General features: G+C 51.1%; 87 protein-coding genes (1 of these 87 running past the window's edge). 60 read left to right on the top strand and 27 right to left on the bottom strand.

Translation table 11 applies throughout. The features are described 5' to 3' along the window. The 3 genes in view from ileS to B3355_RS05445 are tightly spaced (at most 14 nt apart) and all read left to right on the top strand, a layout consistent with a single transcriptional unit that may run on beyond the window. A protein-coding gene (ileS, locus tag B3355_RS05435) for an isoleucine--tRNA ligase (protein ID WP_292781121.1) crosses the window boundary here: on the top strand, nt 1–850 show its final stretch. It extends 2,009 nt beyond the left edge of the window; 850 of the gene's 2,859 nt are visible here — the last part of the coding sequence; its start codon lies beyond the left edge, outside the window; the stop codon is at nt 848–850. Beyond that, nucleotides 843–1,325 (top strand): signal peptidase II, encoded by a 483-nt coding sequence (gene lspA, locus B3355_RS05440; protein WP_292781124.1) that lies wholly within the window; start codon nt 843–845, stop codon nt 1,323–1,325. The genes ileS and lspA overlap by 8 nt, the downstream gene beginning before the upstream one ends. 14 nt (nt 1,326–1,339) lie before the next feature. Next, the gene (locus tag B3355_RS05445) at nt 1,340–1,657 is read left to right on the top strand and encodes a DUF1905 domain-containing protein (protein WP_019881464.1); all 318 of its coding nucleotides are present in this window, start codon (nt 1,340–1,342) and stop codon (nt 1,655–1,657) included. Here B3355_RS05445 and B3355_RS05450 read toward each other — a convergent pair. Together B3355_RS05450 and B3355_RS05455 are read right to left on the bottom strand one after the other, a co-directional pair. Next, nucleotides 1,629–3,962, bottom strand: coding sequence for a putative bifunctional diguanylate cyclase/phosphodiesterase (locus tag B3355_RS05450; protein ID WP_292781128.1), 2,334 nt, complete (start codon nt 3,960–3,962; stop codon nt 1,629–1,631). The genes B3355_RS05445 and B3355_RS05450 overlap by 29 nt on opposite strands. 47 nt (nt 3,963–4,009) lie before the next feature. Beyond that, nucleotides 4,010–4,906 (bottom strand): DUF808 domain-containing protein, encoded by an 897-nt coding sequence (locus B3355_RS05455; protein ID WP_292781131.1) that lies wholly within the window; start codon nt 4,904–4,906, stop codon nt 4,010–4,012. A gap of 62 nt (nt 4,907–4,968) precedes the next feature. On the opposite strand from B3355_RS05455, the gene B3355_RS05460 reads away from it, so the two are divergent. The 4 genes from B3355_RS05460 (at nt 4,969) to B3355_RS05475 (ending at nt 9,450) form a co-directional block, all read left to right on the top strand. After that, nucleotides 4,969–5,403: a DUF2946 domain-containing protein gene (locus tag B3355_RS05460; RefSeq protein WP_292781134.1), complete on the top strand. Its 435-nt coding sequence runs from the start codon at nt 4,969–4,971 to the stop codon at nt 5,401–5,403. Nucleotides 5,404–5,466: 63 nt separating this feature from the next. Further along, nucleotides 5,467–5,715, top strand: coding sequence for a helix-turn-helix domain-containing protein (locus B3355_RS05465; protein ID WP_019881469.1), 249 nt, complete (start codon nt 5,467–5,469; stop codon nt 5,713–5,715). A 72-nt stretch (nt 5,716–5,787) separates the two neighbouring features. After that, nucleotides 5,788–7,854 (top strand): TonB-dependent receptor family protein, encoded by a 2,067-nt coding sequence (locus B3355_RS05470; RefSeq protein WP_292781139.1) that lies wholly within the window; start codon nt 5,788–5,790, stop codon nt 7,852–7,854. A gap of 78 nt (nt 7,855–7,932) precedes the next feature. After that, nucleotides 7,933–9,450 carry a PepSY domain-containing protein gene (locus B3355_RS05475; RefSeq protein ID WP_292781142.1) on the top strand — a complete coding sequence of 506 codons (1,518 nt, stop codon included), beginning with the start codon at nt 7,933–7,935 and terminating at the stop codon, nt 9,448–9,450. 60 nt (nt 9,451–9,510) lie between these two features. On the opposite strand, the gene B3355_RS05480 is transcribed toward B3355_RS05475, so the two are convergent. Both B3355_RS05480 and B3355_RS05485 read right to left on the bottom strand, forming a co-directional pair. After that, nucleotides 9,511–10,794: an HD-GYP domain-containing protein gene (locus B3355_RS05480; protein WP_019881472.1), complete on the bottom strand. Its 1,284-nt coding sequence runs from the start codon at nt 10,792–10,794 to the stop codon at nt 9,511–9,513. Continuing rightward, on the bottom strand, nt 10,787–13,729 hold the full coding sequence (locus B3355_RS05485; RefSeq protein WP_292781146.1) for an EAL domain-containing protein: 2,943 nt from the start codon (nt 13,727–13,729) through the stop codon (nt 10,787–10,789). The genes B3355_RS05480 and B3355_RS05485 overlap by 8 nt, the downstream gene beginning before the upstream one ends. 144 nt (nt 13,730–13,873) lie before the next feature. On the opposite strand from B3355_RS05485, the gene B3355_RS05490 reads away from it, so the two are divergent. The 5 genes from B3355_RS05490 (at nt 13,874) to B3355_RS05510 (ending at nt 19,148) form a co-directional block, all read left to right on the top strand. Beyond that, entirely contained in the window at nt 13,874–15,058 is a 1,185-nt protein-coding gene (locus B3355_RS05490; RefSeq protein ID WP_414683410.1) for a sialidase family protein, read from the top strand. A gap of 119 nt (nt 15,059–15,177) precedes the next feature. After that, nucleotides 15,178–17,760 (top strand): ATP-dependent chaperone ClpB, encoded by a 2,583-nt coding sequence (gene clpB, locus B3355_RS05495; RefSeq protein ID WP_292781152.1) that lies wholly within the window; start codon nt 15,178–15,180, stop codon nt 17,758–17,760. Between the two features lie 91 nt (nt 17,761–17,851). Next, nucleotides 17,852–18,373 (top strand): hypothetical protein, encoded by a 522-nt coding sequence (locus tag B3355_RS05500; protein ID WP_019881476.1) that lies wholly within the window; start codon nt 17,852–17,854, stop codon nt 18,371–18,373. Between the two features lie 62 nt (nt 18,374–18,435). Next, a complete protein-coding gene (locus B3355_RS05505; protein ID WP_019881477.1) occupies nt 18,436–18,855 on the top strand; it encodes a secondary thiamine-phosphate synthase enzyme YjbQ in 420 nt (139 codons plus the stop codon). A gap of 119 nt (nt 18,856–18,974) precedes the next feature. After that, nucleotides 18,975–19,148: a hypothetical protein gene (locus tag B3355_RS05510; protein ID WP_292781158.1), complete on the top strand. Its 174-nt coding sequence runs from the start codon at nt 18,975–18,977 to the stop codon at nt 19,146–19,148. Between the two features lie 9 nt (nt 19,149–19,157). Here the strand turns inward: B3355_RS05510 and B3355_RS05515 are convergent, their stop codons facing one another. The 4 genes from B3355_RS05515 to gpmI all read right to left on the bottom strand — a co-directional run bounded on the left by B3355_RS05515 (nt 19,158) and on the right by gpmI (nt 24,147). Continuing rightward, nucleotides 19,158–19,586, bottom strand: coding sequence for a hypothetical protein (locus B3355_RS05515; RefSeq protein WP_292781162.1), 429 nt, complete (start codon nt 19,584–19,586; stop codon nt 19,158–19,160). 143 nt (nt 19,587–19,729) lie between these two features. Then, nucleotides 19,730–20,938: a C2 family cysteine protease gene (locus B3355_RS05520; protein WP_292781165.1), complete on the bottom strand. Its 1,209-nt coding sequence runs from the start codon at nt 20,936–20,938 to the stop codon at nt 19,730–19,732. Between the two features lie 258 nt (nt 20,939–21,196). Further along, nucleotides 21,197–22,579 (bottom strand): murein hydrolase activator EnvC family protein, encoded by a 1,383-nt coding sequence (locus B3355_RS05525; RefSeq protein WP_414683409.1) that lies wholly within the window; start codon nt 22,577–22,579, stop codon nt 21,197–21,199. 17 nt (nt 22,580–22,596) lie between these two features. Then, on the bottom strand, nt 22,597–24,147 hold the full coding sequence (gene gpmI, locus B3355_RS05530) for a 2,3-bisphosphoglycerate-independent phosphoglycerate mutase (protein ID WP_292781170.1): 1,551 nt from the start codon (nt 24,145–24,147) through the stop codon (nt 22,597–22,599). A gap of 147 nt (nt 24,148–24,294) precedes the next feature. Here gpmI and B3355_RS05535 point away from each other — a divergent pair, with 147 nt between their 5' ends. The 4 genes from B3355_RS05535 (at nt 24,295) to B3355_RS05550 (ending at nt 26,630) form a co-directional block, all read left to right on the top strand. After that, entirely contained in the window at nt 24,295–24,705 is a 411-nt protein-coding gene (locus B3355_RS05535; protein WP_047514686.1) for a rhodanese-like domain-containing protein, read from the top strand. A 38-nt stretch (nt 24,706–24,743) separates the two neighbouring features. Beyond that, nucleotides 24,744–25,001, top strand: a complete 258-nt coding sequence (grxC, locus tag B3355_RS05540; protein WP_019881487.1) for a glutaredoxin 3 — start codon at nt 24,744–24,746, stop codon at nt 24,999–25,001. Nucleotides 25,002–25,097: 96 nt separating this feature from the next. Beyond that, nucleotides 25,098–25,574, top strand: a complete 477-nt coding sequence (secB, locus tag B3355_RS05545) for a protein-export chaperone SecB (RefSeq protein WP_019881488.1) — start codon at nt 25,098–25,100, stop codon at nt 25,572–25,574. A gap of 63 nt (nt 25,575–25,637) precedes the next feature. Beyond that, on the top strand, nt 25,638–26,630 hold the full coding sequence (locus B3355_RS05550) for an NAD(P)H-dependent glycerol-3-phosphate dehydrogenase (RefSeq protein ID WP_047514681.1): 993 nt from the start codon (nt 25,638–25,640) through the stop codon (nt 26,628–26,630). A gap of 63 nt (nt 26,631–26,693) precedes the next feature. Here the strand turns inward: B3355_RS05550 and B3355_RS05555 are convergent, their stop codons facing one another. From B3355_RS05555 to groES, 3 genes are all read right to left on the bottom strand, one after another. After that, complete coding sequence (locus tag B3355_RS05555; protein ID WP_047514678.1) at nt 26,694–27,308, bottom strand: FKBP-type peptidyl-prolyl cis-trans isomerase; 615 nt, start codon at nt 27,306–27,308, stop codon at nt 26,694–26,696. 241 nt (nt 27,309–27,549) lie between these two features. Beyond that, on the bottom strand, nt 27,550–29,187 hold the full coding sequence (groL, locus tag B3355_RS05560) for a chaperonin GroEL (protein ID WP_019881495.1): 1,638 nt from the start codon (nt 29,185–29,187) through the stop codon (nt 27,550–27,552). Between the two features lie 46 nt (nt 29,188–29,233). Beyond that, complete coding sequence (gene groES / locus B3355_RS05565) at nt 29,234–29,521, bottom strand: co-chaperone GroES (RefSeq protein ID WP_019881496.1); 288 nt, start codon at nt 29,519–29,521, stop codon at nt 29,234–29,236. A gap of 449 nt (nt 29,522–29,970) precedes the next feature. Here groES and B3355_RS05570 point away from each other — a divergent pair, with 449 nt between their 5' ends. From B3355_RS05570 to ada, 7 genes are all read left to right on the top strand, one after another. Further along, the gene (locus tag B3355_RS05570; RefSeq protein ID WP_292781183.1) at nt 29,971–30,645 is read left to right on the top strand and encodes a response regulator transcription factor; all 675 of its coding nucleotides are present in this window, start codon (nt 29,971–29,973) and stop codon (nt 30,643–30,645) included. Continuing rightward, nucleotides 30,638–31,900, top strand: a complete 1,263-nt coding sequence (locus tag B3355_RS05575; RefSeq protein WP_292781186.1) for a sensor histidine kinase — start codon at nt 30,638–30,640, stop codon at nt 31,898–31,900. The genes B3355_RS05570 and B3355_RS05575 overlap by 8 nt, the downstream gene beginning before the upstream one ends. A 110-nt stretch (nt 31,901–32,010) precedes the next feature. Continuing rightward, entirely contained in the window at nt 32,011–34,167 is a 2,157-nt protein-coding gene (locus tag B3355_RS05580) for a TonB-dependent receptor (RefSeq protein ID WP_292781189.1), read from the top strand. 563 nt (nt 34,168–34,730) lie between these two features. Further along, nucleotides 34,731–37,055, top strand: a complete 2,325-nt coding sequence (locus B3355_RS05585; RefSeq protein ID WP_292781192.1) for an FdhF/YdeP family oxidoreductase — start codon at nt 34,731–34,733, stop codon at nt 37,053–37,055. Nucleotides 37,056–37,062: 7 nt separating this feature from the next. Then, complete coding sequence (locus B3355_RS05590; protein WP_292781194.1) at nt 37,063–37,359, top strand: hypothetical protein; 297 nt, start codon at nt 37,063–37,065, stop codon at nt 37,357–37,359. An 83-nt stretch (nt 37,360–37,442) separates the two neighbouring features. Then, nucleotides 37,443–38,897 carry a PLP-dependent aminotransferase family protein gene (locus B3355_RS05595; RefSeq protein ID WP_024929523.1) on the top strand — a complete coding sequence of 485 codons (1,455 nt, stop codon included), beginning with the start codon at nt 37,443–37,445 and terminating at the stop codon, nt 38,895–38,897. Between the two features lie 95 nt (nt 38,898–38,992). Next, entirely contained in the window at nt 38,993–40,066 is a 1,074-nt protein-coding gene (gene ada / locus B3355_RS05600) for a bifunctional DNA-binding transcriptional regulator/O6-methylguanine-DNA methyltransferase Ada (RefSeq protein WP_292781218.1), read from the top strand. 38 nt (nt 40,067–40,104) lie between these two features. Here the strand turns inward: ada and B3355_RS05605 are convergent, their stop codons facing one another. Together B3355_RS05605 and B3355_RS05610 are read right to left on the bottom strand one after the other, a co-directional pair. Then, the gene (locus B3355_RS05605) at nt 40,105–41,289 is read right to left on the bottom strand and encodes an EAL domain-containing response regulator (RefSeq protein WP_292781220.1); all 1,185 of its coding nucleotides are present in this window, start codon (nt 41,287–41,289) and stop codon (nt 40,105–40,107) included. A gap of 272 nt (nt 41,290–41,561) precedes the next feature. Further along, complete coding sequence (locus B3355_RS05610) at nt 41,562–43,472, bottom strand: putative bifunctional diguanylate cyclase/phosphodiesterase (protein ID WP_292781223.1); 1,911 nt, start codon at nt 43,470–43,472, stop codon at nt 41,562–41,564. Nucleotides 43,473–43,841: 369 nt separating this feature from the next. On the opposite strand from B3355_RS05610, the gene B3355_RS05615 reads away from it, so the two are divergent. The 19 genes from B3355_RS05615 to B3355_RS05705 all read left to right on the top strand — a co-directional run bounded on the left by B3355_RS05615 (nt 43,842) and on the right by B3355_RS05705 (nt 62,529). Next, nucleotides 43,842–44,342 carry an RNA polymerase sigma factor gene (locus B3355_RS05615; protein WP_019881504.1) on the top strand — a complete coding sequence of 167 codons (501 nt, stop codon included), beginning with the start codon at nt 43,842–43,844 and terminating at the stop codon, nt 44,340–44,342. Between the two features lie 11 nt (nt 44,343–44,353). Further along, nucleotides 44,354–45,394, top strand: coding sequence for a FecR family protein (locus B3355_RS05620; RefSeq protein WP_292781228.1), 1,041 nt, complete (start codon nt 44,354–44,356; stop codon nt 45,392–45,394). A 155-nt stretch (nt 45,395–45,549) separates the two neighbouring features. Next, nucleotides 45,550–49,242, top strand: coding sequence for a TonB-dependent receptor domain-containing protein (locus B3355_RS05625; protein ID WP_292781231.1), 3,693 nt, complete (start codon nt 45,550–45,552; stop codon nt 49,240–49,242). Nucleotides 49,243–49,434: 192 nt separating this feature from the next. After that, on the top strand, nt 49,435–50,418 hold the full coding sequence (locus B3355_RS05630; protein WP_292781233.1) for a hypothetical protein: 984 nt from the start codon (nt 49,435–49,437) through the stop codon (nt 50,416–50,418). A gap of 91 nt (nt 50,419–50,509) precedes the next feature. After that, the gene (locus B3355_RS05635; protein WP_152604409.1) at nt 50,510–51,325 is read left to right on the top strand and encodes a hypothetical protein; all 816 of its coding nucleotides are present in this window, start codon (nt 50,510–50,512) and stop codon (nt 51,323–51,325) included. A 45-nt stretch (nt 51,326–51,370) separates the two neighbouring features. After that, complete coding sequence (gspG, locus tag B3355_RS05640) at nt 51,371–51,790, top strand: type II secretion system major pseudopilin GspG (protein WP_047514640.1); 420 nt, start codon at nt 51,371–51,373, stop codon at nt 51,788–51,790. A 19-nt stretch (nt 51,791–51,809) separates the two neighbouring features. After that, nucleotides 51,810–53,000, top strand: coding sequence for a type II secretion system F family protein (locus tag B3355_RS05645; protein ID WP_047514637.1), 1,191 nt, complete (start codon nt 51,810–51,812; stop codon nt 52,998–53,000). 13 nt (nt 53,001–53,013) lie between these two features. Beyond that, nucleotides 53,014–54,729, top strand: coding sequence for a GspE/PulE family protein (locus tag B3355_RS05650; RefSeq protein WP_047514635.1), 1,716 nt, complete (start codon nt 53,014–53,016; stop codon nt 54,727–54,729). Beyond that, entirely contained in the window at nt 54,710–55,612 is a 903-nt protein-coding gene (locus B3355_RS05655; RefSeq protein WP_292781245.1) for a hypothetical protein, read from the top strand. The genes B3355_RS05650 and B3355_RS05655 overlap by 20 nt, the downstream gene beginning before the upstream one ends. After that, complete coding sequence (locus B3355_RS05660; protein WP_292781248.1) at nt 55,612–56,127, top strand: hypothetical protein; 516 nt, start codon at nt 55,612–55,614, stop codon at nt 56,125–56,127. Before B3355_RS05655 ends, B3355_RS05660 begins: the two co-directional genes overlap by 1 nt. Next, on the top strand, nt 56,115–56,663 hold the full coding sequence (locus tag B3355_RS05665) for a hypothetical protein (protein ID WP_235272916.1): 549 nt from the start codon (nt 56,115–56,117) through the stop codon (nt 56,661–56,663). Before B3355_RS05660 ends, B3355_RS05665 begins: the two co-directional genes overlap by 13 nt. Then, nucleotides 56,663–57,145 carry a hypothetical protein gene (locus B3355_RS05670; protein ID WP_292781253.1) on the top strand — a complete coding sequence of 161 codons (483 nt, stop codon included), beginning with the start codon at nt 56,663–56,665 and terminating at the stop codon, nt 57,143–57,145. The genes B3355_RS05665 and B3355_RS05670 overlap by 1 nt, the downstream gene beginning before the upstream one ends. Beyond that, complete coding sequence (locus tag B3355_RS05675; RefSeq protein ID WP_292781255.1) at nt 57,142–59,130, top strand: tetratricopeptide repeat protein; 1,989 nt, start codon at nt 57,142–57,144, stop codon at nt 59,128–59,130. Before B3355_RS05670 ends, B3355_RS05675 begins: the two co-directional genes overlap by 4 nt. Before the next feature lies 1 nt (nt 59,131). Further along, the gene (locus B3355_RS05680; protein WP_292781258.1) at nt 59,132–59,611 is read left to right on the top strand and encodes a prepilin-type N-terminal cleavage/methylation domain-containing protein; all 480 of its coding nucleotides are present in this window, start codon (nt 59,132–59,134) and stop codon (nt 59,609–59,611) included. Next, nucleotides 59,601–59,987, top strand: coding sequence for a type II secretion system protein (locus B3355_RS05685; protein WP_019881525.1), 387 nt, complete (start codon nt 59,601–59,603; stop codon nt 59,985–59,987). Before B3355_RS05680 ends, B3355_RS05685 begins: the two co-directional genes overlap by 11 nt. After that, nucleotides 59,974–60,468: a type II secretion system protein gene (locus B3355_RS05690; RefSeq protein ID WP_292781261.1), complete on the top strand. Its 495-nt coding sequence runs from the start codon at nt 59,974–59,976 to the stop codon at nt 60,466–60,468. Before B3355_RS05685 ends, B3355_RS05690 begins: the two co-directional genes overlap by 14 nt. 206 nt (nt 60,469–60,674) lie before the next feature. Then, nucleotides 60,675–61,313: a MotA/TolQ/ExbB proton channel family protein gene (locus B3355_RS05695; RefSeq protein WP_292781264.1), complete on the top strand. Its 639-nt coding sequence runs from the start codon at nt 60,675–60,677 to the stop codon at nt 61,311–61,313. A gap of 4 nt (nt 61,314–61,317) precedes the next feature. Continuing rightward, nucleotides 61,318–61,731, top strand: a complete 414-nt coding sequence (locus B3355_RS05700; protein WP_024929551.1) for an ExbD/TolR family protein — start codon at nt 61,318–61,320, stop codon at nt 61,729–61,731. A gap of 3 nt (nt 61,732–61,734) precedes the next feature. Continuing rightward, on the top strand, nt 61,735–62,529 hold the full coding sequence (locus tag B3355_RS05705; protein WP_292781269.1) for an energy transducer TonB: 795 nt from the start codon (nt 61,735–61,737) through the stop codon (nt 62,527–62,529). Between the two features lie 150 nt (nt 62,530–62,679). Here B3355_RS05705 and B3355_RS05710 read toward each other — a convergent pair whose 3' ends face one another. Continuing rightward, a complete protein-coding gene (locus B3355_RS05710) occupies nt 62,680–63,588 on the bottom strand; it encodes a LysR family transcriptional regulator (protein ID WP_292781272.1) in 909 nt (302 codons plus the stop codon). A 118-nt stretch (nt 63,589–63,706) separates the two neighbouring features. Here B3355_RS05710 and B3355_RS05715 point away from each other — a divergent pair, with 118 nt between their 5' ends. Next, nucleotides 63,707–64,465 (top strand): SDR family NAD(P)-dependent oxidoreductase, encoded by a 759-nt coding sequence (locus B3355_RS05715; RefSeq protein WP_292781274.1) that lies wholly within the window; start codon nt 63,707–63,709, stop codon nt 64,463–64,465. A gap of 52 nt (nt 64,466–64,517) precedes the next feature. Here B3355_RS05715 and B3355_RS05720 read toward each other — a convergent pair whose 3' ends face one another. Together B3355_RS05720 and B3355_RS05725 are read right to left on the bottom strand one after the other, a co-directional pair. After that, on the bottom strand, nt 64,518–65,048 hold the full coding sequence (locus tag B3355_RS05720) for a YMGG-like glycine zipper-containing protein (RefSeq protein ID WP_292781277.1): 531 nt from the start codon (nt 65,046–65,048) through the stop codon (nt 64,518–64,520). Nucleotides 65,049–65,058: 10 nt separating this feature from the next. Next, nucleotides 65,059–65,532 carry a hypothetical protein gene (locus B3355_RS05725; RefSeq protein ID WP_292781280.1) on the bottom strand — a complete coding sequence of 158 codons (474 nt, stop codon included), beginning with the start codon at nt 65,530–65,532 and terminating at the stop codon, nt 65,059–65,061. A gap of 197 nt (nt 65,533–65,729) precedes the next feature. On the opposite strand from B3355_RS05725, the gene B3355_RS05730 reads away from it, so the two are divergent. From B3355_RS05730 to pqqA, 5 genes are all read left to right on the top strand, one after another. Further along, on the top strand, nt 65,730–66,305 hold the full coding sequence (locus tag B3355_RS05730) for a hypothetical protein (RefSeq protein ID WP_292781283.1): 576 nt from the start codon (nt 65,730–65,732) through the stop codon (nt 66,303–66,305). Continuing rightward, entirely contained in the window at nt 66,305–67,363 is a 1,059-nt protein-coding gene (locus B3355_RS05735; RefSeq protein WP_292781286.1) for an aldo/keto reductase, read from the top strand. Before B3355_RS05730 ends, B3355_RS05735 begins: the two co-directional genes overlap by 1 nt. A 33-nt stretch (nt 67,364–67,396) precedes the next feature. Further along, a complete protein-coding gene (locus tag B3355_RS05740; RefSeq protein WP_292781289.1) occupies nt 67,397–68,494 on the top strand; it encodes a phospholipase A in 1,098 nt (365 codons plus the stop codon). A 30-nt stretch (nt 68,495–68,524) separates the two neighbouring features. Beyond that, nucleotides 68,525–69,700 (top strand): Na+/H+ antiporter NhaA, encoded by a 1,176-nt coding sequence (nhaA, locus tag B3355_RS05745; RefSeq protein WP_292781292.1) that lies wholly within the window; start codon nt 68,525–68,527, stop codon nt 69,698–69,700. A 100-nt stretch (nt 69,701–69,800) separates the two neighbouring features. Continuing rightward, on the top strand, nt 69,801–69,872 hold the full coding sequence (gene pqqA, locus B3355_RS05750) for a pyrroloquinoline quinone precursor peptide PqqA (protein WP_081624291.1): 72 nt from the start codon (nt 69,801–69,803) through the stop codon (nt 69,870–69,872). Between the two features lie 94 nt (nt 69,873–69,966). Here pqqA and B3355_RS05755 read toward each other — a convergent pair whose 3' ends face one another. After that, nucleotides 69,967–70,170 (bottom strand): hypothetical protein, encoded by a 204-nt coding sequence (locus B3355_RS05755; protein ID WP_292781295.1) that lies wholly within the window; start codon nt 70,168–70,170, stop codon nt 69,967–69,969. Nucleotides 70,171–70,421: 251 nt separating this feature from the next. Here B3355_RS05755 and B3355_RS05760 point away from each other — a divergent pair, with 251 nt between their 5' ends. Then, nucleotides 70,422–70,649: a DUF2171 domain-containing protein gene (locus B3355_RS05760; protein ID WP_019881543.1), complete on the top strand. Its 228-nt coding sequence runs from the start codon at nt 70,422–70,424 to the stop codon at nt 70,647–70,649. Between the two features lie 42 nt (nt 70,650–70,691). Here the strand turns inward: B3355_RS05760 and B3355_RS05765 are convergent, their stop codons facing one another. Together B3355_RS05765 and B3355_RS05770 are read right to left on the bottom strand one after the other, a co-directional pair. Further along, nucleotides 70,692–70,946, bottom strand: coding sequence for a hypothetical protein (locus tag B3355_RS05765; RefSeq protein ID WP_292781300.1), 255 nt, complete (start codon nt 70,944–70,946; stop codon nt 70,692–70,694). A 112-nt stretch (nt 70,947–71,058) separates the two neighbouring features. Next, nucleotides 71,059–71,523, bottom strand: a complete 465-nt coding sequence (locus tag B3355_RS05770; protein WP_019881545.1) for a PA2169 family four-helix-bundle protein — start codon at nt 71,521–71,523, stop codon at nt 71,059–71,061. A 247-nt stretch (nt 71,524–71,770) separates the two neighbouring features. On the opposite strand from B3355_RS05770, the gene B3355_RS05775 reads away from it, so the two are divergent. Next, a complete protein-coding gene (locus tag B3355_RS05775; protein WP_019881546.1) occupies nt 71,771–72,376 on the top strand; it encodes a YIP1 family protein in 606 nt (201 codons plus the stop codon). Here B3355_RS05775 and B3355_RS05780 read toward each other — a convergent pair whose 3' ends face one another. From B3355_RS05780 to B3355_RS05790, 3 genes are read right to left on the bottom strand one after another with little or no spacing between them, the layout of a single operon-like run. Beyond that, nucleotides 72,377–73,033: a LuxR C-terminal-related transcriptional regulator gene (locus B3355_RS05780; RefSeq protein WP_292781305.1), complete on the bottom strand. Its 657-nt coding sequence runs from the start codon at nt 73,031–73,033 to the stop codon at nt 72,377–72,379. Nucleotides 73,034–73,063: 30 nt separating this feature from the next. Continuing rightward, nucleotides 73,064–73,873 carry a DUF7133 domain-containing protein gene (locus tag B3355_RS05785; protein WP_292781308.1) on the bottom strand — a complete coding sequence of 270 codons (810 nt, stop codon included), beginning with the start codon at nt 73,871–73,873 and terminating at the stop codon, nt 73,064–73,066. 25 nt (nt 73,874–73,898) lie between these two features. After that, nucleotides 73,899–75,203 carry an SAM-dependent methyltransferase gene (locus tag B3355_RS05790; RefSeq protein ID WP_292781311.1) on the bottom strand — a complete coding sequence of 435 codons (1,305 nt, stop codon included), beginning with the start codon at nt 75,201–75,203 and terminating at the stop codon, nt 73,899–73,901. Between the two features lie 302 nt (nt 75,204–75,505). Between B3355_RS05790 and B3355_RS05795 the strand changes: the two genes are divergently transcribed. From B3355_RS05795 to B3355_RS05815, 5 genes are all read left to right on the top strand, one after another. Continuing rightward, the gene (locus tag B3355_RS05795; protein ID WP_292781314.1) at nt 75,506–75,829 is read left to right on the top strand and encodes a hypothetical protein; all 324 of its coding nucleotides are present in this window, start codon (nt 75,506–75,508) and stop codon (nt 75,827–75,829) included. Between the two features lie 41 nt (nt 75,830–75,870). Then, the gene (locus B3355_RS05800; protein ID WP_292781317.1) at nt 75,871–76,734 is read left to right on the top strand and encodes an SDR family oxidoreductase; all 864 of its coding nucleotides are present in this window, start codon (nt 75,871–75,873) and stop codon (nt 76,732–76,734) included. A 188-nt stretch (nt 76,735–76,922) separates the two neighbouring features. Further along, entirely contained in the window at nt 76,923–77,474 is a 552-nt protein-coding gene (locus tag B3355_RS05805) for a c-type cytochrome (RefSeq protein ID WP_024929570.1), read from the top strand. Between the two features lie 114 nt (nt 77,475–77,588). After that, nucleotides 77,589–77,894: a hypothetical protein gene (locus B3355_RS05810; RefSeq protein ID WP_292781322.1), complete on the top strand. Its 306-nt coding sequence runs from the start codon at nt 77,589–77,591 to the stop codon at nt 77,892–77,894. A 110-nt stretch (nt 77,895–78,004) separates the two neighbouring features. After that, on the top strand, nt 78,005–78,343 hold the full coding sequence (locus B3355_RS05815; protein WP_292781325.1) for a four-helix bundle copper-binding protein: 339 nt from the start codon (nt 78,005–78,007) through the stop codon (nt 78,341–78,343). 75 nt (nt 78,344–78,418) lie between these two features. Here B3355_RS05815 and B3355_RS05820 read toward each other — a convergent pair whose 3' ends face one another. The 3 genes from B3355_RS05820 to B3355_RS05830 all read right to left on the bottom strand — a co-directional run bounded on the left by B3355_RS05820 (nt 78,419) and on the right by B3355_RS05830 (nt 81,223). Continuing rightward, on the bottom strand, nt 78,419–79,870 hold the full coding sequence (locus B3355_RS05820; RefSeq protein WP_292781328.1) for a phage tail sheath family protein: 1,452 nt from the start codon (nt 79,868–79,870) through the stop codon (nt 78,419–78,421). A gap of 170 nt (nt 79,871–80,040) precedes the next feature. Further along, the gene (locus B3355_RS05825) at nt 80,041–80,349 is read right to left on the bottom strand and encodes a BON domain-containing protein (protein WP_019881558.1); all 309 of its coding nucleotides are present in this window, start codon (nt 80,347–80,349) and stop codon (nt 80,041–80,043) included. 124 nt (nt 80,350–80,473) lie between these two features. Beyond that, nucleotides 80,474–81,223 (bottom strand): nuclease-related domain-containing protein, encoded by a 750-nt coding sequence (locus B3355_RS05830; RefSeq protein ID WP_292781333.1) that lies wholly within the window; start codon nt 81,221–81,223, stop codon nt 80,474–80,476. A 168-nt stretch (nt 81,224–81,391) separates the two neighbouring features. On the opposite strand from B3355_RS05830, the gene B3355_RS05835 reads away from it, so the two are divergent. Further along, nucleotides 81,392–82,141 (top strand): alpha/beta fold hydrolase, encoded by a 750-nt coding sequence (locus tag B3355_RS05835; RefSeq protein ID WP_292781336.1) that lies wholly within the window; start codon nt 81,392–81,394, stop codon nt 82,139–82,141. Between the two features lie 55 nt (nt 82,142–82,196). On the opposite strand, the gene B3355_RS05840 is transcribed toward B3355_RS05835, so the two are convergent. Then, nucleotides 82,197–82,730, bottom strand: coding sequence for a carboxymuconolactone decarboxylase family protein (locus B3355_RS05840; protein ID WP_292781339.1), 534 nt, complete (start codon nt 82,728–82,730; stop codon nt 82,197–82,199). A gap of 103 nt (nt 82,731–82,833) precedes the next feature. On the opposite strand from B3355_RS05840, the gene B3355_RS05845 reads away from it, so the two are divergent. From B3355_RS05845 to B3355_RS05855, 3 genes are all read left to right on the top strand, one after another. After that, nucleotides 82,834–83,643 (top strand): AraC family transcriptional regulator, encoded by an 810-nt coding sequence (locus tag B3355_RS05845; protein ID WP_292781342.1) that lies wholly within the window; start codon nt 82,834–82,836, stop codon nt 83,641–83,643. A gap of 75 nt (nt 83,644–83,718) precedes the next feature. Further along, the gene (locus tag B3355_RS05850) at nt 83,719–84,306 is read left to right on the top strand and encodes an RNA polymerase sigma factor (RefSeq protein WP_292781345.1); all 588 of its coding nucleotides are present in this window, start codon (nt 83,719–83,721) and stop codon (nt 84,304–84,306) included. 32 nt (nt 84,307–84,338) lie between these two features. Further along, complete coding sequence (locus tag B3355_RS05855) at nt 84,339–84,647, top strand: hypothetical protein (RefSeq protein WP_292781351.1); 309 nt, start codon at nt 84,339–84,341, stop codon at nt 84,645–84,647. An 81-nt stretch (nt 84,648–84,728) separates the two neighbouring features. On the opposite strand, the gene B3355_RS05860 is transcribed toward B3355_RS05855, so the two are convergent. Then, nucleotides 84,729–85,628 (bottom strand): LysR family transcriptional regulator, encoded by a 900-nt coding sequence (locus B3355_RS05860; protein ID WP_292781354.1) that lies wholly within the window; start codon nt 85,626–85,628, stop codon nt 84,729–84,731. 116 nt (nt 85,629–85,744) lie between these two features. On the opposite strand from B3355_RS05860, the gene B3355_RS05865 reads away from it, so the two are divergent. After that, nucleotides 85,745–86,500 carry an SDR family NAD(P)-dependent oxidoreductase gene (locus B3355_RS05865; RefSeq protein ID WP_292781357.1) on the top strand — a complete coding sequence of 252 codons (756 nt, stop codon included), beginning with the start codon at nt 85,745–85,747 and terminating at the stop codon, nt 86,498–86,500. Nucleotides 86,501–86,662 lie beyond the last annotated feature (162 nt).

The raw sequence follows: 86,662 nt of genomic DNA on the forward strand, positions 1-86,662 counted from the left end.
CCTCAAGCGCGTGGCCGATGGCTATCGTCGTATCCGTAATACCTTGCGCTTTTTACTCTCAAACCTGGCTGATTTTGATGCCAGCAAAGACCTGCTGCCCGTCGATCAATGGCTGGAGATTGACCGCTATGCACTGCACCTGACGCAGCAATTGCAAAACGGCATTCTGGCAGATTACGATAGGTACGAATTTCACTTGGCAGTGCAGAAATTCGTTGGATTCTGCTCTGAAGATTTAGGTGGTTTTTACCTCGATATCCTCAAGGACCGCCTGTATACCAGCGGTGAAACTTCGCATGCACGCCGTGGGGCACAAAGCGCCTTGCATCACATCACACATGCCATGATGCGCCTGATGGCGCCGATTTTGAGTTTCACGGCCGATGAAATCTGGCAGACACTGGGCCTGGATAGCGTTGCTACAGTGTTTGAAGAAGACTGGTATGGCTTGCCGGAGTGTGGTTTGAGCGACAGCCAACTGCAACACTGGCAAACCGTGATTGCCTTGCGCGCGCAAGCTGCTAAGGAAATTGAGGTGTTGCGTGGTGAGGGCAAAGTTGGCTCTTCATTGCAAGCGGAGCTGGAGTTTCATGTCGCCACTGAAGCATTCGACGCATTGAGCAGTCTGCAGGATGATTTGCGGTTTGTCATGATCACCTCCAGCGCGATTACTTATAAAGTGGCCGATGCAACTGCGCAGAAAATCGTGGTTAAACCTAGTACACACCAGAAATGTGACCGCTGCTGGCATTACCGTGCCGATGTCGGCAGTGATGCGGCGCATCCGACCATTTGTGGCCGTTGCGTAAGCAACCTGTTTGGCAGTGGTGAAGTACGCAAATATGCTTAAACTGCGTTCGGCTTTGCCTTGGTTGATATTGAGCGCGGTTGTGATCGTTCTCGACCTGTACACCAAGCATTTGGTGCAGCAGGCTTTTGTCTACGGCGAACACCTACCGGTCACGGGCTTTTTTGACCTGGTGCGTTACCACAACACTGGCGCGGCCTTCAGCTTTCTGGCCAATGCCGGTGGCTGGCAGCATGGTTTTTTTACGGCGGTTTCTACGCTGGCCTCTGCAGTGATGGTGTATTTGTTGGTCAAGCATCCGCAGAAAAAATTGTTCTGCTTTGGCTTGGCGCTGGTATTGGGTGGTGCCTTGGGTAATTTGTATGACCGTTTAACGCTGGGCTATGTGGTGGATTTTTTGTTGTTCTATTATCAGCAATGGGCCTGGCCGGCATTTAATGTCGCCGATAGCGCTATTTGCGTCGGGGTGGGCCTGTTGATGCTGGATAGTTTTAAACAGCCGAACACATCGTTGTAGCTAGAAGCGAGGCCATGATGGATGGGCTGCAATATACCTTTAGCGATATCATCAAACAGTGGTTAGGCAGTAAAAGCACTTGGCACTATGTCAGCTTACCGGCGGCCATGTCAGATGAAATTCACACGCTGAGTCAATATCACCAGACCAAGCGCCGTGGCTGGGGTGCGGTGAAAGTGGCGGTAAGCATGGGTGACCAGCAGTGGCAAACCTCTATATTCCCGGCGTTTGAGGGTAAACGTTATGCGCTGTTTTTAAAGGCAGACGTCCGTAAGCGCCTGGCAGTCACGGTGGGCAGTGAAGTTAGCGTGTCATTAACAGTTCTGTTTTAGACATCAACCCGCCGCCTGGCTGGCTGGCGGTCAATAGTTTGTGTATGTCCTCTATGGGCATCGGCCTGCCCAGCAAAAATCCCTGAATGCAGTCGCAGCCGGTGTCACGTAAGAAGTCGAGTTGGGCCTGGGTTTCTATGCCTTCAACCACCACCGAAATCCCCAGAATACCTGCTGTTTTCACAATGGTGCTGACAATCTCACTGTCAGCGGTGCTGTCTGGCACATCAACCATAAATGCACGGTCTATCTTCAGTTCATCAATCGGCAAGTGCTTGAGTTTAAACAGCGATGAGTTGCCGACGCCAAAATCATCCAGTGATACGCGTACGCCTAGCTCTTTAAGTTGCTTGAGAATTTCCAGCGCCTGTTCCTCGTGTTCAAAAACGGCACTCTCGGTGATTTCAAGGGTAATGAGCGCAGGTGGGATTGCGTATTGTTGCAACAGTTGGCTAATACGCAAAGGCAGGCTGTGGTCGCGGAATTGGCGTGGTGAAATATTGATGGATAAGCCTACTGTTTGACCGCTTTGCTGCATCAATACGGATAAATGACGAAAAGCCTCGCTGATGACCCATTCACCAATATGCAAAATCAGCCCGGATTGCTCGGCATAAGGGATAAATTCGGCCGGGGAAATAATATCGCCTTTGTTATTGCGCCAGCGGATCAGGGCTTCAATATTAGCGATGCGCGGTTGCGCCTGTTGGTTCAGGTTGAAGATAGGCTGAAACTGTAAAAAGAACTCCTGTTTTTTAATCGCTTTGCGTAGTTGCACATCCAGCCGGAAACGGTTTTGCGCCAGTTTGGTTTGTTCTTTGCAATAAAATAAAAACAGGTGCTGGGTTGAGCGTTTAGCGTGGGCAAGGGCGGTATTGGCATTACGCGCAAGCTGGTCTGCATTACTGGCATCGCGCGGGTAGAGGCTGATACCGATGCAGGCATCTAGGATTAATTCATGGCCTTCTGCCAAGACGGGTTTGTGCACGATTTTGCATAAGTTGTGTGCCAGGTGCACGAGCTCCGCATCGGTTTTGTGGCGTGTGACAATCAGGGCAAATTTGTCGCCATGCACACGGCCGAGTTCACCGCAGTCATTGGTGATGTATTGCAGGCGCTGGGCAACTTCGAGCAGAAACAGGTCGCCGGTACGATGGCCAAAGCTGTCATTAATACTTTGAAAGTGCTTTAAATCAACCATCAGCAGGGCCACCATGCCGCTGTCGTTAGCGGCGTTAATGATGGCATGTTCGAGCAGGTTGAGCATGGCCAGCCGGTTGGGCAGGCGCGTGAGCGGGTCACTGCGCGATAGTTGCAGGTACTCCATCTCTTTTTCGGCCAGGCGTTTTTCGGCGCGCAGCAGTTTCTCACTTTCGCGCAATAAAATGCTTTGCCTGACGGCGGAGAAAATCAGTATCGATGTCACCGAGCCGATCGCAATATGGTAAGCATACGGGTGCGGGCCGCTTTGCCACCAGATCAGCAGCAGGGTGCTGATACTGAATACCACGGCAATCACCGGAATCCAGCTGCGCAAGCGGCGGCATTGGCGATGGAATGCGGTTTTTTTGGCGATGCGCACTTGCCAGCCGTAAAGCCCGCTGCCGATCAGCAGGTCGGCGACGGAGAAGCCATAGTTAATCCAGAGGCTGGTTTGCGGGCTGTGATTGAGTGCATTCAGGTTCCATTGCATCCAGCAGATGCCTAGCAGGGCGAGCCCGGCACTGAGTAGCAGCCAGGGCATCATCCAGGCCGGTCTTAAATAAGGAATGAGTAGCAGCGAAACCAGAGCGGCGCTGAGCATGCTGGCCGGGTAGGCGGTGAGCACTGCCAGTTGTAGCAGGCTGACATCTGCCGACTGTGGTAAATAAGAAATCAGCACATAGCCGAGGATGGCAATGCTGAATGAAGCGGCGTCGATGGTAAATGCCCAGGTTTTTGAGCGCGAGAGCTGGCTGCGCAGGGCAGTGATAAAGCCAATGATGAGGCAGGGGCCCAATAATGGGTAAAAAATATCTGATTGTGCCGGGAAGGCGGTTTGATGCGTCAGGACTTGAAATATCCATAATACGCCGCCGGTAAAGTAGGCGATGGCACCAATGACAAACCAGCCTTTACAGGCGCGATGTGCGGGGTTGGCGCGGAAATAACCCAGGAGGGCAAGCATGAGGCAGGCACTGATGGTCGACATCCAGTGGACGTTGTCCAGCCATAGCGCTGTTTTAGGCGTCGCGTTGAAGGAGGCCGCTAGGCAAAGCAATAAAACAGATACAGCAACAACAATAACTTTACGCGAAAGTGTCATGCAGCCCCCTTGTTTTTTGTCAATTCTAACAAGGGGTTAGAAAAAAACTAGTCCCTATCGACAATTAGTTTCACGATATGCATTAATCCAACACACAGTGCGCCAGCAAGTACGCCAACGGCGGCGTTCATCAGCCATGACCATTGTGAAAACTGCTCAACCAGCGCGTGTAGTGGGTGTATGCCATGCACGATGATGCCGCCGCCCACCAGGAACATGGCCGCCGTGCCCAGCACGCTGAGTAAGCGCATTAAATGCGGCACGATTTGCACCATGCCCCAGCCGAGTTTACGCGTCGCTTGCGACGGCAGGTGTGTCCCTGGGCGTTGCATCAGCCATAAACCAATATCATCCATTTTGACGATGAGGGCCACCAGGCCATACACACCGATGGTCATGACCACCGCAATCAGAGACAACACCAGGATGCGTTGCGTCAGCGCAGCATCGGCCACCACGCCTAAGGCAATGACGATAATTTCGGCCGACAGGATAAAGTCAGTGCGCACTGCGCCTTTGATTTTTTCTTGCTCCAGCGCCACCAGGTCAGCCTGCGGTTGCTGCATGGCCACATGTAAGGCTTGTGCATGTGCGTCTTCTTTGGCGTTGTGATGCAGTTTGTGCCAGACTTTTTCAAAGCCTTCAAAACACAAAAAAGCACCGCCAAGCATGAGTAAGGGCGTAATCAGCCAGGGTAAAAAGGCGCTGATCAGTAAAGCCGCAGGCACCAGGATCAGCTTGTTAATAAATGAGCCGCGGGCCACGGCCCATACCACAGGTAACTCACGGTTTGCCGCAATACCGGTGACTTGCTGTGCATTGAGGGCCAGGTCATCGCCCAGCACACCGGCCGTTTTTTTTGCCGCTAACTGGCTCATCACCGACACGTCGTCGAGCATAGTGGTGATGTCATCGAGTAATGCCAGCAGGCTGGATCCGGCCATGGTTTGTCCTGTATCAATGGGAATAGTTGTTTATTCTAAAGGATTCCCGTTAGAATAGCGGCATGGTAACGCGCAGATTTCAACAGTGGATGGCACGCATGGCCTTGATGGCAATCATGCTGGCAGCGCTCGTCCCCAGTTTGAGTTTGGCTTTTCCCATGCAGAGTGGCAAAACCTTTGTACAGGAAGTGTGTTCTTCCCAGGGCGGCAAGTTGGTGATTCAGGTGCTCACTACGCAAGGCAAGTTACGCGCCACGCTGATCGACTACCAGCCGTCTCAAAAGCCGGTGTCACTTAGCCATCACCTCAATCATTGTCCATTCTGCCATATGGCAATGGATGATGTGGTCGTTCCATCACCCAGCCCGGCCTATATCCTGTTTCAGCAAGCCCAGGCCGATATCGCACTGAGCGAGTATCGCGCCCCGGTTGTTTCCAATTTTTACCCCACTGCGCACACCAGTCGCGCGCCCCCTCTGACTCCACGCGCAATCTAGTTCCGTCAATTATTTGACGGGTTTAGCGTCTGCCTGTGTCCCAGGCATGAATGGAGTCATCTCATGATTATTATCAACCTACAGGCAATGATATTTGCCAAGCAGGTGGAGTGGAAACGCCACATCACCCTCAAAGAAATTGCCGAGTCCACTGGCATCAGCCGCATGACTTTGCACCGCATGGTCAAAAACCCTACCTACAACGCATGCACCGAGCATTTGGGCAAGCTATGCACTTATTTCGCTTGCGACATCAGCGCCTTGATCCGCTGGCAGCCAGAAAGTGCTGTCAGGCAAGTGTTTGCAGCTTGATCTTTAGGAAGATTGCACTGCTTGCCTGATTGCAGGCAGTGCACATTGCGTAGAAAAATAAGGGAATACAATATGAACAAAACAAAAATCTGCCTGGCTATTTTGGCCGCTGTGCCTTATCTGGCACAGGCCGAGCATGAGGGCACGGTCCATCTTGATGAAGTCAAAGTGGTGGCAAAGAAAAACAAAGCGTCACTGACACAGCCGGATATAGAAACGGCAAAAGAAAACCTGTCAAAAACCGCAGGCGGCACCACCGTGGTCAATATGGAAACCGTGCGTGAAGGGCGTACCAGCAATATGCAGGATACGCTGGGCATGGCGACGGGTGTATTGGCACAGTCACGCTTTGGTGCCGAAGAAACCCGCCTGTCCATTCGTGGTTCCGGTTTGCAACGTACCTTTCATGGCCGTGGCTTGAAACTGATGCAAGATGGTATTGCCGTTAACCTGGCCGATGGTGGCTTTGATTTTCCAGCGATTGACCCGATGGCAACGGATTATATTGAAGTCTATCGTGGCGCCAATGCCTTGCAGTATGGTTCGACCAACCTGGGCGGTAGCATCAACTTTATTTCCCGCACCGGTTACACGGCGCCTGCGCTGGAAGTGCGCTCAGAGGGTGGCAGTTACGGCTATTATCGACTCGGTGTTAGCACGGGCGGCGTCAAAGATAACGTGGACTACTTTGTCAGTGCCAGTAAATACCATTCAGACAGTTTCCGCGATAACGCACAGCAAGGTGCAGACCGCCTGACCGGGAATGTGGGCATCCGGCTCAATGAGCAGGTGGAAACCCGCTTCTTCTTTGGCTACGTCAATAATGACTCACAACTTTCAAGTAGCCTGACCAAAGCGCAGTTAAAAGATGATCCGAAACAGGCGACCGTGACTGCTGGTCAAGGCATTAACCAACGTAATATCAATGTCACCCGTGTGGCAAACAAGACCACTATTTTGTTTGACCAGAGCAAGCTGGAACTGGGGGCTTATTATGCGCGCAAGGGCTTGTTCCACCCGATTGGCAACTTTGGTGACACCACCGGCGTGATTGATCAAGAGTCATACGATATTGGTTTGACTGCGCGCTGGGCTTACCAGGGCGAGTTGTTCGGCCTCAAAAACGAGTTTGTGGCCGGGCTGTCGCCTACACGTGGACGCACTGATGCAAAAAACTATTTAAACGTCAATGCCAGACGCGGTGCCTTGCTCAATGATTTCGACCAGAAAGCCACTAACTTCGAAACCTATCTCGAAGATCGCCTAAGCCTGGATGAGCAATGGACGGTGATTGCTGGGTTGCAGTATGCAAAATCCAAGCGCGACTCTCAAGACCAGATGATCACTGCCAGCGGTGACCAGAGCGTGGATAAAACGTATAGCCAGACTAGCCCGAAACTGGGCGTGCTGTATCAGTTGCAGCCACAGGTGCAAGTGTTTGCCAATGCCTCGCGCAGTTTTGAACCGCCGAGTTTTGGCGAGCTGAACAGCCTGGTAGTGAGCAGCCTCAAGGCACAAAAAGGCACCACCTTTGAAATTGGCTCACGTGGTAATAGTGAGTTTGTTGACTGGGATGTGGCGTTTTATCAGGCACGCTTGCAGGATGAGTTGCTACAGGTCGGCGCAGCCGGTTCGCCATTTGCCAGCCAAACCATTAATGCGGGAAAAACCATCCATCGTGGTCTCGAATTCGGCCTGACAGCCCGTTTGCCTTACAGCTTGCAATGGCGTTCCAGCTTGCTGATTAACGATTTCAAACTGGATAATGACCCGACTTTCGGCAGCAATCGCCTGCCAGGTATTCAGCGCTCTTTGCTGCGTGCCGAGTTGGTTTACCGTGGCAGTGATGTACTCGAAAACTTCTACATTGGCCCGACCATAGAGTGGTCGCCACAGCGCTATAACGTCGACTTTGCAGAAACCCTGTATGCCGACAGTTATTTCCTGTGGGGGATGAAGGCCGGTCAGAAAATCAACCAGCACTGGTCATGGTTTATTGAAGGACGTAATCTGGCTAACCAGAAATATGCGGCGACAACCGGGGTCGTTGCCGATGCAACGCGTGCCTTTACCAGCCAAGCCCAGTTTTTCCCAGGCGATGGCCGCACGGCTTACCTGGGGGTGACCTGGACTTATTAACGAGTGTGCCCGGCAATGGTTTGCCGGGCTGTCCGGCATGATTAAAGCATCATATGTAGCGGCAATATGGAAGCAGAGATGAGTAATCAACAGAGAAAAATCCAGCGTGGCTGGTTGTTTTGGCATCAATGGATAGGGGTGATCGCCTGTATCGGTATGGTGTTGTGGGGCCTCTCTGGGGCTTCGCATCCGATGATGAGCCGCTTGCAACCGGCGCCCCGGCAATTTATGCCGCCGTTGCAAGCCGTGGATCTCCGTCAGGCAGTGCCGTTGCCCGCGATTTTGCAGCAACAGGCGATCACGCAATTTCAGCACATTAGCCTGGTTTCGTTAGCGGGGCAGGGCTATTACCGTATTGCCTTGCCAAATGCGGATCCTAGATACTTTTCTGTGACCAGTGGTGCAGAGCGTGTCGGCGCCGAGCAGGCCGCGGCAAAGAGCCTGGCTAATTACTACAGCGGGCTGCAGGCGCAATCCATTCGTGCGGTGCAGGCTGTGAGCGAGTTTGAGCCAGATTACCATCCGGTCAATCGTTTACTGCCAGTATGGAAAGTCGCCTACGCGGACGCTGCAGGTTTGCGCGCCTATGTGGATACCGAGCAATCCAGGCTGGCGACGCTGGTGGACGACCGGCGTGCATTCTTGACCAAAGTGTTTCAGTTCGGCCATAACTGGTCATTTTTGCAGGCCTGCTCTACGCTGCAACTGGCCGCGGCGACCCTGGTGCTGGTTTTAATTCTGGCGTCGGCGGTGACTGGTATCATTCTTTACATCAAGCAACGCAAAACGGCGCCTTATCGCTTAAAACGCTGGGCCCTGCAATGGTGGCACCGTGAGTTCGGCTTATGGGTGTCTCTGGTGATTCTCTTGCTCGCCAGTACAGGTTTATTTCATTTGTGGATGTCTGATATTCAACAGCGCCGGCCAATATTGCACACGGTGTTTGCCAGCGACAGCGCCGCGCTCAGTGAAACTGCCTGGTCACAGCTGGCAACCGGCCCGGTATTGAAACTGGATATTTATGGCCGTGGGTCAACACTGTTCTGGCAAATCATTCCCGTGTCTTCTGGCACGCAAGGCTTGCCTTCTGCGCAGGTGGCGGCCATGCATCAGCATCACCAACAACAAGGTCAACACCAGCATGACCAACATCATGCAGCCATGTCACATGCCCCGGCTGCGCCTGCGTTATGGTTTACCGGGCCGCATGAGGTGACGGCACTGACGCCCGAGGCATATGCATCGGCATGGCTGACCATCATGGCCGAAAACACATTACCAGCGATTGCATCAGTGCAGTGGATCACCACCTTTGCCAATGAATATGGGTTTGTTTTTAAACGCCTGCCCGTGTTAAAAGTACAAACCACACAGGCACATCACGCGCGATTCTACCTGGAGCCTGCCACAGGGGCGCTGGCGGCCAATATAGATGACACGGATGGCATGGAAGGTTTTATTTTTGCCTATCTGCACAAATGGAGTTTTCAGTCTGTGAATAAAGATGTGCGCGACTTGCTAGCGATCTTTGCTGCATTGGCCGTAAGCCTGACCGGCTTGCTAGGCGCTTACCTGTTTGCCAGAAAACGCAGCTAACAGGTCGCTATGCGACTGGAAGCGGATGCCCAGCGGGCATCTCTTCCAGGGCGCAGCACTTTAAGACGTGGCGTAAATCTTGTCCAGGAAGTAGCTGGTACGCTGTTTTAAACGCAGCCTGTTTTGCAGGATAGTAGGTAGCTGCTCTGGTTTCAGGCACTGGATAATATTGATATCCAGCGCTTCCCGAAGGTCGATAATATCGCCTTCTTCTTCGCGGTCATCACTCAGCATTTGAATAAACGGGCGCAAAGGTTGTTGCGGGTTGGTCGACAGCACCGTAGCCAGTTTCTGGTCTGACAGGCGAACCACGCTGCCAGGCGGGTAAATGCCCAGGCATTTGATAAAGCGCCGCAGGATGGTTTGGTCAAACTGGTGTCGTTGTTGGGCAAACATCACACTCAAGGCTTCGTAAGGTGTTTTGGTGAATGCCGGGTTGGACGGATTGCACAGGTTGTCGTACATATTCGCAATGATGAGAATATGCGATAACGGATCAATCTGGTCGCAATGCAGGCCTTTCGGGTAGCCTGTGCCATCCGCAAACTCATGATGCTGTGAAATCAGTGTCAGTATCTTTTTAGGGACGGCGACATCGCGCAGCATATTCATGCCCAGCAACACGTGCGTTTGGTAAATAGCGGTTTCACGCACGCTGAGCGGGTCTTTTTTCAGCAGGATTTTGTCACTGATCTGGCGTTTGCCAATGTCGTGCAGTATGGCCGACATGCCTAAAATCACGACATCTTCATCAGTGATATCCAGGTTTTTAGCCAGCAACATCGCCACCACCAGCGTGTTCAATTCATGCTGGAAGTGCTGGTCACTGACGCGGTGACCATTCATGGCATGAATCGCAATGTCGCTCTCGGTCAGGGTGCTGGTGACCAGGTCTTCTACCAGCCTGGAAGCTATGCCATAGGCCTGCTCGGGATGTTCCGTCGACAGCTTCTGAATGTTTCTCACTTCAGTGCTGGTTTTCATGAACTTCTGTTCGCTTTCCGCAATTGCCTGCCTCAGCGCCAGTTGTTTCTTCTGGGCGGCGCTCAACTCCGGTGCGGCATCAATGATTTCCACTTTGGGTGAGGCGGCTTTTTTCAGCGGAAACTCAACCACATTCTGCTGAGGCGCGATCCTCAGTGGCATGCTGGAGCTGCGTCTGGGGTCATAACGTAGCTGCTTTAATCCCAAGGACTTGATGGTCTCAATCTGCGATTCATCCGTGATCTTGAAGTTGCTCACCGAAAATGGATGATCCATCCAGCCCAGGTCGAGGTGGATGTAGAGACCGATCTGAAGCTGGTCTATGTCGATATAGTAGGTATCTGAGGCGTGATTAGGCATGGCGTTTTATTTTTCTTTGATTATTTAACACTAGTAACTGTAAAAAGTCGTCCGAGTTCACCGGATAAGCATACAGATAGCCCTGTGCTGTCTGGCAGCCCAGTCGCTGTAAAAACTTTTCCTGTTCTTCGGTTTCGACCCCTTCGGCAACAACGGTGAATCCTAACTGTGTCGCCATCGCGTAGATCGCGCTGGTAATGGCGGCATCGTCTTTATCATCTGGCAGGTCTTTGACAAAACTGCGGTCAATCTTGATCTGGTCCAGCGGTAAGCGTTTCAGGTGCGAGAGCGAGGAGTAGCCGGTGCCAAAGTCGTCAATGGCAATGCTGACCCCCAGCAGTTTTAACTGGTTAAAGGTGTCGACCACATGCTGGGTATGCTGCATCAGCGTGCTTTCGGTGATTTCCAGCTCAATAATAGAAGGGTCGCACTCGCTTTCCATCAGGATGCCATACACGGTGTCGGCAAACTTGCTCTTCATGATTTGCACGCCAGAGACATTAATGGCAATTTTCTTGAATTCAGGATGCTTCTTGTGCCAGGCGTGTGCCTGGCGCACGGCTTGTGCCAATGCCCATTCACCTATGCTTAAAATCAAGCCGGTTTCTTCTGCCAGCGGGATAAATTTCGCTGGTGAAATAATGCCCTGCACCGGGTGTATCCAGCGTATCAAGGCCTCGGCGCCAATAATCATGCCGGTATTTAAATCGATCTGTGCCTGGTAGAACATCTTGAGCTGGTTTTTGGTTAGCGCCTGGCGTAACTCGGTTTCCAGCTGGAAGTGCTCTACGGCATCGCGGCTGAGGGCCACGTCATAAAACGAGACGTGGTTTTTACCGTTATTTTTCACCTGGTACATCGCCAGGTCAGCCGCTTTAATCAGGCTTTCCACATCGTTGCCATCGTGCGGATACATGGAGATACCGATGCTGGCGCCGACAAAAATTTCATGGTGGTCGATCATGAACTCGCGTCTGAGCGCATCCAGGATGTCATGTGCTTTTTGCGCGGCATCGGCTTTGCCATGCAGGTTTTCCAGCAGGATAATAAATTCGTCACCCCCCAGGCGGCCTACAATATCAGACTCACGCAATGTGGCACGCAGGCGCTCAGTGACGCCCAGCAATAACTGGTCGCCGGTATAGTGGCCCAGACTGTCATTAATGTTCTTAAAACGGTCCAGGTCAATAAACAGTACGGCTGCCTGTTGTTCATTGCGGTTGGCGCGCTGAATCGCATGCGTAAACAAATGGTTAATCAGCCTGCGGTTAGGCAGCCCGGTCAGCGGGTCATGGTTGACCAGTGAATTCAGCTGCGTTTGTGAACGCTTCATTTCACTGATGTCAGCAAACACGCCCACATAGTTGGTGATGGCATTGGCATGGTTGCGCACGGCGGTAATGGTCATCCACTCGGTATAAGTGTCGCCGTTCTTGCGCATATTCTCAATTTCGCCTGACCATTTGCCATGGCGTTTGAGCGCACCAAACAGGCCACGCGGACGCTGCCTGAAAATCTGCGGCTTGGTGCCCAGCACTTCCGCTTCTTCAAAACCGGTGATCAGGGTATAGCCCTGGTTGATACCGACTAGCTCGCCCGCCGGGTTCACAATCATGATGCCTTCGGTGGTGCTGTCAAAGGCGATTTTGGCCAGCTTGAGATGTTTGCCGGTTTGTTCACGGTCAATCGCCACACTTAATGTACGGCCAATCGCCATTAACGAGCCCAGCTCTTGTGAGCTGGTATTTTCGGCATCGAAACAACGTTCAATCACCATCGAGCCCCACCACTCATCATCAATCATGAGCGGCACAATCACCAGGTTGACGGTGTCATGCGATTTAAGCAAGGCGCGTTCTGACGCTGGCAGTGTGAGCGCGTCACACATCACCGGCTGGCCTTTGGACAGCAGGCTATACCAGCGTTGCAGTTCAGGCGACAGGAAAGAAATCTTTTCCCAATGCTCGTAAGTGGCGTGAAAGCCGTTCATTGCCCAGTGGAACAAGGCTTTAGAGCGAATGTCGGTTTTCTTGCGGCTGGAAATGGTTTCGTGTTGCAGCAATACGGCACGGCTAAAGCGGAAAGACAGGCAGCATTGCTGCAATACATTTTCCGCCACACTCTGCCAGCGTTCGGCCGAGTGCAACATCCAGTCGCAGGAAATCAACGTGTCCAATACCGCGCTGCGGTTAAGCAACTGCGTTTGAATGAATTTCTGTTCGCTAACATCACGCGCGACGGTAATCAGATGGCTGGGTTGATCTTTCTGGTCGTGGTAGGCGACTTTATTCACTTCCAGCGTTTTGTAACCGCCCTGTGGCAAATGCACCAGCTCTTCGTTGTGATACGCCTGGCGCGATTTCCAGACCTGCTGGTCAGATTTTTCGTGATGCTCGAAGCTATTGCGGAACACCGGATGCAAGGTATCCGCAATTTGCAAATTGTTTAAGAACTGATAGTCAAAACTATCGATCTGAAAGGTGTTCAGCATGTGCTGGTTGGCCATCATCCAGCGATTTTCGTTATCTTTAATGCAAATCAGGTCCGGGCTCATCTCGATCAGTGAGTGCACAATTGATTGCATGTGCAGCAATTGATCGAGCAGCGTGCGTTCTTCTTCCTCCAGCATCAGGCCAATGGCGCGGCGGCCCGATTGTGGATAGAAGACGCGGCATTTGAAATCGCGTTTTGCGCCATGAATCTGCGTGCTGATACTTAATTCAGTTTTGCCTTCGCGTATGGCCTCAACCAGCAGTTGGCGAATCTCTTTGGGCAACTCGTCGGCGAGTTCGCCCAGCAGGTTTTTTGCTGAGCCGCTGATGGCGAGACACTGGGCACGGCGATTGATGGCCAGCATAGGCGTATCCGGCATGGTGACGGCCAAGGGCTGCAACCATGCTGTGCTATGATGATCAAAAACGGTTGGTAATGACATAGTTAAATCTGTTTCGGTCCGGTGTGCGTTGTAGTGCGGATAAGTGGTTATCGGCGCGAATGCAAGCAAACTTTAGCGACATTAACGCTTGATAATTAAGGTAAATTTAAGGGTGCTTCTGATTAAGCGATGGGTTGGCAATTGATGGTCAAACAGTGGGCAAATCTGGTGTGGGGGCTGGCTTTTTTTCTATCGATACAGGTGGTTCAAGCACATGAGTCCCATCACGAACCATCCGCAAGTCAATTGGCCGTCAGCGTGGCGGTAGACCATGCCGGGCGTGTGTTGCTGGCACAGGTCAGGCAGGGGCAGGTCTGGGTGTCGGCCAGTGACGATACCGGCAAGCATTTTAGCACCGAAGTCGCTGTGAATCCTGCGCCGATGCAGATTGCGGCAGACGCGGAAGCGCGGCCAAATATTGCAGCAGATGCCAATGGCGCCGTCTATGTCAGCTGGACCGAGGCGCTGAAAAAAAACCATGCGGGCAATATCTGGTTTGCACGATCACTGGATGGCGGCAAAAGGTTTGAAACACCTTATATCGTGCATCAGCACCGTGAACAAATCACCCATCGTTATGATGCTTTGCAAGTGGCGGCAGATGGCACGATTACCGTTGCCTGGCTGGATAAGCGGGATATGCTGGCAGCCAAAGTTGCAGGGAAAGCCTATGACGGCGCGGCGATTTACTATGCGGTTTCACGCGATCAAGGCAAAAGTTTCAGCCCTGAGCAGAAGTTGGCCGATAACAGTTGTGAATGTTGTCGCATTGCCATGACCAGCAAGCCGGATGGTACTGTGGCCGTATTGTGGCGGCACGTGTTTGAAGGGAACGAGCGCGATCATGCCATGGCCGAAATTAGCCCTGTAGGTAAGCCTGTGCTGGTGCGTGCCAGTTATGGCCATTGGAAAATAGAAGGTTGCCCGCATCATGGCGCCACCCTGGCTGTGGGTGAAGGGTTTGGCTATCACCTGGCTTATTTTGATGGTGCGGGTGACAAACCTGGTTTGCGCATTGCGCGTATGGATGGGCAGGCCTGGGTGACTTCGCCGCCGCGCCGCTTTGGTGACACGAAAAGGAATGCAGGTCATCCGGCATTATTGAGCGTCGGCGATCAGGTTTGGCTAGCCTGGCAAGAACATGATCATAATGGCGCCGATATTGTGGCGATGGCGTCATCAGATGGCGGTAGAACCTGGGGTGCACAGGTCGTGATTGTGCACAGCAGCAAGCTCGATTATCCGCAATGGCTTTATCTGCAAGGGCAAGCAACGCTGGCAGTGAGCAGCGCCGATAAGGGCTTGCAACTGGTGCCGTTTACGCATTAAACCACTGACTAAAGTCGCGCCAATTTGATCTGCATCTATTGAAAACGCAAAAACCCGCCGCATTATAGGGTTATCCAGCCGCGCGCTGCGGCATGACTTTAAATAATGAAAGGGTTTGCATGCGTTTTGATAAACTCACCACCAAATTTCAACAGGCACTGGCCGATGCCCAGAGCATGGCTGTGGGTGCCGACCACCCTACTATTGAAGCGCCACATTTGCTGCTGGCGATGCTCAACCAGGACGATAGCGGTGTTGCGGCCTTGTTGTCACGCGCGGGCGCGCAAGTCAGTGCGTTGAAAACTGGCTTGCAACAAGCAATTGATGCCTTGCCAAAAATCAGTGAAAACAGCGGCGATGTCGCAGTTTCGCGCGACCTTAACAACCTGTTAAATGTCACCGACAAACTGGCTCAAAAGAGTGGCGATAGTTATATTGCCAGCGAGATGTTTTTGCTGGCACTGGCCGAGGACAAAGGCAACACTGGTAAATTGCTCAAGCAGCACGGCGTGAATAAGGCTGCGCTGGAGCAGGCGATTAAGGCAGTGCGCGGAAATGACTCCGTCAACAGCCAGGAAGCGGAGGGCCAACGTGAAGCATTGAAAAAATACACTCTGGACCTGACCGAGCGTGCGCGTGCCGGCAAGCTCGATCCGGTGATTGGCCGTGACGATGAAATTCGCCGCGCCATCCAGGTATTGCAACGCCGTACCAAAAACAACCCGGTATTGATCGGAGAGCCTGGTGTCGGTAAAACGGCCATCGTCGAAGGCCTGGCGCAACGGATTGTGAATGGCGAAGTGCCAGATTCGCTCAAAAACAAAAAAGTACTGAGCCTGGATATGGCCGCCTTGCTGGCCGGAGCCAAATACCGTGGCGAATTTGAAGAGCGTTTAAAGTCTGTGCTCAAAGAGTTGGCACAAGACGAAGGCCAGACCATTGTCTTTATTGATGAAATTCACACCATGGTCGGCGCGGGCAAGTCTGAGGGTGCGATGGATGCGGGCAATATGCTGAAACCGGCGCTGGCGCGTGGTGAGCTGCACTGTGTGGGCGCGACCACGCTGGATGAGTACCGCAAATACATCGAAAAAGATGCGGCGCTGGAGCGTCGCTTTCAGAAGGTATTGGTCGATGAGCCGAGTGTTGAGGCGACGATTGCCATTTTGCGCGGTTTGCAGGAAAAATACGAGCTGCACCATGGCGTAGAGATCACTGACCCGGCCATTGTGGCGGCGGCTGAGTTATCCAACCGCTATATTACTGACCGTTTTTTGCCAGACAAAGCCATTGACCTGATTGACGAGGCAGCTTCGCGCATCAAGATGGAAATCGACTCCAAGCCTGAGGTGATGGATAAGCTCGACCGCCGCTTGATTCAGCTCAAAATCGAGCGTGAAGCGGTGCGTCGCGAAAAGGATGAAGCCAGCCAGAAACGCTTTGGCCTGATTGAGGACGAAATCAGTAAGCTGGAAAAAGAGTACGCTGACCTGGAAGAGGTGTGGAAAGCAGAAAAGGCCGCCGTGCAAGGCTCTGCCGGGGTTAAAGAGGCGATTGAAAAGATCAAGCTGGACATGGAAGCCGCCAAGCGCAAAGGCGATTGGCAAAAAGTCTCTGAGTTGCAGTATGGCAAATTGCCGCAACTGGAAGCGCAGTTAAAGCATGCGTCGACCGCTGAAGCCAATGGTGCAGTGAAACACAAGATGCTGCGCACCGAAGTCGGTGCGGACGAGATTGCCGAAGTGGTCAGCCGCGCGACGGGCATTCCTGTGAGCAAAATGATGACTGGTGAGCGTGAAAAGTTGCTTAATATGGAGAGCCGCTTGCATGAGCGCGTGGTTGGCCAGGATGAAGCGGTACGCCTGGTGTCGGACGCGATTCGTCGTTCGCGTAGTGGCTTGAGTGATCCTAACCGCCCATATGGCAGCTTCTTGTTCTTGGGGCCAACCGGCGTGGGTAAAACCGAGTTGTGCAAAGCGCTGGCTAACTTTCTGTTTGATAGCCCGGATCACTTGGTGCGTATTGATATGAGCGAGTTTATGGAGAAGCATTCAGTCTCCCGCCTGATTGGCGCGCCGCCTGGCTACGTCGGTTACGAAGAAGGCGGGACGCTGACCGAAGCCGTCCGTCGCAAGCCTTACTCTGTAGTGTTGCTCGACGAGGTGGAAAAAGCGCACCCGGATGTGTTTAACGTCTTGTTGCAAGTGCTGGATGATGGTCGCCTAACCGATGGCCAGGGGCGCACGGTGGACTTTAAAAACACGGTAATTATCATGACCTCCAACCTGGGCAGCCAGATGATACAAAGCATGGCCGACCAGGATTACCAAGTGGTGAAACTGGCCGTGATGGGCGAAGTGAAAACGCATTTCCGTCCTGAGTTCATCAATCGTATCGATGAGGTCGTGGTGTTCCATTCCCTAGGCGAAACACATGTGAAATCGATTGCCAGTATCCAGTTGCAATTGCTGGCCAAACGGGTGGCCGCGATGGATATGCAACTGGAGATCGGTGATGCCGCCTTGGCTGAAATTGCCAATGCCGGCTTTGACCCGGTATACGGCGCGCGGCCGTTAAAACGTGCTATTCAGAGCGAAATCGAAAATCCGCTGGCACGTGAAATTCTGGCTGGGCAGTTTGCCGCCAAAGACACGATTCGCGTCGACTTCCAGGCCGGGAAGATGCAGTTTCGCAAAGGCTAAGCAGCGAATGGGGTGGCTGAACCTTGATTGCAATAAAAGGGTCATACCGGGTGTGACCCTTTACTTTTATCGGGTGTAGAATGGAAGCACTATGCGTTATTCACAATCTTTGCGTTTAATCTCTGCGACTTTTTTGCTGGGCGTGCTGGCTGGCTGCGCTTCGCAGCCGCCACAGCCTTTGCAAATTGACCGCATTTCGCCTGAGCAGCTCGCTGCGCTGGTGCCACCTGCCCAATCCACGTTGACCCTGGAGCAGATTGTGGCTATGAGCAAGCAAGGCAAAACCGATGCCGAGATTATTGAGGCGATCAAACAATCGCAGTCACGCTATTCACTGACGCCGTCTGATGTGCTGGACTGGCATCAAAAAGGCATCTCCAAAGGCGTGCTCAATTACATGCAGCAGGCCAATGCACTGGCTGAACAGAATGCCATTGCTGACGAAATTAACAAGCGCGAAAAAGCGCGCGTGGAGTCTGAGGCAAAACTGAAGCGCGAGCGTGATATGGCGAGGTTGCGTAGCATGGACCCCTGGTTTTATGGCGGCCCAGGCTTCTACGGTGGCCCTTGGGGTTACCGACCTTATTGGGGCGGTGGCTGGCGCTACTGGTAATACTGGCCCGTGACCTGAACCCGGTATAATGCAATTTTAGTTCTTTGTTCCGGGAATCCGCTATGCGACAGCATCACGAAACACTTTCTATCGATGCGCAAGGGCGGCGTTTGTACGATATCACGCCGCAAGTCTTGCAATGGGTACAGCAGTCCGGCATCGGGAGCGGATTGCTCACGCTCTATATTCAACACACTTCTGCCAGCCTATTGATCAATGAAAATTATGACCGTGATGTACTGGTTGATTTGGAAGCGTTTTTTAATCGACTAGTGCCTGATGGTGATGATTTGTTTATACATACCGTGGAAGGCCCGGATGATATGCCTGCGCATGTGCGTACGGCGCTTACGCAAACCAGCCTGTCCATCCCGGTGTTGCAGGGTCGGGTTGCCCTTGGCCAGTGGCAAGGTATTTTCCTGTTTGAGCACCGTCATTTGCCCGCCCGCCGTCGCGTGTTGATGCATGTGATGGGTGAGTAATTCGTTTTTATTGTGTTAGAAATGTTGTGATGAAATATTGTTCTATCGTTGTCTTATCTTTTTTGTGTGCTGTTTGCCTGGTGGGTTGTGAGCATGAGGCTTCAACAACCGAGCAGCCTGTGAAGCCATCAGCAAATACCAATGCCGCCGAAACCCACTCGGCTGGCGGCTATGAGCCTAGCGCAGATGAGCGCGTCCCTGGTATCACCATGTCGCAAGAAGAACTGGATAAAATTTATGCCGAAGCCAGACGTAACATGCCATTGCCGGTGATCCCCGAGGATGCGCGCTAGGCAGCCATATCAGGGCGTGTGCATATAGGTTTCATAGTGCTCGACGCATTGCGTGAGTTGCCTGGCGAAGGACTCCACATCCCCGGTCAATATTGCAGTTGTGCTGTCAGTGTGTTTAGCCGTACTGGCATCCATGATCTTTTGCTGCCCGGCATAGAGCATCAATGAATGGATGCCTGCGCCGGTATCTGCAGATAGCGCTGGGCGGATGGCCTGCCGTGGCATGGCCACCAGGTGGTAGTCTTGAATCCATTGTGTCAGTTGCAGCATGATATCTGCTGCTGGCTCCTGCTCTACGTCGGCTAGTGTCTCGTCATAGCTGGTGATAATCAAATGGATCCTTTCGGCATCAACCGTCAGCGCGAAGCTGCGATGGTAGGGCGGTGGCACGGATGCGCCCTGATAGCGGTAAATCAGGCGTGTAATTTGCGGCGTCATTGACGGCTTCCTTTCGCTACCCGGCAGCAATGGCAGTGTTAGCAGTAACAGGGTGGTGACTATTCGCAAAGTGGAGGTCTGGCGATGATGACCTTTACCAGCCACGCTGGTTGCACGAGGCTGGCAAAGGCATGCTTCATTATTTATACCACGACACCTGAGCCGGCAAAATATTGCTGGAAGGTACTCGCCTTCATGGCAAACACACCGTTGCTATTGAGGGGGATACTGGCCGAGAACGATATCTGGTAGGCAGACCAGTTACCTGACAGCGTATCCAGCACGGCATGATGCGTGCCCCACGGATTGCGCAAGACGATGTATTTTTCACCGTCAACATATTGCCAGCCCAAAATCGAATACGCATGATTGCCGACCACTTTGGCTGTGCTGTAATTGGTCCCGGCGGGGGAGGAGCCATAGGTCCAGGCTACCATCGGGTTAACCGTACGTCTGCTGAGCGAATGGCTACGGACAAATGTCCACAAATCATCGCCGGTTTTGCCACTATGACTGACATAAGTCTTTTCACCGCTGATGATTTCGGCACAGGCATTCACCGGATCGCCGCCGGCGATGGCCGGATAGTTGGGAAAGTCTGTACTATTACTGGTCCGCCATTTTGCGTAGGCTTTTTCCATCACAGCTGGCCAGGTTTCGCCTGCATCCAGTGAGCGCGCGTAGACCCAGTTGTGCGCAGGCTTGCTGACTGGCACCAACTCTGTCACTTCCACGGCTTGTGCCTCCCCGGCCCCGTTTTTATAAAAATTGACCTTGTGTATCGGCTGTTCCTCATTGCCCCAGGCTGAAGGGCGGGTCATATTGACGATGGCATATGGTCTGGCCCAGGCGACCGACGCCATGGCGGCTATGAAATAGCAGTCGCCCAATACGCCTTGTATTGGGTCGTTGAGCTCGGCCACATCTTCAAAGTAGTCGCCCATATCTACCCAGTCTTTGTCTGGAGGTGTCCATGGCGTACTGGCAATGGCCGTGCGTAACACGGCGGTATTAATCATGATCTCAGAAAGCACCACCGATTTTCTGATGGTGCCCAGGCGCAAACGTTGTGCACCGATAGATCTGGTGGCAACAGGACTTTGGGTTTGATAGAAACGGTTAATCCTGTCTGCAGTTTGTGCTTCAGATAGCACCTTCAGACTACCGTCGGCGGAAAGTTCAGCATCTGGCCTGAGGATGGGGTTACGCAGGTCAAAGATTTTTTCTGCGCTGACGCCTAAAATCTCCGCCAGCATGACTTCAGGTTCGGCGACTTGCTCCCAGTTGATTTTCTTTTGCGCAATCACTTCTGCGGCGGCATACGGATTAATGACTCCAATATTCACTTCCATGGCTATTCTCCTAAACGACTGTTTGTATAAACGAACGAGGTTAAGTTGATTGCTAGGGTCATGAGCGCTGGTGCGCCCATTGCCTTCCGGATGTTTTCCGGACATTTGATGGTATATGAATACGTTAATANNATAATTAAATTTAAATTAATTTATCATTTTTGGGTTGAGTATTTAGCTGGAGACAAAAATAAACCACCTCTTATCTCAGGTGGTCATTTACGTGGGTGCTGGTTTGCGAGTGAAGAGTGCGCGGTGCTAGCGCACAGTGCTCCATTGCAGGGGATCAAAAGGAATACTGTTGCGGCGCAGTTCGTAGTAGACGCCGTTTTCGGCATTGCCGCCGCTGTTGCCGACGGCGGCAATAGTGTCGCCGGATTTGACGCTTTGTCCAGAAGACTTATACAAAGCCTCATTATTGCCATACAAACTCATATAGCCGTTGCCGTGATCGACCACGATCAGGTTGCCAAAGCCGCGCATCCAGTCGGCAAAGACTACTTGGCCGCCCGCCACGGATTTGACCTCGCTGCCTTCTTTGGCGCGGATGAAAATGCCTTTCCAGCTGACGCCCGTGTCTGCGCGTGCAGTGCCGAAACGGTTAATAACATCGCCACGTACCGGCAAGCGCAAGCGACCGCGCAATTGCGAGAAGTTTTCTTTATTGGCGTTGTATTCGGGTAAGGTTTCATTTTTAGCAACGACTGTGTTGTTTGGTGTATTGCTTTCGCTGTCATCGACATTGGTCTGGGGAGCGTGTTCAAAGGTGCGTCCGCCAGATTTTTTCTTGCTGCGTGCCAGTTCAGCGGCTTTTTTCGCGGCCGCTTCTTTTTCGCGTTTGGCTTTGGCCAGTGCTTCCTGCTCGCGCTTTTTCGCTTCGGCCAGCAGGCGCTGGAACAATTGTGACAAGGCTTCTTCGTCTTTTTTCAGACGCACCATTTGCTGTTCTTGCGTTTCAATTTGCTTGGAAAGCTCGTTCAGTGCCTCAGTCCGGCGTGATTTTTCACCTTCCAGTTTTTGCGTCGTTTCACTGTATTGATTCGCCAGGCGCTCGGTTTCATGCAGTTGCTCTGTGGTGGCCGAGCGTACGCGGTCTATCGCTTCCTGGTTATCTTGCAATGACTGAATTTGCTGCTGGTGAGCCGCCGTCAGGTAGCCCAGGTATTTGAGGTTGCGCGTGGTGTTAGCCGGGTCTTGTTGCTGTAATAACATTTGCAGCGGACTGTTATTGCCATGGCGGTATTGCTGATTAAGCTGTTCGCTCAGCGTGTGGCGCTGCTGATTGACCTGGCGCTGCAGTAATGACAATTGCTTTTGCAAGTCTTGCAGTTTGCCACGATTGTCCTGTTGCGCATCCTGAATTTCGCGCAGCTTTTTACGTGAGCTGCTGATGGCGGTTTCTGAGGCTTTTAACGCCTCATGTGCATCCTGCTTGGCCACGCGTGAGGCTTTGAGTGCATTGGCTAATTGCTGGATTTTCTCTTTGACTTGCTCCAGATCGCCCTTGGTGGTTTCGGTTTTGTCATTGGCCGCTGCGTGCACAGGCATAGGTAAGCTGCTTGCACACAAGACAAGGCACGCAGCCAAGGCTGCACACAGTCGTTTGGGCTGTGGGTAAGCAATCATGCTGAAATCAGGCATGCACCAGGCGAGCCAGTTTAGGCTGCTGCATTGAGGGTGATCAGGTTTTTACCGGTCATTTCGGCCGGTTGCGGTACCCCCATTAATGACAACAAGGTCGGTGCAATATCAGACAGCGCCCCTTCTGGGGTAATGTGCCCGGCACGGCCAATGTAAATAAACGGCACCAGGTTGGTAGTGTGTTGGGTGTGTGCCTGGTCGCTGGCGTGGTCAAACATGCTTTCGGCATTGCCATGATCAGCGGTAATAATGACTTCTGCGCCCATTTTTTGTGCCGCAGCGACTACGCGCCCAACACAGGTGTCCAGGGTTTCTACCGCTTTAATCGCTGCCTGCAGGTTGCCGGTATGGCCTACCATATCGCCGTTGGCATAATTACAAATGACTGCCTGGTATTGCTGGGATTCAATCGCCGTCACCAGTTTGTCGGTGAGCTCGTAAGCGCTCATTTCCGGTTGCAGGTCATAAGTCGCGACTTTAGGCGATGGCACCAGAATGCGGTCTTCGCCTGCAAATACGGTTTCTTCACCGCCGTTAAAGAAAAACGTCACGTGCGGATATTTTTCAGTCTCGGCGATACGCAGTTGTTTTAGCCCAAGATTAGACACGTATTCGCCAAAGGTGTTAGACACCGTAAATGGCGCAAACACTGGTTCGGCCAAGGTTTGGTTTTTGTCATATTGCGTCAGCGTAAAATAGTGGCTGAAGCGCGGCACGCGGCTACGTTCGAAACCGCTAAATTGTGGGTTGAGCAGGGCATCTGTCAGCTGGCGGGCACGGTCACTCCTGAAGTTCATAAACACCAGGCAGTCACCATCTTCCATCCGGGTCGGTGCCGCATCCACTGCGCGGATAGCCGTGCATTTTACAAATTCATCGCTTTCTTCACGTGCGTAGGCTTGCTGCAAAGCCGTCAGGCTGTCAGGTGCGACATAGTCAGAAGTGCCATTGACCAGCAGCTCATAAGCCACTGATACACGCTCCCAGCGCTTGTCCCTGTCCATGCCATAAAAACGGCCGCTAACGGTGGCGACTTTGCCCACACCCAGTGCGCTCAGGTGGTCTTCCAGTGCTTGCAGATAGGGCTGCGCACTCTTTGGCGGCGCGTCGCGGCCATCAAGGAAGGCATGCACATAGACCTTGCTCAGGCCTTGTTGCTTGGCCATGTCGAGCATGGCATGAATATGTGGCTGATAGCTATGTACACCACCGTCAGACAGCAACCCTAGAATGTGCAAGGCTTTGTCATTCGCTTTGAGTGCCTGCATGGCATTCACCAGGGCAGGCAATTTGAAAAACTCACCGCTGCTGATGCTGTTATTAATGCGTTCAAAGTCTTGAAAGACGATACGTCCCGCCCCAATATTCAAATGACCGACCTCAGAGTTGCCCATCTGGCCATCTGGCAAGCCGACGTAATGCTCGGAGGCATTGATCAGCCCGTGCGGGTAAGTGGCCTTTAATCTGTCCAGGTTCGGGGTGTTGGCTTGTAACACGGCATTGAATTCAGTGGTCTCGCTGTGACCAAAACCATCGAGGATGAGCAAAATGACAGGTTTGATTGACATGGCTAACAGTCTTTAAAGTGGTGACGGAACGTCGAATTGATGAATTCGTCTATTATAATCGCAACCGCAGGCGACGCATACCCGAAGGGGCCGGTGCTTTTATTCAGTCGTGCTGCTAATCATTAAGCTAAGAGGGCGAGTGTACAAGTGGAGTTTTTAAAACAAAATGTATTGTTGATCGGTTTGGCAATCGGTTCGGGCCTGGCCTTGCTATTGCCGATGTTGAGTCGCTCTGTGGCTGGCATCACTTCACTCTCGGTGACTGAAGCCGTGATACTGATGAACCGTAAGTCTGCGCTGGTGCTGGACGTGCGAGAGCCTGACGAATTTGCCCAAGGCCATTTGCAAGGGGCGCGCAATGTGCCGTTATCGCAATTGTCTGAGCGCCTCAAAGAGCTGGAAAAGTTTCGCGATAAACCTGTGCTGGTTGTTTGCCAGCGTGGCAGGCGTGCGCATACCGCCGCTAAATTGCTCAAAGCGCAACAGTTTACGACTTTGAATGTACTCAAGGGTGGCATGCTGGCCTGGATAGAGGCCAAGATGCCGAGCAGCAAATAAGCGGCATTGCACGCAGGAATGTTTTTAAAAGGAATTGTATGGCTAAAGTCGTGATGTATACCTCCGCAGTATGCCCTTATTGCATCAATGCGGAGCGCTTGTTGAAGAACAAGGGCGTGACCGAGATTGAAAAAATCCGCGTCGATTTACAGCCGGAATTACGGGCTGAAATGATGGAAAAAACCGGTCGCCGTACCGTGCCGCAGATTTTTATTGGCGAGCAGCATGTAGGTGGCTTTGATGACTTGCATGCGCTTGATGTACAAGGCGGCCTGGACCCATTGCTGGCTGCTTGAAACACATTGTTTTTTGTCACAAAAAACACATAGTCATGCCGGGGATGTCCGGTTAGAATAGCGGCTTTGTGTATTGATAATTATTAAGGATAATTCATGGCTCAGGATTCACAGAACCAAACAGAACAAAACGCAGCGCCGATTTTCAGCATTGAAAAGCTGTATGTACACGATGCTTCGATTGAAGTGCCAAATGCGCCTGCTATTTTCACTGAGCGTGCTACTCCGCAAATCAATGTAGAGTTGGGCAATAATGCACAGCAAGTCGAAGAAGGCATTTTCAATGTCTCTATCAAAGTGACCGTGACCGCCAAAATCGAAGACAAAACAGCTTTCCTGGTGGAAGTTAACCAGTCTGGTATTTTTGCGATTCGTAACGTGCCGCAAGAAAACATGGAGCCTATCCTGGCCGTGGCTTGCCCGAACATTCTGTTCCCATATGCCCGTGAAGCGATTTCTGACATGGTGACACGCGCCGGCTTTATGCCTGTGTTGTTGAACCCGATCAACTTCGAAGCGCTTTACCTGCAACAGCAGCAACAAGCAGCCCAGGCTGCTGGCGCACCTAACTAATTTTTTATCTTAAAAAGTAAGTTACCTGTGACTTACTTTTGTCTTTTATCTGGATAAAGCCAAATGAGTAAGGTCGCCGTTCTTGGTGCTGGTGCCTGGGGCACAGCGCTCGCCATGCATATCGCCTTACAGCACGACGTCGTGCTGTGGGCGCGTAATAGCGGGCATGTCTCCGGTATGCGCAAGGCGCGTGCTAATCCGCTCTATCTGGGCGACTTTGCTTTTCCTGAAAAGCTTACGGTTGAAGACGACCTGGCTGCAGCTGTGGCAGGATCTGACCTGATTTTATCTGTCGTGCCTACAGCTGGCTTCCGGCCAATCTTGCAACAGCTTAAGGCCTTGGGTATCACGCAGCCGCTGATCTGGGCCAATAAAGGGCTGGAGCCACAAACGGCAAAATTGCCATTTGAAGTGGCACAAGAGGAGCTGGGTGCGGATTATCCATGGGGCGTGTTAAGCGGTCCCAGTTTTGCCGCTGAGCTGGTTCGTGGCTTGCCCACAGCCATTACGCTGGCGGCGAATCACCGGGAGCTGGCACAACAGGCTGCGCAACTCATACACGGTGGTTGCTTGCGCGTGTATGACAGTGTGGATGTGGTGGGTGCTTCTGTCGGTGGGGCGGTCAAAAATGTGATGGCGATCGCCGCAGGGATCTCGGATGGCATGGGCTTTGGTAACAATGCACGTGCCGCCATGATTACGCGCGGCCTGGCTGAAATTACCCGTTTTGGTATGGCCTTGGGTGCCAAAGCGGAAACGTTTATGGGGTTAGCAGGCGCTGGCGACCTGATCCTGACCTGTACCGGTCAATATTCACGTAACCGTGAAGTTGGCTTGCAACTCGCTTCTGGCAAGTCACTTGAAAGCATACTGGCAGGTTTAGGGCACGTGGCTGAAGGCGTGAATACTGCGCGCGAAGTGATGCGTCGTGCTGAGACGATAGGCGTTGAAATGCCGATTACCTTTGAAGTCAATCAATTACTGACCAACCATAAATCTGCACAGGAAGCTGTGACGGCTTTATTGGGTAGAGGGCAACGCCAGGAGTCGGTTTAGTCCCTTTTCTTCGCACAAATAAAAAAACCAGACCCAAGAGGTCTGGTTTTTTTATCGTAAAACTTACTCAATATCTAACAATTCTACTTCGAACACCAAGGTCGCATCCGGACCAATCACCGGGCCGCTGCCATTTGCGCCATAGGCGAGGTTGGATGGGATTGTCAGCTCAAACTTGCTGCCTACATTCATCAATTGCAAGCCTTCTACCCAGCCTGCGATCACGCCAGTCACCGGGAAAACAATCGGTTCACCGCGGTCATAAGAACTATCAAACACCGTGCCGTCGATCAGCGTGCCTCTGTAATGCACTTTGACGCGGTCGCTGGTGGTTGGTTTTGCGCCACTACCAGTCACCAATGATTTATATTGCAGACCACTGGCCGTCGTTGTCACGCCTTCTTTTTTTGCGTTGTCTGCCAGATAGGCTTCGCCCTCGGCCTTGTTTTTCGCATGCGCAGCCATTTGCCTTGCCTGGCTCTCTTGTTGTACCTGCTCGACTGCGCTTCTTTTTTCGTCATCAGTTAAGCGGGACGCCTGACCGGACATGACATCTTTCACTGCGAGTGCGACCACTTCTGCGTCCAGTTCGAGGCCATCATTTTTAAGTTGATGTGCCAGGTTTTCACCGACGATATAGCTTAAGCGTTGGGTGAGTGAGTCTAATTGAGTTGCCATGATGTGTTCTTTCGTTATTTAAATAGCACGCGTGGATGCGTGTGTGAAACAGTGATTTAATCCATCATTATGACGGAGAGTCGTTGATAAAACAAAACCCGCTTTTGCGGGTTTTGTTTTAATGCTGCTTAGGGCATTTCAGCAAGTTAAAGCGATGAGTGCAAGGCGCGTATCCGCAGGCAGTACAATAAGTACGACAAGGATATGCAACGCAGCAATCACCGCTTTAGCGACGCTGAAATTACATCATGCCGCCCATGCCACCCATCCCGCCCATATCCGGTGCAGATGGTGCATCTTCTTTAGGCAGCTCAGCAACCATGCAGTCAGTCGTCAGCATCAAGCCAGCGACTGAAGCTGCATTTTGCAGTGCAGAACGTGTCACTTTGGTTGGATCCAATACGCCCATTTCAACCATGTCGCCATAGGTTTCGTTAGCCGCGTTGTAACCGTAGTTGCCTTTACCAGCAGCTACGTTGTTTACGACTACAGATGGTTCAACGCCAGCGTTTTGAGTGATTTGGCGCAATGGCTCTTCAACTGCACGCAGAACGATTTTGATACCAGCATCTTGATCCAGGTTGTCACCTTTCACTTTAGCAATCGCGTCACGGGCACGGATCAGTGCAACACCACCGCCAGCCACAATGCCTTCTTCAACGGCAGCGCGGGTTGCGTGTAATGCATCTTCCACGCGGGCTTTTTTCTCTTTCATTTCGATTTCAGTCGTTGCGCCAACCTTGATCACAGCCACACCGCCAGCCAGTTTGGCTACGCGCTCTTGCAGTTTTTCACGGTCGTAGTCGCTAGACGCTTCTTCGATTTGTGTTTTGATTTGGCCGATACGGGCTTTGATGGCTTCTTCGTTACCTGCGCCGTCGATGATGATGGTGTTTTCTTTACCCACTTCGATGCGTTTTGCCTGGCCCAGGTCATGCAATTGTACGGCTTCCAGTTTCAGGCCCACTTCTTCAGAGATCACAGTACCACCGGTCAAGATCGCGATGTCTTCCAGCATGGCTTTACGACGGTCACCGAAACCAGGCGCTTTAACAGCGGTCGTTTTCAGGATGCCGCGGATGTTGTTCACCACCAGGGTTGCCAATGCTTCGCCATCAACATCTTCAGCGATGATCAACAATGGACGGCCCGCTTTCGCTACTTGCTCCAATGTTGGCAACAGGTCACGGATGTTGGATACTTTTTTGTCGTGCAATAACACGAAAGGATTGTCCAGCAACGCGATTTGGCGCTCTGGATTGTTGATGAAGTATGGAGACAGGTAACCACGGTCAAACTGCATACCTTCAACCACATCCAGCTCGTTGGTCAGGCCTGAACCGTCTTCAACGGTAATCACGCCTTCTTTACCTACTTTGTCCATCGCGTCAGCAATGATCTGGCCAACGGAGGTGTCGGAGTTAGCAGAAATAGCACCTACTTGTGCGATTTCTTTGCTGGTTGTACATGGTTTTGATTGTGCTGCCAAATCTGCAACGGCTGCTTCAACCGCTTTGTCGATGCCGCGTTTCAGGTCCATTGGGTTCATACCGGCGGCAACAGATTTCATGCCTTCACGGATAATGGCTTGTGCCAATACAGTCGCAGTCGTTGTACCGTCACCAGCGATGTCATTGGTTTTAGAAGCAACTTCTTTCACCATTTGTGCGCCCATGTTTTCGAATTTGTCTTTCAATTCGATTTCTTTGGCCACAGACACACCGTCTTTAGTGATGGTAGGTGCGCCGAAAGAACGCTCCAACACCACGTTACGGCCTTTAGGGCCCAAAGTCACGCGTACTGCGTTAGCCAATACGTTGACACCATTTACCATTTTTTGGCGAACGTCATCACCAAATCTTACGTCTTTAGCTGCCATTTAAATTCTCCTAATTCAATATTAGATAAGGGTGGTTGTGAGTCAATTACTCAACAATCGCCATGATGTCTTCTTCGCGCATCACCAGCAGCTCTTCGCCATCGACTTTAACAGTCTGGCCGGAGTATTTGCCGAACAACACTTTGTCGCCGACTTTTACGTCCAAAGGAATTGCTTTGCCGTTGTCGTCTTTTTTACCATTGCCTACTGCCTGCACCACACCTTGATCTGGTTTTTCGGTAGCGCTGTCTGGAATCACAATGCCAGAAGCGGTTGTGCGCTCTTCAGCGGCGCGTTTAACGATCACTCGATCATGCAATGGACGAATACTCATGAATGTCTCCTTGGAGTTTTCTTAAAGTGTTATAAGGGTGAAATTAAAACGAATTTTTAATCAATGCGGTACGCATTTTAGCACTCACGTACCTTGATTGCTAATTGGGGATAGAGTTTTTTGATTTCAAGAGTAATCACGTAAATTTTTTACGGATTTGCAAGCTTTGCTCAATGTCGATGCGTTGATGGCAATTACACGTCAGTTTCTACACTTTTAAGAATGTGGCAGAAGTAGGTTTTCTATTGAGCACTTTGCAATTAAGTCTTATTCTCAATTATACTGATATGTCATTAATCAATATGACCGATGCCATGATTGCGCGAGTCGGTCAGAGGATGTAGTCACTTTTGAACTGCATAAACATCTATTCTGAATTTTCTTCGATTATGTGCATCCCTGGATCCTGCAAAGAAAATGAACTTGCCTCAAGGGCCTGAAGGTGAAATATGCGCATATTAGTGATTGAAGACAACAAAGATATTTTGGTCAATATCGTAGATTATTTTGCCAAAAACCATAAGGTTGATTGTGCCCAGGATGGGCTGACTGGATTGCACCTGGCTGTTACTCAGGAGTTCGATTTAATTATTCTTGATGTGATGCTGCCTGGTATCGACGGTATACAACTCACCAAACGTTTGCGCCAAGATGGTAATCGTATGACGCCGATTATCATGCTGACGGCGCGTGATACCTTGGATGACCGTCTCAAAGGCTTTGAATCCGGGGTGGATGATTACTTGGTCAAACCTTTTTCACTATCAGAGCTGGAAGCCAGGGCGCTTGCCATTTATAAAAGAGCAAATGGGCTGGTGCGTACCAAATTAGTCGTAGATGACCTCATTCTTGATCTTGAAACCCTGACCGTCAAACGGGCTGGTGTCACCCTGAAAATCCCTCCGCTTGGATTAAAGCTTTTAGAGCTTTTGATGCAGCATAGTCCGAACGCGGTAAAGCGTAGCTATTTAGAGGAGCATTTTTGGAGTGATGTTTCTACGCGTGGGGACAACCTGCGGGCGCATATCCATCAACTGCGCTCCGAAATCGATAAGCCATTTGATCACTCTTTGGTGCATACGATTCATGGGATTGGATACCGCATCGGTTTAACCAATGAGTAAAATTTCAATCAGATCACGTATTGTGATCGCATTTACCTTGATTGCCTTGTTTGTTGGTGGGGCCTTTACCCTGGGAATTCATAGCATTTTCGATTCAACAGAAGATAAGTTGATGTCGATTGCCATGGATACCAAGCTTAGACTGATTGTTACCAATTCATCTCACTCTAATGAAACCTTAAAAGAACTAGGTTTGCATCTATATTCATCGGAGTATCCGGATCCGGCCATCCCGAAATATCTGAGTAGTGTGCCGGATGGATTTAGCGAGATCAAAAAAAAGCCTGTCACCTACTTTGTCTATCGCCAAACGATCAATGGTCATGATTACATCCTGGTGCAAGACCAAAGCCTGTTTGAAAATGAGTTTGAATATAATGTGTTTTTTGCCTTGCGTTCAGGGTTCTTGTTCACTGTGCTAGTGGGTGGCTTGTTCGGATGGCTGTTAGCCCGTCAAATTCTTTCCCCCATCGTCAAACTGTCTCACGTTTTTTCTCAAAGAAAACAACAGCCATTAGGCGAGCGCATCATTGCCGAAGAGTTCTCTGATGATGAAATCGGCAGTCTTGCCCAGTCTTTTGAAGACGCGTATACCAAGATTAAAGATGCTTTATGGCGGGAACGCTTGTTTACCAGCGATGTTAGCCACGAGTTCCGCAGTGGCTTAATGATTATTTCGTCCAGTTGTGAGTTGCTATTGCAGCATCGCAGCAAGGAGGACGCTGATTATGAAATGATTGATAGAATTGCGCGTGCGAGTTCAGAAATGCAGCAATTACTGCAATCCCTGTTGATGATTGCGCGTGCTGAGCGTACGGTTGTGAATCCCAGCAGTACGCAAACGCTGGCGCAAATTAGCCAGGAGGCGTTTGATCGCTGGCAGCTTGATTTCTCAAAAAAGAAGATTGCATTTAGCCTGGTGAAGAAAGGCACATTGCCTGAGCAAAAGTTTAATGCAGATTTGTTGTTGGCCGTGTTGTCTAATCTGCTCAGAAATGCCTTGAATTATACGGAAAGCGGTAACGTAAGGATTGTCCTGAACGAGTCCTCAATCTCGGTGGTGGATACCGGGGTTGGCATCGACCTCGATCAGCAACATCAGGTATTAAAGCCTTTTGTGCGTGGCAGTGCGCTGCCACTGGATGGGTTGGGGCTGGGGTTATCCTTGATTCAACGCATTTGTGAGAACCAGGGTTGGCGTCTTAGCCTGCATTCAGAGCCAGGCCGTGGATCAACATTCACGATCAGCTTTTAGGATGTTCACAAAAAAATCACAAAATACCAACGGAAACTTCATTCCCAGTTAATTATTATTCAAGAAATGAGATTTATTCTCATTCTAATATAATGATTAAGGGAATATAAATGCATCACACACAATCTTTCCGCATGCGGCCGCTAGCCGCCATCGTTGGAATCCTATTTGCGAGCACGCAGCCAGTGTTAGCCGAAGAGGTACAAACACTGCCTGATGTCCATGTCTCAGGTGTTAAAGAGCAGCCAATCACCAATGGTTACGTCACCAAAAAGTCCAGCACATCGACTAAAACTGCAACCGATCTGATAGATATTCCACAGTCGATCACTGTTTTTAATAAACAGCAGATGAAAGATCAGGCTGTACAGAATCTTGGTGATATCGTTCGCTACACCCCAGGCGTGGGCGCTGCTCAGGGTGAGGGCAACCGCGAAACCTTTATCTTCCGCGGTCTCGCATCTACGGCGGATTTCTTTCAAGATGGCGTGAGAGACGATACACAATACTATCGTGATCTTTACAACATTGAGCGCGTAGAGGTTTTAAAAGGCCCTAACGGCATGATTTTTGGTCGTGGCGGTGCTGGTGGCCTGATTAACCGTGTCACTAAAGAGGCCAACTGGGATACCCTGCGAGAAATAGGGCTGCAATATGGTTCGTTTGATCAAGCACGTGGTACTGTTGATTTTAACCAGGCCATTAATGATGTGGCCGCCTTCCGACTCAATGCCATGTACGAAGATGGTAACAGCTATCGAGACGGTGTGAGTTTGGAGCGTAAGGCAATTAACCCAACGGTCACCATTAAACCGTCTGATAAGACCAAGATCGTTGTCGGCCTTGAGTATTTCAAAGACGATCGGATTGCAGATCGTGGGGTTGCTTCATTTGGCAATCGTCCAGTAGATACCAATCGCTCAACATTCTTTGGTAATGCAAAGCAAAGCCCGACCAACACAGAGTTGACATCTTTTAACGTGTCGTTCGAACACTTGTTTGATAACGGGGTGACTTTGAAGAACCGCACCCGTTATGCAAATTACAACAAGTTTTATCAGAACGTGTTTGCGAATGGCCCAGTCACAGCTGCAGGCCTGGTAAGAATCGATGCCTATAACAATGCGACAGATCGTCAGAACCTGATTAATCAAACCGACCTGATTTTTAATTGGGATACTGGTTTGATCAAACATGAGTCTGTCGTTGGCGTGGAGCTGGGGCGTCAACGTACGTCCAACTTCCGTGAAACGGGCTTCTTTAATAATGCCACGACTTCTGTGAATGTTCCGCTAAGTGATCCAACAACGAATGCACCGATTACCTGGCGCCAGAATGGTTCGGATGCAGATAACTATGTGCAAAATGATACTTACGCAGCATATTTCCAGGATCAGATGAAATTTAATGATCAGTGGTCTGCCATCGCCGGTTTGAGATATGACCGTTTCAACACCGACTTCACGAACTACAGATTGGCTGCCACGAATGCTAACCACAATATCAAGACGCGCGATGACTTGTTTTCTCCACGTGTAGGGTTGATTTACAAGCCAGTAGAAAATCTGTCGGTGTATAGCAGCTATACCATTAGCTATGTGCCGCGTGCTGGCGAGCAGTTGGCCAGTTTGACGGCTGTGAACAAATCATTCGATCCTGAAAAATATAACAATGTTGAAGTGGGTGTGAAGTGGGATTATTCACCGGCATTGTCGTTGACTGCTGCGGTATATAAACTGGAGCGTAACAAGATTGCAGTTGCAGATCCTGCCAACCCATCCACCAATCAAATTCTGGTCGATGGTCAACAGACCAAAGGGATCGAGCTGGGTATTAATGGTAAGTTGACTGACGCCTGGAGTGTTGCCGGTGGCTACGCATACCAGGATGCCGAGTTTACCAAGACGCAACCCAACGCCACTGCCGGCAATGTGATTCCTGCAGGTGCAGACGTTGCAATGGTGCCGCGTCACACCTTCTCGTTGTGGAACCGCTATGACTTCAATGAAGTTTGGGGCGCAGCATTGGGTGTCATCAGTCGTACAGAAATGTACGCAGCAGCGCCTACTGTTTCAACGAGCGTGAGATTGCCTGGGTATGTGCGTTTGGATGCGGCAGTGTTTGCGCAAGTAAATAAAGATTTGCGTGTGCAACTCAATATTGAGAACTTGCTGAACAAAGACTACTACCTCTATGCACACAATAACAACAATACAACGCCAGGCTCCCCATTGGCTGCCCGTTTGTCAGTGATTGCTAATTTCTAAGTAAAGCAAGCACACCTCCCCAAGTTCACGCTTGGGGAGGCAATCAGGGCATTCCTGTCTTGTGACAGGCACAGCGCTTTAACCTGCCATGATTGATCTGGTGCACTTATTTGGCCCTTCATCGGTAAGTATTTTCCACGCCCATCCCTCTTTGTAGTGGGGTGGGCGTCTTGTTTTTAGATATTCAGGCAGTGCCTCAGAATTTAACACGTCCCGCCCCAGGCTGATGGTCGTTATTGTTTGGCGACACCAGCAATCTTGGCCGAATTACGTCTTTTAGTTAAATGACAGGCAAAAAAGTGCATGGTCATCCCTAAAGAACTGGATCGTGCTGACGAAATTAAGACGAAGGTCTTTAACGCACATGCTCTGTAAATGAAATGCGATGAAACAGTCCGCATCAATACTGGCATCTGTGCTTTTTTGGAGTACAACTGTACTCTAAAAATTACGCGTTTCTGTATCTGGTTTCCTGGTGTTGCTTGCCTTAGGATGGCAATCAACGTCATTCCGCATTCATACACTGGCAATGGTTCATCTGTGCCAGTTCACCGTTAGAGACTATGTCGCAACCAAAAGCTTCCATTAAGCCCTATCACCACCCAGCCGCCGGTTGGGGGGCGTTAAAGCAAGTCGCTGCGCAACTGGCGCTGCAAAAGATTCCTGTGAAAGGCATCATGACTTTGCTAGCCCAAAACCAGCCGGATGGCTTTGATTGCCCGGGTTGCGCCTGGCCAGACAAAGAGCACACGTCTACTTTTGAGTTTTGCGAAAATGGGGTGAAAGCCGTCGCGGCAGAGGCGACCAATAAGCGTACGCCACCAGCGTTTTTTGCCAAACACACGGTGACCGAGCTGATGGGCTGGGGCGATTTTGAGCTGGAAAACGAAGGTCGTTTGACGCACCCGATGCGTTATAACGCCACCACAGACAAGTACGAAGAAACTTCCTGGGATGACGCTTTTGCATTGATTGCCTCACATTTGAATGCGCTGGCCGACCCGAATGAGGCAATTTTTTATACTTCTGGCCGTGCCGCCAATGAAGCAGCGTTTTTGTATCAGTTGTTTGTGCGCGAGTTCGGCACCAATAATTTCCCGGATTGCTCCAATCTTTGCCACGAATCTACCAGCATGGCGTTGCCGCCAACCGTGGGGATCGGCAAGGGGTCGGTGACTTTACATGATTTTGAGCATACCGACACCATCCTGATTTTTGGCCAGAATCCGGCCACCAACCATCCGCGCATGCTGGGTGAGTTGCGCGAAGCCGCCAAGCGTGGCGCACGTATTGTGGCGATTAACCCGCTGAAAGAGCGTGGCCTTGAGCGTTTTGCCGACCCACAAAGTCCGTTTGATATGCTGTCTTTCAAAGGCAGCAAAATCAGTGATTTGTTTATTCAGCCTAAATTGGGTGGTGACCTGGCACTGATTAAAGGCATGATCAAGTTCGTGATCCAGTGGGATGACGAAGCGATCAAGCATGGTGCCGAGCGTGTAGTCGACCTGGAATTTATCCAGCAGCATACCAATAACTTTGAAGCGATTGCCGCAGATGCACGCGAGGAGAGTTGGGATGTGATTGTGGAAGAATCTGGCGTGCCCTTGGCGCAGATTGAGGAAATCGCACGGATTTACGCCACAGGTGATCGAGTGATTGCTACCTGGGGCATGGGCATTACCCAGCACAAACATGGCGTCGCCACGATTAAAACGCTGGTAAACCTCATGTTGTTGCGTGGCAATATCGGCAAAGAGGGCGCGGGCTTGTGTCCGGTGCGCGGCCATAGCAATGTACAGGGTAACCGCACCGTGGGCATTTATGAAAAGATGCCAGTGGAGTTTCTTGAAAGCCTGGAGCGCGTGTTTGATATCAAGGTGCCGAAAACGCCAGGCTATGATGCCGTAGGCGCGATTCACGCCATGATAGACGGTAAAGGTAAAGTATTCTTTGGCCTGGGCGGTAATTTCTCAATTGCGACGCCAGATACAGACCGTACCTGGGAAGGCATGCGCAACTGCGATTTGACCGCGCATGTGACGACTAAACTTAACCGTAGCCATCTGGTGCATGGTAAGGAAGCACTGATCTTGCCATGCTTGGGTCGCACCGAGATCGACACGCAGGAAACTGGTGCACAGGGTGTGACGGTAGAAGACTCCATGAGCATGGTGCATATCTCTTACGGCATGAACAAGCCCGCTTCACCGCAGCTGCTGTCCGAGCCAGCCATCGTGGCGCGTCTGGCGCATGCCACGCTCAAGCGCAGCAAGACACCGTGGCTGGAATATATCAAGGATTACAGCAAAATCCGTGACGTGATCGAGCAGACCATGCCGGTGGCATTTAGAGATTACAACGAGCGCATCAAGCACCCGGGCGGTTTCCGTATGCCGGTGCCTTCCAGCGAACGACTCTGGAACACGCCTTCCGGCAAGGCTGAGTTCACGCTACAGGCGATTCCGCGTCATTCACCTATCCATCAGGCCCGTGAGCAATATGGCGACCAATTGTTTGTGCTGATGACCACGCGCTCGCATGACCAGTACAACACCACCATTTATGGCATGGATGACCGCTACCGTGGGGTATTTGGCCAGCGCCGCGTGATCTTTATGAACCCGGCAGATATTGCACGCATGGGCTTGCAGGCGGGTGACTGGATTAACCTGGTCAGCGTGTGGCAGGATGGTATCACCCGTCGGGCAGACAAGTTCCTGGTGGTGTCATACGATATTCCGCAAGGTTGCCTAAGCGGTTATTACCCGGAAACCAATAACCTGGTACCGCTGGAAAGTGTGGCCGATGATTCACGGACACCAACCTCCAAGTCTATTCCGGTGATTATCGAAAAAACCACTGCACCTGAGGTCGCCAATGCTGCTTGAGCATGATGTGAATCACGTATCGGCGCCGGACGATGTACTTTCCGATTGCATTCCGCTGGACAGAAGCACCGTGCTGATGTTGAGTATCCTGGAGTTGTTGCATGCAGAGCAGGCGCAAGGCCGCACACAAGTTTCACTGGCTGTGATTTGCAAGCGCCTAGACATTCGCATGAGCACCCTGCAACGTTTGATGACCGCATTAAGCGAGCAGGCGCTGGTGAATGTATTGACGCAAAAAGACCGCCTGGTGGCTAGCTTGACCAGCAGCGGCGAAGAAATTTCCCTTGCGTTGCAGGCTGCCTGAATCTTAATACTGCCGCTCAGCCGCCTGCTACAGGCCTGACGTATAATGGCAAGCATCACAACTTCTTTTCCCGCTTGGCTACCATGAAGCTTTATGTCTCGTTTGCCGCCCGCATACGCGCAATGATCGATGAAGGCGTACTGCGGCCAGGAGACAAGGTGTTCTCGGTGCGGCAAGCCAGCCAGAAATACGGGCTCAGTATTAGCACGGTGTTGCGTGCCTATTTGCAACTGGAGCAGGATGGCATTATCAGCAGCCATCCACAATCAGGTTACTACGTCACGCCGCGCAAGCGTCTGCAGCAAAAACAGGCGTCGCCTTTGGCGAAAGATCTCAATTTATCTGAGGTAGATGCCAGCAAGCTGGTCCTCACTACGCTTAAATCTATTCGCGAATTCGGTACCGTACCTTTGGGCTCGCCGTTCCCAGATCCGCAGTTATTTCCACTCAAACGTATCCACCAATATGAAAAAGCCCTCACTGATGACGAGGGTGAGTGGGGCGTGCTCAGCGATTTGCCGCCTGGCAACGAGATGTTGCGCCAGCAGATTGCCCGCCGTTACCTGGCTAATGGTATGGATGTATCGCCGGACGACATCGTGATTACGCATGGCGCGACTGAAGCCATTACCTTATGCCTGCAGGCCGTGGCCAAGGCGGGTGACACGATTGCGCTGGAATCGCCAGGCTATTATGCGCTGGCGCATACCGTCGAGCGGCTGGGCATGAAAGTGGCCGAAATTCGTACCGATGCAGCATCTGGTATCGATCTGGATGCCTTGCGTGCCGTGGCCGACAATGTGCGTCTTTCGGCGGTAATCCTCACCACCAATTTCCAGAATCCGCTGGGATTTGTGATGCCTGACGAGAAAAAACAGGCTTTAGTCGCATTTCTGGCGGAGCAGAATATTCCGTTGATTGAAGATGATGTGTATGGCGAGTTGTACTTCAGTGACGAGCCCCCTTTGCCGGCCAAAGCCTTTGATCGCGCGGGCATGGTGTTGCATTGTTCGTCATTTTCCAAATCGCTGGCGCCAGGTTATCGCGTGGGTTGGACGGCGGCTGGCCGTTATCGGCAGGAAGTAGAGCGCCTGATGTTCCTCAATAGCCTGTCACTGACATCGGCACCGCAGATCGCGATTGCCAAGTTTATGCAGCGCGACAGCTTTGAGCAGCACCTCAGGCAGTTACGCCATACACTGCGCTCTCAATATGTACTTATCCGCAATGTGATAGAGCAGAGCTTTCCGGCGGGCACGCAGTTGTCTGTGCCCAAAGGCGGTTATGTCATCTGGGTGAAATTGCCACCAGCACTGGATGCACTGGAGTTGTATCGTGCCGCGATCAACAATGGCATCACTGTGGCACCCGGGACGATTTTCTCCCGTAAGAAAGAGCTTACCCACTATATCCGTCTTAATTTTAGCCATTTATGGACATTGGCGATTGAGCAGGCCGTGCGCGATGTTGGCGCACTTGCGCGCGACATGCTGGCTGCGGAGAAGCCGGGCCCAGATAATATGCGGGGGAGTGAATAGCCTGTCGTGAGTGTTATCAAATTCAACCGCAAGCGTCGGAGTGTTTAGCGCTGGATGATGGTATATCGTTGAGGTCTCGAGTGGAGGCGGCAAGCATGGCAATTTCAAGCAGCATACAAGCACAGCAAACCCTGAGTGACCCACGTTGGCAGCAGGTCGTAGTACGCGACGCACAGGCAGATGGCAGCTTCTTTTATTCGGTTAAAACCACTGGTGTCTATTGTCGCCCATCTTGTGGCGCCAGGCAGGCACGTCCGGAAAATGTGGCATTTCACGCCACCATCGCTGCCGCTGAGGCTGCCGGGTTCAGGCCATGCAAACGCTGCAAGCCGAACCAGGCTGCGCTGGCAGATATTTATGCCGAAAAAATAGCGCTGGCCTGTCGCTTGATAGACGCGGCCGAGACCAGTCCCAGTTTAACGCAATTAGCTGAGCATGCCGGTTTAAGCCGGTTTCACTTTCATCGCGTATTTAAAGCCGTCACTGGCTTGACGCCCAAGGCCTATGTTGCAGCACACAAGGCGCAACGATTGCGCCAGCAGCTTGATGTCAACATGAAGGTGACCGATGCGATTTACGAAGCAGGCTATGGGTCAAGCAGCCGTTTTTATGAAGCCTCTAGCCAGGCACTGGGCATGCAGCCTACGCAATATGTGCAAGGTGGCAAGCAGGTACAAATCCATTTCGCTGTGGCGCAGTGTTCCCTGGGCGCGGTGCTAGTGGCCAGGAGTGCCAAAGGCGTGTGTGCAATCTCTATGGGCGATGACGCCGGGTTGTTGTTAAATGCGTTGCAAGATAGGTTTCCTGCTGCAGTCTTGATAGGTGGCGATGCGGATTTTGAGGCTATGATTGCCAGCGTACTGGCTTTTATCGAGTCACCCAAACTCGGGTTGAATTTGCCGCTGGATATTCAGGGAACGGTGTTTCAGCGGCGTGTCTGGCAGGCTTTACGCGAGATTCCCAGTGGGGAGACGGTGACCTATAGCATGCTTGCTGAGCGTATCGGTATGCCAAAAGCGGTACGGGCGGTGGCCAGTGCTTGCGCCGCGAATACGCTGGCTGTGGCGATTCCTTGTCATCGCGTCATTCGCCAGGACGGCTCGCTGTCTGGCTATCGTTGGGGCGTGGTGCGTAAACAGGCCCTGCTTACAAAAGAGGCTGCTGACTGAAAACTGTTTGGGTGAGCTGGAGGATGCTTTTTCCCAGCCTAAAACTGATTATTCCACTGTGTTAACCAGGTATTGGCCGTCGCCTGGTCCATCGGCCTGGCAAAGTAGTAACCTTGGGCATAGCGGCAGCCAAGCTCGCGCAAACCGATGGCGGCCAACGTATTTTCTACACCTTCGGCAATGGTTTCCAGCCCCAGGCTTTCTGCCAGTTTGAGGGTGGAGGCGACTACCTTTCTCGATTTTGACGAGGTTTCCATGGTAGTAACAAAGGATTTATCAATCTTGAGTTCGGTAAATGGCAGTTTGGCCAATTGCGCCATCGAAGAATAGCCGGTGCCGAAATCATCAATGCTCAGCTTGAAACCTTCGGTCCTGAGTTGAGAGAGGATTTGCTGCGCCTCTTCCGGGTCGTGCATGGTGGCGGTTTCTGTGAGTTCCAGAATGATTCTTTCCGGCGCTACCTCCAAAGATTGGCTGGCGTTGACCAATGCATTGGTGAGTAAGTGGTTTTTAATGCTTTTTGCCGAGATGTTGAGTGAAAATGACAGCGTTTTGCTGAGTGATCGAATAAAATTGAATCCTGTTTCAATCACAATCTGCGTCAGCTGGTCAATTTGCCCGGTTTTTTCAGCCACGGGAATAAACAATTCGGGCAGTTTGATCCCCAGGGTCGGGTGTTTCCAGCGCAACAAACCTTCAAAGCCAATTACTTTACCGCTGAGCAATTCAATTTGTGGCTGATAAAACAAGGTGAATTGGTCGTTACGGATGGCGTCATCAATGGTCGCGGCATCTACAATAAATGATTGGGCGCTCATATCGCTGCTGGTGTGCGCATGCAGGTCGACCGATACCTGGTCTGTCAGCAGGTTTCTCAATATGTGCTGGTGGAATGGCTGGTAGAGAATGCCGCGGATATTCAGGTTGTGCTCAATCGCTGCGAGTTGCGCGGCAGGCAGCGTGTCTGTACCAATGCCGCTACTTAAAATAATGGCTGATTGGCAATCCAGCTGGGCCAGGGTTTTTAATATCTCGATGCCATTGATGCTGGGCATGACGATATCAATCGCCAGATGTGTGGGCTTCCAGGCTAAAAATGCATCAATAAACAGCGAGGCGTCGGCCAATATTCTGACTTCAAATCCCAGGCTTTGAGCTTCGTGGGCAATGATATTGGCATCCTGAGTATCATCATCCAGGATTAAAAGCGTGCTTGTACGCATTGCGCAACCTCCTTTGTGATCTATTTAAATACTGATGGATAGATCCCTGTTTGGTTCGATTGAGTATTGCAGGCGCTTAATGCAAAGCGCTTTCAGGCATGTGGTACATGACATCGCAACGATGCATGCGATGGGTGGATGTGGCGATTAAAGAATTGATATTAATATAGTTTTTGTCAAACAGGTAATTCTTATCAACTTTTAAGAGCCATGTGAGTTGAGCAGGCGTAAGGTGGTAGGCATTAAATGCCCGTAGAAATGCTGGTCGCCGGTCAAGTGCTTGGAATGAGTTTAGCGTCGGCCAGATAGGCTTGCAACTGCTCTTTGGGCATGGGTTTGGCGAAGTAATAGCCCTGAATCAACTGGCAGCCCATGGCTTGTAGAAAGCGCACCTGGCTTTCTGTTTCTGCGCCTTCGGCCACGCATTCCATATGCATGCCCTGGCACAGCGTCAGAATTGAGCGCACGATGGTTTGGCTGGTGGTATTGGTTTCAATATCCTTGACAAAGCTACGGTCAATTTTCAGTTTGTCCAGCGGCAGGTGCTGTACATGACTTAAGCTCGAGTAGCCGGTGCCAAAATCATCCAGCGCCACTTTGGCGCCCGCCTTGCGCAGCAGGCTGATATTTTCACGCGCTGTTTCAAAGTCTTGTAACAAGGCGGTTTCGGTGATTTCAAATACAAAACGGTCAGGGGTGATCTGGCTGGTGTGCATCATGCGGATCAGTTCTTTAATCACGGCCTGGTTGGTGACGTCGTAAGCCGATAGATTGAATGACAGCCGCATTGTTTCTGGCCAGGTCGTCATTTCTGCCATTGAGCGGCTGAACATCAGTTTGGTGATGTCGGCAATCATGCCCAGGCTTTCTGCCACCGGGATAAACATGGCTGGTGAAACTGCGCCTATGGTGGGACTTTGCCAGCGGGCCAGGCTTTCAAACGCACATACCTCATCCGCATCAATATCAATAATCGGTTGAAATACCGGATAGAGCTCGGCATGGATATCTGCCGTGCGCAAGGCCTGGTCTATGCGGTTCAAATGCATGCGCTCTTGTTCCAGCGTCGCTGAGTAGATTTCCAGATTGCCGCGGCCGGTGCGTTTGACGTGATACAAGGCAAAATCGGCATGCTCGTACAGGGTTTGTGCCGAGATATAGTCGTCGCAAATAATGCAGGCACCCATGGAGGCTTTAACGATAATGAGCAGGCCATCAATGCTGATAGGCTGTGAAATTGCCTGGTTAATCTCATGGGCGATTTGCTTGAGTGACGCGTGTTTATCGTCGGTGACCAGGTGGAAAGCGAACTCATCGCCACCCAGTCGGTAAAACTGCACCTGGCCGGGCCTGACCTGCGCCAGCCGTTTGCCGACCTCAATTAATACCAGGTCGCCGATATGATGGCCGTGTACATCATTGACCGGTTTGAAGTTATCGAGGTCCAGAATCCCCACCGCAAAACAGTCTTGTGTTTGCCTGGCCAGCGCCAGCTGTTGCTCTACTTGCACAAAAAACTGCCGTCGATTGGGCAACTGTGTCAATACGTCCTGATTGGCCAGACGCTGATTTTCTTTTAATAATGTGTGTGTTTCAAATGTGGCATTGACCCATTTGTCGAACATGGTGGTGCTGCCACGCATGGTGATTAACATGCCCACTTCAAACACCATAATCAGCAACGTCATCAAATGCGCGTGCTCAAAGTCGCCACGATAAATACAGGCGATGGCCGACGAAATCATCAGCAGGTTATAAGCGTAAGCGGCCGGGCCCAGCTTGCTTAAAATAAACGCAAAGCAAAAGCCGTAAAGCGTATTGTGGAAAATCAGGAAGTAGTGACCGAAGGTGTCGGTGAGCGGGTAGAGGTAAATGCTACGCCAGAAAGTGAAGAATCCAGCCAGGATAAAAACGATGGAGGCGATCTCCAGTCGTTTACGTATTTTGTCGATAGAAGGTTGTTCGTCGCGGTGCCAGAACCAGTACAGCAGCAGGCTGCAAACAATCAGCATCCTGATCAGGGGTGTCGCGATTGACAGCGACCAATGCACCTGGTCATTTAAAACGATCATTTGTATGCTGAGGGCACTAATCGCGGTGAAAAGTGCGACAGGCACATCTTCAAGCAGGCTGTTATAGCGCGCTCGCAATACTTCATGGCTGGTCGTTTTAAAAAATGACATTGATTTTTTAGACTAATTATTGTCTTTTAGTGATCCAATATTAAGCATGCGCAACCCGTTTCGATCTGGCAAACACAGCGCAATAAGCTTTCCAATTGTGGATTTGGTCTGGCAGCAAACACTGGCAGCCGTTTTGTTGGCGGTATTTTTGCGCAGACGGAGTCCGGCAGTGATTTTACTTTTATTTCAATATATTTAAATGGTTTATTGCAGCCATTTTTTATAAAGATGGTTGAAATGAACCGGGTGAATTTGCCAGTTTTTAAATGCATTGACATTTTTTAATTGAGAATCAATCTCTTATTGAATCTCGTGGTGATGGCATGTGTTTTGCAAACAACCAAACTATTCAAAGTAGGGTGGTGGAATATGAGCGAAACACTAGCTTGGTGCGGCATTGATTTAAAGTGGGCCTATACCGACGTCTTGCGTCGGATTGGTCGTCGCACGGCGTGTGTGCAGCGCGCCAAGGATATCTTGCACGATGCACTGGTTTTCTTTGCCGTCTCAAGCCACCCGGCGCGTGAAGAGTCACCGCAAGCTTACTTGAATGGTATCGTCAACCATTTGCTGGTAGACGAGTTTCGCCACAGGACGCGGTTTGTCGACGAAGACCAGATTGATGAAGCCGCGCTGATTCTGGAATGCACGCCCGAGCAGTTGTATGAAACCCGGCAAAAGCTGCATCACTTGCAACGTGTGGTCGACTTGTTGCCAGAAAAATGCCGCCAGGTATTCTGGCTCTATCATGTGGATGAGATGAAGCAACGCGAAATTGCCGTGCAGCTCAATATCAGTACCAATATGGTTGAGAAACACCTGATTCGTGCCATGCTGGATATCCGGGCATTTCAACAGGCGATTCATTAAGCCTGCCACTTATGTCTAAACCGCTCACGTCCAAATCATCTACAGCCAAGTCGCTCACACTAAGTGAAATGGCTGCGCGCTGGTACTTGCGTATGCGTGAGCATGCGAACAATCAACGCGCTGCCGAGCATCAAGCGTTTGAGCAATGGCTGGCGGACGACCCGATTCACGCTGCTGAATATAACAGCTTCGCCCACGCCATGCGCCAGCTTGACTCAGCTGAGAGCTTGTCTAGCCTGGCAGATGCTGCTGAGCAGCAAGCATTTCTGGCCAATGAAGCCCGTCGTAAAGCCAAGCAACAACGTTTGGCACAGCTGATGGTCGTCTGTTTTATTTGTATTGCTGGCTTTTTCTCGCATCAGCAATACCAGGTCTGGCAAGCCAAGCCCGTCATGCAGCTAGCCGCACAAAACCCGGTGGGGCAAATTGTCACTAAAACACTGGATGACGGCACCAAAGTCACCTTGAGCGCCAGAAGTGATATGGAAGTGACCTATTATCGCCACCAGCGTCATGTACTGCTCAAAGAAGGCGAAGCGATTTTTGAAGTAACCAAAGACCCTGATCGGCCATTTGTGGTGGAAACAGACACTGCAAGAGTAACCGTATTAGGGACGCGCTTCGCCGTCAACCGCCTGGAGCAGCTGGTGCGTGTGAGTGTTGATCACGGCCGTGTCAAAGTCGAACCCAGGTTTGAGTGGGATGCGATGCAAGCGGAAAGCCAGGCACTGATTTCGCGTGAAATTACCAATGGCCAAGTGGCTGAAGTGTATCCTAACCGCGCCATGGTGCTGGTCAACCGCCCAGCCTCCGATGCTTTTGCCTTTCTCAAAGGGCGCCTGGTCTTTGACCGTGCCGATACCAGTGAAATTGCCTACACCGTTTCTCGCTACCGTCAGAAGCCGGTGCAGTCCAAAGGCAAGCAGGCGCGCAATATTTCGGCCGATATTAATATTCAGGACATCGATCAGTTCTTGCGCGGCCTGCCTAATATCGCTCCGGTCAAACTGCAAGACACCCCGCAGTACACACTGCTTCATTCCCAGCATTAATTTCACCCATCAAAAGCGCCTTCATGGGCGCTTTTCTTATTGATCTCAGCGATTACATTTTCTTTGCCAACCGCTTTTAGTTTTTAATGTAAAGTTAAGTTAACAACATCAGGTTTTTGCTGTGCTCACAGATGAGTCTTAGACAGGAGAAATCTGTGAAGACATATAAGAAAATAAATAGAAGAGGAATCCACACTGCGTTGACTGCCTTGAGCTTGATGGCAACGCAACCGGTGTGGGCAGAAGCATTAAATACGCAATTGCCCAAACAGCAAGAGGAGGTCTTTGGTGTGCCAGTGAACGTGGATATTCCAGCACAGCCATTAGCCAACTCATTGCACGACCTAGGCAAAGCCACGGGCATGAATATTTCATTCCCCAATGACGCCGTTTCCGGCAAAACTGCACCCGAAGTGCGCGGTCGTATGACGCGTAAAGAGGCCTTGCAGCGTGTGCTGAGTGAAAGCGGTCTCGAACCTAAGGTGGAAGGCAATAATATCTTTATTCAAAAGCCACCGAAGCAAGACAAAAAGGACATTCAACTCGACAAAGTTGAAGTCCGTGCCAAGCGTAGCTACGACATTGGCCCTTTGCGAGGTCTGGCGCTGACCAAAGAAGAAATTCCTGGCAACGTGCAAAGCATCAGCGCTAAAGAGATCAAAGAATCCAAAGCGGTGAGTTTGACTGACCTGATGAACAGCAAGCTACAGTCAGTGAACGTTAACGACTACCAAAGCAACCCGTTTCAAATGGATGTCACCTACCGTGGCTTTACCGCCAGCCCGCAGTTAGGCACGTCACAAGGCTTAAGCGTGTTCCTGGATGGCATACGCGTCAACGAACCGTTTGGCGATGTGGTGAACTGGGACATGATTCCCATGAATGCCTTAAACAGTCTAGACGTATTCCCCGGATCCAATCCGCTATTTGGTTTGGGCACCTTGGGTGGCGCTATCAGCATGAAAACCAAAAGTGGTTTTGATAGCAGCGAAGGCTCGGTGGAGTACCTCGGTGGCTCCTTCAAGCGCAACCAGTTTCAAGGTTCTGTGGGAGGCAATAACGGTGTTATTGCCGGTTTTGCTGCGGCCAATATTTTCAGGGAAGATGGCTGGCGAGTGAATTCGCCCAGCGAGGTAAACCAAATTTTTGGTAAGGCTGAATGGCGTAACGACAGTGTGCAGCTTGGCCTAAGTATGCTCTACGCAGGCAACAAACTCATCGGTAACGGTTTGCTGCCCACTGAAATGGCTAAGCAGGATGGCAGCCAGATTTTTACCAGTCCGGACGAAACCAAAAACCGCTTATTGCAATTTCAGCTTAATGGCATTTGGGATGTGAGCGACACTTTCAATATCACTGGCCAAGTTTACAGACGTAAGAGCCGCAGAAATGCGAGCAATGGTGATGTAAACCAGAACTTTGGTGGTAGTGCAACAAGAAGACCAGTGGCTGGTGAGCAACTGGCCAATGGTTCACCTGACTTTAATGGTGATGGGTTGCCGGATATTGAGCCAGCAAATGGCGTAGCTATTGAGAATGTGGCTGCAACCTCAGTACCAGATGGCAGTGGTGGATTTATTAAGGCGATGTTAGATATTAATGGAGAGCCAGAATATTTCGGAGTTGATTCGAATGGAAACGTTTTGTTGAATTCGGCATTCTCAGCCTATGACGCCTCCTCTCCATCCGGGTATGACTTAAGTAAGCTTGCTATTGGTTCAAATGTCGCTAGCACAGCAGTGACTGGGCAATCAGTCGATTCGAATGGCAGTCCGCTTTGGACGCTGAATCCGCAGAACCTAACTACGGCACCAGCATTCAGTCCGGAGTTTTACCAATATGCGCTAAAAGTTTGGGCAGGTAGAGGTTTAGCTGATGACGGGCGTGGAAGTTTGCCGGGTCAGTTTTTTAATCCTGATGATCTCACTTATCAATATAAGGATGCCAATGGATTCTTAGTTGCTGGTTCATCTTATTCTATCGATGCACGTGATCCAGTCACCGGTGCATCTTTGATTAGGTTGTTTTCAGGTAGTAATCCTGGTCTAGGCAAACCATTAGGGCTGCTTGTGACCGATGCTGTTGGTATTCCAATAGATCGCAACGGGGCAGACTGTTCCTATACGCCAGCTGATCCTCGAAATGGAAAATGTGCTGGATATATCGAGGGGACGCCGACCGCACTGATTACTCAAACCGAGATAGATCAGACCACAGATGGAGCGTCACTTCAACTGAACTGGAACCTGGAAAATCATAAGTTTATGATGGGGGCGTCGATTGATGCTGCTGATGCCACTTATGAGAGTGGTCAGTATGTAGGGTTGTTTGATAGTAAACGCAGAGCATATCTTGATCCGAGTCAAGTGGGCTATGAATTTTATGCTTCTGACCATCGCATTGATTTAAATAACTTTGCTGGTAATAGCACGACAAAGAGCGTGTATTTCAGTGAAACCTGGACACCAAAAAAAGAATGGGCTTTTACCGCAGCAGGGCGCTTTAATTACACCAATATCAAAAATGAGCTTGCAACTAATAATATTTTAGGTTTACTGGGCCCGACGGCATTTAAAAATTTCTATCAGAACACTGTAGTGTGCCCAGATAGCAATGGTAATGGCACCCTGGAGTTGGAGGAGTGTCCAGCGGGTACTCTTTTGCCATTCAGCCCAGAGCGGGCCTTGGGTCAAGGTGTCCTTGGCAAAGGCGAGATTGAGAAGTTTACTTACCGTTCGTTCAATCCTAGTTTAGGCGCCACATGGCAGCCTACAGAGTCACTCAATTTATATGGTAACTGGAACCGGGGCGCACGTACACCTAGTGTGATTGAGTTGGGATGCGCATTTGATGATACCCCTGTGTATGACAAAGATCCTGTTACCGGAGAACTTATCTTTGTTGGCCCGCGTTCTCTGGCCGAGCGCCGATTCTGCAGTTTGCCTAGCACCCTCTCTGGTGACCCTTATTTAAAACAAGTGCGTTCTGAAACGGTTGAATTTGGTGGTCGGGGTTATTTGACTCCAACCATACAGTGGAATGCCACTGCCTATCAAACTGACCTGACTGACGATATTTACTTTGTGTCCTTTACCGCTGACCGAAGCTTTTTCCAGAACATTGGCGACACACGTCGTCGCGGCATTGAGCTCGGTTTACAAGGTAGGGCTGACAATTGGGGTTTCCGAGTTAACTACTCTTTGACTGATGCGACATTTCAAGAGCGTTTTATGATGGCGAGCCCCAACAATAGTAGTGCTGGGAACGTTTCTGGACGCGGAAACGGCTATGAGCAAATTACAGTTTCTCCTGGTAATCGTATTCCAGGTGTACCACTGCATAACCTCAATGCCACGGTTAGTTACGACATCACCCCAGACTGGACCGTGAGCCTGACAGGGATACTGCATTCAGAAAGTTTTGTGCGCGGTAACGAGAACAACAAGCATCAAGCAGGTGCTGCTAACTCTCGTTACCTAAGCTGTACTGCACCGACCGTGATTGATGGTATTCAGTACGGGAATGACACTTGCGCGACCAAAATAGAAAGCCCTAATTTTCGCTATCCAGGCAAGGTGCCAGGCTATGCAGTTTGGAACCTCAAGACCAGTTACAAACTAAACAAGAGCTGGACAGCTGGTTTGATGATTAACAACCTTTTTGATCGCGAATACTACAGCGCGGGCCGGTTAGGCATTAACCCATTCTCGCCATCTATCAACGGTGCGATTGGTCCTGGTGGTTTCAATTACAACAGCAACGATTGGTTAGCCAGTACCTTTTTGGCTCCCGGAGCACCGAGATCGGCATTTTTTACCCTGACTTATGACTTTGATGTGGGCAAGTAGAGTTGATGGAGAGTTAGCCGAATGATTTTTATGGAGGGGGCATTTGTGAACTGGAATGCCTAAAGCCATCAGTATTCAACCGCATTCAGATTAGAACTCACAAGGCGCTAACAGAGTGTGGTGAATTGGTGAAGCAGTACGCAGGCAGCCACAAATGCCTGCTCATTTTAACCTTTTTATTAGGAGCATGTAATGAGAAATCAATTACTAAAGTTGGCCTTGATGACTGCATTTGGCTTATCCGCTAATGCATTTGCAACAGGGTTGGAAAGCTTGCCTGCTGCAGGCTTCACGGTGACTGCGGGAACAAATCAGGTAGCCGGTACAACAGGTTGGCGTGAATGCAATACCACAGGTTTGTATGGCAGCCAGAATTACACAGCCCCAACAACTGGTGCCAATAATATCTGCGCAGTATTTCCATCGGGCGGCAATAATCCGGGTACTCCAGTTTCTGGTTTCACTAGTGTGACGCTGTCAACAGCGAAGCAAAGTGTAACCATTACCGCAAACGGCGAAACTTTGGCCACCATGCGTCAACGGGTTTATCGAAACTCCGCTGCAACAGAGTGCGTGTTTGAAAAGCGCTTTGTGATGGCAACTACAGGCACTTTCGATTACAACCCGCAGTTGTCTGGTAGTCAGCGCCTGGAAGTCAACGATTACGTATTGGGTGGTTTTAGCGGCACCACGGATGTGAGCGCAGGCTATTATCACTCAGCAAATACTGATTCTCCAGTATTTAGAATGGGGCGTTCATTTACTTCAGTTCAAATTCAAGGTGACGATTTTGATGCAGCGACAGTCTTGAATACTGGGTATGTGCGTCGTCCGGTAGACAGCCCTGCACCTGCCTCAGGTACAGAAATTAATGGTGTTGGTCAAACATTGGTTAGCCCAGGCACACCAACAGCAGCACAACAAACTGCTGAGATTCGTACCAACTGGGTGGACTTTACTGTAGATGTGACCGGTGGCGTGGATGAAGACGGTACAACAGCAAAAGATAGTCCATTCTTGTATGTTCAAGCAGGTTGCGGATCAGGTGCTGAAGCAACTGCTTTCCCAACAACCAACAACACCGTGCGTATTCGCCAGACTGGCCAAGAGTCCCAGCCATGGGTCACTGTGGTCACCAATGGTGTGACTCGTAGTAGTGCTAACGCAAACTTCTAATTTCAGTATTCATTAGTTTGTTAAGCATGTAAAAAATTGCCAGCGGTGTTGTTGCCGCTGGCAATCCCCCCGACTTTATGGGAGCGATGAAGTGTTAAAAACAAAGCGTTTTAAATTAATACCATTGTTAGGATTGTGTTTTTCTTTGATTTGCCAGGCTGAGTTTGTTGATTTACAGCCTAACAAGCGCTCTGCTTATGTGGCATGTAATACCACGGGGGAGTTTGGCTTGAAAGAAAGCGCTGCGCCAGAGATGGCACAGAAAAAGAATACCGCATGTGCGGTAGTTAATGACCTGTTGCTGGCTAGTCCAATGAATGCGCCGCTGGCCGGTTTTAATATGGTGGGCATGATTTCGCGTGGGATCGCGCCACCGGCACCTGAAGGCAACGATAGTGAGGAGTTCGCTACGCTGACCGATACGATCTGGTGGAATAAAGACACCAAAGAATGCATTTTTGGCACACATATATTAATGAAAGAGCCCAAGTTAAGTCATGGCGAACAGTGGGAAATTAATGACATTTTGCGTGGTGGTTTTTCTGGCCGCCCCGTGTCTGTGGCCTATTTTATGAATCCAAATCCTACTGCCAGCTACGGTATGCCAGAAGCGTTATACCGAGTTGGACGCAGCATGACATCAGTCAAGCAACCTGGTTTACCAGATTTGAACACTGCGCCCTATCACGATGGTTGGGTGGACTTCACCACGGATGTGAGTTTTGCTGACCAGGATGGTTCGACACGCAAAATGACGTCCATGTTGTATATCAAAAGCCATTGCGATAGCAAAGAGCCAGATGAGAAAGAAGGGGCGATTCGTTTGCGTACCACGGGTCAAAACGGACAAAAAGCATTTGAAGTCGTGCTGCCCGGATTGTTGCCAGCAGGTGCAAGCCTGGATTAAAAGACCTCTATCTTTTCGCAAGGTTAATTTTAGAAAGTGACGACGATGAAAATGGCGAAATTTAAGCAGGCAGGGTTTACCTTGTTGGAGTTGCTGGTAGTGATGGTGATTATCGGCTTGCTGGCGGGCTATGTCGGCCCCAAGTATTTTGCCCAGATTGGCAAATCAGAAACCAAAACGGCCAAGGCACAAATTGAGGCATTATCGCGCGCGCTGGATACCTATCGGCTGGATACTGGTCATTATCCAGCGACTGAGCAAGGCCTGGCGGCACTCAATCGCCAGCCGGATGGCGAGACCAAATGGCAAGGCCCATACCTGGCCAAAGGTGTACCCGCCGACCCGTGGGGCAGGCAGTATCTGTATCGTTACCCCGGCGAGCATGGCGACTATGACGTGTGGACGCTGGGCAGTGATGGCGCCGCTGGTGGCCAGGATGCTGATAGCGATGTCGGTAACTGGTAGCGCTTAAACGTCAGCCATCATGAAGTTTGAGTTAAAAGTGTTGCAGGGGGCGCAGGTGAGTTGGTTATCGCTGGATGCCACGGATCGCCAGGCTGCGCTGCTACAGGCGCAGGCACAAGGCTATGGTGTGTTACAGGTGCGGTCTGCGCGGGTATCAGGCTGGCCGCAATGGCCGCTCAAAACGCACACCTTTAATCTCAGCCTGTTTAGCCAGGAGTTGCTGACACTGCTTGAATCCGGACTGAGCCTGATTGAAGCCATTGAGGGCCTGGCCGAGAAGGAGCAACAAGACCACGCACGTGCCGTGTTAACCCAATTACGCACCAGCCTGTTTGAAGGCTTGCCTTTGTCTCAGGCACTGGCCTTGCAGCCTTCGGTATTCAGCCAGTTATATATCGCGCTGATTCGGGCCAGTGAACGTACGGGCGATATGGTGCAGGCGTTGCGGCGGCATGTGGCTTACCAGACGCAGGTAGAGGCGATTCGCAAGAAAATTATTGCGGCCTCAATCTACCCGGTATTGCTGATTGTCGTTGGCGGCCTGGTGGTGCTGTTTTTGCTCGGTTATGTGGTGCCACGTTTCAGCACGATTTATGAAAGTGGCGGCGACAATTTGCCCTGGGCCAGCCAAATACTGTTGCGCTGGGGGCAATTGTTGCAAGGGCATGGCGAGTGGGTGCTACTGGCAACCCTGGCTATGGCGGCATCGCTGTGGCTGGTGTTTTCGCGCCCGGCCAGCAAGGCCTGGTTGATGCAACGCGTGTGGCAAATCCCCAGCTTGGGTGAGGCTTTGCGTATTTACCAGCTGGCGCGTTTTTACCGCACGCTGGGGATGCTGTTACAGGGAGGAATTCCCTTGCTGACGGCACTGGGTATGGTGCAATCTTTGTTGCCGCAAGAGTTGCAACTGGCCTTGCAACGCGTGATTACTGAAGTACGTGAAGGCAAGGCCTTGTCAGGTGCCATGGAGTCGCATGGCCTCACGACCTCCATTGCCAACCGCATGCTACGCGTGGGCGAGCGTAGTGGACAACTCGATGAGATGTTAGGACGTATAGGCGTGTTTTACGACGAAGAAACGGCGCGCCGTGTGGAGTGGTTGAGCAAGTTATTGGAGCCCGCACTGATGGTGCTGATCGGCTTGATTGTAGGTTTGGTGGTGGTGTTGATGTATATGCCGATTTTTGAACTGGCGGGCGCCATAGAATGAGGAATGCCATCGCATGAATATGCAGGATTTACCACTGACTGGGCATGTCCCCCCGTTAGATGCCGGGTTATTGCCGCAGGCACGCCAGTTGTCCCAGCAAACCGGCCGCCCATTCATGGAGGTGTTGGAGGAGCTGTCTGGCCTGACGCCAGATGTGTTTGTGCTGGCATTAGGGCAGTGCATGCATTACCCGACGCTGACCGCACTAGACTTGCATGCCATGCAGCCCATGTTTGACCTGTTGCGCTTTAATGATGCCAGCACTTTGCATGCGGTATTAATGCAAAAATCCGACCAGTCGCTGTACCCAGATCAATCGTTATACCTAGTGCTGGCCGACCCGTTTGACGAGCCACTGCAATTACGCTTGCAGAGCATGGTGCGCGTGCCGGTACAGTGGTGCCTGGCGCATCGTAACGATATCGCCGCTTGCCTGCAATTTCATGAAACGCAAATGCGCGCGATGGATCAGGTACATGCCAGTGACAGCCTCAGCAACGAAGAGGAAACGCCGGTAGAAGAGTTGTCGCTGAAGTCCATTAGCGAAGACAGCAGTCCGGTGGTGCGTTTTGTACGCTCGACCTTATACGATGCCCTCAAGGCCGGGGCCAGTGATATTCACCTTGAATCTACCCTGCAAGGCTTGCGTGTCAAATACCGCATCGATGGCGTGCTGACAGAGGCAGGTGGCCTCAGTGGCGTCATGCAGGCCGAGCAGGCGGTGTCGCGTATCAAGGTCATGTCTGAACTGGATATTGCCGAGCGACGTATTCCGCAAGATGGCCGCTGCAAAGTGCATGCTTTGGGCCGTGAAATAGATTTGCGTGTCTCTATCATGCCCAGTGTGGTGGGTGAGGATGCCGTGCTACGCGTGCTGGACCGTAAAGCGCTCAGTGAAGCGCAAGGCATCAGCCTCGAAGTGCTGGGCTTCGCGCCCGCTTTGTTGGCGCAAATCCGGGCGCAGGCCGAAGCGCCTTATGGCATGTTGCTGGTGACCGGGCCCACTGGTAGCGGCAAAACCACCACCCTCTACGGCATGATTTCCGAGATCAACCAGGGCCAGGACAAAATTATCACTATTGAAGACCCGGTTGAATATCAACTGCCTGGCGTGCTGCAAATCCCTGTCAATGAGAAAAAAGGCCTGACGTTTGCACGTGGCTTGCGCTCCATTTTGCGCCATGACCCCGACAAAATTATGGTGGGCGAAATCCGCGATGGCGAAACTGCACAAATTGCCGTGCAGTCCGCGCTGACCGGGCATTTGGTGCTCACCACCGTGCACGCCAATAACGTATTTGACGTGATCGGCCGTTTCACCAATATGGGCGTCGACGCCTATAGTTTTGTGTCGGCAGTCAACGTGATCCTGGCGCAGCGGCTGGTGCGGGTGATTTGCCCGTTTTGCAAAGTGGATGATATGCCAGATGCCGCATTGCTAGTGAAGTCCGGCCTGAGTGTAGAAACGACCCAACACTACCAGTTTAAAAAAGGCCAGGGCTGTGGTCAATGCCACGGTAGCGGTTACAAGGGCCGCAAAGGCATTGCTGAGTTATTGCTGTTTGATGACCGCATGCGTGAACTCATTGTATCTAAAGCACCCATCAGCCAAATTAAGGCATTAGCCGCCACGACCGGTACACGTGCCATGCGTGATGCGGGCCTGGCACTGGTGGCTACGGGCGAAACGACTTTGCAGGAGATTAACCGTGTTACAGCGCTTTCCTGATCCTGGTGTAGATTGCCGCGTGGCCGACAGCCGTCGCTGGTGGCAGGCGCTGACTGCGCCGGAATTGCGCCTGGTCATTACTTGTGATGCGCTAGAGGTATTCCAGTTTCAACGCGCGTGGTTGCCGGGTAGACGTCCGCAGATGATCAGCCATCAACGTCATACTTTGCCGGGCAGCACGCAGGATATATTGCCGCCAGAGGCTTTGTGGCAGGCCTTGCATGACGTCTTGGCACCCTTAGCGGGCCAGCGTTGGCATGTGGTCGTGGTGCTTTCCAACCAGTATGCGCGCTGGCTGGTATTGCCGTGGCAGGCTGAGGTGCGCAGCCAGGCGGATAAAGCGGCTTATTACCTCCACGGCTTGCAGCAGGCCTTTACCAGCGATGGGCAAGATTGGCAAATTCGGGCGCAGCCGGGTGCTTATGGCCAGCATACCTTGCTGAATGCACTGCCTGCTGCACTACTGGAAAAGTTACAGGCGGCGCTGGCCAAGCATCGATTGCCGCCAGGCATCACCACTCCCGCGTGGGCGCTGGCAGCCAACCAGGCTTTACATACCATGCGCCAGCAAGGCTTTTCGGCCAATGGCTGGATTGTCTGCCGCGAGTCCAGCCGCTTAACGGTGGCGTGTCTGATGCAGGGGGACTGGCTACAGATTCGCCAGCTACCTGTTGATGCGCAATGGCGACTGACCTTGATGCAGTTATTGTCGCGCGAGCAGGTCATACATCCCGAACGGGCCGCTTTGCCAATCTTTTTGTCACAGGCAGAGTCTAGCGGCGCTACGCCACAGTCCATGCAGCCGTTTCAGGTGGTGGATGTGCAGCCTTCCCATGGCTTGGATAAGCCGTCTCGACAGGTAGCCGAAAGAAGGGTGGCTTAATGCACGTGCGCTTAAATCATGCGCCCGGTCGCTTGCCTGGGCCTGCGGCCACGGTGATTGGCCTGATATTACTCGCTAGCCTGGTATGGCTGGCCGCTGTTTATCATCAGCTTACCCAGGAAAATATTGCCCTGCAGCAGCAATGGCAAGCGCGCCAATTGGCCTTGACCGCCAGTCAGCAGGCCGGCAATAAACCGCCTGTCGTGAATCAGGCCTTGGCGGCTGACATGGCCGAGGCGCAGTTACAGATAGTCACGCCGTGGTTAGCTTTGTTGGGTGATCTTGAACATGCCCAGCAAGCCCACTTGTACTGGCTGCAACTCTCCCCCGATGCCAAGCGTAAACAGATACGCATGACGGTGCTGGCACAACAGCGTCAGCAAGGCTGGGCGCTGGTAGAGCGGCTGAAAAAACAGCCTGCTTTGGTGGATGTGAAACTGAAGGCCAGCGAAGCGACCGAGGTGAACGGTTTGCGCATGACGACCTTGCATGTGGAGGCTGGATGGCAGTTCTAAGTCACTTTATGCAACGTGTGTGCTTTGTCTGCCAGCAAACGCTGCGGGCACATCGCTGGCTGGCAGTCATGCTGTTAGTAGCCATTTTGCTGTCCGGGCTGGTGGCGCATGCTTGGTGGCGCGGTCATACCTTGCAACATGTATTGCAACAATTACCTGCATTCACCAAGCCGACATCGCCTGTCACTGAGGCCAAGCCTCACGTCGTGAATGTGTTGCAAAGCTGGCCCAGTGAAGACGAAGCTGACCGTATCAGTGCCGAGATACTGGCGACGGCGGATGCCATGGGCATGTTGTTTGAGCGCGCAGAATTTCAGTCTTTAGCCGTTGAGCATTCGAGTTTGCAGGTGCAGCGCATCAAGTTGCCACTCAAAGGGGATTATTTGCAGGTACGGCATTTTTTGCAGCAGGTGTTGCAGACCTATCCTAGCCTGGCCTTAAGCCAGTTTAAATTACAACGCAGTGATGTGTTGCAGCCCGACCTCGAGGCCTATGTGGAGTTTAGTTTGTACACGCGCAAGCGAGGGCAGACATGATGCGACGTGGAATAGTATGGGTGGCACTGGCTTGCACCTTGCTGGCATGCTGGTGGGTAGAGCAAACCGAGCAGACGCCGGTTGCTGCTGTGAAACAAGCCCCTTCGCGTCGCGTGAGCTTGGCGCAGGTTTTGCCTTTGCCTAATACGGCCTTACCGCAAAGCATCTCAGCGCCTGCAAACATAAGTGCAGGCGCCGATGATAGCGCGATTAACCTGTTTGCCGTGCTAGAGATGTCGGCAGCCGACACCGCGGTGCCTGTCGTTCCAGAGGCAGTGAATCCTTATACCTATGCTGGTCGATTGCAGGAAGACGGGCGCTGGACCGTGTTTTTAACCGATGGCCAGCAACAATACGTCGTACATGCAGGCGACCATTTTGCCGATGGGTGGCAGGTGAGCCTGCTCGACCAACAAAAAATCGTGCTGCAACATGCGGCCAAGCGCTTTGAAATCAGGCTGGATAACGGGGTGGTATTTTGAACAAGCAAGTGAATCAAACGTATAGTCATTGGGCCTGGTTGTTGGGCTGCCCGCTGTTATTAGCCAGTTGCAGCAACCTATTGCCTGCACAACAAAATGGTGATGCCACGCTGGAGCAGGCCAGAGTCTATGCGGCGCGTGGCCAGGACGAGGAAGCGATTCAACTGTTGCAACCCTTGGTCGATGCGCATCCACGCCAACCGCAATATAAAAACTGGCTGACCCTGTTGCAGGAAAAGAAACTGCAAAAGCAATTGCAGCAAGCGGATAGTTTATTGCTCACCCAACAATATGATGCGGCGATTGAGGGTTACCAGCAAGTGTTACAGCTTGCACCTAACAACCGTGCTGCCAGTGACGGCATGCAAAAAGTACAACTGGCGCGTCAGCATTCGATACAACTGGAACAGGTGAAGGTAGCGATTGCGGCTGAGGATTTGGCTGGTGCCGAGTTTGGCTTGCGCAGTATCCTGGCCGAGCAGCCCGCGCATGCCGGGGCGCGGCAATTGTTCGAGCATCTGGAGCAAAAGAAAAACGAACGGACCAGTGTGGTGCGACCCTTGCAGTCTTCGTTGAGAAAGAAAGTCACGCTGGAGCTTAAAAATGCGCCGATTAAAAATGCTTTCGAATATCTAGGCAAGGCCGGAGATTTGAATTTCTCGTTTGACCAGGAACTCAACGAAGGCATACGCGTGAATGTGTTGCTGCGTGATACGCCGATAGAACAGGCGCTGGACGTGATTCTCACCAGCCATCAGTTAGGCAAGAAAGTGCTCAACAGCAATACCTTGCTAATTTATCCGCAAGCACGCGCGGCGCAGTATGAAGAATTATTTGTGCGCAGTTTTTACCTGACGCATATGGACGCCAAACGTGCGCTCAATATGATGAAAACCGTGTTGCGTGCCAGCGATGTCTATATTGATGAAAAGCTCAATACGCTGGTGATGCGCGATACCATGGACCGCATTAAAGTCGCAGAGAAGCTGATTGCCTCACAAGACCTCAATGAACCCGAGGTGATGCTCGAAGTTGAGGTGATGGAAATCAACCGCCGTAACCTGGAAAACCTCGGTATCCAGTATCCAACCCAGATTGGCGTCGGCGTGCAGGGCAACGCAGCCGGTAGCAGCAGCGGTACGCAACCGCAAGCAGGCAAACTGACGCTGACCGAATTGCGTAATTTCAACGGCAACCTGGGCGTGTTTTCGATCAATGATCCCGCTATTGTGCTCAATTTGCTGCATCAGGATACCGATACCAATTTGCTGGCCAGCCCCAAAATCCGGGTCAAGAATCGTGACCGCGCCAAGATTCATGTCGGCGATAAAATTCCGGTGCTGACCAGCGTCGCCAGTGCGCAGGGTTTTGTCAGCCAGAATGTGAATTATATTGAGGTCGGCATCAAGCTTGACGTCGAGCCGGTGATCCAGATGCAAGACCAGGTCAGTATCAAAGTCGGCATGGAGGTGAGTAATATCACCGACCAGGTCACGACCAGTTCTGGGGTATTGGCGTATACCATCGGCAGCCGCAATGCCAATACTACCTTGCAGTTGCGCAATAACGAAACGCAGATTTTGGCCGGATTATTCCGTGACGACGAACAGAAAACGCGGCGTAAAGTGCCTGGCCTGGGCAATTTGCCGCTGATTGGCAAGTTTTTCAGCAGTAATAATGAAGACAAGCGTAAAAATGAAATTGTATTGCTGATTACACCGCGCATCATGCATAACCTGAGCCCGGCCAGTTCGGTCTATAGCCTGATTCCTTCCGGCATTGCCGCTACGGCAAACCCGTTAGGTACAACGGGTGCACGAGCAGTACAAACCTCAGACGCGATGGCATCCAGCCCAGTGGCCATGCCGCAAAATACCGCAGCTGACCGCGCGAAAGTAGATACCAATTTTGCCGATCAATTGATCAACTCCGCACCTCCCAACCCTGCAGCCAGTCCCAACACCATGATTATTCAAGGGCAATAACATGCTTGTTGCAAACCGACGATCACGCGGCTTTACTCTGGTCGAGCTTTTGGTCACGCTGGCATTACTCGCCTTGCTGGTAACCTCGGCCAGCCCGGTGTTGCAACTGAATACCAAGCGCGACAAAGAACGTGAACTCAAGCGCGCCTTGTGGCAAATACGTGATGCGCTGGATGCCTACAAAGGTGCGGTGGATCAGGGCCTGATCAAAAAAACGGCTGATGGCAGCGGATATCCGGCCAGTTTGGCCATCCTGGTGACTGGGGTTGAAAATACGCAGGATCCCAAAAAGAAAAAACTGTTTTTTTTAAGGCGTATCCCGCGTGACCCGTTTGCAGCAGACACCGAACAAAGCAATGCGGGCACCTGGCGTATCCGCGCTTATGACGGTGCAATTGATGAGATGGCGCAGGATGTGTATGACGTCTCTTCGCGTTCGCCCGCTATCGGCATTAACCAACAACCTTACAGTGAGTGGTAAAGCCATGAAACGTGGGTTTACCCTAATTGAAATGCTGGTGGTGCTGGCGATTCTGGCCATGTTGCTAACCATTGTGACGCCAAAATTCATGCATATGTTGCAGCGCTCGAAAGAGACCAGTTTGCGGCATGACTTGCTCACCATGCGTGATGCCATTGATAAGTTTTACAGCGATAAAAACCGCTATCCGGAAACCCTGGATGAACTGGTTGAGCGCCAATACCTGAAAGCTATCCCGCCTGATCCGATCACCGAACGTATGGATACCTGGGTGATTACCTTGCCGCCCAATATTGACGAGCAGGGTAGTGTCTTTGATGTGCATAGCGGTTCTGCGCTGGTGGCCGCAGATGGTACGCCCTATGCGCTGTGGTAAGGCCCTCACCACCGGCTTTGTGCTGATTGGCATGTTTATGCTCATTATGCTCAGTGGCCTGGTCATGGTACAAGCCAGCATGCGCTGGCAAACTCAGGTGCTGCGTGAAAGAGAGCAGGAACTGATCAAGGTGGGCCTGGCCTATCGCGATGCCATTGGCCGTTATTACAACCAGACGCCAGGCGTAGTGAAAATCTTCCCACCGACTTTGCAGGCGCTGCAAGAAGATACCCGCTTCCCGACTGCGCGCCGGCATTTGCGCAAAGGCTATTTTGATCCCATCACACAGCGCGAGGGCTGGGGCCTGGTCACCGCCCCCAGCGGCGGCATCATGGGGATTTACAGTTTGTCTGATAAAACAGTGTTTAAAACCAAAGGCTACCGTGGTGAGTTGCAGCATTTGAATGACAAGCGTTATTACGGTGAGTGGTACTTCATTTATTTGCCGCAGCCGGTCGCAGTCAATGCTGGCACTATGTGATGAATCATTTTAATGTAAAGTTTTGTTAATGACGTCAGGCTTTTGGCGATCCCAGCGATTAAACATATGAAGGGATGTAAATGTGAAAAATTCCTGACATTGGTTGGGTGTTTTTCCTGAGCTGCATGTTGAGACCGGCCACGGTAAGTCTTGCATGTGACAGACATCCAGCTTGTTTTTTCTGTATTTTGATAATGGAGCGAACTGTGGATTTGGTGCCTGATATTGTTGATCTCGTGTTGTACTTACTGGGCGTGCTGTCGGTGCTGGTGTGGTCCATCATCCTGATGAAAAGCTGGGCCTGGTATAAGTCCCGTAGTGCATCGAATAATTTTCTATCCGAGTGGCAGCAGGTAAAAACGATTTACGAACTGCCCAAGATTATTGCTAACAGCAATAGCAGCTTTGCGCGTTTGTGTGATGCGGGTATGCGTGCGATGAACGAAGTCATGGCGAACTCAGTGTTGCGCAGAAACGAGCGTCAGGAGCTTATTTTACTCTCGCTCAAACAACAAGCCTACCTGGAACAAAAGCGCATGGATGGTGGTGTGGCGGTACTGGCCAGCATCGGTTCTACCGCACCGTTTATTGGCTTGTTTGGCACGGTATGGGGCATTATGCATGCGCTGCGTACCATCACTGCGACCGGTTCTGCCGGGCTGGATGTAGTGGCCGGGCCGATCGGCGAGGCGCTGATTGCGACGGCGATTGGTATTGCGACGGCGGTGCCTGCGGTGGTGGCCTACAACTACTTTATGCGCAAGCAAAAAGTGCATAGAGCCGATATGGAGCAAGTCGCCAGCCGCTTTCAGTCTTTGCTGACGCAATCGGGTGCGGAGGGGTAATAACATGGCGATTTTAGGGGACAGTGAAAACGAAGAACTGGTGAGTGAAATCAATGTGACGCCGCTGGTGGATGTGATGCTGGTATTGCTCACGGTATTTATTGTCACCGCACCTTTGCTTATGAATGCGGTGAAGGTCAAGTTACCGCAGGCCAGTGCCGAGGTAGCCATCACGGTGCCCAAAACAGCACATATCAGCGTCACCGATGCAGGTGATGTGTTTCTCGACCAACAGCGACTGGCGCTGGAGGTGTTGACGACAGAGTTGGGTGTACTCAAAAAAAGCCATGATCCGGCGGTGGAGATTTATGCTGATGAACATGCGCAATATGGCGTGGTGGCCAAAGTGTTGGCGGCTATTCAGCGTGCGGGCATTAGCAAGTTTAGTTTTGTCATGTCGCCCGAGGCCGGGAAGTAAGGCATGAGCAGCCTGATTTATCCTGAACAGCAGAGTGATGCACTGTTGTGGCGTGCGGTTATGCTGTCGTTGGGCTTACACCTGCTGATAGTGGCGGTCTACCCTAGCTTAAGCCAGATTGCGTTACCCAACATGCCGGAAAAATTGGAAATTGAGTTTTTCTCAATCAAAGCTTTGCCACCGCGTGTGCAGCAAGTGACGGAAACGGCCGCGCCGGTTGAACCGCCCAAAGCGACGCCAATGGGGAAACCGCAAACGCCGGTAGAAACGCCTAAACAGATATTGGCTGCCCCGAGCAATCATGAGGCCGATTATCGTGTGCCAGAGCAAGCGGCGCCGACGAAAGTGGAACCAGCAGCTGTGAGCCCAGCACCTGCGGCACCCAGTGTGAGTGCAGAAAGCGCCCAGCATGCGGCGAATGACTCTGCTGCAAAAGATGCAAAACCCAGCGCGTCTGCGCCGAGCACGCAGGCAAATGTTGAGTCGGATGAATTAAGCGCTAGTGACTCTGATGCCTGGGGCGATTATGGCGAACAATTACGTGCGCTGGTCAGTAAGAGCAAACAATATCCAGCCATCGCTATTCGCCGTCATCTAGAAGGTGAGGCTACGGTGGTCGCCCAGTTCGTGCGTGGTGAGTTGGTCAATGTGTCGCTGACGGATAGCAGCAAGCATGTGCCACTGGATGAAGAGGCTATGCGCATGGTGAAAAAAGCCATTGCGCAGCTGGGCGTGAAAGACAGCCTGAGAAAGAAAAGTTTCAAAATTACTATCCCGGTGGCTTTTAAGCTGGAGTAGCTCACAACCGTTTTCTTGTAGTCAGACGTCCTCAGAAAGTAAATCCCTCACTTTCCTAAAATGATGGCGCCTGTTCTCCTAACCCCTGTGGTTTGCCACCCTTCCTCCGGCAAACGCAGGGGATTTTTTTGCCTGCATATTGGTAAATGCTTAGCGAGGTGTTAACTGGTTTTGTACGATGTCACTCAGCCAATCCATGAAAATCCGCACGCGCTTAGACAAATTGCGACGATGCGGGAACAGCATGGAAACGGCCATGCTGGGTGCGGTCCAGGCCGGTAGTATTTCGACTAACAGGCCACTATTAAGCATCTCCATGGCGCCTAACTTAGGCGCTTGCATGATGCCGAGCCCGGCCACGCAGGCGGCGCGGTAGGCGTCGGTATTGTTGACGCAGATGCGGCTGGGCATTTTGATACGATGTAATTCGCCCTCTAGCTGATATTCAAACGCATCAAACCGTTTGTTGCTGCTGGTTTGGTAATGAATCAAAGTGTGCTGTTGCAGGTCTGCGATCGCCCTGGGTTCACCGTAAGCGGCCAGGTAGCCTGGGCTGACGAAGTTGGTTTGTTGCATTTCGCCTATTTTGCGCATCATCATGCCGGTTTCGGCCACTTCGCCGGTTCTCACCACGCAATCGTAGCCTTCGCGCACCAGGTCTACTTTGCGGTCTTCGCTGCTGATCTCTATATTGAGGTTGGGGTAGCGCCGCAAGAATGCAGGCAGGGCCGGAATAAGCAGGTGCCGCGCCATCGGTTGTGACAGGTTGACCCTGACGACACCTGAGATTTGGCTATCATCGCTGATGAACAAAGTTTCTAATTCTTCGATCTCACTCAAGACATCTTTGCTTTTTTCATAAAACAAGTGGCCGTCCGGCGTCAGTTGCACTTTGCGTGTGGTGCGGTGGAACAGCTGCGTGTGCAGTTTACTTTCCAGTTGCTGCACCGCCAGTGAGATGCTGGCTTTGGGCAGTCCCAGACTATCTGCCGCTTTGGTAAAGCTGCCGAGTTCGGCAACGCGCATAAAACGCTTCAGGCTTTCGGTGCTATCCAGCATGGCAATTTGCTTTCAATTGTTCATTAATTGTGAACAGTATAATCACTTCATGCTTATTTATCGTATTTTTGATTATCAATAAACTGCGTCTATCTTTCATCAACACAGGAGCACGCATATGACAAACAAGATTGCATTAATTACAGGTGGCAGCCGTGGTTTGGGTAAGAACACCGCGCTGGCAATGGCAAAACAGGGCATAGACGTGGTATTGACCTACCAAAGCAAACAGGCCGCGGCACAAGCAGTGGTGGATGAAATCACAGCGTTAGGGCGCAAGGCGGTGGCTTTACAGCTGGATGTGGCGCAGGTGAAAACATTTGCTGCATTTTCTGCGCAATTGAAGCAGGCCCTGCAAACACAGTGGCAAGCTACGCAGTTTGATTACCTGGTGAATAATGCAGGGACGGGCATCCATGCGCCATTTGCTGAAACTACGGAGCAGATGTTTGATGATATGGTGAATATCCATCTGAAATCCACTTTCTTTTTAACGCAAACCTTGCTGCCAGTATTGCGTGATGGCGGCCGCATTGTGAATATTTCCAGTGGCCTGGCGCGGTTCAGCTTGCCTGGCTACAGCGCTTATGCGGCGATGAAGGGAGGCATTGAGGTACTGACACGTTATATGGCCAAAGAGCTGGGTGCACGCCAGATTGCGGTCAATACGGTAGCGCCAGGTGCGATTGAAACGGATTTCGGCCAGGGCCTGGTACGCGATAACAAAGAGGTCAACGCCTATATTGCTTCGCAAACTGCGTTGGGCCGTGTAGGGGTGGCAGATGATATCGGCCCGATGATTGCGAGCCTGCTGTCGGAGAACAATCGCTGGGTGAATGCACAGCGTATTGAGGCTTCCGGCGGTATGTTAATTTAATCGGCCAGGGTGATAGCAACAGGCAGCTTTCTACGGCTGCCTGTCGATTTGCCTAGCGAGGGCGGTTTGGCGGCGGAGGCGGTGGATAATAACCGGATGCAGCAGGCGAGGATGCTGTGCTAGAGGCATTGCCACCTTGCGAGTAGGTTCGCGCCATGCTGGCTGGTACCGGAATACGGTGTCCGGCCGCATACATGCATTGGAAGTAAGCGTTGTCGTATTTATCCTGCGCATTTGTGCCGCTGACTGCCGCCGTATTAGTGCCGATGGCGCCGCCGGATAAGGCACCCATGCCTGCGCCGATGGCTGCCCCTTCACCACCGCCTGCCGCAGCACCAAGGGCTGCGCCTACGACGGTGCCGACTGCGGTCGTGGTGGCCAGGCTGGCGTTATATTGCTGGTTGACGGTTTTGCCGCCAATTTGCGTCAAGGCAAAGTCACGGCAGGATAGGTCATCTGCCCTGAAAACATTAAAGTCTTTGCCCGTGCCCGGTAAAGCCATATTGCTTGGGCCGGTGGGGTTGGTAGCGCAGGCTGACAAGCTCAGTGCCGCGACCATGATCAGCATAGGTGTTGTTTTCATATGCTTAGGCCTATTTGCTTGGTGGCGAAGGCGTCACTTGTTTCCAGCCCGCCGGACACTCTTTGACGTAAGGATAATAGCTGTCAGATTGCTCGCAGTAATACCAGTAAGCCTGGCCATTGTTGCCAGCAGTGGCCGCAGGTGGCGCGCTTTGTGCCGGGGCAGGCGCACTGGTGGCACCGCTACCTTGTTCGATATAAACCTGTGGTTGCGGTTGGGTCACAATGACTGGTGGTGGGCTATAAGCATATGGGTACGGATAGGCGTAAGGCGAATATGCATATGGAAAATAAGGATAGGGAGCGCCGAAATAAAAGCCGACGCCACCACCGCCATGCCAGCCTCCACCGTGCCAGCCGCCGTGGCCTGGTGGATGAGCCTGAGCAGCGCTGCTGGCGAGCATCAGTGCTGCCATCAGGCCGGTGAGTGCCATTGTTTTTAAGTGCATAGGTGTTTTTAACTGTGTCAGTTTTTGTTTGGACATATCGCCTCCTGTGACAGGCATGTTTACTTATATTCCTATGACCAAAGCATACGTAAATGTATCCGCGCAGGGCGTGGTGGTTTTGTATCGGAGTGTATCTTTAACCACCACATTCACCGTCAGCTGAGGATTGTGTTAGGCAGCAGGTGAGCAACTGCGGTATGCTAGTGATGACCCTTTGCAAAGCTACTAATCTCATGCAACAGCAATCCATCCAACAGATCAATCTTGCTTATGATCAGCAACAAGACCGCTTGCTGATGAAAGCCGCTGTCAGCCAGGCACAGGAAATCCGCGTATGGCTGACTTATCGTATCGCGCGACAAATGTTTAAGGTGCTTAACCGTGAAGCGCATTTGCCCGTATCCGCATTGGCGCTGGGAAATGCTTCACCTTTGCCTGCGGCACAATCGCCGACTGAAGCCACGCGCCAGTTTGAAGAAGAGGCTGATGCCGTGCATCAGCTGGAAGACCTGGATTTTTCCACGGCATACCAGCAACGCCCATCGGCCGTGAGTGAGCAGGAGTTATTGGTCGTTGACACACGCTTCGTGTCGATTAACGACCAGTTGAATCATATGCAGTTGGTATGCGCCAACGGCATGAACGTCAATATGAGTTTAAATCACCAACTGGTGCTGGCCATCAGCCGTATGTTGATGGTCGCCAGCCAGGACGCAGGCTGGACATTGCCCGCACATCAGGATAAGGAACCAGAAGCGGTTTCCAGTATCGTAATGCAGGTACCCACAGAAAAACAGGTATTACATTAATGGATCACACAACACTCGGGGACAGCGGTATTCGCGTCTCCAAAATCGCGCTGGGCACCATGACCTTTGGCGACCAGAACACCCAGCAAGACGCCGACAACCAGCTGGATTTTGCCCTCTCACAAGGTATTAATTTTATCGACACGGCTGAGATGTATCCGGTGCCGCCACGGGCAGAAACCGTGACGCAGACAGAGACTATCCTCGGCCACTGGATTAAAAAGCAGGCGCGTGATCGCTTTGTGCTGGCCAGCAAAGTAGCGGGCCCCAGGCGTGGCATGCAGTGGATACGCGGCGGCCCGAGCGGCATGGATAGGGCGAATATCCGCCAGGCGGTGCATGACAGCCTGACACGTTTGCAAACTGACTACCTCGATGTATTGTATCTGCACTGGCCAGAACGCAATGTGCCCATGTTTGGCCAATACCAGTTTGACCCCCGTGCCGAACGCGATGCCAGTGGCCAACCTCTCAACTGGGTGCCGATTCAAACCCAGCTCGAAGTGTTGGACGAGTTGATCAGGGAAGGCAAGGTACGCGCGATCGGCTTGAGTAATGAGCAACCGTGGGGTGTGATGGAATTTTTGCGACTCGCCCGCGAACAAGGCTTGCCGCGCATTGCCGTGTTGCAAAACTGCTATAACCTGATGAACCGTGGCATGGAGTTTGGCATGGCCGAGGTGCTGTACCGCGAACGTATTAGCCTGGCTGCCTACTCTCCGCTGGCATTTGGCCATTTGACCGGCAAATATGTCGACGACCCTGCCACCCCTGGTCGCGTTACTTTGTTTCTGGGTTATGCACAGCGTTATAAAAAACCGGGCGTGCCGGCGGCGTCCAAAGCCTATGCCGAGCTGGCGCGTGCACATGGCCTCACACCAACGCAATTGGCACTGAGTTTTATCTATCACCGCTGGTTTGTCGGTAGCACCATCATCGGTGCCACCAGCATGAACCAGTTGCAGGAAAACGTCGCGGCTTATCAAGTAAAGCTTAGTGATGAAGTATTAAACGCAATCGAGCAACAGCATCTGATCATGATGAATCCGGCGCCTTAACGCAGGCGCCCGCTGAAGGGAATCCGTATGTTCATGCTTCACACCCTGCGCACTCTTTTTCTGCGCAGCTTCATTCTTTTTGCCGTCATATTGAGTGGTCAGGCACAGGCCGCGGACATGCAGGAGATGCAAAATGCCTTGCGCACCTGCCAAACCGAGTTTGCTGCGGATGCCAGCCGTCGCCTGATTTGTTTTGATAAAGTCGCCGAGCAATATACGCCGACACGCGTGGTACCCCCAATATTGGCCCCTAGCCAACAGGAGCTAGTGAAAAGTGTGGGGGCAGAGACGGGTTACCTCGCACGCAAATGGCATTTAAACAGTCAGGATGAACTGCACTTTACCGATCTGGAAACCCATCAGCTCAATTACCTGGTGACCGCGTACTCGAATAATCCCAATGATGTTCCGACCTCGCCATCACGTCCTAATACGCAAGACCGTGGCCTGGGGCACAATGACTTGCATTTTCAGATCAGCCTGAAAACACAGTTGATGAACCTGTCAGACTGGTTGCCTAAAAACCAGTGGATACAAAGTGCGCGTTTGTGGGGGGCTTATACCCAGCAGTCATTCTGGCAGGTGTATAACGAAGAGCAGTCGCGCCCCATGCGGGATCACAATTATTCACCCGAGTTGATTTTATCGCTAGGCTTGAACAAACCAGCAGAAGAAAACAGTTGGCTCAATGCCATGCCCAATATGCTCAATATGGGCCTGATGCATGAGTCCAATGGCCGCTCGCAACCACTATCACGCAGCTGGAACCGCGTCTATTTGCAGGGCGGCTGGCAGCTCAATGAGCGCTATAGTTTGCTGGTTCGCCCATGGTGGCGTATTCCTGAAAGCAAATCGGATAACGATAACCCGGATATCAGCAAATATATGGGCTATGGCGATGCGATTTTGCGCTGGGATAACGAGGCCAATACCACGGCTGCCAGTGTCACCTTGCGTAACAATATGCGTAGCGATAACAAAGGCTATGTGAAGTTTGATGTGCAGTACAAGCCGCTCAAAAGTGAAAGTGTGCGTTTCTACGCCATGCTGGCCAGTGGTTATGGCGTCTCGCTACTGGATTATAATCAGGCGCAAACCATGTTTGGCATCGGCTTTGCCATTGGTGAATAATTAATTGAGTAATTCATTAGCGCTATCAATATGCGTCCGTTAACCGCCACTTTCCAACGCTTCCTGGCTTCTGAGCAGGCCAGCAGTATCCTGCTATTGCTGGTCACAGTGCTGGCGCTGGTCATTGCCAACAGCGTGCTGGCCGAGCACTACCATCATTTCTGGCATCACCAATGGTTGGGTTTAAGCCTTGAAGAGTGGGTCAATGATGGCCTGATGGCGATCTTCTTTTTGCTGATCGGGCTGGAGCTCAAACGCGAGTTGTATGTAGGGGAGTTATCCAGCGTCAACAATGCCTTGCTGCCAACCATTGCCGCGATGGGTGGCATGATCGTGCCAGCCTTCATTTTCTGGCAATTCAACCACGGCACTGACTACCAGGCAGGCGTCGGCATCCCGATGGCGACGGATATCGCCTTTGCACTGGGCGTGTTGTCAATATTGGGCAAGCGCGTGCCTGCACCGCTCAAGGTGTTTCTGGTGGCGTTTGCCGTGATTGATGATTTGGGCGCCGCTATCATGATCGCGGTGTTTTACACCGCCTCTATTTCATGGCCGCACCTGTTGGCCGCATTGGCTGTGCTGGCTTTGCTGTTTGCGCTCAATCGCTGGCGGGTGCTCAGCATGATTCCCTACGTGCTGGGCGGGGCATTCATGTGGTGGCTGACACTCAAGTCTGGTGTGCATGCGACGTTGGCAGGCATCGCACTGGCATTTGCCATTCCCTTCAATCGCAATCCGGATGATGAGCATTCGCCATCGCATCAATTGGAGCATGCTTTACACCTGCCGGTGGCTTTCTTGATCCTGCCTGTTTTTGCCTTTGCCAACACCGGTGTGCAGGTGGCGGCAAATAGCATGAGTGCCGTATTTTCACATAGCAACAGTCTGGGGATTATTCTCGGTTTGCTGATTGGCAAACCGGTGGGGATTACGCTGGCCGTGGTAGCGGCTATTGTGACGGGTGTTTGCAAACTACATCCGCCTTTGCGTTTACCGCATGTGATTGGCGCAGGCATGCTGGGTGGTATCGGCTTTACCATGTCGATTTTTATTACCAACCTGGCCTTTAGCGAGATGGCGGATGCGATCAATCTCTCCAAAATGGCCATACTTACAGGCTCGCTGCTTTCCGGGTTGGCAGGCTGGTTATGGCTAAGCGTGGTGTTAAGGCAGGGGGCAGTGAATGAAGTTTCCACTAAGTAAAATCATGAGGTGCTTTTAGGGATGCTGCGCAAGCATTTCGTGGCTGGTCTGCGTATAGTTGTGTCTAACGAGATGTAACAACTTAACCAAGGAGACTATCATGTGGACTAAACCAGCTGCTACTGAAATGCGTTTTGGCTTTGAAGTGACAATGTACGTGATGAACAAGTAATTCAAGCGTTAACTTGCATATCAATAAACCCGACACTAGGTCGGGTTTATTGTTTCTGGCTGTTGCATTCAATGTATGCATTGAGGTTAAGAGTTTAGACACTTATCGACTTTTCAACGCTGTCACCCGTCGCCACCATTGTGTAACGCTTCAAGTCCTTGTCTGGATGCTCCACCGCAAAACGCGTTTTGCCTATTCTATAACCATCCTCTATGTTTTGCGCCAGCACATTGGCTTCCCAGATCAGATCGCTTTGCTGAGGAACGCCTTGCCATACGCTTAGGTAAAATATTGCCATTCCATGCCTTTCTGATTGTCGTTTACACACGAGCACTACCCTCTCGCATCAGGGTTCATCATAAGCAGTTCGCTTCAAAATGGTGTAGGCGCCAGCTGAGTTTACTGTCAGATAATCTAGAGTAGTGTTTACTGGCGCAGGCCATCTTCTGATTCCTACAGCAAACTCAGTCAGCGTGCGCTAGCCAGTGCCATTGCAATACGGCAGACTGAAGTTTCATTGTTTGCCGCGTGAGCGGGATAGGAAGCGCCATGATTGATGCTAAAGAAATTAAAGCCGATATGCCTGTCACTACCGCACAGGCGGAACACTTTGCTGTAGTCGACCATCTCGAAAGTGACGATGTCATCAAACTCAAAAAGGATGAAGCCGGTGTTCACCACTACATCCCTGTGAGCTGGGTGGTGTCTACTGAAGGCGGTATTGTGAAAATCAACCGTACGCTGGCGCAGATCACCAATGACTGGGAAGCAGATTAATTTTCGGGCATGGTGCGGCTGAGGTTTCAGATAGGGGCATCCCTATTGAGTCGCATCCGTTGTCGTGTAATTTTGCAGCACCACCTGGATAAACTGATTTGTTCTGTTTCTGGCCTCTACATGCTGACGCCATAGTTCTTCAACGATTTTTAACTCCTCTGCCGTTGGCAGGCAACCATTCCCCCGCAAAAAAGAATGCATCTTGTCGTCAATAATCGCCTGCCGGATTTTTGCTTTTTTAAGGGATTCTGCCCATTCATTGGTTAACTGATCCCATTTGTCAGAACGATGGTTCACTTGGATCTCCTCTGATTATTCAAGCACGTTGATCAACACACGTAAACGAAGCCCCGTCAGTCAGACGAGGCTTCGGGATGGCTAATAAAGCCGTTGAGTGGTGCCGGTATGACTAATGTGCGGCGGCTTCTGCACGTGCGGCATCGCGCAGTTGTTTTACTTGGTCATGATTACGCTTGGCACCTTCAAGCTGGCGTACCACCACAAAGCGGATATGTGTCGGCAAGTCTTTTTCAGCCGCTTTGCGATAAGCAGCCAAGGCGACATCTTCGCCACGTTCGGTTTCGTTTAAAACGGCCACGGTATCGTTACTGGTCAGCGCCGTTTTAATGGCAATCCAGCGTCTGTGCAAGGCACCACCCAGGCTGGTGGATGATGCAGGCTCGCCACCCAGTGAGCGCACCAGCTCTTGTAACTCCTGTACGCTGGCAGCCACCTCTTGTGACCGCCGCAAAAAGAATGTTTTAAGTTGTGGTTCATCTACATGCTCTGCCGAAGAACGAAAACCTTCTTCGCCATCTTTCGATACTTCGATCAAATCATTCAAGGTAGAAATCACATCGTCATTGTCTGCCATGGTAAGTCTCCAAATTGTGTATTAAATGTGTGGAAGTAAATGTATTCAGAAACTTTAGTATGCTCGTGGCTGTATGTCGGCAGCATCGGATGAATCCGCAAATATCTGTAGGAATTACTTTATCCATCGTTGGACTCAATGGCATTGCATCTTCCTACAGCCAAATCAGCCTAGGCCTTGTGGCGCAGTGTGATGGCCTGTTTTTTAATAAACAGATATTCACTTTTTTCGTTTCAAGGAGCGCCGCATGAATCCTATCCATTTATTTAATTACGTGTCACCAAAGCGGGGTGAGGCAAAATCTCTGCTGGCCGAAAAGCCCAGCGTATCGCAACTCATGCTGTTCTATGTCTTGCCGTTATCGTTGATTCCCTGCGTGATGATGTATCTGCGGCTATATCACAATTACCCAAAATTGTTTTTTGATAACCTGCCTGGTAACCGTTTGCTGATGGTGAGTGCCGAGTTGCTGTTCTTGCAATTGGGCGTGTTGTTGGTGATGGCCTGGATTACGCAAAACCTGGCCGAGATGGTTAATATCAAGCCTGATTTTCGTGACTCCTTGCTGATTATGACGATAGCCACCACGCCGCTATGGCTGACGTCACTGTTTTATATTGTGCCCAGTTTAAGTTTCAATGTGGTTGTGCATGGAGTAGCCGTATTGGCATCGGTGCTACTGGTGTATCGAGGTGTGCGCTATATTTTTGGTATCCGCGAACGCGGGGCGCTGGTCACACTCAGCATGGCGATTGTGTGTACCGCCGGGCTGGGATTTGCGGTGATTTTGATCGGCTCACTGATTTCATGGGAAGCCATTGAGCAATTGCAGTTTGCCGTTAAGAAATTGTAATCAGGCCACCTCCCTGGCTGATTTGCTGGTAGCCCCCGCCACGGGGGCCAGATGGTATTTGAGCGCGTAGTAAATCAGTGCAGCATTATTGAGCACGTGCATTTTTTTGAGGATCTTCGATCGAAACACACTGACAGAGCCTGGCGCAATCTCCAGTTCCATCGCGATTGAATTCACGGCCTGGCCTTTAATCAATTTGAAAAATACCTGCAGCTCACGCAGTGACAAACGTTCATGCAGCATGGGCTCGCTGTTGGCAGCCATTTGCTGATGCTGAGGCGAAACATAGGCTTGTCCGCGGGCGATGGCATTGATAGCCGGAATCACTTGCGCGCTGTCTGTCGTGTAAGACAAATAACCCGCGCAACCCAGCCGGATAAAATGGATCATGCGCTCAACCCGTTCACTGCCGTTGATAATGAGGACAGGCAGGTCAGGAAAAGCTTGCTTGAGGTCGCAGAATACTTCCAGGCCATTGGTTTCCGCTGCGGACACATCCAAAATGATGACATCGTAGGTATGCTCGCGGATTTTCAACATGGCGTCATGCACACTGCCAGCCTCATCGGCCAGGTGCACGCTATGGTCGTCATTGACCAGTGCCTTTAATGCGCAATGGCTCAGCGCATGGCCGTAGATTAACAATATATTTTTCATGGCTTGTTATCCATTTCAAGCCTAGTAAGGCTAATTTTGTGCGATTTTGCGATTGCCTTTCACGTGCCAGATCACATTGCCGACGTCATCTGCCACCAGCAGGTAGCCTCTTTTATCGAGTAGCACATTGGCAGGACGTCCTTGTGCGGCGCCATCCTCCTGCTGGATGTCAGTCAGCACATCCATTGGTGTTTTCGCCAGTTTTTCCTGCGCTGCCGGTCGCATCAATATCGTTTGATCAGCCGTTTCAGGATCGGATGTTTGTGTCATCTGGGTTTGCCCTGCCTGGTAGGGGAACAAGAGCAGGGCCTCGGCATTGGCGACATAAAATGTGTCGCCCACCAGCGCCACGCCCAGCGGGGCAGCGATATCCTTGATAAACACATGGCGTTCATCAGCGATGCCATCGCCATCATTGTCACGCAGCAGGGTAATCTGGTGTTGGCTACCTGCCAGCTCCTCTGCTTCATGCATCCATTTGCTGGCGATCCAGTTTTTCAGGCTAAACGCTGTATTTTTAGGCTGGGGATAACTCTCTGCCACCAGAATGTCGCCATTGGGCAAAGCATACAGCCAGCGCGGGTGATGCAAGTCATTGGCAAAAGCAACCACATTCGCGCCTGGCGTTGAGATCGACTTTTTGCCTTCTGGTACGCGCATGGTTTCTGCCGCCTGCGTGGTTGGAAACCAGCCTGACTGGCTGATAGATGCGTTAGAGACGGTGCGCATTCCTGGCGATTGCAGTAGTTTTGATGGTTGCGAATAACTGCTGAATGCCAGCATACAAACCGCGGCAGTGAGTAGGCGTCGCTGAGGGGAGGTTGTGAGTATGTTGGGCATCTGGCTATTTCCTGGTTGGTTAAGATTATCTACGTGTCGCCAGCATCTGGTGCATGCCGGTCACGCCCTGTTCGAACTGGATGGCGCTAGCAGTCATCGCCAGACGCCAAATACGGTAAGTACGCTCCCCCATGCTGGCAGCAATCGACGTATGTTGCGCCTCCAGGTTTGCCAGCCACTGGCGCAAGGTCATCACATAGTGTCGACGCAAGCCCTCTACATTAAATACATCAAACCTGGCGCTATCCATGTGTTGTAACAGATGGGCGAAAGAGGTTAACTCGCCTGCCGGGTATAGCTGACGGTTGATAAAGGCGGTGGAGGCGTCTTGCTGGCCAGCCGGATTTTCCGCCGTGATCACATGGCTCAAAAATAACCCGCCGGGTTTGAGTGCTGCGTGTACCTTGGCTAGGAAGTCCGGATAATGCGCTGCGCCTAGATGGTCGGCAATGCTGATGCAAGCTGCTTTGTCGTAACTGCCCAGCGCAGGCAGTGTGCGATAGTCCGCCAGCTCTATCTTGACCAGATGCGTCAGGCCTTGTTGTTGCACTTGCTTGAGTGCATACGCATATTGCGTTGGGTTATGTGTGATGCCGTGTACAAATACCCCGTAATGCTTGGCCGCCCAGCAGGCCAGTGTGCCCCAGCCGCAAGCAATATCCAGTAGCGTGTCACCATGTTGCAAATGCAGTTTCTGGCAGATCAGTGTTAACTGTGTTTGCTGCGCTTGCGCCAGGGTGTGTGTTGGGCTTGCGAAATAAGCACACGAGTGCAGCATCTGTTCACCCAGCCAGCGCTGATAAAAGTCCTCAGGCACATCGTAACTGAGTGCAATGCCATGTGAGGAGGGAACGCTTGCGGATTGAGGTTGTGTCGGGGAGTGAGGTGTGTGGGCAGTGTGTTCGGGTAGCGCCTGTTGGTTATTGGCCAGGGTCAGTGCCCGGAAGACCAGGCCTAGTTTTTCATGCAGCGGCAAAGATAGAGATTCGAAATGTTCACGCAACTGCATGGCGGCATGAAAGTCCCCCTGAATCTGTACTTCACCTGAGCAATAGGCCTCCACCAGGCGTTTAGGGTTGCTAAACCATACCATGTCACGTAATACCGATGCCTGTTCCAGGCAAAAGGTAAACGCTGCTGCGCCGTCGCCGATCGTCAGCATACTGCCGTTCCACAAACGCACGGCAAAGGCCACTGGGTAGTCCTGAAACAAACGGTTCAGAATGTAGCGCGCCTGGATGATGTCTCCACTTTCGGTAATGTCGCCACTCGCGGTTGATTGCTCCAGTGACAATGGCATGGCTAAAGCATTAACGGGATAACTACTCATGGCGTACTCCTACTCAAAAAGCTTATTTTTAATATGGGCTGGCATCAGCATGCATATGGATTGCTGATCCCAATGCGCGGCCCTGGCAGATGAATACCATCTGCCAGCAGTGTAAAAATGAAGCCGATGACCAAGTATCGGGCAGGGGCTGATTGTGTTGTCAGACCAGTCTGACACAGAGGGTTTTTACCCGTGGCAACTCCTACAGCCGAATCAGTTGACTGCCGACGGCGACGCGGTATTTGCGGCCATACAATGCATGATGCAGTTGTATCTTTCTTATATTTTAAGGAGAAGACAGTATGCAAAAGACACTTACCTGGATGTTATTGGCTGGCTCATTGTGTTGCAGTGTGTGGTCGGGAAATGCTTGGTCTGCGCCGCCAGTGAACAATGCCGTACCGCCTTGCGAAGATGCCGCCATTTCAAATAAACCGTCCTGCAATATCGATTCTGACAGCGTCAATGTGCCACCGAAAATGCCACATGAGCGTGGTGTCATTGTCCCGCCAGAGGTGCCAGCTGAAGGTTTGCCTAACCAGAATCAGCGGCGCCAGAACAGTCAGCCGCGGCCCGATCCGCGCGAGCCTGTCCCACCCGCCACGGACAATCATTTAAAGAATTAATGTTGCTGAGGCCAGATTTGGTCACAACCAAGGAGAACGTCATGGAAGTTGTTGAACATAAAATCAATCCGCCGCAGCACCAATATGTGCAGCCCGGCCGGGAAGAAGATATGCATCCCCAGCCACAATATATTGAAGAGGAATACGCCGGCAGCGATAAGCTCAAAGCTAAAGTGGCCATTATTACCGGTGGTGATAGCGGCATTGGCCGCGCCGTGGCGGTGCATTTTGCCGCAGAAGGTGCCGATCTGGTGATTGTTTATCTAGATGAACATGAAGATGCGGCAAAGACCCAGCAACTGGTGGAAGCCTATGGCAGCCAGTGTTTGCTGATTCCAGGTGATGTTTCAGACGAGCGGTTCTGTGAGCAGGTCGTGCACAACACGCTGCTGCAGTTTGGCCAATTGGATATTGTCATCAACAATGCCGCCCAGCAGTTTCCGCAGACCAGCATTGTCGAAATCAGCCAGCGCCAGCTCGAACATACTTTCCGCACCAATATTTTCTCCATGTTTTATATGGTGAAGGCAGCCTTGCCGCATCTGCCGAAAAAAAGCCATATTATCAATACCGCGTCGGTGACGGCTTATCGTGGTAGCCCTGAGCTGCTGGATTATTCGGCCACCAAGGGCGCCGTGGTGTCATTTACACGCTCATTATCGCGACAGTTGGTGCATAAGGATATTTACGTCAATGCGGTGGCACCGGGGCCAGTGTGGACACCGTTGATTCCCGCCAGTTTTGATGAAAAGAAAGTCAGCGAGTTTGGTAGCCAGGTGCCTTTAAAGCGACCTGCACAACCGAGTGAAATTGCGCCCGCCTATGTGTTCTTGGCCAGCCAGGCATCGTCATATATGACCGGACAGGTGATACACCCGAATGGTGGTGAAATTATTAACGGTTAATTGACCACTTGCCTGGTCGAAGTACGCCTGGTGTATGCCAGGCTTTTTTACGCCGATTATTTCCTGGCGTGACGTCCGAATTCTCCTACAGCAAATTCCGCCTTTGTTACATGGGCGCACATTTTCCTTTTATTCATAATGGGTTGCGTCATCAATCGCGTGAATAACACAATTATTAGGAGAACGACATGAATCACAAGCTTGGCTTAGGCCTGTTGGTATTAGTTGCTGGACTCTCCGCCTGTGATAAACAGGCATCGACTACTGGCGCCGCCGGGGAATCTACTGCTGGAGCGTCTGCTAGTGGTGAGGCCATTAAGTTCGTTAAAACACAGGATGGTTCTCCGCTGGAAATCAAGGCCGAGCTGTTCGATACCCCTGCCGCCAAAGAGTTTTTAGCCACCGGTAAAAACCCCTATGTGGGCAAGGAAGATGCGATTGCCCAGGGTAAAAAAACCTTCCAGCTTTATTCCTGTACGCAATGCCATGGTCCGGACGCAGGTGGACAGGTCGGGCCAGCGCTGACCGGGCCTAATTACAACTACGCCAAAGATGCCACCAATAAAGGCATGTTTGAGACGGTCTGGAATGGCACCAACGGTGGGATGGGCGCTAAAGGCAAGGGTTTGATGGACCCCTCAGACCCAAACAACGGTATTACCCCCGACGAGTTGCTGAAAGTCATTGCCTGGATACGTAGCCATGGCAGCCTGACTGGCAATGAAGAGGCCGCTTCATAATTTATCCTACAGCTTTTTTGTAAAGACACTGACATACAGCTGTTAACCACATCATTAGCATGAGTCTAAGCCTGCCAAATCTGGCAGGTGACTTTAAAACTTTATGAGGATGCGATGATGAAAAAATTACTTTCAATACTATTAGCCAGTACGTTTTTATGTTCAATGACAGTTGCTTTTGCGGCACCACCAGACAGCGCGCCGCCCGCACAGCAGCAAAAAAATCAGGTACCTGATACGCACCAGAACGGCGATTATCTGGAGCCACAACCTGACAATAATAATGCGGCCACCACTGGTAACAGCGATACGCAGGGTCGGCAGGGCGTTGGTAATAAACAGTCCAAGCCGGGCAACGTTGAAAAAAGCAAACGTTTTCATGAAAAGCCCCAAGACGGCGGCACGGGCGTGAAACAGTAATGGCCCACATCAGTCGATTGCCCTGCATGGCTTAAATTGTGTTTAAGTCTGGCAGGGCAGGGTGACTAAGTTCGAAGTATTCTTAAAACGCTACTAAGCTGGAGAAAACCATGACTGAAAAAGACCTGAAGTTATGTATGGAACTGTGTAAAAAATGTGCAGACACGTGTGAAAGCTGTGCGATCGCCTGTGAAACTGAGGCCAACCCGATGTTGCGAACCTGTATTGAGCTGGATATGGATTGCGCGGATTTCTGTCGCCTGACGGCTTCATTTATTGCGCGTCGCAGCGACTTTGTTGAACTGGTTTGCCAGGACTGTGCGGAAATTTGTACCGCCTGTGCCGATCAATGCGAGCAACATGCCTCTGAACATTGCCGTGCGTGCGCACAGGCCTGTCGCAGTTGTGCAGAGGCATGCCTGAAGGTGGGCGCTGCTGCATTCGCATAATATGCAAATGATCTCTCTTCGCTTCTATGAGCAGGTGGCGATGCCTGAGTGCAAGCCACCTTGCACGCAGTGTATTTAACCAGCTTGCTTAACCGTAAGTTTCAATATAATAAACTCGGCCGGTCGCACAACTGCCATACCCATTTCAATCCGCATCAGACCTTGCGCAATATCATTTGCCGTCATGGTTTTTCCCAGGCCAATATTCACAAAAAATGCCTGTTCCGGCTTGCTGCCCTGCAATGCACCTTGTCGCCACAACAAGATTAAAAAGTTTTCTATCATGGCTTGCGCACGCACCCAGGTATTGGCATCGTTAGGCTCAAATACCATCTGCTGCAACCCTTGGCCAACGTATGCTTCTACCCAGCTAAACAATCGCCGCACAGGAATATAACGCCATTCATTGTCGTTGCCAGCCAGTGTCCGTGCACCCCATATCTGCGTGCCTTTGCCCGTAAATTTGCGGATGATATTAATTGATTTGCCAGCGTCTACATCCACGTTGTAATCCTGTTGCTGTGTGCTGGTGAGGTTAAACACTGGCCGTATCACCTCGTTAAGTGACACATTGGCGGGCGCCTTCCAGACGCCACGCTTCTGATCGACCGCGGCATACACGCCCGCGACGGCACCCGTAGACGGTAAGGTATTCAAAGCGATATTCGCAGCATCTATCCATTGTTTGGCGAGCATATATTGTGCGTATAGCTTTTGGTTGAGTGACGCTAATTGCGCCTGGGATTCAGGCGTCGCCTTGACTAACCCGGCAGCGCGTATTTCTGCGATAAGCGCCTGCATACCTTGGTCCTGGGTGAGCTGCTCAGCACTGACCACACTGCCATCGCCTTTACGTTTAAACATCAACTGGTTAAAGTCCGTGCTTCTTGCTAGGCTGGTCACCAGCCAGGGACCATAGGCTGCACCATATTTCAGGTGGTCCATGCCCAGGCTTTGCCTGAAACGCGCGGCTTCGGTGGCGAAGTCAGCCGGATTATGTTGCAGACGCAAATCAAACAACGCAAACCGGTTTTGTACCTGTGCACATTGCGCCAGCGCAGTCGCCTCCAGCGTATGTGCCTCACGGCATAGGGCAGCTTCGGGCATGGTGATCAGCGTTGGCAGCGGGTCTGTCTCTATGGCGCTTAAACCAGCTGCCAATGTGGCTGCTGAAACCTGGTCGTTGTAGTTGCCGACGGAGGCGATCACGCACTGGCCGCCACCATTGGCAAAAAACAGCCGCACGCTGTCATAGAGATAAAACGGTTGATCGACCGTAGCGTCAATCACTTGGTCTTGTGCATCCAGCCACAGCGTTACCTTGGACTTGGCTGCGCCACCAAACAGGTTTTCATAATCCAGTAAGGAGTAGATTTTTGTGGCGACGAATGACAGCGACACACCTTGTCTATCCGCTTTTTCGGTATAGCCTATCAATGCCGGGATCGCCGTTTCCAGGGTTGGAATACTGGGCGGGAGCTTGCTCACTTCTTCAATATAAACGCCGGGCGTTTTATAAATAGCCATGATTGATGTCCCCAAATGTGGCACACGTGATGACAACAGTGTTCAAGCCATTATAGGCTGTTTAGCGTAGCAGGGGAGAGGGAGCTTGCAGAAGGCGAGAGAGGACTAGATCGTAAAACTGCCCATAGGAATCGCGCTGATTCCTATGGGCAAGGTCATGTGCAGAACACTTATTGTGCAACCACAATATCGTCTTTCACGGCAGTCACACCTTTCACATTTTTAGCCAACAGCACCGCTTTATCTGCTTCGGCTTTCGATTTCACCACACCAGACAATTGCACCAGGCCATTGCTGTCGGTTTCTACTTTAATGTCTGTCGCACTCACCGCTTTGTCTTTGGCAAACGCTGTTTTCACTTTGGCGGTGATCACAGAGTCTTCAACCTTGGTGCCAATCGAGTCACCATCCGCCGCAAAACCAGCCATAGGCAATGTCAAAGCACTTACTAACAGAAGGGATTTGAATGTGTTTTTCATGATGATTCCTTGTTTGATTAATTTGTGGAGGTTTCATTATTCAGGCATCACGAAAAGTTAGGAATACAGCGCATTCTGATCCTGGCGTAGGAGTCCACTGACGATCACTTGGCGTTGAGTGTGTTTATGATTTTGGTTTGGTCAGCGCAATGGGCTCAATATCACGACAAATGTTTTCCAGTTGGTGTGCAATTTGGTGTGTGAATTTTTCAGATGTGTTTTCTGGTCGTTGCGCATTAAAGTAGCGCTCGGGGTTCTTGCCATTGTTGACGGCAATTTCTGAGCGTTGAGTATGCGTTACGTACCAACCAGGCAGGGCGATCACGGCCTTTACGGTCACAGCCTCACCAACGGCATGACTTAACCATTGTTGCAAAGATTGCGCTTGGCGTGTTGCCTGTTCAGCAGGCTTCTCTTCGCTCCAACCGGGAAAGCGCAGTCGCTTTCCGTCAAAATTAACCCTGTGTTGATGACCGCCATTTTTGAACAGCGGCTTTGATCGCCCTTTAGTTTCAATCGCATATACGCCGGTTTTACCAACCACCACATGGTCAATATTAAAGCTGCTGATTGTATTTTTCAGCGTGACATCGTGAAAAACGTGATAACCATGTCGCATCAGCGTATTGAGTTCTTGGCCTACCGCCAGCTCAGCATCGTAGCCCAGTCGCAATTTTTCACGTAGTTTGATCAGCTTGATTAATTTGAACAGGATATAGCCGAAGAAGATCACGCCGGTGATAATCCCTAGTATCAGGGGATGTTTAACCGAAGGGAGATTTGAATAATACGCGTAAATAAATAATGAAATCATCGGCGGCAGCATAAGGTACATACCTAATTCGCTATCTACATCAGATAATTGCGCCTTCACTGACTCCCCTGCACTTCGTAGCAGGTACTGGGTNNTATTAAATATGATTGTTAAAAAAAGTTATCTTATCTGAAGGGCTTGCAAAAGTCGATTGGGCGTTGATCGATATTTACGATGGAGCACTTTGAGATACCATAGCGCTAAATTCAAACTACTTAATCGTTAAGCATGCAATTACATACTCAAACGCTAGGCCAGGGCCAACCACTGGTTTTATTACACGGGCTATTCGGTTCGGCAGACAATTGGGGCAGCATCGCTAAACATTTTGCACAGCATTACCAGGTCATCAGCGTCGATTTACGCAATCACGGCCGTTCGCCGCACAGTGATTCACAAACCTATCCTGAAATGGCCAATGATTTACTCGAAACATTCAATGCCCTCGGTTTAGAGCAAGTGCATTTACTTGGTCACTCGCTTGGCGGCAAGGTCGCCATGCAATTTGCCACGCAGTATCCCGAAAAAGTGAGCAAACTCATCGTGGTGGATATGGCCATGCGCACTTACCCGGACAGATACACGCAGTTAATGGATCACATGCTGGCAGTCAACCTCAGCCAAATGGCATCACGTAATGAGGTGGATAATGCTTTAAAGGGCTCCATCGCTAATGTGAGGGTACGGCAGTTTTTACTCACGAATCTGGTCAAAAACGAAGCGCAGTTGCAGTGGCGGATTAACCTGCAAGGGCTCAAAGCCAATTATGCGACATTGATTACAGCGATTGCAGTACATTTTGCTCCGCCTAGTTTGTTTATTCGTGGTGAACGTAGTGATTATGTGCAAGACAGTGATATCACCGAGCTTCAACAGCATTTCCCTCAAGCCGAATTTGTCACCTTGCCAACCGACCATTGGGTGCATGCCGAACAGCCGCAATTATTTATCCAGGCGGTAGAAGCCTTTCTTGCTTGAGTCGTATCTATCCAGAAACAATCAGGCCACACTTTAGTGGCCTGATCTCGCCGATTTATAAAGTCACTACTGGAAAATCAATCTCCGTCTGGGCGATATGGTTGGTGTAGTTGGTCAAGGTGTTTAACGCGACATGGGCAATCACCTCCAGAATCAGGCCATCATCCACACCCGCTAAATGCGCTTCGATAAAGTCCTGGTCAGAAATTACGCCGCGTTGTTGCACAATTTTCACTGCCAGTTTCAATAAGCCAGCCGTCACTGCATCAGTTGCTTCAGCTTTACGTGCGGCCTGAATCGCTTCAGTATTAAGACCTGCCCCTTTGGCAATCAGGCTATGTGCCGACAAGCAATACTGGCAATTATTGGCCTGACCAATCGCCAGCGCCAGTGACTCTCTCTGTTTTGCGCTTAAGCGGCCTTTGGTCACCCCTTCGCTCAAACCCAGGTAAGCATTTAAGGCAACAGGCGCTTGTGCCAAAGTTGCAATTAAATTAGGCACCTTGCCCAGTTTGGCTTTCACTGCATCCAGTGTCGCGTTGACTTCAGCAGTTGCGGTTTCGCGGTTGATAGTTTGAATACGTGCCATGATGAATCTCCTTGTCTGGTTAATTAAGACGCTTTGTGCGTTGGAGATATCATGCAATACTCATGATTATCAAAGATCTCATTATGTTGATCAGGAGTATCGTTTGGATCCATTGTTGCCACTGTTGAATCAAATCTCCCTCTCAGCTCGGGTGTTTTTTACCGGCGATCTTTGCCAGGTGGTGAATTTTGATGGGGCGGGTCAGGTGGGCCATATTCATTTGCTACGTTCTGGCCAGCTCGACCTGATGTTCAGGGGCAAGCCGCTCGCTCGCATAGATCAGCCCAGCGTAGTGTTCTTCCCCAAACCTACCATACATGTGCTCACACCTGTGGCAGGTGAACCATGTGAATTGGTCTGCGCCATGATTGATCTCGGTGCCAAAGTACGCAGTCCGCTGGCGACAGCTTTGCCCGAATTTGTGATTGTGCCCTTGAGTGATATGCAGCAGATTGCACCGACATTGCAGTTATTGTTTCATGAAGCATTTGAACAAGACTTAGGCAGGCAAGCTGCATTAGATAGGCTGGCAGAATATTTCCTGATCCAGATTCTGCGCCATGTCATTCAGCACGGCCAGCTTCAGCAAAGCATTTTTGCCGCACTGGCAGAGCCGCGCTTGGCACAAGCAGTCAAAGCCATGCATGAAAATCCATCCCATCCGTGGACACTGGAAACATTGGCTGAAGAGTCCGGCATGTCACGCGCCAGGTTTGCCGCCAACTTTAAAGCCACGGTAGGCACCACGCCATTAGACTATCTTACCGACTGGCGGCTCTCAATTGCACAAAACCTGATTCGGCAAGGCAAGCCACTCAAAAGTATCGCCACACAAGTCGGCTACCAAAGCTCCGCCGCATTCAGTCGCGTGTTTGCAAAACGGCTAGGCACCACGCCAACAGAGTGGCAATAACCATGCGGCTCACACTTTATTTAAAAATATTTCAGGGTGCATACAATATTTCCAATGCTGAAACGTCTTCACAGCATGGATATACATTTAGAAAACAATTTACTCACAACGCAGCACTATTTGGCACAGCGTGATATGGCGCAGCAAGATTCGGTGATCACAGAAACATTCAATAAAGAAAAAGCCAGGCTGCGCAATTTCATCCGCAAAAGCGTCCCCAATGCCGGTGACGCAGATGATATTTTGCAGGATGTGTTCTATGAGTTTGTTTCAGCTTACCGCCTGCCAGAGCCACTGGAGCAAGTCGGTGCCTGGTTATACCGTGTGGCAAGAAACCGCATTATTGACCGGTTTAGAAAGCAAAAGCAGGAAGTCGCACTAGAGCAGGACGAAAATGACGATGCGCTCTGGCTGGAATCGATACTTTCAGTTGAAACCGAAACCCCGGCGTCAATTTACGAAAGAAAAATGCTGGTTGAGCATGTGATCTCGACGCTAAATCAACTGCCCAGTGAGCAACGGCAAGTGTTTATCGCACATGAGTTAGATGGCAAAAGCTTTAAACAAATTGCCGCAGAAACAGGTGTTGGCATCAACACTTTATTAGCAAGAAAAAGGTATGCAGTGACTTTCCTCAGAGAGCAACTGCATGCTAGTGACTAATCATATTAATAACCAAATTATTGGAGAGATGAATGAAAAATTGTAAAAGTAAATGTGCTGCATTCGCAGCGTTAGCTGTAGTCTGCATCGCGGCCTTATCTTATGTGGTCATGCTGTTATGGAACCACGTGGTCGTTTCATTGGCCGATGGTATTCATGTCATTGATTACTGCCACGCAGTCGGCTTGTTGATTCTGAGCAGGATTCTTTTTGGTGGATTCAGAGGTCGCCATGGGCATCACCATAGGCATTGCGCGAGTGAAGCAATGACAGCAGATGAACAAGAGAAAGTGCGTTGTGGTTTGTTCAGTCGCTTCAGATCTAAGAAAGATGCTGAGTAGGGACGAAATATATGCTTAATCGATAAGAAATAAACAATGGCTTCCATGTTTTGGAAGCCATTGTTTATTTGGAGACAGAAACTACGCATTGCCAGTGTGTTTAACCTGGCTCGCCAGGTGGTCAATAAATGCACGCACCACTGGCGGCAGCCCACGCCGTGTAGTAAATACAATGTGCAGAATGCCCAAGGACGTTTTCCACTCCGGGAACACCCTGACCAATCTTCCACTTTTTAACGCTTGGCTGCACGTATGGTCAGGCAATAACGCCACCCCAATGCCAGCAATGGCGGCTTCTCTTACTGTTGAAAAGTCTACGCAGCTCAATGTTGGTTCATGCCAGATAGATTTTGTGCCTAATGATGCATGGTGGAATTGCCATTCGATGGCATGGTTCTGGTCTGAGGTCGCGATGGTTGGCAAGGCGGATAAATTATCCAGGCTGGATTGATCTATCTTGCTCGCAAACGCAGGTGAAGCGACCAAAATGCGCTCGGAATGCCCAAGTGTTCTCATCACCAAAGAGCCGTCGGTATCCAATACCGTGCGCACCCTGATGGCGACGTCGATTCTATCCTCGATCAGGTTCACCGGATTATCCCCGGCGACCAGTTGTAATCTGGCTTGCGGGTAAGCCAGAAGAAATGAAGAACAAATTGGCGCCAGCGTTTCGTACAAGCCTAGCGGACAACTGCATCTTACTAAGCCTTTGGGCTCACTGAGCGACTCAGAAACGATGGAGTCCGCCTGTTCCACATCCAGCATAATCACTTTGCAACGCTCATAAAACGATTGCCCGATCTCAGTCACGCGGAATCGCCTGGTCGATCTTTCGATTAAGCGAACGCCAAGCCGCTCTTCCAGCAAACCAATTCTTCTGCTGATGGTGGATTTAGGAATGCGCACGCGTCTGCTGGCAGCCGCAAAACTGCCGCCGCTCACCACCTCCGCAAACAGAATGTAATCATTAATATCACGCATATTGGCTCAATTTTGGAACAATTAAACTCATAAAAGCAGTCTAGTGCATTTATTGGCTCACTGGCAATATTTCATCCATGCAGTAAACGTTATTTCATTACTTAAGGAGAAATATCATGTCAGCAACATTTGAAAACAAAGTCGTCGTCGTTACCGGTGGTACTAGCGGTATTGGTCTTGCCACAGCCAAACACTTTGCAAACCTGGGTGCGCATGTCTATATCACTGGCCGTAGACAAGCCGAGTTAGAGGCCGCGATCAAAACCATAGGCGGTAAGGTGAAAGGCGTTCAGGCCGATATGTCCAAACTGGCGGATATTGACCGCCTCTATGATGCCGTGCAGCAAGACCACTCCCAGATTGATGTGATCTATGCCAATGCGGGTGGCGGTAATATGTTGCCGTTGGGCGCCATTACCGAAGATCACTACGAAGATATTTTTGGCAGAAATGTCAAAGGCGTGATTTTCACCGTACAAAAAGCATTGCCCTTACTTAAAGATGGCGCGTCCATTGTATTAACTGGCTCAACCACCAGCGTTAAAGGCACCGCCGCGTTTAGTATTTACAGCGCATCCAAAGCAGCCATTCGCAACCTCGCCCGTAGTTGGATTTTAGACCTCAAAGACCGCGGTATTCGTGTCAATGTCGTCAGCCCAGGCCCGATCAAAACACCAGGTTTGGTAGAACTTGCCGGTAAGGACCCAGCGCAACAACAAGGCTTGCTGGATTATTTAGGTTCTCAAGTGCCTATGGGAAGAGTGGGTGACCCTGATGAAGTGGCGAAGGCAGTGGCGTTTTTATCATCACCTGATGCCAGCTTTATCAACGGCATTGAGTTCTTTGTCGATGGTGGCCAGGCTCAGATTTAAGTTGGGCTGAAAATAAAGGCTCTCTGGGTTGAGGGCCTTTGTTTGGTTATTGTAGTGAGAGATTGTATTGGCCGATGGCATTCATGCTATTGATTACTGCTCCGCAGTCGGGTTGTTTATTCTGAGCAGGATTCTTTTAGGTGGATTCAGAGGTCGCCATGG

The organism is Methylophilus sp. UBA6697, assembly GCF_002454655.1.
Classification (GTDB): Bacteria; Pseudomonadota; Gammaproteobacteria; order Burkholderiales; family Methylophilaceae; genus Methylophilus.

Coding starts and splice junctions, on each gene's coding strand:
- B3355_RS05660 (WP_292781248.1), top strand. CDS start 55,612: ATGCACGTGCGCTTAAATCATGCGCCCGGTCGCTTGCCTGGGCCTGCG.
- B3355_RS05860 (WP_292781354.1), bottom strand. CDS start 85,628: ATGCGTGATATTAATGATTACATTCTGTTTGCGGAGGTGGTGAGCGGC.
- grxC (WP_019881487.1), top strand. CDS start 24,744: ATGGCTAAAGTCGTGATGTATACCTCCGCAGTATGCCCTTATTGCATC.
- B3355_RS05725 (WP_292781280.1), bottom strand. CDS start 65,532: ATGTCCAAACAAAAACTGACACAGTTAAAAACACCTATGCACTTAAAA.
- B3355_RS05620 (WP_292781228.1), top strand. CDS start 44,354: ATGTCTAAACCGCTCACGTCCAAATCATCTACAGCCAAGTCGCTCACA.
- gspG (WP_047514640.1), top strand. CDS start 51,371: ATGAAAATGGCGAAATTTAAGCAGGCAGGGTTTACCTTGTTGGAGTTG.
- B3355_RS05665 (WP_235272916.1), top strand. CDS start 56,115: ATGGCAGTTCTAAGTCACTTTATGCAACGTGTGTGCTTTGTCTGCCAG.
- B3355_RS05730 (WP_292781283.1), top strand. CDS start 65,730: ATGCAACAGCAATCCATCCAACAGATCAATCTTGCTTATGATCAGCAA.
- groES (WP_019881496.1), bottom strand. CDS start 29,521: ATGAGTATTCGTCCATTGCATGATCGAGTGATCGTTAAACGCGCCGCT.
- B3355_RS05460 (WP_292781134.1), top strand. CDS start 4,969: ATGGTAACGCGCAGATTTCAACAGTGGATGGCACGCATGGCCTTGATG.
- B3355_RS05490 (WP_414683410.1), top strand. CDS start 13,874: ATGGTCAAACAGTGGGCAAATCTGGTGTGGGGGCTGGCTTTTTTTCTA.
- B3355_RS05805 (WP_024929570.1), top strand. CDS start 76,923: ATGAATCACAAGCTTGGCTTAGGCCTGTTGGTATTAGTTGCTGGACTC.
- lspA (WP_292781124.1), top strand. CDS start 843: ATGCTTAAACTGCGTTCGGCTTTGCCTTGGTTGATATTGAGCGCGGTT.
- B3355_RS05740 (WP_292781289.1), top strand. CDS start 67,397: ATGCTTCACACCCTGCGCACTCTTTTTCTGCGCAGCTTCATTCTTTTT.
- B3355_RS05585 (WP_292781192.1), top strand. CDS start 34,731: ATGTCGCAACCAAAAGCTTCCATTAAGCCCTATCACCACCCAGCCGCC.
- B3355_RS05450 (WP_292781128.1), bottom strand. CDS start 3,962: ATGACACTTTCGCGTAAAGTTATTGTTGTTGCTGTATCTGTTTTATTG.
- B3355_RS05595 (WP_024929523.1), top strand. CDS start 37,443: ATGAAGCTTTATGTCTCGTTTGCCGCCCGCATACGCGCAATGATCGAT.
- B3355_RS05720 (WP_292781277.1), bottom strand. CDS start 65,048: ATGAAAACAACACCTATGCTGATCATGGTCGCGGCACTGAGCTTGTCA.
- B3355_RS05815 (WP_292781325.1), top strand. CDS start 78,005: ATGACTGAAAAAGACCTGAAGTTATGTATGGAACTGTGTAAAAAATGT.
- B3355_RS05700 (WP_024929551.1), top strand. CDS start 61,318: ATGGCGATTTTAGGGGACAGTGAAAACGAAGAACTGGTGAGTGAAATC.
- B3355_RS05800 (WP_292781317.1), top strand. CDS start 75,871: ATGGAAGTTGTTGAACATAAAATCAATCCGCCGCAGCACCAATATGTG.
- B3355_RS05820 (WP_292781328.1), bottom strand. CDS start 79,870: ATGGCTATTTATAAAACGCCCGGCGTTTATATTGAAGAAGTGAGCAAG.
- secB (WP_019881488.1), top strand. CDS start 25,098: ATGGCTCAGGATTCACAGAACCAAACAGAACAAAACGCAGCGCCGATT.
- gpmI (WP_292781170.1), bottom strand. CDS start 24,147: ATGTCAATCAAACCTGTCATTTTGCTCATCCTCGATGGTTTTGGTCAC.
- B3355_RS05780 (WP_292781305.1), bottom strand. CDS start 73,033: ATGAAAAATATATTGTTAATCTACGGCCATGCGCTGAGCCATTGCGCA.
- B3355_RS05650 (WP_047514635.1), top strand. CDS start 53,014: ATGAATATGCAGGATTTACCACTGACTGGGCATGTCCCCCCGTTAGAT.
- B3355_RS05525 (WP_414683409.1), bottom strand. CDS start 22,579: ATGCCTGATTTCAGCATGATTGCTTACCCACAGCCCAAACGACTGTGT.
- B3355_RS05575 (WP_292781186.1), top strand. CDS start 30,638: ATGAGTAAAATTTCAATCAGATCACGTATTGTGATCGCATTTACCTTG.
- B3355_RS05570 (WP_292781183.1), top strand. CDS start 29,971: ATGCGCATATTAGTGATTGAAGACAACAAAGATATTTTGGTCAATATC.
- B3355_RS05470 (WP_292781139.1), top strand. CDS start 5,788: ATGAACAAAACAAAAATCTGCCTGGCTATTTTGGCCGCTGTGCCTTAT.
- B3355_RS05680 (WP_292781258.1), top strand. CDS start 59,132: ATGCTTGTTGCAAACCGACGATCACGCGGCTTTACTCTGGTCGAGCTT.
- B3355_RS05710 (WP_292781272.1), bottom strand. CDS start 63,588: ATGCTGGATAGCACCGAAAGCCTGAAGCGTTTTATGCGCGTTGCCGAA.
- B3355_RS05480 (WP_019881472.1), bottom strand. CDS start 10,794: ATGCCTAATCACGCCTCAGATACCTACTATATCGACATAGACCAGCTT.
- B3355_RS05835 (WP_292781336.1), top strand. CDS start 81,392: ATGCAATTACATACTCAAACGCTAGGCCAGGGCCAACCACTGGTTTTA.
- B3355_RS05615 (WP_019881504.1), top strand. CDS start 43,842: ATGAGCGAAACACTAGCTTGGTGCGGCATTGATTTAAAGTGGGCCTAT.
- B3355_RS05580 (WP_292781189.1), top strand. CDS start 32,011: ATGCATCACACACAATCTTTCCGCATGCGGCCGCTAGCCGCCATCGTT.
- B3355_RS05645 (WP_047514637.1), top strand. CDS start 51,810: ATGAAGTTTGAGTTAAAAGTGTTGCAGGGGGCGCAGGTGAGTTGGTTA.
- B3355_RS05465 (WP_019881469.1), top strand. CDS start 5,467: ATGATTATTATCAACCTACAGGCAATGATATTTGCCAAGCAGGTGGAG.
- B3355_RS05865 (WP_292781357.1), top strand. CDS start 85,745: ATGTCAGCAACATTTGAAAACAAAGTCGTCGTCGTTACCGGTGGTACT.
- B3355_RS05610 (WP_292781223.1), bottom strand. CDS start 43,472: ATGTCATTTTTTAAAACGACCAGCCATGAAGTATTGCGAGCGCGCTAT.
- B3355_RS05715 (WP_292781274.1), top strand. CDS start 63,707: ATGACAAACAAGATTGCATTAATTACAGGTGGCAGCCGTGGTTTGGGT.
- B3355_RS05735 (WP_292781286.1), top strand. CDS start 66,305: ATGGATCACACAACACTCGGGGACAGCGGTATTCGCGTCTCCAAAATC.
- B3355_RS05825 (WP_019881558.1), bottom strand. CDS start 80,349: ATGAAAAACACATTCAAATCCCTTCTGTTAGTAAGTGCTTTGACATTG.
- B3355_RS05810 (WP_292781322.1), top strand. CDS start 77,589: ATGATGAAAAAATTACTTTCAATACTATTAGCCAGTACGTTTTTATGT.
- B3355_RS05670 (WP_292781253.1), top strand. CDS start 56,663: ATGCGACGTGGAATAGTATGGGTGGCACTGGCTTGCACCTTGCTGGCA.
- B3355_RS05795 (WP_292781314.1), top strand. CDS start 75,506: ATGCAAAAGACACTTACCTGGATGTTATTGGCTGGCTCATTGTGTTGC.
- B3355_RS05775 (WP_019881546.1), top strand. CDS start 71,771: ATGAATCCTATCCATTTATTTAATTACGTGTCACCAAAGCGGGGTGAG.
- B3355_RS05790 (WP_292781311.1), bottom strand. CDS start 75,203: ATGAGTAGTTATCCCGTTAATGCTTTAGCCATGCCATTGTCACTGGAG.
- B3355_RS05550 (WP_047514681.1), top strand. CDS start 25,638: ATGAGTAAGGTCGCCGTTCTTGGTGCTGGTGCCTGGGGCACAGCGCTC.
- B3355_RS05755 (WP_292781295.1), bottom strand. CDS start 70,170: ATGGCAATATTTTACCTAAGCGTATGGCAAGGCGTTCCTCAGCAAAGC.
- B3355_RS05840 (WP_292781339.1), bottom strand. CDS start 82,730: ATGGCACGTATTCAAACTATCAACCGCGAAACCGCAACTGCTGAAGTC.
- B3355_RS05630 (WP_292781233.1), top strand. CDS start 49,435: ATGAGAAATCAATTACTAAAGTTGGCCTTGATGACTGCATTTGGCTTA.
- B3355_RS05850 (WP_292781345.1), top strand. CDS start 83,719: ATGGATATACATTTAGAAAACAATTTACTCACAACGCAGCACTATTTG.
- B3355_RS05690 (WP_292781261.1), top strand. CDS start 59,974: ATGCGCTGTGGTAAGGCCCTCACCACCGGCTTTGTGCTGATTGGCATG.
- nhaA (WP_292781292.1), top strand. CDS start 68,525: ATGCGTCCGTTAACCGCCACTTTCCAACGCTTCCTGGCTTCTGAGCAG.
- B3355_RS05770 (WP_019881545.1), bottom strand. CDS start 71,523: ATGGCAGACAATGACGATGTGATTTCTACCTTGAATGATTTGATCGAA.
- B3355_RS05515 (WP_292781162.1), bottom strand. CDS start 19,586: ATGACGCCGCAAATTACACGCCTGATTTACCGCTATCAGGGCGCATCC.
- B3355_RS05760 (WP_019881543.1), top strand. CDS start 70,422: ATGATTGATGCTAAAGAAATTAAAGCCGATATGCCTGTCACTACCGCA.
- groL (WP_019881495.1), bottom strand. CDS start 29,187: ATGGCAGCTAAAGACGTAAGATTTGGTGATGACGTTCGCCAAAAAATG.
- B3355_RS05705 (WP_292781269.1), top strand. CDS start 61,735: ATGAGCAGCCTGATTTATCCTGAACAGCAGAGTGATGCACTGTTGTGG.
- B3355_RS05785 (WP_292781308.1), bottom strand. CDS start 73,873: ATGCCCAACATACTCACAACCTCCCCTCAGCGACGCCTACTCACTGCC.
- B3355_RS05475 (WP_292781142.1), top strand. CDS start 7,933: ATGAGTAATCAACAGAGAAAAATCCAGCGTGGCTGGTTGTTTTGGCAT.
- B3355_RS05555 (WP_047514678.1), bottom strand. CDS start 27,308: ATGGCAACTCAATTAGACTCACTCACCCAACGCTTAAGCTATATCGTC.
- B3355_RS05485 (WP_292781146.1), bottom strand. CDS start 13,729: ATGTCATTACCAACCGTTTTTGATCATCATAGCACAGCATGGTTGCAG.
- B3355_RS05605 (WP_292781220.1), bottom strand. CDS start 41,289: ATGCGTACAAGCACGCTTTTAATCCTGGATGATGATACTCAGGATGCC.
- B3355_RS05855 (WP_292781351.1), top strand. CDS start 84,339: ATGAAAAATTGTAAAAGTAAATGTGCTGCATTCGCAGCGTTAGCTGTA.
- B3355_RS05520 (WP_292781165.1), bottom strand. CDS start 20,938: ATGGAAGTGAATATTGGAGTCATTAATCCGTATGCCGCCGCAGAAGTG.
- B3355_RS05505 (WP_019881477.1), top strand. CDS start 18,436: ATGCGACAGCATCACGAAACACTTTCTATCGATGCGCAAGGGCGGCGT.
- clpB (WP_292781152.1), top strand. CDS start 15,178: ATGCGTTTTGATAAACTCACCACCAAATTTCAACAGGCACTGGCCGAT.
- B3355_RS05455 (WP_292781131.1), bottom strand. CDS start 4,906: ATGGCCGGATCCAGCCTGCTGGCATTACTCGATGACATCACCACTATG.
- B3355_RS05500 (WP_019881476.1), top strand. CDS start 17,852: ATGCGTTATTCACAATCTTTGCGTTTAATCTCTGCGACTTTTTTGCTG.
- ada (WP_292781218.1), top strand. CDS start 38,993: ATGGCAATTTCAAGCAGCATACAAGCACAGCAAACCCTGAGTGACCCA.
- B3355_RS05445 (WP_019881464.1), top strand. CDS start 1,340: ATGATGGATGGGCTGCAATATACCTTTAGCGATATCATCAAACAGTGG.